The organism is Janthinobacterium kochi (assembly GCF_051380715.1).
Taxonomy (GTDB): domain Bacteria; phylum Pseudomonadota; class Gammaproteobacteria; order Burkholderiales; family Burkholderiaceae_D; genus Janthinobacterium.
The window spans coordinates 286,965-399,998 of the sequence record NZ_JBNYXO010000004.1 but is presented as its reverse complement, the minus strand read 5'-3'; the positions used below and the strand labels follow the sequence as shown (position 1 = coordinate 399,998).

At 64.2% G+C, this 113,034-nt stretch carries 100 protein-coding genes and 1 pseudogene (2 of these 101 running past the window's edge); 67 read left to right on the top strand and 34 right to left on the bottom strand.

Features of this window, described 5'->3' with window-relative positions; genetic code table 11:
- A protein-coding gene (locus ACQ4WL_RS12195) for an amidase (RefSeq protein WP_436509981.1) crosses the window boundary here: on the bottom strand, window positions 1–241 show its start. Its footprint begins 1,196 nt before the window's first position; only the first 241 of its 1,437 coding nucleotides appear in the window; the start codon lies at window positions 239–241; its stop codon lies off the left edge, out of view.
- Window positions 242–342: 101 nt separating this feature from the next.
- Between ACQ4WL_RS12195 and ACQ4WL_RS12190 the strand changes: the two genes are divergently transcribed.
- Both ACQ4WL_RS12190 and ACQ4WL_RS12185 read left to right on the top strand, forming a co-directional pair.
- Entirely contained in the window at window positions 343–1,254 is a 912-nt protein-coding gene (locus ACQ4WL_RS12190) for a LysR family transcriptional regulator (protein ID WP_436509980.1), read from the top strand.
- Window positions 1,255–1,330: 76 nt separating this feature from the next.
- Window positions 1,331–2,632, top strand: coding sequence for an NRAMP family divalent metal transporter (locus ACQ4WL_RS12185; protein WP_436509979.1), 1,302 nt, complete (start codon window positions 1,331–1,333; stop codon window positions 2,630–2,632).
- A 3-nt stretch (window positions 2,633–2,635) separates the two neighbouring features.
- On the opposite strand, the gene ACQ4WL_RS12180 is transcribed toward ACQ4WL_RS12185, so the two are convergent.
- Window positions 2,636–3,430 (bottom strand): SDR family NAD(P)-dependent oxidoreductase, encoded by a 795-nt coding sequence (locus ACQ4WL_RS12180; RefSeq protein ID WP_436509978.1) that lies wholly within the window; start codon window positions 3,428–3,430, stop codon window positions 2,636–2,638.
- Between the two features lie 71 nt (window positions 3,431–3,501).
- Here ACQ4WL_RS12180 and ACQ4WL_RS12175 point away from each other — a divergent pair, with 71 nt between their 5' ends.
- From ACQ4WL_RS12175 to ACQ4WL_RS12145, 7 genes are all read left to right on the top strand, one after another.
- Window positions 3,502–3,894, top strand: a complete 393-nt coding sequence (locus ACQ4WL_RS12175) for a MerR family transcriptional regulator (protein ID WP_436509977.1) — start codon at window positions 3,502–3,504, stop codon at window positions 3,892–3,894.
- A gap of 3 nt (window positions 3,895–3,897) precedes the next feature.
- Window positions 3,898–4,548 (top strand): SMI1/KNR4 family protein, encoded by a 651-nt coding sequence (locus ACQ4WL_RS12170; protein WP_436509976.1) that lies wholly within the window; start codon window positions 3,898–3,900, stop codon window positions 4,546–4,548.
- Between the two features lie 99 nt (window positions 4,549–4,647).
- Window positions 4,648–5,199: a DUF4142 domain-containing protein gene (locus ACQ4WL_RS12165; RefSeq protein WP_436509975.1), complete on the top strand. Its 552-nt coding sequence runs from the start codon at window positions 4,648–4,650 to the stop codon at window positions 5,197–5,199.
- Window positions 5,200–5,302: 103 nt separating this feature from the next.
- Window positions 5,303–5,689 (top strand): hypothetical protein, encoded by a 387-nt coding sequence (locus tag ACQ4WL_RS12160; RefSeq protein ID WP_436509974.1) that lies wholly within the window; start codon window positions 5,303–5,305, stop codon window positions 5,687–5,689.
- 28 nt (window positions 5,690–5,717) lie between these two features.
- On the top strand, window positions 5,718–6,134 hold the full coding sequence (locus tag ACQ4WL_RS12155) for a hypothetical protein (protein ID WP_436509973.1): 417 nt from the start codon (window positions 5,718–5,720) through the stop codon (window positions 6,132–6,134).
- A 227-nt stretch (window positions 6,135–6,361) separates the two neighbouring features.
- Window positions 6,362–6,829 (top strand): cache domain-containing protein, encoded by a 468-nt coding sequence (locus ACQ4WL_RS12150; RefSeq protein ID WP_436509972.1) that lies wholly within the window; start codon window positions 6,362–6,364, stop codon window positions 6,827–6,829.
- A gap of 74 nt (window positions 6,830–6,903) precedes the next feature.
- A complete protein-coding gene (locus ACQ4WL_RS12145) occupies window positions 6,904–8,454 on the top strand; it encodes a methyl-accepting chemotaxis protein (protein WP_436509971.1) in 1,551 nt (516 codons plus the stop codon).
- On the opposite strand, the gene ACQ4WL_RS12140 is transcribed toward ACQ4WL_RS12145, so the two are convergent.
- The gene (locus tag ACQ4WL_RS12140) at window positions 8,451–9,533 is read right to left on the bottom strand and encodes a hypothetical protein (RefSeq protein WP_436509970.1); all 1,083 of its coding nucleotides are present in this window, start codon (window positions 9,531–9,533) and stop codon (window positions 8,451–8,453) included. The genes ACQ4WL_RS12145 and ACQ4WL_RS12140 overlap by 4 nt on opposite strands.
- 12 nt (window positions 9,534–9,545) lie before the next feature.
- Entirely contained in the window at window positions 9,546–9,977 is a 432-nt protein-coding gene (gene cadR / locus ACQ4WL_RS12135; RefSeq protein WP_436509969.1) for a Cd(II)/Pb(II)-responsive transcriptional regulator, read from the bottom strand.
- A 99-nt stretch (window positions 9,978–10,076) separates the two neighbouring features.
- On the opposite strand from cadR, the gene ACQ4WL_RS12130 reads away from it, so the two are divergent.
- The 3 genes from ACQ4WL_RS12130 (at window position 10,077) to ACQ4WL_RS12120 (ending at window position 14,954) form a co-directional block, all read left to right on the top strand.
- On the top strand, window positions 10,077–12,347 hold the full coding sequence (locus ACQ4WL_RS12130) for a heavy metal translocating P-type ATPase (protein ID WP_436509968.1): 2,271 nt from the start codon (window positions 10,077–10,079) through the stop codon (window positions 12,345–12,347).
- Window positions 12,348–12,432: 85 nt separating this feature from the next.
- The gene (locus ACQ4WL_RS12125; protein ID WP_436509967.1) at window positions 12,433–13,872 is read left to right on the top strand and encodes an alpha/beta fold hydrolase; all 1,440 of its coding nucleotides are present in this window, start codon (window positions 12,433–12,435) and stop codon (window positions 13,870–13,872) included.
- 29 nt (window positions 13,873–13,901) lie between these two features.
- On the top strand, window positions 13,902–14,954 hold the full coding sequence (locus ACQ4WL_RS12120; RefSeq protein ID WP_436509966.1) for an alpha/beta hydrolase: 1,053 nt from the start codon (window positions 13,902–13,904) through the stop codon (window positions 14,952–14,954).
- On the opposite strand, the gene ACQ4WL_RS12115 is transcribed toward ACQ4WL_RS12120, so the two are convergent.
- Both ACQ4WL_RS12115 and ACQ4WL_RS12110 read right to left on the bottom strand, forming a co-directional pair.
- Window positions 14,944–16,437 (bottom strand): MFS transporter, encoded by a 1,494-nt coding sequence (locus ACQ4WL_RS12115; RefSeq protein WP_436510080.1) that lies wholly within the window; start codon window positions 16,435–16,437, stop codon window positions 14,944–14,946. The two genes, ACQ4WL_RS12120 and ACQ4WL_RS12115, sit on opposite strands and share 11 nt — an antisense overlap.
- Window positions 16,438–16,555: 118 nt before the next feature.
- Entirely contained in the window at window positions 16,556–17,131 is a 576-nt protein-coding gene (locus ACQ4WL_RS12110) for a GNAT family N-acetyltransferase (RefSeq protein ID WP_436509965.1), read from the bottom strand.
- Between the two features lie 97 nt (window positions 17,132–17,228).
- Between ACQ4WL_RS12110 and ACQ4WL_RS12105 the strand changes: the two genes are divergently transcribed.
- Together ACQ4WL_RS12105 and ACQ4WL_RS12100 are read left to right on the top strand one after the other, a co-directional pair.
- The gene (locus ACQ4WL_RS12105; RefSeq protein ID WP_436509964.1) at window positions 17,229–18,110 is read left to right on the top strand and encodes a LysR family transcriptional regulator; all 882 of its coding nucleotides are present in this window, start codon (window positions 17,229–17,231) and stop codon (window positions 18,108–18,110) included.
- A 165-nt stretch (window positions 18,111–18,275) separates the two neighbouring features.
- Window positions 18,276–18,734 (top strand): hypothetical protein, encoded by a 459-nt coding sequence (locus ACQ4WL_RS12100; protein ID WP_436509963.1) that lies wholly within the window; start codon window positions 18,276–18,278, stop codon window positions 18,732–18,734.
- Between the two features lie 3 nt (window positions 18,735–18,737).
- Here the strand turns inward: ACQ4WL_RS12100 and ACQ4WL_RS12095 are convergent, their stop codons facing one another.
- Entirely contained in the window at window positions 18,738–20,300 is a 1,563-nt protein-coding gene (locus ACQ4WL_RS12095) for an FAD-dependent oxidoreductase (protein ID WP_436509962.1), read from the bottom strand.
- Window positions 20,301–20,400: 100 nt separating this feature from the next.
- Here ACQ4WL_RS12095 and ACQ4WL_RS12090 point away from each other — a divergent pair, with 100 nt between their 5' ends.
- The 5 genes from ACQ4WL_RS12090 to ACQ4WL_RS12070 all read left to right on the top strand — a co-directional run bounded on the left by ACQ4WL_RS12090 (window position 20,401) and on the right by ACQ4WL_RS12070 (window position 24,564).
- The gene (locus ACQ4WL_RS12090; RefSeq protein WP_436509961.1) at window positions 20,401–21,570 is read left to right on the top strand and encodes a citrate synthase family protein; all 1,170 of its coding nucleotides are present in this window, start codon (window positions 20,401–20,403) and stop codon (window positions 21,568–21,570) included.
- A gap of 45 nt (window positions 21,571–21,615) precedes the next feature.
- The gene (locus ACQ4WL_RS12085; protein ID WP_436509960.1) at window positions 21,616–22,107 is read left to right on the top strand and encodes a MarR family winged helix-turn-helix transcriptional regulator; all 492 of its coding nucleotides are present in this window, start codon (window positions 21,616–21,618) and stop codon (window positions 22,105–22,107) included.
- Window positions 22,108–22,140: 33 nt separating this feature from the next.
- A complete protein-coding gene (locus ACQ4WL_RS12080) occupies window positions 22,141–22,593 on the top strand; it encodes a PaaI family thioesterase (protein ID WP_034748275.1) in 453 nt (150 codons plus the stop codon).
- A gap of 40 nt (window positions 22,594–22,633) precedes the next feature.
- Complete coding sequence (locus ACQ4WL_RS12075) at window positions 22,634–22,852, top strand: GNAT family N-acetyltransferase (protein WP_436510079.1); 219 nt, start codon at window positions 22,634–22,636, stop codon at window positions 22,850–22,852.
- Between the two features lie 254 nt (window positions 22,853–23,106).
- A complete protein-coding gene (locus ACQ4WL_RS12070) occupies window positions 23,107–24,564 on the top strand; it encodes a serine hydrolase domain-containing protein (protein ID WP_436509959.1) in 1,458 nt (485 codons plus the stop codon).
- Window positions 24,565–24,757: 193 nt separating this feature from the next.
- On the opposite strand, the gene ACQ4WL_RS12065 is transcribed toward ACQ4WL_RS12070, so the two are convergent.
- Window positions 24,758–25,777 carry a tyrosine-type recombinase/integrase gene (locus tag ACQ4WL_RS12065; protein ID WP_436509958.1) on the bottom strand — a complete coding sequence of 340 codons (1,020 nt, stop codon included), beginning with the start codon at window positions 25,775–25,777 and terminating at the stop codon, window positions 24,758–24,760.
- A 221-nt stretch (window positions 25,778–25,998) separates the two neighbouring features.
- On the opposite strand from ACQ4WL_RS12065, the gene ACQ4WL_RS12060 reads away from it, so the two are divergent.
- On the top strand, window positions 25,999–27,015 hold the full coding sequence (locus tag ACQ4WL_RS12060) for a DNA-binding protein (RefSeq protein WP_436509957.1): 1,017 nt from the start codon (window positions 25,999–26,001) through the stop codon (window positions 27,013–27,015).
- Window positions 27,008–27,277: a hypothetical protein gene (locus ACQ4WL_RS12055; RefSeq protein WP_436509956.1), complete on the top strand. Its 270-nt coding sequence runs from the start codon at window positions 27,008–27,010 to the stop codon at window positions 27,275–27,277. The genes ACQ4WL_RS12060 and ACQ4WL_RS12055 overlap by 8 nt, the downstream gene beginning before the upstream one ends.
- Here ACQ4WL_RS12055 and ACQ4WL_RS12050 read toward each other — a convergent pair.
- From ACQ4WL_RS12050 to ACQ4WL_RS12040, 3 genes are read right to left on the bottom strand one after another with little or no spacing between them, the layout of a single operon-like run.
- Window positions 27,253–27,699 (bottom strand): GNAT family N-acetyltransferase, encoded by a 447-nt coding sequence (locus ACQ4WL_RS12050; RefSeq protein WP_436509955.1) that lies wholly within the window; start codon window positions 27,697–27,699, stop codon window positions 27,253–27,255. The genes ACQ4WL_RS12055 and ACQ4WL_RS12050 overlap by 25 nt on opposite strands.
- Window positions 27,700–27,718: 19 nt before the next feature.
- Window positions 27,719–28,279 (bottom strand): hypothetical protein, encoded by a 561-nt coding sequence (locus ACQ4WL_RS12045; RefSeq protein ID WP_436509954.1) that lies wholly within the window; start codon window positions 28,277–28,279, stop codon window positions 27,719–27,721.
- Window positions 28,276–28,710: a DUF1801 domain-containing protein gene (locus ACQ4WL_RS12040; protein ID WP_436509953.1), complete on the bottom strand. Its 435-nt coding sequence runs from the start codon at window positions 28,708–28,710 to the stop codon at window positions 28,276–28,278. Before ACQ4WL_RS12040 ends, ACQ4WL_RS12045 begins: the two co-directional genes overlap by 4 nt.
- A 207-nt stretch (window positions 28,711–28,917) precedes the next feature.
- Between ACQ4WL_RS12040 and ACQ4WL_RS12035 the strand changes: the two genes are divergently transcribed.
- Window positions 28,918–29,862: a VirK/YbjX family protein gene (locus ACQ4WL_RS12035; protein ID WP_436509952.1), complete on the top strand. Its 945-nt coding sequence runs from the start codon at window positions 28,918–28,920 to the stop codon at window positions 29,860–29,862.
- Between the two features lie 123 nt (window positions 29,863–29,985).
- Complete coding sequence (locus tag ACQ4WL_RS12030) at window positions 29,986–31,350, top strand: serine hydrolase domain-containing protein (protein ID WP_436509951.1); 1,365 nt, start codon at window positions 29,986–29,988, stop codon at window positions 31,348–31,350.
- A 3-nt stretch (window positions 31,351–31,353) separates the two neighbouring features.
- On the opposite strand, the gene ACQ4WL_RS12025 is transcribed toward ACQ4WL_RS12030, so the two are convergent.
- The 3 genes from ACQ4WL_RS12025 to ACQ4WL_RS12015 all read right to left on the bottom strand — a co-directional run bounded on the left by ACQ4WL_RS12025 (window position 31,354) and on the right by ACQ4WL_RS12015 (window position 34,870).
- Window positions 31,354–31,707: a hypothetical protein gene (locus tag ACQ4WL_RS12025; protein ID WP_436509950.1), complete on the bottom strand. Its 354-nt coding sequence runs from the start codon at window positions 31,705–31,707 to the stop codon at window positions 31,354–31,356.
- Window positions 31,704–33,272: an EAL domain-containing protein gene (locus ACQ4WL_RS12020; RefSeq protein ID WP_436509949.1), complete on the bottom strand. Its 1,569-nt coding sequence runs from the start codon at window positions 33,270–33,272 to the stop codon at window positions 31,704–31,706. The genes ACQ4WL_RS12025 and ACQ4WL_RS12020 overlap by 4 nt, the downstream gene beginning before the upstream one ends.
- A 92-nt stretch (window positions 33,273–33,364) precedes the next feature.
- Window positions 33,365–34,870: an MFS transporter gene (locus ACQ4WL_RS12015; RefSeq protein WP_436509948.1), complete on the bottom strand. Its 1,506-nt coding sequence runs from the start codon at window positions 34,868–34,870 to the stop codon at window positions 33,365–33,367.
- 63 nt (window positions 34,871–34,933) lie between these two features.
- Between ACQ4WL_RS12015 and ACQ4WL_RS12010 the strand changes: the two genes are divergently transcribed.
- Entirely contained in the window at window positions 34,934–35,830 is an 897-nt protein-coding gene (locus tag ACQ4WL_RS12010) for a LysR family transcriptional regulator (RefSeq protein ID WP_436509947.1), read from the top strand.
- 2 nt (window positions 35,831–35,832) lie between these two features.
- On the opposite strand, the gene ACQ4WL_RS12005 is transcribed toward ACQ4WL_RS12010, so the two are convergent.
- Entirely contained in the window at window positions 35,833–36,399 is a 567-nt protein-coding gene (locus tag ACQ4WL_RS12005) for a helix-turn-helix domain-containing protein (protein WP_436509946.1), read from the bottom strand.
- Window positions 36,400–36,490: 91 nt separating this feature from the next.
- On the opposite strand from ACQ4WL_RS12005, the gene ACQ4WL_RS12000 reads away from it, so the two are divergent.
- Window positions 36,491–37,021, top strand: coding sequence for a GNAT family N-acetyltransferase (locus ACQ4WL_RS12000; RefSeq protein ID WP_436509945.1), 531 nt, complete (start codon window positions 36,491–36,493; stop codon window positions 37,019–37,021).
- Between the two features lie 13 nt (window positions 37,022–37,034).
- Here ACQ4WL_RS12000 and ACQ4WL_RS11995 read toward each other — a convergent pair whose 3' ends face one another.
- The 3 genes from ACQ4WL_RS11995 to ACQ4WL_RS11985 form a co-directional block, all read right to left on the bottom strand.
- The gene (locus tag ACQ4WL_RS11995) at window positions 37,035–38,219 is read right to left on the bottom strand and encodes a low temperature requirement protein A (protein WP_436510078.1); all 1,185 of its coding nucleotides are present in this window, start codon (window positions 38,217–38,219) and stop codon (window positions 37,035–37,037) included.
- A gap of 69 nt (window positions 38,220–38,288) precedes the next feature.
- Window positions 38,289–39,239, bottom strand: coding sequence for a 2-hydroxyacid dehydrogenase (locus tag ACQ4WL_RS11990; protein WP_436509944.1), 951 nt, complete (start codon window positions 39,237–39,239; stop codon window positions 38,289–38,291).
- Window positions 39,240–39,351: 112 nt separating this feature from the next.
- Complete coding sequence (locus ACQ4WL_RS11985; protein WP_436509943.1) at window positions 39,352–40,029, bottom strand: hypothetical protein; 678 nt, start codon at window positions 40,027–40,029, stop codon at window positions 39,352–39,354.
- 232 nt (window positions 40,030–40,261) lie between these two features.
- Between ACQ4WL_RS11985 and ACQ4WL_RS11980 the strand changes: the two genes are divergently transcribed.
- The 9 genes from ACQ4WL_RS11980 (at window position 40,262) to ACQ4WL_RS11940 (ending at window position 50,954) form a co-directional block, all read left to right on the top strand.
- On the top strand, window positions 40,262–42,469 hold the full coding sequence (locus tag ACQ4WL_RS11980; protein WP_436509942.1) for a TonB-dependent receptor: 2,208 nt from the start codon (window positions 40,262–40,264) through the stop codon (window positions 42,467–42,469).
- Window positions 42,470–42,565: 96 nt separating this feature from the next.
- On the top strand, window positions 42,566–43,441 hold the full coding sequence (locus ACQ4WL_RS11975; protein ID WP_436509941.1) for a hypothetical protein: 876 nt from the start codon (window positions 42,566–42,568) through the stop codon (window positions 43,439–43,441).
- Between the two features lie 69 nt (window positions 43,442–43,510).
- The gene (locus ACQ4WL_RS11970; protein WP_436509940.1) at window positions 43,511–44,668 is read left to right on the top strand and encodes a sensor histidine kinase; all 1,158 of its coding nucleotides are present in this window, start codon (window positions 43,511–43,513) and stop codon (window positions 44,666–44,668) included.
- 128 nt (window positions 44,669–44,796) lie between these two features.
- Window positions 44,797–46,251, top strand: a complete 1,455-nt coding sequence (locus ACQ4WL_RS11965; protein WP_436509939.1) for a circularly permuted type 2 ATP-grasp protein — start codon at window positions 44,797–44,799, stop codon at window positions 46,249–46,251.
- Window positions 46,245–47,189: an alpha-E domain-containing protein gene (locus ACQ4WL_RS11960; protein ID WP_436509938.1), complete on the top strand. Its 945-nt coding sequence runs from the start codon at window positions 46,245–46,247 to the stop codon at window positions 47,187–47,189. Before ACQ4WL_RS11965 ends, ACQ4WL_RS11960 begins: the two co-directional genes overlap by 7 nt.
- A complete protein-coding gene (locus tag ACQ4WL_RS11955) occupies window positions 47,189–47,998 on the top strand; it encodes a transglutaminase family protein (protein WP_436509937.1) in 810 nt (269 codons plus the stop codon). Before ACQ4WL_RS11960 ends, ACQ4WL_RS11955 begins: the two co-directional genes overlap by 1 nt.
- A 90-nt stretch (window positions 47,999–48,088) precedes the next feature.
- Window positions 48,089–48,967: a proteasome-type protease gene (locus tag ACQ4WL_RS11950; protein ID WP_436509936.1), complete on the top strand. Its 879-nt coding sequence runs from the start codon at window positions 48,089–48,091 to the stop codon at window positions 48,965–48,967.
- Between the two features lie 105 nt (window positions 48,968–49,072).
- A complete protein-coding gene (locus ACQ4WL_RS11945) occupies window positions 49,073–50,425 on the top strand; it encodes an alpha/beta hydrolase (protein WP_436509935.1) in 1,353 nt (450 codons plus the stop codon).
- 103 nt (window positions 50,426–50,528) lie between these two features.
- Window positions 50,529–50,954 (top strand): Fur family transcriptional regulator, encoded by a 426-nt coding sequence (locus ACQ4WL_RS11940; protein WP_034787417.1) that lies wholly within the window; start codon window positions 50,529–50,531, stop codon window positions 50,952–50,954.
- Window positions 50,955–50,967: 13 nt separating this feature from the next.
- Here the strand turns inward: ACQ4WL_RS11940 and ACQ4WL_RS11935 are convergent, their stop codons facing one another.
- From ACQ4WL_RS11935 to zigA, 4 genes are read right to left on the bottom strand one after another with little or no spacing between them, the layout of a single operon-like run.
- Window positions 50,968–51,483 carry a GNAT family N-acetyltransferase gene (locus tag ACQ4WL_RS11935; protein WP_436509934.1) on the bottom strand — a complete coding sequence of 172 codons (516 nt, stop codon included), beginning with the start codon at window positions 51,481–51,483 and terminating at the stop codon, window positions 50,968–50,970.
- A 44-nt stretch (window positions 51,484–51,527) separates the two neighbouring features.
- Window positions 51,528–52,316, bottom strand: a complete 789-nt coding sequence (locus ACQ4WL_RS11930) for a HoxN/HupN/NixA family nickel/cobalt transporter (RefSeq protein WP_436509933.1) — start codon at window positions 52,314–52,316, stop codon at window positions 51,528–51,530.
- Window positions 52,313–53,317, bottom strand: coding sequence for a CobW family GTP-binding protein (locus ACQ4WL_RS11925; RefSeq protein ID WP_436509932.1), 1,005 nt, complete (start codon window positions 53,315–53,317; stop codon window positions 52,313–52,315). Before ACQ4WL_RS11925 ends, ACQ4WL_RS11930 begins: the two co-directional genes overlap by 4 nt.
- A gap of 18 nt (window positions 53,318–53,335) precedes the next feature.
- A complete protein-coding gene (gene zigA, locus ACQ4WL_RS11920) occupies window positions 53,336–54,568 on the bottom strand; it encodes a zinc metallochaperone GTPase ZigA (protein WP_436509931.1) in 1,233 nt (410 codons plus the stop codon).
- Window positions 54,569–54,969: 401 nt separating this feature from the next.
- Here zigA and ACQ4WL_RS11915 point away from each other — a divergent pair, with 401 nt between their 5' ends.
- The 4 genes from ACQ4WL_RS11915 to ACQ4WL_RS11900 all read left to right on the top strand — a co-directional run bounded on the left by ACQ4WL_RS11915 (window position 54,970) and on the right by ACQ4WL_RS11900 (window position 60,340).
- Window positions 54,970–55,656 carry a hypothetical protein gene (locus tag ACQ4WL_RS11915; protein WP_436509930.1) on the top strand — a complete coding sequence of 229 codons (687 nt, stop codon included), beginning with the start codon at window positions 54,970–54,972 and terminating at the stop codon, window positions 55,654–55,656.
- 102 nt (window positions 55,657–55,758) lie between these two features.
- Window positions 55,759–57,855, top strand: coding sequence for a bifunctional 2',3'-cyclic-nucleotide 2'-phosphodiesterase/3'-nucleotidase (locus ACQ4WL_RS11910; protein ID WP_436509929.1), 2,097 nt, complete (start codon window positions 55,759–55,761; stop codon window positions 57,853–57,855).
- 55 nt (window positions 57,856–57,910) lie between these two features.
- Window positions 57,911–58,603, top strand: a complete 693-nt coding sequence (locus ACQ4WL_RS11905; RefSeq protein ID WP_436509928.1) for a tetratricopeptide repeat protein — start codon at window positions 57,911–57,913, stop codon at window positions 58,601–58,603.
- 300 nt (window positions 58,604–58,903) lie between these two features.
- On the top strand, window positions 58,904–60,340 hold the full coding sequence (locus tag ACQ4WL_RS11900) for a catalase (protein ID WP_436509927.1): 1,437 nt from the start codon (window positions 58,904–58,906) through the stop codon (window positions 60,338–60,340).
- Window positions 60,341–60,421: 81 nt separating this feature from the next.
- Here the strand turns inward: ACQ4WL_RS11900 and ACQ4WL_RS11895 are convergent, their stop codons facing one another.
- Together ACQ4WL_RS11895 and ACQ4WL_RS11890 are read right to left on the bottom strand one after the other, a co-directional pair.
- Window positions 60,422–60,739, bottom strand: coding sequence for a hypothetical protein (locus tag ACQ4WL_RS11895; RefSeq protein ID WP_436509926.1), 318 nt, complete (start codon window positions 60,737–60,739; stop codon window positions 60,422–60,424).
- A 170-nt stretch (window positions 60,740–60,909) separates the two neighbouring features.
- On the bottom strand, window positions 60,910–62,091 hold the full coding sequence (locus ACQ4WL_RS11890; protein ID WP_436509925.1) for a chymotrypsin family serine protease: 1,182 nt from the start codon (window positions 62,089–62,091) through the stop codon (window positions 60,910–60,912).
- Window positions 62,092–62,372: 281 nt separating this feature from the next.
- Between ACQ4WL_RS11890 and ACQ4WL_RS11885 the strand changes: the two genes are divergently transcribed.
- From ACQ4WL_RS11885 to ACQ4WL_RS11875, 3 genes are read left to right on the top strand one after another with little or no spacing between them, the layout of a single operon-like run.
- Window positions 62,373–64,337, top strand: a complete 1,965-nt coding sequence (locus ACQ4WL_RS11885; RefSeq protein WP_436509924.1) for a serine protein kinase — start codon at window positions 62,373–62,375, stop codon at window positions 64,335–64,337.
- A 2-nt stretch (window positions 64,338–64,339) separates the two neighbouring features.
- A complete protein-coding gene (locus ACQ4WL_RS11880) occupies window positions 64,340–65,524 on the top strand; it encodes a DUF444 family protein (RefSeq protein WP_436509923.1) in 1,185 nt (394 codons plus the stop codon).
- Window positions 65,521–67,032 carry a SpoVR family protein gene (locus ACQ4WL_RS11875; protein ID WP_436509922.1) on the top strand — a complete coding sequence of 504 codons (1,512 nt, stop codon included), beginning with the start codon at window positions 65,521–65,523 and terminating at the stop codon, window positions 67,030–67,032. The genes ACQ4WL_RS11880 and ACQ4WL_RS11875 overlap by 4 nt, the downstream gene beginning before the upstream one ends.
- Before the next feature lie 121 nt (window positions 67,033–67,153).
- On the opposite strand, the gene ACQ4WL_RS11870 is transcribed toward ACQ4WL_RS11875, so the two are convergent.
- Together ACQ4WL_RS11870 and ACQ4WL_RS11865 are read right to left on the bottom strand one after the other, a co-directional pair.
- Window positions 67,154–68,305, bottom strand: coding sequence for an SDR family oxidoreductase (locus tag ACQ4WL_RS11870; protein WP_436509921.1), 1,152 nt, complete (start codon window positions 68,303–68,305; stop codon window positions 67,154–67,156).
- On the bottom strand, window positions 68,305–69,609 hold the full coding sequence (locus ACQ4WL_RS11865) for a nucleotide sugar dehydrogenase (protein ID WP_436509920.1): 1,305 nt from the start codon (window positions 69,607–69,609) through the stop codon (window positions 68,305–68,307). The genes ACQ4WL_RS11870 and ACQ4WL_RS11865 overlap by 1 nt, the downstream gene beginning before the upstream one ends.
- A gap of 218 nt (window positions 69,610–69,827) precedes the next feature.
- Here ACQ4WL_RS11865 and prsT point away from each other — a divergent pair, with 218 nt between their 5' ends.
- Genes prsT through ACQ4WL_RS11850 form a run of 3 tightly spaced genes read left to right on the top strand, consistent with a single transcriptional unit; the run spans window position 69,828 to window position 75,898 of the window.
- On the top strand, window positions 69,828–72,611 hold the full coding sequence (gene prsT / locus ACQ4WL_RS11860) for an XrtA/PEP-CTERM system TPR-repeat protein PrsT (RefSeq protein ID WP_436509919.1): 2,784 nt from the start codon (window positions 69,828–69,830) through the stop codon (window positions 72,609–72,611).
- Between the two features lie 3 nt (window positions 72,612–72,614).
- Window positions 72,615–75,119, top strand: a complete 2,505-nt coding sequence (locus ACQ4WL_RS11855; protein ID WP_436509918.1) for a hypothetical protein — start codon at window positions 72,615–72,617, stop codon at window positions 75,117–75,119.
- On the top strand, window positions 75,116–75,898 hold the full coding sequence (locus tag ACQ4WL_RS11850) for a S1 family peptidase (RefSeq protein ID WP_436509917.1): 783 nt from the start codon (window positions 75,116–75,118) through the stop codon (window positions 75,896–75,898). The genes ACQ4WL_RS11855 and ACQ4WL_RS11850 overlap by 4 nt, the downstream gene beginning before the upstream one ends.
- Window position 75,899: 1 nt before the next feature.
- Here ACQ4WL_RS11850 and ACQ4WL_RS11845 read toward each other — a convergent pair whose 3' ends face one another.
- Window positions 75,900–76,646, bottom strand: a complete 747-nt coding sequence (locus ACQ4WL_RS11845) for an N-acyl amino acid synthase FeeM domain-containing protein (RefSeq protein ID WP_426089913.1) — start codon at window positions 76,644–76,646, stop codon at window positions 75,900–75,902.
- 200 nt (window positions 76,647–76,846) lie between these two features.
- Window positions 76,847–77,470 carry an XrtA/PEP-CTERM system exopolysaccharide export protein gene (locus tag ACQ4WL_RS11840; protein ID WP_436509916.1) on the bottom strand — a complete coding sequence of 208 codons (624 nt, stop codon included), beginning with the start codon at window positions 77,468–77,470 and terminating at the stop codon, window positions 76,847–76,849.
- A 252-nt stretch (window positions 77,471–77,722) separates the two neighbouring features.
- Here ACQ4WL_RS11840 and ACQ4WL_RS11835 point away from each other — a divergent pair, with 252 nt between their 5' ends.
- The 15 genes from ACQ4WL_RS11835 to ACQ4WL_RS11765 all read left to right on the top strand — a co-directional run bounded on the left by ACQ4WL_RS11835 (window position 77,723) and on the right by ACQ4WL_RS11765 (window position 98,759).
- A complete protein-coding gene (locus ACQ4WL_RS11835) occupies window positions 77,723–79,252 on the top strand; it encodes an XrtA system polysaccharide chain length determinant (protein WP_436509915.1) in 1,530 nt (509 codons plus the stop codon).
- Between the two features lie 20 nt (window positions 79,253–79,272).
- The gene (locus tag ACQ4WL_RS11830) at window positions 79,273–80,136 is read left to right on the top strand and encodes an XrtA-associated tyrosine autokinase (protein WP_436509914.1); all 864 of its coding nucleotides are present in this window, start codon (window positions 79,273–79,275) and stop codon (window positions 80,134–80,136) included.
- Window positions 80,120–81,661, top strand: a complete 1,542-nt coding sequence (locus tag ACQ4WL_RS11825; RefSeq protein ID WP_436509913.1) for a TIGR03016 family PEP-CTERM system-associated outer membrane protein — start codon at window positions 80,120–80,122, stop codon at window positions 81,659–81,661. Before ACQ4WL_RS11830 ends, ACQ4WL_RS11825 begins: the two co-directional genes overlap by 17 nt.
- A 12-nt stretch (window positions 81,662–81,673) precedes the next feature.
- On the top strand, window positions 81,674–82,834 hold the full coding sequence (gene wecB, locus ACQ4WL_RS11820; protein WP_436509912.1) for a non-hydrolyzing UDP-N-acetylglucosamine 2-epimerase: 1,161 nt from the start codon (window positions 81,674–81,676) through the stop codon (window positions 82,832–82,834).
- Window positions 82,831–83,685, top strand: a complete 855-nt coding sequence (locus ACQ4WL_RS11815; protein WP_436509911.1) for an XrtA system polysaccharide deacetylase — start codon at window positions 82,831–82,833, stop codon at window positions 83,683–83,685. Before wecB ends, ACQ4WL_RS11815 begins: the two co-directional genes overlap by 4 nt.
- Window positions 83,685–84,764, top strand: coding sequence for a FemAB family XrtA/PEP-CTERM system-associated protein (locus tag ACQ4WL_RS11810; RefSeq protein ID WP_436510076.1), 1,080 nt, complete (start codon window positions 83,685–83,687; stop codon window positions 84,762–84,764). The genes ACQ4WL_RS11815 and ACQ4WL_RS11810 overlap by 1 nt, the downstream gene beginning before the upstream one ends.
- A gap of 15 nt (window positions 84,765–84,779) precedes the next feature.
- Complete coding sequence (locus tag ACQ4WL_RS11805; RefSeq protein WP_436509910.1) at window positions 84,780–86,069, top strand: TIGR03087 family PEP-CTERM/XrtA system glycosyltransferase; 1,290 nt, start codon at window positions 84,780–84,782, stop codon at window positions 86,067–86,069.
- Window positions 86,066–87,637 (top strand): exosortase A, encoded by a 1,572-nt coding sequence (xrtA, locus tag ACQ4WL_RS11800; RefSeq protein ID WP_436509909.1) that lies wholly within the window; start codon window positions 86,066–86,068, stop codon window positions 87,635–87,637. Before ACQ4WL_RS11805 ends, xrtA begins: the two co-directional genes overlap by 4 nt.
- Entirely contained in the window at window positions 87,627–88,829 is a 1,203-nt protein-coding gene (locus tag ACQ4WL_RS11795) for a TIGR03088 family PEP-CTERM/XrtA system glycosyltransferase (protein ID WP_436509908.1), read from the top strand. Before xrtA ends, ACQ4WL_RS11795 begins: the two co-directional genes overlap by 11 nt.
- A gap of 10 nt (window positions 88,830–88,839) precedes the next feature.
- Window positions 88,840–90,822, top strand: coding sequence for an XrtA/PEP-CTERM system amidotransferase (locus ACQ4WL_RS11790; protein WP_436509907.1), 1,983 nt, complete (start codon window positions 88,840–88,842; stop codon window positions 90,820–90,822).
- Between the two features lie 3 nt (window positions 90,823–90,825).
- A complete protein-coding gene (locus ACQ4WL_RS11785) occupies window positions 90,826–92,049 on the top strand; it encodes a TIGR04063 family PEP-CTERM/XrtA system glycosyltransferase (RefSeq protein ID WP_436509906.1) in 1,224 nt (407 codons plus the stop codon).
- Entirely contained in the window at window positions 92,046–94,478 is a 2,433-nt protein-coding gene (locus tag ACQ4WL_RS11780) for a glycosyltransferase (RefSeq protein ID WP_436509905.1), read from the top strand. Before ACQ4WL_RS11785 ends, ACQ4WL_RS11780 begins: the two co-directional genes overlap by 4 nt.
- A 342-nt stretch (window positions 94,479–94,820) precedes the next feature.
- On the top strand, window positions 94,821–95,858 hold the full coding sequence (locus ACQ4WL_RS11775) for a zinc-dependent alcohol dehydrogenase (protein WP_436509904.1): 1,038 nt from the start codon (window positions 94,821–94,823) through the stop codon (window positions 95,856–95,858).
- 94 nt (window positions 95,859–95,952) lie between these two features.
- Entirely contained in the window at window positions 95,953–96,657 is a 705-nt protein-coding gene (locus tag ACQ4WL_RS11770; RefSeq protein WP_436509903.1) for a hypothetical protein, read from the top strand.
- 158 nt (window positions 96,658–96,815) lie between these two features.
- On the top strand, window positions 96,816–98,759 hold the full coding sequence (locus ACQ4WL_RS11765) for an FTR1 family protein (RefSeq protein ID WP_436509902.1): 1,944 nt from the start codon (window positions 96,816–96,818) through the stop codon (window positions 98,757–98,759).
- Here the strand turns inward: ACQ4WL_RS11765 and ACQ4WL_RS11760 are convergent.
- Complete coding sequence (locus tag ACQ4WL_RS11760) at window positions 98,714–99,031, bottom strand: hypothetical protein (RefSeq protein ID WP_436509901.1); 318 nt, start codon at window positions 99,029–99,031, stop codon at window positions 98,714–98,716. The two genes, ACQ4WL_RS11765 and ACQ4WL_RS11760, sit on opposite strands and share 46 nt — an antisense overlap.
- A gap of 526 nt (window positions 99,032–99,557) precedes the next feature.
- Between ACQ4WL_RS11760 and ACQ4WL_RS11755 the strand changes: the two genes are divergently transcribed.
- Window positions 99,558–99,962, top strand: a complete 405-nt coding sequence (locus tag ACQ4WL_RS11755) for a ribonuclease domain-containing protein (RefSeq protein WP_436509900.1) — start codon at window positions 99,558–99,560, stop codon at window positions 99,960–99,962.
- A gap of 39 nt (window positions 99,963–100,001) precedes the next feature.
- On the opposite strand, the gene ACQ4WL_RS11750 is transcribed toward ACQ4WL_RS11755, so the two are convergent.
- On the bottom strand, window positions 100,002–100,373 hold the full coding sequence (locus ACQ4WL_RS11750) for a gamma-glutamylcyclotransferase family protein (protein WP_436509899.1): 372 nt from the start codon (window positions 100,371–100,373) through the stop codon (window positions 100,002–100,004).
- Window positions 100,374–100,534: 161 nt separating this feature from the next.
- On the opposite strand from ACQ4WL_RS11750, the pseudogene ACQ4WL_RS11745 reads away from it, so the two are divergent.
- The 4 genes and pseudogenes from ACQ4WL_RS11745 to ACQ4WL_RS11730 form a co-directional block, all read left to right on the top strand.
- Window positions 100,535–101,356, top strand: a pseudogene (locus tag ACQ4WL_RS11745) (oxidoreductase); the annotation flags it as partial.
- Window positions 101,357–101,422: 66 nt separating this feature from the next.
- Window positions 101,423–101,836 carry a zinc-binding dehydrogenase gene (locus ACQ4WL_RS11740; protein ID WP_436510075.1) on the top strand — a complete coding sequence of 138 codons (414 nt, stop codon included), beginning with the start codon at window positions 101,423–101,425 and terminating at the stop codon, window positions 101,834–101,836.
- A gap of 280 nt (window positions 101,837–102,116) precedes the next feature.
- The gene (locus ACQ4WL_RS11735) at window positions 102,117–103,574 is read left to right on the top strand and encodes a hypothetical protein (RefSeq protein ID WP_436509898.1); all 1,458 of its coding nucleotides are present in this window, start codon (window positions 102,117–102,119) and stop codon (window positions 103,572–103,574) included.
- Window positions 103,575–103,588: 14 nt separating this feature from the next.
- Window positions 103,589–104,947 carry a trypsin-like serine protease gene (locus tag ACQ4WL_RS11730; protein ID WP_436509897.1) on the top strand — a complete coding sequence of 453 codons (1,359 nt, stop codon included), beginning with the start codon at window positions 103,589–103,591 and terminating at the stop codon, window positions 104,945–104,947.
- Between the two features lie 12 nt (window positions 104,948–104,959).
- On the opposite strand, the gene ACQ4WL_RS11725 is transcribed toward ACQ4WL_RS11730, so the two are convergent.
- Together ACQ4WL_RS11725 and ACQ4WL_RS11720 are read right to left on the bottom strand one after the other, a co-directional pair.
- Complete coding sequence (locus tag ACQ4WL_RS11725; protein ID WP_436510074.1) at window positions 104,960–105,724, bottom strand: LytR/AlgR family response regulator transcription factor; 765 nt, start codon at window positions 105,722–105,724, stop codon at window positions 104,960–104,962.
- Window positions 105,725–105,726: 2 nt separating this feature from the next.
- Window positions 105,727–106,800 (bottom strand): sensor histidine kinase, encoded by a 1,074-nt coding sequence (locus ACQ4WL_RS11720; protein WP_436509896.1) that lies wholly within the window; start codon window positions 106,798–106,800, stop codon window positions 105,727–105,729.
- 138 nt (window positions 106,801–106,938) lie between these two features.
- On the opposite strand from ACQ4WL_RS11720, the gene ACQ4WL_RS11715 reads away from it, so the two are divergent.
- Window positions 106,939–107,778, top strand: coding sequence for a DUF2306 domain-containing protein (locus ACQ4WL_RS11715; protein WP_436509895.1), 840 nt, complete (start codon window positions 106,939–106,941; stop codon window positions 107,776–107,778).
- 131 nt (window positions 107,779–107,909) lie between these two features.
- On the opposite strand, the gene ACQ4WL_RS11710 is transcribed toward ACQ4WL_RS11715, so the two are convergent.
- Window positions 107,910–109,415: an anion permease gene (locus ACQ4WL_RS11710; RefSeq protein ID WP_436509894.1), complete on the bottom strand. Its 1,506-nt coding sequence runs from the start codon at window positions 109,413–109,415 to the stop codon at window positions 107,910–107,912.
- 259 nt (window positions 109,416–109,674) lie between these two features.
- Here ACQ4WL_RS11710 and ACQ4WL_RS11705 point away from each other — a divergent pair, with 259 nt between their 5' ends.
- A complete protein-coding gene (locus ACQ4WL_RS11705; RefSeq protein ID WP_436509893.1) occupies window positions 109,675–110,820 on the top strand; it encodes an acyltransferase family protein in 1,146 nt (381 codons plus the stop codon).
- A gap of 233 nt (window positions 110,821–111,053) precedes the next feature.
- Window positions 111,054–111,827, top strand: a complete 774-nt coding sequence (locus ACQ4WL_RS11700) for a ferredoxin--NADP reductase (protein WP_436509892.1) — start codon at window positions 111,054–111,056, stop codon at window positions 111,825–111,827.
- Window positions 111,828–111,900: 73 nt separating this feature from the next.
- Here the strand turns inward: ACQ4WL_RS11700 and ACQ4WL_RS11695 are convergent, their stop codons facing one another.
- Window positions 111,901–113,034, bottom strand: partial view of a phosphoethanolamine transferase gene (locus ACQ4WL_RS11695; protein ID WP_436509891.1) — the 3' portion only. Its footprint extends 525 nt past the window's final position; 1,134 of the gene's 1,659 nt are visible here — the last part of the coding sequence; its start codon lies beyond the right edge, outside the window; its stop codon occupies window positions 111,901–111,903.

The following is a 113,034-nucleotide window of genomic DNA, read 5'->3' as shown; positions in this document are numbered from 1 at the left end:
GCCGGCCCGCCATGGTAACGGCCACGTCCTTGATCAGGAATGGCACGCCGGCGAACGGCGCCGCCGTGTCGATGGTTGAACAATCGGGCGGCCACAGCTCGACCACGGCGTTGATCCGCGGGTTGACGGCGGCACAGGCGCGCATGGCTGCATCGTGCAATTGGGCGGCCGAGACGCAGCCTTCGCGCAGCAGCTGGGCCAGCCCAAGACCATCAAAGCTTGTATATTCATGCAGTTGCATCAGTTAGTTCCTGTAAAAGATGAAGAGTGGATATCACAGGAACTACTCTAGAGCTTGCACTATCATAGTGGAAATGAATAATTGATATACAAGGTATAGTCGTGAACAATTTGCATAAGCTGGATTTGCACAAGCTGGACTTGAACCTGCTGTTGACCCTCAACGCCCTGTTGATCGAGCGCAACGTTACGCGGGCGGCGGCGCGCCTGCACCTGAGCCAGCCGTCCGTCAGCGTGCAGCTGGGCAAGCTGCGCGCGGCCTTTGACGATCCGCTGCTCTTGCCCGGCCCGCGCGGCATGCTGCCCACGGCGCGGGCGCTGGCCCTGTTCGCACCGTTGCAGGCCGTGCTGGCCCAGCTGGAGCAGGTCTTGCAGCCGGAACCGGCGTTCGACCCGGCCACGGCCAAGGTGCGCTGGAACCTGGCGGCGGCCGACGCCGCCGAATATGCGATTTTGCTGCCCATGCTGCCCGCCCTGCGCGCGCAGGCGCCTTTGTCGCGCATGGCCGTGTTCGAAGCCGTGCCGGCGCGCATGGCGCAAGACCTGGAAAGCGGCCGGGTCGACCTGGGCTTTTTGGCGCAGGAAGAAGCGCCGCCCGGCTTGCGCCACCGCACCTTGTTTACCGAACACTACGTGCTGACGGGCCGCCACGATCATCCGCTGCTGCAAACGCCGCCCGACCTCGACCAGTTTTGCGCGCTGGAATTCATCGTCGTCTCGCCGAATGGCGGCGGCTTCCGCAGCAACATCGATACGGCCCTGGCAGAGCTGGGCCGCACGCGCAAGGTGGTGCTGTCCGTGCCGCATTTCCTCATCGTCCCGCCCTTGCTGGCCGCCTCCGACATGGTGGCCCTGCTGCCATCGCGCCTGTTGAAAAACGCGCTGGGCGCGCTGCGCACGTGGGAGCCGCCCGTCGCCCTGCCAGATTACGAGATGGCCATGGTCTGGCACGAGCGCATGCACCTGGACCCGGCGCACCGCTGGCTGCGCGAGCGCATCATGGCGGCCCTGTGAGTTCTCTGCACAACACCGTGGCCCTGACGCCGCCCGCCTGTGATACGCTGCTGGCTCCACGACCCAGGAGTGACGCATGCACACCGACAGCGGCCGCGCGGACGCAGTCCGCCCTCCGGCCGCCCCATCCGACACCTGGCTTGGCAAGCTGGGCCCCGGCCTGATCACGGGCGCGGCCGACGACGACCCCAGCGGTATCGCCACGTATTCGCAGGCCGGTGCCCAGTTCGGCTTCGGCATGCTGTGGACCGTGTGCCTGACGTTTCCGCTGATGCTGGGTATCCAGGTCATCAGCGCCAAGATTGGCCGGGTCAGCGGGCATGGGCTGGCGACGAATATCCGCCGCCACTATCCCCGCTCCTGGTTGTACGCCATCGTCGGCTTGTTGCTGCTGGCCAATGTCATTAATATCGCTGCCGACGTGGCCGCCATGGGCGATGCATTGACCCTCATCATCGGCGGTCCCACCCACCTGTACGCCGTGGGTTTCGGCCTGCTGTCCTTGCTGCTGCAAGTATTCATTCCGTATCAACAGTACGTGCGCATCCTGAAATGGCTGACCCTGGGCTTATTGGCCTATGTGGCCACCGTGCTGACCGTGCACATTCCCTGGGGCGAGGTGGCGCTGCGCACCTTCTGGCCCCAGCTGGCCTGGTCGGCCGCCTCCATCACCATGATCGTGGCCGTGTTCGGCACCACGATCAGCCCGTATTTATTCTTTTGGCAAGCGTCGCAGGAAGTGGAGGAATTGCGGGCCGATGCTGGCGCGCAAGCCTTGCGCCGCGCACCCGAACAGGCGCCGCGGCAATTCCAGCGCATCAAGATGGACACGGCCATCGGCATGGGCTTTTCCAACCTGGTGGCGTTCTTCATCATGCTGACGACGGCCGTGACCCTGGGTGCGCAAGGCATCACGCATATCGACACGTCGGCCCAGGCCGCGTCCGCCCTGCGCCCCATCGCCGGCGAGTTCGCCTTCGCCCTGTTCAGCCTGGGTATCATCGGCACGGGCTTGCTGGCCATCCCCGTGCTGGCCGGCTCGGCCGCCTACGCCATGGCTGGCGCCTTCCACTGGAAAAACAGCCTGGAACTGGCGCCCAGGGCCGCCAAGAAATTCTACGGCATCATCGCCGCCTCCACCGTGCTCGGCGCCGCCCTGTGCTTCACGCCGCTCGACCCCATCAAGGCCCTGTACTGGAGCGCCGTCATCAATGGCGTCATTTCCGTGCCCATCATGGCCCTGATGATGTTGATGGCGTCGCGCCCCGCCATCATGGGCACACTGACCATTTCGCGCCGCCTGCGGGCGCTGGGCTGGCTGTCGACCATCGTCATGGCGACGGCCGTGCTGGCGATGTTCGCCACCATGGCCTTTTGATGCCTACGCCGCCTTCGGCTTGAGCATGCCTTCGACGATGCCCAGCACGGTCTGACGGGGTAGCAAGCGCGGCAGCCAGGCCAGCAGCCGGTTGGGCCTGCCCGCCACGTGGTTGCTGCGGCCCCGGTCCAGCGCGCGCAGCGCTTCATCGACGACGGCTTGCGGCGCCATGCGCTGGCCCACGGCCGCTTCGGGCGCGGCCACCACGTCAAAGAAGGCCGTGTCCGTGGCGCCCGGGCACAGGGCCAGCACGCGCACGCCGCGCTGGCGGTTTTCCGCCCACAGCGCTTCCGAAAACGACAGTACGAAAGCCTTGCTGGCGCCGTAAACCGCCATGTAGGGATCGGGCTGCAGGGCCGCCGTGGACGCCACGTTGATGATGGCGCCCCGCCCTTGCGCCAGCATGTGCGGCAAGGCGCAGTGCGTCAATTCCATGAGGGCCGTGCAATTGACGGTCACTTCGCTCGCCTGGCGCGCGAGATTGATGCTTTCGAAGCGGCCATGCGTGGCGAAACCCGCATTATTGATCAGTACATCGGGCGGCATGCCCAGCGCGCAGGCCTGCCTATGGGCCTGGGCGGCCGCGCCGGGCAAGCTCAGGTCAGCCACCAGCGCATGCGCGCGGATGCCGTGGCGCTGGACAAGTTCCGTGGCCAGGCTGTCGAGCACGGCGCCGGAGCGGGCCAGCAACAGCAAATGGGCGCCGCGCGCGGCCAGGGTTTCCGCAAAGACGCGGCCGATGCCGGACGAGGCACCTGTGATCAGCACGGTTTGATTGGTATAGTTGAATGCAGTCATGGCAGCGGTGTGTAGTTGAAAGTGTTTCTAATGTAAACTGTTGTCTTTAGTCCACGGTCAATAGAAAAATCATGCGCATCGGAGAAATCACCCGCCTGACGGGCGTCAGCAAGGACACGGTGCGCTTCTACGAGCGCCAGGGGCTGCTGGACGAAGCACCGCAGCCGGGCATGACGAATAATTACAAGGAATACTCGGCGCAAGCCTTGCGCCGCATCGAGCTGATCGGCCACGCCAAGGCGCTGGGTTTTACCCTGAAGGAAATCGCCGAAGTCATTGCCGTCTGGCAGGAAAACGCGCTCGATGCGGCCACCAAGCGGGCCATGCTGCAAACGAAAATCGCCCAGATCGACGACAAGGCCCGTTCGATGGCCGTGCTGCGTGCCGGGCTCGTCGACGCGCTGGCCAAGGTGGAGACGGGTTGCGAGGATGGCGTGGCGGTTGCAAGAAATTTACAAGGATAATCAATGACTTATTACACGCAGTACCGCCACCTGGCGCTTGAGGGCGCCAAGCCTGCCCCCACCGAGCAGCAAATCGCCGCCATCGAAACCCTGCTGGAAGCGCCTCTGCCGCCCGCCTTCCTGGCTTTTTTACAAGTCGCCAATGGCGCCTGGTTCGACTACACCACGGATGTGCCGGACGGCAATGGCGGCGTGGAACAGATGGGTTTCAATACTTTCTTCAGCGCCGACGAAGGCGATTTCTGTGATGAAACGCTGGTCGGCGAAATCCGCGCCGCGCGCCAGCATACGGACATGCCGGTGCGCATCCTGCCCTTCGCCCGCGATGGCGGCAATTCCATGGTCTACCTGGACCTGACGGAAGAAGGCGCTGGCCGGGTGCTGGCCTATGTGCAGGAGTTGCCGGAGTGGACGGGCAAGCGCGCCCACGGTTTCATCGAACTGGCGCCCTCCTTCGACGCCTGGCTGGACAGCCTGTATATCGACCGCGACACGGTGCTCGATGAACTCGAACACAGCGTCTCGGAGCCAGCCCACCTGGAGGCGATGGCGCAGTGGCTCGATATCGGCATGCCCGCCTGGCGTCGCGATGCCGGCATCACCGCCTTGTTTGCTCTGAAACAAGTTGAACTGTGCGCTAACGAACAGGACTAGTCCTACGGGGATAGTCGTGAGCGTCCTATGGGTGTGCGCAGGCTGACGGATTAACATTGCCATCAGCTTGCAGGAAACACCATACCCGAAAGGAATCCCATGCGTATCTCCACCACCAGTTCACGTGCCCCCTCCCTCAAAAGCGTGGCCATCGGCGCCGCCGTGGCGCTATTGAGCGGCATTGCCATCAACAGCATCGCCGCTGCCGCACCGGGCGCGTACGACAAGCAATTCCTCAGCAAGGCCGCCGACGCGGGCAGCACGGAAATTGCCGCCAGCAAAATGGCGCAAAGCAAAAGCAGCAATCCCGAGGTGAAGACATTCGCCGGCGCCATGCTCACGGACCACACGACACTGGCCGCGGAACTGAAACAGCTGGCCAGCAGCAAGCAGATCGAGATCAGCGACCAGCCTGGTGCCAAGCACAGGGCGCAGATCGACAAGCTGGGCCGCCTGGAAGGCCAGCAATTCGACAAGGAATATGCGGCCAGCATCGGCGTGGCGGCGCACAAGGAGGCCGTGAAACTGTTTGCGGATGCGTGCCAGAAGGCCAGCGATCCCGACATCAAGGCCTTCGCCAAGAAAACATTGCCAGCGTTGCAACATCATCTGGACATGGCGAACGCCTTGCAAGCGGCATTGGCGAAATAGACTGCAATACGCGGGTAAATGCTCGACGTACATGCTGTACAGCAAGTATTTCTGCTCTTGACATACAATGCAGAAACTTTGTTTTCGGCCATGCCATGACCTCATGCAGCTACTCAAGAAAACCGGCCTGATCGCCGCCGCCTTCCTGCTCCTCATTGTGCTGGCAGGCTGGCTCTTCATCAAGGTGAGCGCGGCGCGCAATGCCACCGTGTATGCACAGCAATGGAACGACCAGCGCACGTGCGTGATCAAGACCTATGTACCGCACTACGGCAACGGTGTGCCGCACAATATCGTGCGCGCCCTCAGCACATCCGCCTTCTTCCGCGTATATCACAAGGATGGCACCCTGCTGGAAAGCACGGAATGGGTGCTGGACATGCATGAAGACGGCATCCTCGACCATGCCCGCTGGGGCCAGAACCAGCACCGCGCCATCTACCCGACCGACATGGGCTACGAGGGCTGGACCTTGCCCGAATGCGCTTGATCATCTAGCAATCAAACGACAGATTCCCATGCTGCGCGGCCCCTGGAGCAACGCTCCCTATCTTCCTACGCTGCACCATTTTCTCGGCCCTTTCGACGTCTACGACCGCGAACACACCCTGGGCGTTGAGCTGGACGCCTGGGACATGAACGATGCCACCCAGCGCGCGGCGCTGATACGGCGCGACATCACGTCCCAGTACAAGGAACTCAGCTACCGCCACCGCCATGCGCTCGTGGCCGTGCTGGCGCAGGCCTTGCAAGACCCCGATTATGACTTTCAGGCCATCCTCGAACACGACCCCGAGAGCACACATGCGCTGCCTGCCCTGTGGGACGAGATGGTCGACCCGCGCGCCTTCTTTGCCGATATTTACCGCCTGGTGCGGCAAGACTGGCGCGATGACTTGGCGCGCGCGGCCGTGGAAGACCCGTCCAGCTGGTAGCACGGTGCGGACGCCACACTATCGTGTCGATAGTCTGCAGCACCGTTTCCCCTCTGAAAACCCGATTACGGCAAGGTGCACGCGACGTTGCAAAAACGCCCATCTGAAAAAAAATCTGTTGCACCAGTGCATGCCCGCTGGCATCGCGCTACCATGAACGGTCGGTACTGCCCTCACCGCGCCGGTTCACCGCCTGCGTCCCTCGCCGCAATTTGAAGGAGATTCTCATGCCCCAGTTCGCCCCTGCCATTTGCCTGTCTGTCATGCTTGTCGGCGTTACGCTGCCAAGTGTCGCCAGCGCTGCCGAAGGCGGCGCCACGCGCGCCGACGCCGAAACCATGGTCAAGAAAGGCGTGGCCTACATCAAGAGCGCCGGCGACGCCAAGGCGTATGGCGAAATCACGGCCAAGTCGCCGCAATTCATCCTGCACGACCTGTACCTGGTGGTCTATAAACTCGACGGCACCGTGGTCGCGCATGGCGCCAATCCGAAAATGCTGGGCAAGAACTTGATCGAATTGAAAGATATCGATGGCAAGGCCTTCGTCAAGGAGCGCGTCGACCTGGCCAAGAGCAAGGGCACCTTCTGGCAGGAATACAAATTCACGAACCCGGAAACCAAGAAAATCGAACCGAAAGTGATGTATTGCGAAAAGCTGGCCGAGACCGTCGTCTGCGGCGGCATCTACCTGTAGCCACCGCACCGCCAGCGCCAGCGCCAGGATGGCACACCGATCTCTCAACGAATTTCTCAACGATACGGGCCTCAATGAAAATCGCACAGAAGATGTTGATCGTCCCGGTGGTCGCGCTGGCTTGCCTGCTGGCCATGGGGGCCTTGTCGTACTTCGCCATGCAGCAGAACGAGCAGCGCATGCGCGAGCTGAAAGATGTGACCCTGACGGCCGAGCGGCTTGCCAACCAGCAAGCTATTGCCCTGGGCCAGGTCCATGCCGACGTGTATGCGAAGATCGCCATCGCCGCCAGCCTGTCGGACGAGCAATTCAAGCAATTCGGCGCGCAAACGGATGGCCAGCTGAACGCCATCGCGCAGGGCTTGACAGAACTCAAGCAGTTCTCGGGCGCGGCCACGGAAGCGGACCAGGCGCTGCCGGGTGTCGAGCGCTACCGTGCCAGCGTGACGCAGGCGCTGGACCTGGCCTCGATGGATCCGAATACGGGCGTGGCCGCGATGCAAAATGCCGCCACACATTACCAGCAAGTGCGCGGGCAGCTGCGCCAGGTGCTGCTCAACCTGGACCACCGCACTGTCGATGCGCTGCAGGATACAAAAAATGCGGGCCAGCGCGCCGGCTGGCTGTCGCTGGGCACCATGGCTGTGGGCTTTGCCCTGCTCGCCTTGATCGCCACCTGGGTGGCGCGCTCCGTGGTGGGCCCCATCGACGAGGCTTGCCGCGCCGCTGAGTCGCTGGCCGCCGGCGACCTGACCATGCGCATCGATGCCCGGGGCGACGACGAGGTGGGCAAGCTGTCGCGGGCGCTGGCTACCGTGCTGAAAAACTGGAATACCTTATTGGGCGAGATACGCCAGGCGGGTTCTACCATCACGGTGGAAGCGAGTGAAATCGCGCTGGGCAATGCGGACTTGTCGGCGCGCACGGAGTCGCAAGCCCATTCCTTGCAGGAAACGGCAACTTCCATGCATGCCCTGACCGACACCGTGCGCGAAAACGCCAGCCATGCGCATCAGGCCAACCAGATGGTGCTGTCGACATCGAACGTGGCGCTCGAAGGCGGCCGCGTGGTGGGCCAGGTGGTCGAGACGATGGGTTCGATCAAGGCCAGTTCCGGGCGCATCGTCGATATCATCGCCGTCATCGACGGCATCGCCTTCCAGACCAATATCCTGGCCTTGAACGCGGCCGTGGAAGCGGCGCGCGCGGGCGAACAGGGGCGCGGCTTTGCCGTCGTCGCCACCGAAGTGCGGGGCCTGGCGCAGCGCTCGGCCACGGCGGCGCGGGAAATCAAGCAATTGATCGAGGATTCCGTGGCCAGGATAGAAACGGGCAGCGAGCTGGCCGACAGCGCCGGGCGCACCATGGGCGACATCGTCGCCTCCGTCCAGCAGGTGACGGAAATCATGAACGACATCACGGCTGCCAGCCAGCGCCAGAGCAAGGGCATCGAGGAAGTTAACAATGCCATCACGGAAATGGACGAATTGACCCAGCGCAATGCCGCCCTCGTCGAGCAATCGGCCGCCGCCGCGCAAAGCATGCAAGACCAGGCGCATGATTTATTGCGCGTGGTCGACGCCTTCCGCCTGGGCGATGGCGGCCCGCCGTTGCTGGCGCGTTAGTGACGTTGCGGCAACGCGGCCTTGGCGCAGGCCAGCATTTTGCCGCCTGCCTCGGCCAGCGCGGGGTCCGGGTCCGACTGCAAGACGCTGCCCCTGCTGTTCTGGTCATCGTAACTGCCCAGCATGGCTGCATACAGCGAGGCCTGATCCTGCAGGCGCCAGGCGGCGCTGCGTGAATTGCCGGGCGCGGCAGGCATACTGGCGCTGAAGTAGCTATACAGGCCGCCGACCTGTTTCTTGTGCAGCCATTCCATCAATTGCACGATACGGTACTGTTCCAGCAGACTCAATTCGCTGACATTGACGCTGGACAAGGTGTAATACAGTTCCAATCGGGCCATCCAGTTGCCCTTTTCACCGGCCGCCACCAGCGCATCCCAGGAGGGACCGGAGCGCACCTTGCGCACGGCGCGCGGCGCGCCTATCCAGGCGTCAACAAAGGCCTGGTCCGGCACGGGGCCGTAGTGGTCGGGCGCGCGGCAGGCGAACTGGCGCGCATCGGGCCCGCCATCCTTGAGCGCGTTGCTAATCTGCGCGGCAATCTTGTCACCGATGCGCAGCAGGCGCGTGCCATAACTCTCTATGGTCCAGCTCGAAGGCAAACGACCCAGCCAGGCCAGCGCATCGTCGTTGGCCCGTGCGGCGACCGCGTAAGCGGCGATCCTTGCCTGCATCTTCACGTCTTTGTGCTGCTCCGCCAGCTTGCGCGCATCCTGCTCCTCATCATGGCGGCTCGTGGTTTTGGCCAGTTGCATGCATTGCTGGAAGGCCTCCGGCGCACCCTGCCAGCATTCGGCGGGGACCTTCAGCTGCCAGCGCATGCTGAGCGTTTTCAGGATATAGTTTTCTTCCCCCTCTTCCCGCTTGACATAGGCGCGGCCGTCGGCCTTGGTCACGCCTTTTGTCAGCTGCTTGCCACCAGCCGTGCTCCAGGTATACGGGTCATCGTCTTGCGGCACGCCGGGCACGGCGTACAGGGTCAGGTAGTGGCCGGTGACGGCAGGCGCATCGGCGGCATGGCAGAGCGGCGACAGCAGGGATAAGGTCAGTAAAGTTTTTTTAGGCAACAGTTTCAACATGTAGCTATCGGTTCAATGAAGTTCGGTATGGCAGGCGCAGTCGTGGCCGCTGGCCGCCTCGGACAGGTTTTGCAGGATGGCGCAGTCTTGCGACGGCTGCGGCTGGTCGCACTGGTGGCGCAGGGTCACCAGTTGCTGCTGCAGGGTTTGCAGGTTCGCCATTTGCTCGGCGATGCGCAAGATATGGTGGTCAAGCAATTCATTGACGCTCTGGCAGCCGTCGGCCGGATTGTTCTTAAACTCCAGCAAGGCGCGGATATCGGTCAAGCCGATCTGCAAGGAGCGGCAATGGCGGATGAATTGCAGCCGTTCCTGGTGTTCTTCGCGGTACTCGCGGTAGCCGGCGCTGTTGCGGCCCGGTTCCTGCAGCAAGCCCGCCTTTTCATAGTAACGCACAGTTTCCACGTCACAATCTGTCCGTTTGGCCAGTTCTCCGATACGCATGGCATCCCCTTTTCATTCTTTCATGCAAAATCCACTTGACCCTGTAGCGGCTACAGGGTTTCTAATGGAAGCATACACGAAACCGGAAGGACGAATGCGATGCCGCACGATAGCCACGATCACACCCATGAGCACAAGCATGACCACGCGCAAGACGCCAAGCCCAGCCACGGCGGCTGTTGTTCGCACAGTCACGCCGCCCCTGCTGGCGACACCGCGCCAGCGCTGCCCAGCGCCCCCATCGCCGGCGCGAGCACGGCCAAATACCGTATCGCCAACATGGATTGCCCCACGGAAGAGCGCTTGATCCGCAACAAGCTGGCCACGATGGCGGGCGTGGTGGGCCTCGATTTCAATCTGATGAACCGCGTACTCGACGTGCACCACACCCTGCCTTCGCTAGCCACCGTGGAAGCGGCCCTGCACGGCATCGGCATGCAAGCCATTCCCATGGAAGCGGACGCGGTCGTCACGCGCGATCCGAATGAAGGCAGCCTGTCCGGCTTGCAAAAAGGCTTGCTGATCGTCTCCGGTCTGGCTGCTGCCGGCGCCGAGGCGCTGGCGTGGACCACGCACGAAGACAGTTCGCCCCTCGTCATCGCCCTGGCCCTGCTGTCGATCGCCACGGGCGGCTGGCCGACCCTGAAAAAGGGCTGGATCGCTCTGAAAACCTTCACGCTGAACATCAATTTCCTGATGAGCCTGGCAGTCTTCGGCGCCATCGCGATCGGCCAGTGGCCGGAAGCGGCCATGGTCATCTTCCTGTTCGCCATCGCCGAGCTGATCGAAGGCTTGTCGCTGAACCGGGCGCGCAACGCCGTGCACAGCCTGATGCAGCTGGCGCCCGACACGGCGACGGTCGCCGACGCCAGCGGCGCCTGGCAGCCGGTAAGCGTGGCCACGGTGGCCATCGGCGCGACCATGCGCGTGAAGCCAGGCGAGCGCATCGCCCTCGATGGCGTGGTGGCCAGCGGCGCATCGTCCGTCAACCAGGCGCCGATCACGGGTGAAAGCATGCCGGTGGACAAGGCCGTAGGCGACGTCGTGTATGCGGGCACCATCAATGAACGGGGCTTGCTCGACGTCACCGTGACGGCCAACAGCGGCAACAGCACCCTGGCCAAGATCGTCAAGGTGATCGAGGAAACCCAGGGAAAACAGGCGCCCACGCAGCGCTTTGTCGATAACTTCGCCCGCTACTACACGCCGGCTGTGGTCGTGTTCGCCATCCTGGTGGCCGTTTTGCCGCCTTTGCTGCTGGGCCAGCCCTTCATGGCCTGGGTGTATAAAGCGCTGGTGATGCTGGTGATTGCCTGTCCGTGCGCGCTCGTCATCTCCACGCCTGTTACCGTGGTCAGCGGCCTGACGGCAGCCGCGCGGCGCGGCATTTTAGTGAAAGGCGGGCAATTCCTGGAAATGGGCTACCGCATCAAGGCCATCGCCGTCGACAAGACGGGCACCCTGACCATGGGCAAACCGGCCGTCACGGACGTGGTGGCATTGGCAGGCAGCAGCCGCGACGCCATCCTGCAACTGGCCGCCAGCCTGGACGCCAATTCCGCCCACCCACTGGCCGCAGCCATCGTCAAGGCCGGTCCGCCCGCCAGCAGCCACTTGCCCGTCAGCCAGTTTGCCGCCCTGCATGGGCGCGGCGTGCAAGGCGATATCGCCGGCCAGACATACTACCTGGGCAATGCGCGCCTGATGACGGAACTCAATGTGCTCACGCCGGAACTGCAGGCGACCCTGACCGGACTGGAACAGCTCGCCTATACGGCCATGGTGCTGGCCACCTCAGCCGGCGCGCTGGGCGTGATCGCCGTGGCCGACGTGCTGCGCCCGACCGCGGCGGCGGCCATCGCCAAGTTGAATGCCTTGGGCGTCACCACCGTGATGCTGACGGGAGACAATCTGCTGACGGCGCAGCGCATCGGCGATGAAGTCGGTGTCAGCCTGGTCAAGGCGGAATTGCTGCCGGAAAACAAACTCGATGAAATCAAGGCCTTGCAGCAGCAGTTCGGCGTGGTGGCCATGCTGGGCGACGGCGTCAACGATGCCCCGGCCCTGGCGCAGGCGGACATCGGCTTTGCCATGGGCGCGGCCGGCAGCGACACGGCCATCGAAACGGCGGACGTGGCCCTGATGGACGATGAACTGGGCAAATTGCCCGAATTCATCGATCTGAGCCAGCGCACGCGCAGCATCCTCGTGCAAAACATCAGCTTTGCCATCGGCATCAAGGCCGTCTTCTTCGGCCTGGCCCTGGCCGGCATGGCGACCCTGTGGATGGCTGTATTCGCCGACGTGGGCGCCAGCTTGCTGGTGGTGGCCAACGGCTTGCGATTGTTACGCAATAACAAGCAAGCATAGTCCCGAGCAGAAATATTTCCATCTGGACAATTGGTGTAAAAAACGCTACTTTGACGGCTGTTCCCCACCGCCGCCAAAGTAGCCGATGACCTTTCTTCCCCGCCTGACCTTGCTGGCCACTCTGCTGGCTGGCACTTCCCTGCATGCCGAACCGATGTTCTTCACGCCCTGCTCCGATACGGCCGCCTCCGGCAGCCTGTGCTCGGGCTTGAACGTGCCCGGCAGCTACGATGCGCAGGGCCGTGCCATCGGCGACACGGATGCCATGCACATCTTCGTGCGCAAGTTTGCCGCCGACGTGCCGGCCGGCAAACCTGCCATGGGCACTCTGTGGCTGGTGGCGGGCGGCCCCGGCGAATCGGGGGCCTCGTTCTACAGCCTGCTGCCCACCTTGCGCCGCAGCTTTCCCGGCTTTGAATTCCTGATCCCCGACCACCGCGGCACGGGCCACTCGTCGCGCCTGTGCAAGGTGGAAGAGTCCGAACGAAGCCCCGGCGGCCGCGCGCTGGCGGGCGCCGAATGGGCCAGTTGCTTTGCCGGCATCAATCTGATGCCCGAATACGCGGCGCAGTTTTCCATCACCACGGCCGCGCGCGACTTGAAGGCGCTGATCGAAGGCGAACAGGGCAAGAAGAAGCCGCCTGTGTATGTATACAGCGTGTCGTACGGTACGCAACTGGTCTTGCGCACCTTGCAGCTGGGGCCGCTGCCCGTCAAGGGCGTCATCCTCGACTCGCTGGTACCGCCGCAAACGGATGCGCGCTGGGACTTGAGCCAGCGCTCGCAGGTGGTCAACACGGTCGGCATGCAGGTGCTGTCCAACTGCGATGCGGACCCGGCTTGCCACGCGGCACTGGGTGAGCCGGCTGAAACCTTGTACCGCCGCGTGCTGGACAAGGCGCAAGCCGATGCCACCCTGCTGGCGAAGATTCCCGGCAAAAACCTGAAAAACTTCCTGGGTGGCATGCTCGACGTGCCGACCGCCCGCGCCCGCATTCCGTATCTGCTGCGCGACCTGGACCAGGGCGGCGATGCGGAACTGGCGTCCGTGCGCGCCATCCTGGTGCAGGCGGCTGCCAGCCTGGGCAGCTATCCCCAGTCGCCGCTGTCGATACCGCTGGTCAATATCATCAGCAATTCGGAAAACAATCTGCAGCCGTCCTTGCGCCCCAACTGGGCCGCCGCCGACCTCGACCGCGAAGAGGCGGACTTGCTGTTGACCAGTCCCCTGCCCCGCATCTTGCTGGGCGGCGGCTTGCCCACCTACCCGCGCGATGCCTATTTCGGCGCCTTGCCGGCGAAAGTGCCGCCAACTTTGGTGCTGCAGGGAACCCTGGACCCGAAGACGCCGTACGCGGGGGCGCAGGCGCAAGTGCAGGCTTTGACGCAGAACAAGGCGGGCAAGGTGGCCCTGTCCACCGTGCACAACGCTCCGCATTTCCTGTTATGGACGGCCCCCGCCTGCTTTGAACAGGCGAGCCAGCGCTTCATTGCCGGCAAGGCGGTACAGGATTGCACACTGTAGTTCCCACCCACTAGTTACAAGAGGACGATATGCGCATCACAAGCCTGGCATTGCTGCTGTTATCTTGTTTCGGCGTGGCGCAAGCGGCACCACCCGCCGCCCCGTCGATCTGCGCCTCGCCCGCGCAGGCCGTGCGCGAACAGGGCTATGTGCCCATTAATGGCATCGAGCAATGGATCACGGTCACGGGCGCCGCCTGCGGCAATCCCGTGATCCTCTTCATCCATGGCGGCCCCGGCAACGCGCTGAGTCCGTATGCGGATGCCATCTATGCCGGCTGGGAACGGCACTACACCCTGGTGCAGTGGGACCAGCGCGGCGCCGGCATGACGTATGCAAAGCAGCGGCCAACGGAAGACGTGCCCTTGACTGTGGCACAGATGCGCGACGACGGCATTGCCGTGGCCCGCTATCTTCAGCGGCACTTGGGCAAGGATAAAGTCATCCTGATGGGCAGTTCCTGGGGATCGATTCTGGGCGTGCACATGGCCAAGGAGCGGCCCGACCTGTTCCACGCATATATCGGCACGGCGCAGGTGGTCAATGCGCGGGAAAATGAGACCGGCATGTACCGGGAAGTGATGGCGCTGGCGCAAGCGGCTGGTGATACCGCCACGGTGGCCAAGCTGACGGCGCTGGGTGCGCCGCCATGGACGGACCCGCGCAACTTCGGCATCTTGCGCCGCTTCGACCGCAAATATGAAGGATTGGCAACGGATGCGCCGCCCAGGCACTGGTGGCAGCCCGCGCCGTTCTACGCCACGCCGCAAGCGCTGGCCGATGCCGAGGCGGCCGATGACTACTCGTACATCCAGTTCATCGGCTTGCGCGGTGATGGCATGTTTTCGACAGTGAACCTGCCCGCGCTGGGGATACGCTTTGACTTGCCCGTGTTTTTCCTCATGGGCGAAGCGGACTTGCTGACCTCGCCCGTCATCGCGCGCACGTATTTCGACAGCATCACGGCGCCGGCCAAGGGTTTTACGGTGGTAAAACGGGCCGGACACGACCCCAACCAGGCTGTGCTCGACGCCCAATGGACGATTCTACGCGACAAGGTGGCGCCGCTGCTCAAGCGTTGACCGGAATAGCTGCTCGGCGCGCCCGCAGATGCAAGTGGCGGATGGTGGCCGCGGCCGCCAGCAGGATGGCGGAAGCCGTGGCAAGCACGACAATAAATGCCTTGTCAAAGGCCGAGCGGGCCAGTTCAGACACTTGCAAGCCCAGTTCAGCTGGCAATTGCTCGGCGGCCAGCAGCGCCGCATCGAGGGTGTCATGCGCATTCGGCAACAGGCCCGCGCTTTCGGGGATCACCAGGGTGGCGCTGTAGACGGCCGACAGGATCGTGCCCAGCACCGTCACGCCGATGACGGCGCCCAGTTCGTACGACACTTCCTCGATCGAGGCGGCCATGCCGGCCTGCTGCGGTGCCACGTTCAGCATCACGGCGCTGGACGCGGCCGTCATGACGGCACCCAGGCCCAGGCCCAGGATCACCAGGCTGGCCACTTGCGCCGAAACGGCGGCGTCATGCAGCACCAGATACGAGGCCATGCCGATACCGGACAGCAACAGCGAACCCCAGAGTACCTTGGCCTTGTCGGCGCGCGGCAACATGAAACCCGTCAACGGGCCGGCAAACACGGACGCCAGCGGCAGCGGCAACAATAGCAAGCCCGCTTCCAGCGGCGAGAGTTCCCGCACCAGCTGCATGTGCTGGCTCAGCGCCAGCTCCATGCCGATCAGGGCGGCGGAGGCCACCATGGCGGCCGCCACGGCGCTGGAAAACGGCAGTTCGCGGAACAGGGCGAAGTCGATCAGCGGCTTGGCTTGCCGCTTCTGGCGGCGCACGAATTTGAGCATGAAGAAGGCGCCCACGGCGAACGAGGCGGCGGCCAGCGCATACGAGGGCTGCGACTTGCCCAGCTCCTTGATCGCATACACGCCACCGAGCAGACCCATCATGATTTGTAGCGAGCCCTTCAAGTCCCACGGCTTGTCGCGGTTACCGGCCCGTTTCGGCAGGACGACGGCGGCCAGCACCAGGGTCAGCAACACGATGGGCACGTTGATCAGGAAGACGGAACCCCACCAGTAATGTTCCATCAGGAAACCACCGAGCACGGGGCCAAACGCGGCGCCGCCGGAGGCAATCGCCGCCCACACGCCGATGGCGAACGAGCGCTCGCGGTGGTCCGTAAAGGTCAGGCGGATGATGGACAAGGTAGCCGGCATCATCAAGGCGGCGCCGATGGCCAGCAACACGCGGGCAAAGATCAGCCATTCCGGCGCGGGCGAAAACGCGGCACACAGCGAGGCGATGCCGAACACGGCCAGGCCGGCAAGGAAAACGGGTTTGTGGCTCAAACGGTCACCAAGGGTGCCGAGGCCGGGCAGCAAGCCGGAGACGACCAGCGCGTAGACGTTGATGATCCACAGTTTTTGCGATGAGGATGCCTGCAAGTCGCGCGTCAGCGCGGGCAAGGCGGTGTAGAGCACGGTCATGTCGACCACGATCAGGAACAGGGCGCTGGAGACGATGGCCAGCGTCAGCCATTTTTTCATTGGATGCATAAACAACTCATGTATTAGTTAACAACTATCTGTTTGGATAAAGCGGGTGCTGCGCAAATATTTACGTTCCAGGCTGCCACGGGCCTGGCCTTGTCGGGGGCGGCGGGCGTCAGCCACGGTCGCCATCCTTGTCATCCACGGCGGACACTGCGTCAAGTTCGCGCAGCATGACGACGGACACTTGCTTGAAGCCGCGTCCCTGGAAGAATTGTTGCGCCGTCAGGTTGTGCGCGCCGCATTCGAGGAACAGGCGGGCGATGCCGTGGCTGCGCAGCTCGTCGGCCACCCACTCCACTAACTGACTGCCGATGCCGCCGCCGCGCACGGCGGGCAGCAAGACCAGGTCGTCCAGCGCGGCGAACGATTTCGAGGCGCGCTGGCGCGTATCGATGGAAACGAGGGCCATGCCGACGATGGCGTCACCCGACATGGCGACGGCCAGCAGGGTCGAATCGCCATGCGCCCAGTCATGCGACAGGGCGGCGCGGATTTCACCGCGTATGACCTCAGGCAAGTCCGCGCGCCAGTTGCCGGGCGCGTCGGCGCGTTCGCCCTGCAGCTCCGAATGGGAGATATAGTCGGCGCTGACGTTGTCAAGGTAGAGATTGCACAGCGCATCTTCGGCGGTGGCGTCGTGACACCAGCCAAAGCTGATGGCGGGGGAATTGGCTTGAGCGTTTTTCATGGCGGATCTCGTGTTGTTGAATGAGTAAAGGCATTTTATGTCGCCCCTGAATGGCATTCAAGTTAAAATCCATCTGTAAAACAGATAGGTGGATGCCATGCAATGGACTTTGGAACAAATGCGCTACTTTGAAGCGGCCGTCGCCGCCGGTTCTTTCTCGGGCGCGGCGCGCCGGCTGGGCCGCGCCCAATCGGTGGTCAGCACCTCGATTGGCTTGCTGGAAGCGGAATTCGGCGTGGAACTGTTCGACCGTTCGCGCCGCAGCGCCGTGCTGACGGAAGCGGGCAAGGTGATGCACCTGGAAGCCTGCGAATTGCTGCGCCAGGCCGAGCGCTTGCAACTGCGCGCCCAGCTGCTGAGCGAAGCGCCCGAAGCACAGCTGACCCTGGCGCTCGACGAAGCTCTGCCCTACCTGGCCATCAGCACCCTGGTGAAGGAACTGGCGGCGCGCTACCCGGCGCTGGAACTGGTCATGCTCAACGCCACGGCCTCGGAAGTGGCGCAATACGTGGAACAGCAGCAAGCCGATGTCGCCTTCCATTTTGACCGAGGCCCCATCTCGCCTGTGCTGGAACAGCAGCACATCGGCAGCGTGGCGCAAGGCGTGTTCGTGGCCAAGGGCCACCCGATGGCGCACGGCCAGGAAGTGAGCCGCAACGAGCTGACCCGCTACCGCCAGCTGATCATGGATTCGGACCTGAACCGCGAACACGCCTTCAGCCCCGCCGTCTGGTTTTCCGACAGTTTTTACAGCATCGCGGAAATGGTGGCGGACGAGCTGGGCTGGGCGATCCTGCCGCTGAATATCGCCAATTACGACAACTACAAGGGCTATTTGCAGGAAGTGCCCTGCCCTGCCCTGGCCTTGTCGCGCCTGCCCGTGCGGCGGCTGTCGATCCATGGGAAGAAGCTGAGCGAGACGAGTTTGTGGTTGACGACCAGGCTGGCGGAGTTGTTGGCGGATGGGCCGAGGGGGTGAGTCAGGGAACCGGCGCTTAAGGAGCAAGGGTCGAGGTATGGCACAAGTCTGAATGGGCTGAACAGTCAAGTTAAATCTTGATTGGCCACGCCTGTGCAAGCCACGCGTTACCAAGGCATGCACATGCGTAAACAAACAGATATTAGTAAATATGGAAAGATTTACATGACTCACTCAACTGTCGTCAACAATTGGCACACCATGGCAAAAGACGATGCCGTGGAGATCTATCCCGACGACATCAATCACGAAGCGATGACCAATATGTGGAGCTTTTCGCCCACGGACGAGGAAACTCCGCAGATGCATGCGGCCGATATCGTTGAATTCATCGGCCAGGTGATCGCGGCGCGCAGCAGCGTGCTCAAAGGCGAGGATATGCTGTTGTATTGCTGGCACGATGCGCAATGCCGCCAGCTGCGCTTCAGCCTGGTGTCGCGCTGGCATGGCCGGCTGCCGTTTCGCTGCGCGCTGCGCGAAACACAGGATTTATCTCTGATCGCCGACCGCGTGGTGAACGGGGACTGGCGCAACGAGCACTATATGCAGGCCCCGTCGGAGCAAGGCGATGAGCAGGAGCCGTCGCCATTCATCCTGCCCGTGTTTGTCGTGCCTGTTCCCTAGGAATCAGCACGCCAGAAAGCGCGCGGGCCGGCAAGCCTCCAGGGCTGACGCTGGTTGGCCGTCGGCAATTTCCCCGCTGGCGAGCTGGCCCACGATGGCCGCCAGCATCACGCCCGGATGCATGGCGCACACATATACGCCTTCCACCTGCGGCAAGTAGCCGATGACGGGCACGCCGTCAAAGGGCACGGGGCGCAGGCCGATGCAGGCGAATGCCGGCGCGATGGCCTCGGCGCCCTCCAGTTCATTGCGAATCGCGCTGGCCGTGCGCTGCGCGATGGCGGCGGGCTGGTTTTCCGGCGCCTCGTCCACGTAATCTTCCGCTGCCAGCATGGTGCCGTCCTCGGCTTGCCGAACTTCCATGACATGGCTGGAAATGATGCCGTGCACCAGGCCCGGTGGCGCCTGGTAGCGCAGGAAGATGGCGGGCGAGGCGTGGATCGGCAGGCTGGCGCCCAGTTTCTGCGCCAGCGCAGCAGTCCCCGTGCCTGCCGCCAATACGATCACATCCGCCTCGATGACGCCAGCGGCCGTTTCCACGCCCGTCACCTTCGCGTCCTGGAAGGCAAAGCCCAGCACGGGCGTGTGCGTGCGGACTGTCGCGCCGAGCGCCTGGGCCGCTGCCAGCAAGGCGTGCGTGGCGGCAACGGCGTCGAGGGCGCCCTGCTCCGGTTCGTACAGCGCCTGCTCCGGAGGCTGCCGCAACTGCGGTTCAAGCTGGGAAATGCGGGCGCGCTCAATCAATATGCACGAGGGCGACACGCGCCCATCCTGCGTGCCATACGACAAGGCCCCATGCCAGCGCACCGTCAAGCCCGGCACTTCTGTTTCCAGCTGGCGCCAGGCGGCGATGGCGCCGCCGCGCAGGGCCGCGATGGGGTTCTTCCCCGCGCAGGACGCGTTGATCCAGGCAAACGAGGTGCCCGTCACGCCGGAAGCGATGCCGCCCGCCTCGACCACGGTGACTTGCGCTCCCTTGCTGGCCAGGTGGTAGGCGAGCGACGCGCCGACAATGCCGGCGCCGATGACGATGATGCGTTGGGGGGCTGCCCGCAGCTCCAGCGCGTAGGCATGGCCATCGACTACCTTGCCTGCCACCAGGGCAATATCGGGCACGGCCATTCCCTGCGCGAAACCGCAGCGCTCCAGCACGCGGATCGAGGCCCCGTTGCCGTCGATGGCATAGGCGCACAGGCTGCTCAGCCGCCATTCATCTTGCGCCAGGGCGATCAGGTACTGCAGCGCGGCCGTGGCCAGGCCCCTGCCCGCCTGCTGCTGCCCGATGCGGTAGCCGACTTCGGCTACGCCTCGTTTCCGGTCAATGTCCTTGAGGTTGGCGCGCCCGATTAATTGTCCGTGTTCGTCGACGATGACGCAGGGGTGCATGCGCCCCTGCGCGTGCTCTTCCAGGAATTGCGCGACGTGGGCATGGATGCCGTCAACGCTGTAAAAATCGTCCGGGCGCCGGTCGATATGGCGCTCGAACCAGGCCCGGTTGGCTTGCTCGAAGGCCAGCACGGGTGCTGCGTCGTCGGGGCGCAAGGTGCGTATGGTAAATGTGCTCATGCAGACTCCTGGAAAGGCATCAGTCTAGTGACGCGCCCCCCGGCCCGTCAATCTTGATTCCATCAATCAATATAAAGTGACAACCGCTACAATAGCCGCCATGAACAACGATCTGTCCGCTCCTGACGCGGCGCGCCTTTTGGGCGTCAGCCTGCCCACCCTGTATTCCTATGTGAGTCGGGGCTTGCTGGCCTCCATCAGCAATGGAGCGTCGCGCCGCAAGCGCTATCCGCAGGAAGAGGTGCTGCGCCTGGCGGCCCGTAAAAATGACGCCAAACGGGGCGGCCAGACGGCCGTGGCCGCCATGCACTGGGGCTTGCCCGTGCTGGAGACACAGATTTCCCACATTCTCGATGGCCGATTGCTGTACCGGGGCCGCGATGCGACAGCGCTGGCGCAGCACGCGACCCTGGAGATGGCTGCCAGCCTGCTGTGGGACGATAACGCGCACGACTACTTTCAGCAGGACGCGCCTGCTCTGTCACAGGGGCTGGCCAACGCGCGCGATGCGCCGCCGCTGGCGCGCGCCATGCTTGGCATGGCCGTGCTGGCGCCAGCGGACATGCCGCACTCGCTGCAATCTGGCCCGGCACTGATGCGCATCCTGGCCGCCGCCCTGCTGCAGACGGCGCCATCCGCCTTGCCGCTGCACCGGCAACTGGCCCAGGCGTGGCAAGCCGATGCGAACCAGACTGAATTGCTGCGCGCCGCGCTCGTGTTGCTGGCCGACCATGAATTGAATACATCGACCTTTGCCGTGCGCTGCGTCGCCTCGACGGGGGCCAGCCTGCCCGCCGCATTGGGCGCGGGCTTGGCAGCCTTGTCCGGCGACAAGCACGGCGGCAGCACGGCGGCCAGGTGCATGTTGATGCAGGCGCTGGCCGCACCAGATACCGGGGCCGCCATCGGCGCCTATTACAAGACGATCGCGCCGGAATTCGCCGGCTTTGGCCACCCGCTGTATCCGCTGGGCGACCCGCGCGCCGCGTATCTGTTGGACCGCCTGTCGGCACTGTCGCACGAGCGACCGCAGCTGCGCGCCATCCTGGCAGCATGCGCCACGGCGAGCGCCTTGCTCGATGCCAAGCCGAACGCCGACCTGGCGCTGGCCGCCATGGAGCTGGCGTTCGGCTGGCCCGAGGGCGCTGGCATGAGCGTGTTTGCGCTGGCCCGCTCGGCCGGCTGGATCGCGCATGCCACCGAGCAAGCCGCCAGCGCCGCCTTGATACGTCCCCGCGCCCGCTACATCGGGCGGCGCCAGCGCGACTAAGAATAGTCGCTTGATTTATTACGCATACGTAGTAGTATACTCCGCATGCGTACCAATACCTCCCCCACCCCAGACGTTCCCGATGCTGCAGCCTGCCCGCTGGGCGAGCGCTCGCCGCGTCTGTTCAATCTGCTCAACCTGGCGCGCCAGAACCTGTTTCGCTCGGCCGACGCCGTCTTCACCAGCGAACTGGGGTTTTCCGGCACGCAAGTCGTCGCCCTGTTTGCCCTGAAGGGCGAGGAAGGTTGCCAATTGAAGGATCTGGGGAGATTGTTGCAATTGAAAAACTCGGCCGTGACGGGGCTGTCGGCACGCATGGAAGAAAACGGCCTGATCGTACGCGGCCAGTCGGCGCTCGACGCGCGCGCCGGCACCTTGCACCTGTCGCCCAAGGGCGGCGAGGTGCTGGCCGCCGCCCTGCCCCTGCTCGACAGCCTGAATGAACAACTGAAGCACGGTTTCAGCGAGGAAGAACTGGCCGTCGTCGCCCGCTTCCTGCTGCACGCCTCGCGCCTGCGTTTTGCGCAGGACGTCTGACTCATCCCCACAATATCACCACAGGAGTTATCCATGCACCCCAACGATATGACCGGCTTGCAACTGATGCAAGCTTTCGCGCAAGGCCTGTTTCCCCGGCCCGGCATTTCCAAGACCATGCCGATGGACGCCCACACGGTGGAGCATGGCCGTGTCATCTTCACGGCGACGGCGAATGAAACGCACACCAATCCCATGGGCGGAGTGCACGGCGGTTTCGCCGCGACCGTGCTCGACACGGTCACGGGCTGCGCCACGCACACGGTCTTGCCAGCCGGCGAAAGCTATGGCACGACCGACCTGAACATCAAGATGTGCCGCCCCCTGCCTTTCAACGTGACGGTCTACGCGGAAGGCAAAGTGATCAATGCGGGACGCAACCTGGTCATTTCCGAAGGCACGATCCGCGACGAGGCCGGTAAAGTGTACGCGCACGCGACGGCCACCTGCATGATCATCCGCCCCCGGGAGCAGGCCGCCGCATGATACGGCCCGGTACTATCAAGGATAGCCTGTCAGGTGCTCGATACCCGAGTTCGACCAGCGGCGTAGCCTGGCGCAGCTGCAGGCACGGCTGCCCGGCAGCGCCCCGGTGCTCATCGCGGAAGCGGACGGCCGGCCTGTGGGCTTCAAGCTGGGGTATGCCGCCAAGGACGGCTCTTTGTATAGCTGGCTCGGCGCGGTGCTGCCCGCGCACCGCAAGACGGGCCTGACTTGGTTTCTCTACCAGCAGCAACACCCATGATTTTCAACCTCGCCAGACGTCAACGTTACATCAAACCTCAACTGCTTCATGGTTCGCTTCGGCGCGATTCGAGCCCATCACTGACCGGCTGCAGTCGGTCGTGACATTAGCTGGGCCTTTACTGAGCCGGCCCGTCGATACCGCATTATTGACATTCCATCATGCCAATATTGCCATTCGTCGGTTTGCGGCGATCCTGGCAGGTCGGAAGATTACACTGCCTGGACTCCCTTGCCATCAGCAATCATCTCCCAATGAAAAAAAACGAAAACCGCACGCAAGAAACCGACAAGCTGTTGCAGACTGCGAACGCAGGTGCAGGCAGCACCATTCTCCGCTGTATTCTGGCACTTGGCGCCACGCTGCCCCTGGGCGCTTCCGCCCAGCTTGCACCAGATACCGCGCGCGCGATCGACGCCATCGTCATGAAGGCGTTGGAGGATAAGTCGGTCCCTAGCGTGTCAATTGCCATTGTCAAGGACGGCAAGCTGGCCTATGCGCAAGCGTACGGCATGGCAAGCATTGACCGGGCGCTCAAGGCGACGCCGCAGATGCGCTACAAGATCGGATCGAACACCAAGCAATTCGTAGCGGCGGCGACGCTGTTGCTGGCGGAAGACGGCAAGCTATCGCTCGACGACAAAGTCGCACGTTTTCTGCCCGAACTGACGAGGGCAAATGAGATCACGGTGCGCCAATTGCTTGCGCACACAGCCGGCTACCCGGACTATTACCCACTCGATTATCTGGCGCCATTCATGGTGAAACCAACGACGGTCGATGCGATCCTTTCGGACTGGGGGAAACGGCCGCTCAGTTTCGAGCCTGGCTCGAGATGGGAATACAGCAACACCGGCTATGCGATTGCCGGCCGTATCATCGAAATGGCGAGCGGCATGTCGCTCGGTACTTTCATACGCAGCCGCATCACGGACAAACTGGGCATGCGCTCGGCAGTCGACACGAGCATGACGCCCTGGGACGCAAGCGATCCGCAGGGCTATGAAGTGGCGGCATTCGGTCCACCACGTCCAGCCCGCCCAGAGGGCAAGTATTGGATATGGGCAGCCGGCAACCTGGCGATGACTGCGAGTGATCTTGCACGGTGGGATATCGCCCTGATGCATGATGCCATCCTTGGCCGCGCCTCCCGTCTAGCCATTGCGACGGAAAATTTGTTGACCGGCGGCACCGGTACAAACTACGGCCTTGGCCAATTCGTGCGCATGACGCCCGAAGGACGTTTACGTTGGGACCACGGTGGCGAGGTAGCTGGCTTCCGCTCGCAAAACACCGTTTTCCCGAACGACGATATGGCCATTGTCGTGCTCACCAATGGAGCCGGCAGTACCAGTGACAAAGTTACGGGCGAGATCGAAGCGCTTCTGTTCGCTTCCACCGCCGATGCCGCTGCCCCACTGGCCTTGGACAAGGTTCGTGCCCTGTTTGTACAGTTACAAACCGGACATCCTGACCGCAGCCAGATGAGCGATGGCCTGAGTGGCTATTTCAGCGAACAGGTCGTGGCCGACTTTGCCGCTTCGCTCAAACCGTTGGGCGAGGTGGAGAGCATCGTCGAAACGCGTTCTGACCGCCGAGGTGGCCTTGTCTACCGTTTCTTCCGCATCAAGACTGCTGGCGGGACCCTGCGAGTGCCAACCTACTTTACGCCTGATGGCAAGCTGGATCAGTTCATTGTTTATCCACGTTAATAATCAGTCTCAAAAGACTGAAGAGAAATCTGATCTGTTCGCTGCCGGACGGATGCCATGATGGGGCGTCGAACCAACGCTTGGATGACTACGCCGATTTCGCAGATTGCGCATTTGCCATGAGACGCGGGCAGACCTTCCGCTCCATTCCCTCGCGCATTGGAGGTGCGCCGCAAGGTGCTGTCGGGCGCCCTCAGGTCGCCGGCTTCTTCTTCGCCTTCAACAGGCTGCCGGCCGCATTTTCCTCGAAACGCCCCGCCTCTTCTATATAGCCATGCACGGTGCCGTCGTGGCGCCAGCCGCCCTGGCGCTTGATGGCCTGAAAATCGGCGCCCGCCCGGTGCGCGCTGGTGGCCATGCCGCGGCGCAGGCTGTGGCTCGACAATTCCGGCACGTAATCGAGCGCCGCCAGCCTGGCGCAGCTTGCCAGGATCGTGTTGATGCTGCTGGCGTGCAGTGCTTTGACGCTCACATGGCCCCACTGGTTGACGGTGCGCAAGAGCGGCCCCGTACGGATATGTGCCGCGGCCAGCCAGGCGCGCAGGGCCGTGGCCGGACAGCAGACGCCGTCGCCGAACGGGATCGCCTTGACGATGCCCTCCCCCGATTGATCCGTTTTCGAGCGCGGCAAGGTGATTACCATGCCCTGCGGCTCCCAGCTCACGTCTTCCAGTGTCAATCCCGCCAGTTCGCTGCGCCGAAAACCGCCAAAAAATCCCATTTGCAGCAAGGCGCTGTCGCGCAGGGCCTTGACGCTACCGAGCGCAGCCAGTTTGGCGACGATCAACTCCAGGTCTTCCAGAGGCAGGGCCTTGGCCTTCTTTTTCGGCTTGCCGTGCAGGCGCGCGATGCCGGCCAGGGTCTTGCGCACGGTGGGCGTGGACGCCGGGTCGGCAAAGCCCTGGTACACATGCCATTGCGACAGGGCCGTCAGGCGCAGCGCCAGGGTGCGCGCGTTCAGGCTGTCCGCGTAGGCCAGCAGGTAACGGATGACGGTCGACTCATCGGCAGGCAGTGCCCCGCCCCAGGCCTGAAAGTGGCGGATGGCGGAACGGTAGGTGCGGCGCGTGTTGTCCGACGTGGCGGCGGCAAGAAACGCCTGGTGGCGCGCGGCCAGGTCGGCATCGATCAGGGTGCCGTGTAACGGTGCAACGGCGATGGCGGCGTTTTTCGAAGGGGCAATACGGCGTTTCGAGAGGGGCAAATCAAGCATGGCAGTAGCGAAATCGCGGTGTTGTACTGGGAGGGTCACAGAATAGCATGCAAAGCACCCCCATAACACGCGATAAGCAATCTTATCGTCGCTTACATTTGTCAAAAACAAGTAAAATTTATATCGTAATATTATCTAATACTACGTATCATGTAATACGTTACGAAATTTAGCTCATAGGTGGTTTTATGGCCCGCACCGGCATTCTGTACTCTGATGTTATGAAAGCAGCCCAAATCGTCGCTGCCGATGGGCGCAATCCCACGGTCGACAGCGTGCGCGAAGCGCTGGGCAGCACGGGCAGCAAGAGCACCATCGCGCCCCTGTTAAAACGCTGGAAGGAAGAGTTCCAGGGCGCGGGCGCCGTAAAAACGGAGGCAGGCTTGCCGGCCGAGCTGATGGAGGCGATGCGCGGCGTGTATGAGAAGCAGCAGCGCGACGTGGCGCAACAGCTGGAAACGGGCATGCAGCAAAACCGCGCCGAACTCGAGGCGGCACTGGAAAAGCTGAAAAAGACGGAAAGCGAACGGCTGAAACTGACGGAGGCGCGCGCCGCCCTCACCCAGGAATTGCGCGCTACCCAGCACGCGCTGGCGCAACTGAAGGAAGAACACCATTTTCGCGCTGTCACCCTGGCCACCCTGCACAGCGACAATGCGGGCCTGACGCAGCGCCTGGCCGACCGGGGCGAGGAAATCGCCGCCCTCAACCGCCAACTGGCGCAGGTGCGCTCGCAGTTCGACCATTATCAGGAAGCGGCCGCTACCCAGCGCAGCGAGGAACGGGCCCAGGCGCAGCAACGGATCAGCCGGCTGGAGCAGGATAATGCCCAGCTGCAGCAGCGTTTGCAGGGCCAGCAAGCGACTTTGGTGCAGCAGGACATGCGCCTGGCGCAGCTGCAGGCGGAGCAGGCGCGCATATCGAGTGAAGCGGCCGCGCACCGCGACGCCCTGGCCACCGTGCGCCCCGAGCGCGACCAGTTTGAATTTCAATATCTGCAGGCGGCCGCGTCGGCCGACGCCCTGCTGGCCAAGCTCGATACGGCCTTGCTGGCGCTGAACGATGCCAAGGTGGCACTAGCCGCGCAAGACCGCCAGCTCGACATGCTGGCGGAAAGCGGGCAAATATCGCAGCAGAAAATGGAAGCATGGGCGCAGGAGCGCGATGGCTTGCTGCGAGAGAATGCCGGCATGGCGGCGCGCCTGGCACTGCACACCAAGGAGCAACGCGATGTCTGAACCGGTGTACATGGTATGGGATCTAGATGCTGGCCGCAGGACGGGCAGCGCCAGCTGTCAAGGCTTGCCCCATTATTTTGCCTGCCCGATGACGGCCGACGGGGACGAGTATGCGCAGCATTTCACCCTCACGCCGATCAGCGCGCCGCTGCTGGCGCAGGCAAGCGCTGCCTGCCGGCATGCTGCGCGCCTGCGAGGCGCAATGGTCGCCTTGCGCGCCACGTTGAATCTGACGTTTCACTGTCCCTGCCTGGCACGGTAGCGCACTCGTATCCACGCTCCGATGGCGTCCACGCCGCTGTCCGCCGCCTCTTCGACCCAGCCCGCGCGCGCGTAAAAGCGTCGCGCGCCCGTATTGCTGAGCTGCGTCTTCAGACTCAGATGGGGACCGAAGCGCGCCACGACAGCCGCCAGCAGTTGCGCGCCGATGCCCCGTCCGCTGTGCGTCGGGTGTACGTACAGGTGGTGCAGGAAGTAGTCGGGGGCGTCGCCCGTGTACACGGCGGCAAAGCCAGCAACGATGCCGTCGCGTTCGGCAACGAGGATATCTTCGCCCTGCGTCGCGGCCGTGAATACGGCGCTATTTGCGACAGGGCCGAAGGCGTCGCGCCCCGCCAGGGCCAGGATGGCGGTGCAGGATGCCGTATCCGCACTGGCAAAGGGGCGAATCAGGAAAATGGGCATGGCTGGCGCTCTTGACCGGCTACAGGCGGCGGTTCAGCACGCTGTCGATATCGTGGGTTCTCAGCTCCACATCGAGCGTGCCGTTTTGCAGCCAGTAGCCGTCGCCTGCCCGTTCCAATGCATCGATGTCGAGCGTGCCCAGCGTGGCGGGAATGGCACTGGCCAAAAGCTGCGCCACGTCGCCCCATGCCGCATAAAACAGTTTCAGATACCAGCCATCGTCGTGCCCAAAGGCAAGGTAGCGGTTCTGCAAGGCGGCAAGGCCCGTGCGCTGCGACGCTGCGGCACGGTGCGCCAGCGCTGTGGCTACCGCAGCATCACGGGAAGCTGGCGCCGTATCCTGGTAATCGGCCCAGGCATGGCTGCCGCAGGCGTGCAAGTCTTCGTGGGCCAGGGCCGGCAATTGCTGCTGCGCCAAGGTCTGCCAGGCGGCAGGTTTCCTGGCCGTGCCGGCGCTGCCCTTGCGCAGCACGATGCCGCCGGCCTTGCCGAGGACGGGGATAAAATCCTTGAATTCAATGCCGGAAGCGACCAGCATGCGCTCGGCCGGGTCGTGCCAGATATAAAGATAATGTCTCAAGTGTTCGTCCGCTTTGGTTTGGGCGCCGTATTCATTGCCACGGCGGCGCGTATCAGCGCCTTGAACGCCGCGGCATCGAGATGCTCGCCTTCGTGAATGTCGATGGCCCGGCGCGTGTTGCCGTCCAGGCTGGAATTGAACAGACCGGCAGGATCGGGCAAGGCGGCGCCCTTGGCGAAGCTGAGTTTCACGGCCAGCTTATATGTTTCGCCGGTGCAAATCATGCCCGCATGCGACCAGACGGGCACGCCACGCCATTTGACTTCTTCGACCACGTCCGGGTCCGCCTGGTAGATCAGCGCACGCACGCCGGCCAGCATTTTCCCGCGCCAGTCCGCCAGGGAGGCGATTTTCGCGTCGATCTGGCGGGTAGCGGACTCGCCGCTCACCGCGCCATCCGCGGACTGCGTGTCTGGCTCTGCTTTTTTCATGGCTGTGATCCCCTTTCCTGACCTGTCTGTGCCCGTATGCGCCTGCGCGATGCCGGGGTGCCCAATGCTAGCACTTCTGCGCCCTGGCGCGTGTTGCGCCGCGTTTCATGTATCGCCAGCTTCTTAACGTGAAATTCACCTGGCCCGCGTAGCATTCATCCTGGCAAGGCTCTCATTGTGCAGCGCCTGCCATTTTCCGGCAGAACCATGAATGACATCGCTTTAACCTTGCGCCACGGCGCCGCCGTGCCGCCCGCCGTGCCACCCGCAGTGCCATCACCTCCCGCCAGCGGCCACCGCCTGAAAGCGGCGCTGGGCGCCCTCTTCTTTCCCCGCCAGCGCACGCGCTGGCAAGCCTTTCTGGGCAGCATGCCCGGCTTGCATTCCCTGGCGCAGCTGCATCCTTGCCTGCGCTTCAAGATTTACCGCCCTTACGCCTCGCGCCAACTGGGCTGCACGGATCGCCTGGCCTTGCTGGAAGGACATTATCGCTTCCTGTGGCAGGCGGGCGCGCGCGCGCTGGTCGAGCGCGCCGCGCGCCAGCCCGTGGTGCTGTCCGCGTTCGAAGGCAAGGATGCGGTGCTGTACCGCTTGCAGCTGACGGCTATCCACGACAGCCACCGCGAAGGCGAATTGTGCCTGCGCCTGACCCGCGATGGCCAGCCCTTCTACCTGGCCAGCTTCCTGTTCCTGCCGCGCGCCGATGGCGTGTCTTTGCAGCTGGGAGCGCTGCAAGGCTTGCGCTCCGAGGCGGGCAAGCTGGCGGTCAAGGAAGCCACGCGGGCGCTGCACGGTTGCCGTCCGAAAAACCTGATGGTCGCGGCCTTGCGCGATTTCGGCGATTTTTTTGCCTGCAATAACCTGTTTTTGATCAGCAATGACAACCGCATCGCCCTGAATGCGCGGCGCAGGCGCCATATCGCCGCCGATTACGACCTGGCGTGGCAGGAATTGCACGCCTTGCGCATGCGCGACGGCAATTATCACTTGCCCTGCGCGCCCTACCGGGCGCCGGACCTGGCCGACGTGCCGTCAAAGAAACGCGCCGATGCGCGCCGGCGCGGCGAATTGCTGCAATGCATGTCGGCCGACATGCGCGCCCAGCTGGCGGGTTTGCTGGAAGCGTCTGCGGCCGGTAATTTTCCACTATAGCAAGAATGACATAAAACTCAGACAACCTTCATGTAATCGGCCTATGCTCGGCATTCATCCCAGCCACTTTATCCGGGGGCTGGCGTGAACTTGCCTTTTCCATTGATCACCTGACAGGTTCCCATGATACCCACTTTCGCCCTCCTTCCCCTTTGCCTCGCCGGCACTGCTGCCCTGGCCGCGCCCGTGCTGGACGACGCCGTGCGCCAGCGCGCTGGAGAACTGACGCGCACGGGCATGCACGCCAGCATCGTCATCGCCGTGATCGACGGCAAGGACAGCGCCGTGTACGGCTTTGGCAGCGTGCATGCCGGCACGAACATCAAACCGGGCGCCGACACCGTCTACCAGATCGGTTCCGTCACCAAGACCATGACGGCCTTGCTGCTGGCCGACGCCATCGTCGAGGGCAAGGTGAAACTCGACCAGCCCGTAGCGACATTATTGCCAGGCTATACGGTGCCCGCCTTCGATGGCAAGACGATCAACCTGCTCGACCTGGCCACGCATTATTCCTCGCTGCCGCGCCTGCCCGACAACTTCGCGCCGAAAGACCCGGCCAATCCGTATGCCGATTACACGGAAGCAAAACAGCGGCAGTTTCTCGCCGTCTATCATCTGCCACGCGCGCCGGGCACGCAATTTGACTACTCGAACATCGGCTACGCCGTGCTGGGAACGGCCCTGGCCGCACAGGCCGGCAGCAGTTATGAAGCGCTGCTGCAAAAGCGCATCGCCGTGCCGCTGGGCATGCGCTCAACCTCGAACCAGCCCACGCACGGCATGCTGGCGCGCCTGGCACCCGGCCATTTGCTATCGGGCGAACCCACGCCGGCCTGGGACTTGAATGTGGTGGCGCCGGCCGGCGGCGTGTATTCGAGCGCGCGCGACATGGTTGCCTACCTGCAAGCGTATATGTTCAGGCCGCTGCGCCCATATGCGCTGGCGAACCAGCCGCAGCGGCCGCTGGCGCCGGACAGCGAGACGAAAATCGGCCTGGCCTGGCTGCTGGAACAGCAACAGGGACACAGCTACGCCTGGCACAGCGGCCAGACGGGCGGCTACGCCAGCTATGCGGCATTTACCACGGACGGCAAGCGGGGCGTGATGGTGCTGACCAACACGGCGCGCGATGTCGATGCGCTGGGCTTGTCCGCCTTGCTGCCGGGCACGCCCTTGCCGCCGCTGAAAAAGCCGCAAGCCGCCATCGAACTGCCGCGCGCAACATTGGCTGAATACGTGGCCGACTATGTGCTCGTGCATTCCCCGAGCGCAGAATTCACCTTGACGGTGACCTTGGGCAAGCAAGGGCTGGAAGCGGCCGGCACGGGTGTCGGCTCGGCGCCCCTGTTTGCCAGCGCGAAAGACCAGTTTTTCTTCCGCGTCATCGAGGCAGAACTGGCCTTTACACGCGATGCCGGAGGCAAGATCGCCGGCGCCGTACTCAAACAGGGTGGGCAGGACGTGGTCTTGCCGCGCAAGCAGTAGCGCTCAGGCGACCGGGTCTTGCATGAACTGCTCGACCCGGTCGACAAACGCTGCCTTGCTGCGTGTGCGAAATTCGCCCAGGAAGGCGTCGCTGCCCCGGACGACCTTGCCGTGGCGGTCGTATTCCACCTTGCCCATCTCCAGCACGAATTCGCCAGCGGGATCGTCTTCCGGCTCGAAGTGCGAGTTGAAGCAGTAACCGGTGTCGCGGCAGCTGCCCCACAGCAGCAGCGCGCTGCTGAACCATTGCATGGTGTCCGGACCCGGTTCCACCTCGAACAGGGTGTTGACGGTAATGTGCCAGCCGCCCGGTACGCGCAGCGGCTGCAAGGGATAAGGAAAGCGTGCTGGTTTCATGGGGACGATGGCGCGCGGCGCGCCCGGTAAAAGGTGAGGAACTCGGCAGCCGGCAGCGCTTTCGCGAACAGCCAGCCCTGGCCGAATTCGACCTTGCGGTCGCGCAAATAGTCGGCTTGCTGCTGCGTTTCGATGCCCTCGGCCACGATCAGCATGTTCAAGGTGCGGGCCATGTCGATGATGTGCGGCGTGACGCTGCTGGTGGCCGCGTCCGTGCCGATGGTGTCGACGAATGATTTATCGATTTTCAGGGCGTCTAGCGGCAGGTTTTGCAGGCTGGAGAGGCTGGAATAGCCCGTGCCGAAGTCGTCGATGGCCACCGCATGGCCGCGCGCCCTGGCCTTTTCGATGGTGGCGCGGGCCGCTTCCACGTTGATGAAGCCCCGCTCCGTCGCTTCCAGCCAGATCTGCTGCGCCTCGATGCCGGTGCCGGCCAGCGCACGTTCCAGCACGTCGAGCACCCGGCCCGTTTCAATGTCGCTGGCGCACAGGTTGATGGCGATGTGCAGTTCGCGGTCAGCCAGCAGCGCGGCGCGCATGTCGGAGATGACGCAATCGATGACCTGGTCGGTGATGGGCAAGATGAGGTCGCTGTCCTCGGCCACGGGGATGAACAGGTCGGGCCGTATCATGCTGCCGTCGGGACGGCGCCAGCGTATCAGCGCCTCGGCGCCCACGCACACGCCCGTGTCGAGCGCGATGATCGGCTGATAATGAACAAAGAATTCGCGCCGCTCGATGGCGATCTTGAGTTCGCCCATCAGGGACAAACGGCGGCGCGACAGCCAGATGACGATGCCGACGATGAAGGCGGCCATCAGCAAGCCCAGCGGCAATAGCAGCAGCTGTTCGCGCCGCAGCCTGTCGTTGAGCTTGCTACGCGGCTCGATCATCACGGCCGTCAAGCCATCGCGGTACAGCATTGCATGGATGCTGCCGTCGTGCGCGGCGCCGTCCGCCGCTCGCTGGCCGGCGAGCAGGGCCTGTACTTGCGCCGGATCGGGATGGTGCAAGGTGTCGAGCACGCCTTCCTTGCCGATGGCCACGGCCATCTGGATATCGCTGTCGACGATGACGTCGGAAAAGCGCACGGGATCGATCAGCACCTTGTAGGCGCGGTACGACAGCCCCACCATGCGCTTGCCGCCGCTGACGATGGGGCGCAGGTCGAATCCGAGGCCCATGCCGTTGGCCAGGGTGAAGTCGGCGGGCGTGACGGCGATGCGCCCTGCCTCGATGCCTGTCGACGTGCACTTGAGTAAGCCATTTTCGACATAGCCGATATCGTCGATGCTGCGCGTGGTCATGGTGATGCGGCGCAGCTGCAGGACATGCGCTTCCGAGCACGGTGCCAGCTCCAGCACATCGGCGCTGCGCAAGGCGGCGCTGGCCGAGGCGATGGAACGGTGGGCGCGCTCGAGCGCGTAGCCGGCGAGCAGGCGCAGGCGTTCCTGCTCGCCTTGCTCGGCGCGCACGGACGACAGGTAAAAGGCCAGGCTGAGGGGGGCGGCCACGCCGATGACGGCGACCAGCACGCTGGTGACGATAATGCGTTTTCTGCGCATGGGATTACCTGCGGTAGTTATATGAATGCCATGTATTTCTTGATGGCATCATATTACAAGCAGAGGCCGTGTACTTAAATATTGCTGAACAGTTACACTTTTCCCGCTTTTTGCACCGGCCGCGCCAGCACGAAGACCAGCGCCGCCACCACGGCCGCGAGGCCGCCAGCCAGGTACAGCACGCTGGCAAAGCCGTCGATGAAGGCGTGCCGCGCCGCTTCCTGCGCCACGGCCTGCATGGCGGGCGGCAGCTGGCCGAAGGCCTCGGCCGCGTTGCCGGCGACGATGCGCCCGATCATCTCGGGCGAAGCCTTCAAGCCATGCAGCCACGCCAGCTTGTCGAACGAAGCCGCCGTGCGCATGGCCAGCACGGCGCCCAGCGCGCCCACGGCCAGCACGATGCCGACGAAGCGCGTGGTGGTGCTGATGCCGGAACCCATGCCCGTGCGCTCGCGGGGAATGCAGGCGAGGATGGCCTTTTGCGTGGTGCCGTTGAGCAAGCCCGCGCCCGCCCCCGTGACCACCATGCCGGCCGCCACCCAGCCATATTGCAGGCTGGCGGCGGCGAGCGCCGTGGCAACGTTGCCCACGGCGACGATCAGCAAGCCCGTCACCAAAATGCCGCGGTCATCCAGAACCCGCATGGCGCGTGGCGCCAGGCGCGACAGCAGCACCATGGCGACGGCAAACGGCAGCATGGCGCAGCCGGCCAGCACGGCGGAAAAGCCGAAGGCGTTCTGCAGGTACAGCGGCAGGAACGTCATCATCACTTGCGCGGCGATGGCGTAGCCAAACATGCCCAGCACGGCGCCGACGAAGACGCGCCGACCGAACAGGCTCAAATCGACCATCGGCGCGCGCTGGCGCCGTTCCACCAGCACGAAGACAAACAGCAGCGCCGCGCCCGCCAGAAAGCGCAGCATGGTGGCGCGGCTGGACCAGAGCGCCACGCTGGCGTCGATCAAGCCCCAGATGATGCAGAACAGGCCAGCGGAAAACAGCAGCGCCCCCAGCGGGTCGAAGCTGGCGTTGGAGGCATCCTTCGACTCATCCACATGCTTGCTTACCAGCCACATCAAGATGGCGACGACGGGCAGGTTCAGATAGAAAATCCAGCGCCAGTTGATGGCGCTCGTGATCAGGCCGCCCAGCAGCGGGGCCACCGTCATGGCCACGCCCATGGCCGCGCCCCACACGGACCAGGCGCGCGCCCTCTCCTTTTCCGCATGAAACGTGTGGCCGATGACGGCCAGCGCGGAGGTCAGCAGCAGCGCGGCGCCCAGGCCCTTGATGGCGCGCGCCACGTTGAGCACGAACGGCGTCCACGCCAGGCCGCACAGCAGGGAGGCCAGCGCGAACACGGCCAGGCCATACAGCATGACCTTGCGCCGTCCCAGGCGGTCGGCGATGCTGCCGGCCGGCAGCAAAAACGAGGCGAACGCCAGCATGTAGGCGCTGACCACCCATTCCACGTCGACGAAGCTGGCGTTGAGCGAGCGGGCGATCGAGGGCAGCGAGACGGCCACCACGTTGGTATCGAGCATGATCAGCGCGCACACGCCCGAGCAGGTGTATAAGGTCCAGTTGGTATTTTTCATGCCTGTATTTTAAGCAGGCTTGTATTATTTCTTGTTATAAGACGAGCGCCTTATAATTCACCCATGGTGAATACAGACAAGGACATGGAATTGCGGCATTTCCGCTGCGTGCTGGCCGTCGCGCACAGCCTGCACTTCGCGCGGGCGGCTGCGGAACTGGGCATTTCGCCGCCCGCGCTGACCAAGCAGGTGCAGGAAACGGAAAGCTTGCTGGGCACGCGGCTGTTCCAGCGCAGCAAGCGCGCCGTGTCGCTGACGGCCGCCGGAGAATTGTTCGTCATCGAGGCCGCGCGCGCGCTGGCGCAGCTGGCGCAGGCGCAGGACGTGGCGCGCCGGGCGGGACGGGGCGAGCTGGGACGGCTGGAAATCGGCTACGTGGCTTCGGCTGCGTATTCCGGCGTGCTGCAAAGCCAGTTTGCCCGCTTCCGCGCCAGCCATCCCGGCATTCACATCGGTGCGCGCGAATACGCGATGGATGCCCTGCCCGGCTTGCTGGACCAGGGCCGCGTGGACCTGGCCTTCGTGCGCCCGCCCCTGCACTTGCCGGACGGACTGGACAGCGTGGTGTTGCTACGCGACCGCTTCGTGCTGGCCGTGCAGGCCGACAGCCCGCTCGCCCGTCTCGGCCTGGCGGGGCCGGCCGCGCTGGCGCAGCAGGCGTTCATCGTGCCGGAACAGGAATTGGGAACATTGGAGGTGAGCCGGCGCGGCGGTTTTGCGGCGCAGGTGGTGTCGCGCCCGGGCAGCCTGGTGGCCGTGCTGACGGAAGTGTCGCTGGGCGTGGGCTGCGCCATCGTGCCCCACTCCGTGATGGCCAGCGTGCAATTGCCCGGCGTGGTATTCCGCGAGCTGGCCACGCCGCAGATCAGCTCGGAAATCGCCGTGGCCTTCCGCCGCCATGAACAGGCGCCCGCCGCGCGCGCCTTCATTGCCCAGCTGCGCGCTGTAGCGCTGGCTTGACCTCAGTTCTTCAATACCGCCACGGCGTAGGTGCAAGCGGTCGCCGTTTCATTCTTGAACACGCAGTCGGCCGGCGGACCCAGCTCCAGACAGTCGCCCTCGTCCAACACGTGGCGCGTATCGCCTTCGATGAAGACCAGGCTGCCGCTGAGTGACCAGATCAGCTGGCGCCGCGACACATAGGCGGCGGCCGGCATGGCCACCACGGCGCCGGGAGGCAAGCTGATATGCACGAGGTCGAGCGGCATGTCGGACGCGGGCGACACGTGGCGCCGCACATAGCCGCTCTGCGGGTCGACCCACACGGGCTGCTCAAGCTTGCGCAGCAAGCGCCCTGCGCGCATTTCCGCGCGGGCGATCAGTTCGGACATGCTGAGGTCGAAGGCGCCCGATAGCCGCGCCAGCAAGGTGGCCGTGGGGCTGCAATCGCCCCGCTCCACCTTGTGCACCATCGCGCGCGACACGCCCGAGCGGGCCGCCAGGTCCGTCAGCGACCAGCCCAGGTTTTCCCGTTCGAGGCGCACCCTGGCGCCGATGCGCTGGTTCAATTCGTCTGGTTTAGTGGACATATATTAGCTTCCATTCGGATTCTATTGGACAAGGCGTGGGCGGCAATCTATGATTTGTCCATTATAGTAGACGACCAGCAAGGAGAACAACATGCACATACGTGATGCCCGGATGGGCGACATTGAAGGAATCACGGCCATCTACAACGATGCCGTCAGCCATACCCTGGCCATCTGGAATGAACGGACGGTCGATGCGGCCAACCGCACCGCCTGGCTGGCCGACCGCCAGCAGGCTGGCTATCCGGTGCTGGTCGCAATCGATGCGCAGCAGAATGTGGCCGGCTACGCCTCGTTCGGCGACTGGCGCCCGTTCGAGGGTTTTCGGCATACGGTCGAGCATTCCGTGTATGTGCGCGCGGACAGTCGCGGCGCGGGCATCGGCAAGGCCTTGATGGAGGAATTGATCGTGCGCGCGCGCGGCCTGGGCAAGCACGTCATGGTGGCGGGCATCGAAGCGGGCAATGCCGCCTCGATCGCCCTGCACAAGCAGCTGGGCTTCGAGGAAGTGGGATTGATGCGGCAGGTAGGTACCAAGTTCGGCGCCTGGCTGGACCTGGCGTTTTTGCAGCTGCAACTCGATGCGCGCAGCGATCCGGACGGCATTGCGCCGCCCGGCTAAGGTCAGGCAGGCATCAGGGATCGATCTCCGGTGGTGGCCGGCGCAGCGCCATATGTTCCCACACGGCCACCAGAACCAGCACGCAGCTGGTGATGCAAGCCAGGATCAAAGGTGAATACAGGCGGCCGTAGGCCATCGGGATCAGCGCCAGGATGAGCAAGATGCCCAGCAGATGCGACAGCGGCGGCGTGGCACGGTCATTGCTGACCCATTTGAACAGCGCATTGCCCAGCAGATACAGGATCGGCCCGCCCAGCAAGGCGCTGATGCCGGCAAAACTTGCTTCATCCGGATGCACCAGGGCCAGCTCGTCGGCCACGGCGGAAACGATCACGCCGCCCACGATCAGCAGGTGGATATACGTATAAGCCTTGCGGGCGATGCGGCCCGGGTCCTTCGAATGGGCGATGCGGTGGTGGCCGGCCTCGGCGCCAGTGTCGAAATAAATCCACCACATGGCGATGCTGCCGACCAGTGCTGACAGGAAACCGAGCCAGTTGGCGCCCGTCCATTCCAGCCCCGCGAAGGTGGCGCCCGTCACCAGCAGGGATTCACCGAGCGCGATGATGACGAACAGGGCGCAGCGCTCAGCCATGTGGCCGCCATCGACATCCCAGTCGGCTATCGTCGAGCGGCCCAGGCCCGGCAAGCTGAACTGCATCCATGGACCGGCCAGGTCGATCAGCAGGGCCGCGCCCCACCAGAAGATGCGCTGCTCGGGCGACGCGACGCCGCCGGCGATCCAGAAGATGCCGGACAGGACGGCCCAGAGGGCGATGCGCTGGAAATTGCGGCGGCGCGCCACGGTGTCGTTGCGCACGGCCCACCAGGCAAACAGGGGACGCCCCACCTGCATGGCGACATACGCGCCCGCGAACGCCAGGCCGCGCGTGCCGAACGCCTCGGGGATCGAAGCCGACATGATCAGGCCGCCCAGCATCAGGGCAAACAGGCTGATGCGCACGGGAATGCGCTCGGGGTCGAGCCAGTTGGTGATCCACGAGGTAAATATCCACACCCACCAGACGGCCATCAGCAACAAGCCCGTCTGCAGCCAACCCATGGCGCTCAGGTGCGCCAGCAAGCCATGCGACAGTTGCGTGACCGCAAACACAAACACCAGGTCGAAGAACAGCTCGATCATGCCCACCTTGCCGCTGTCCTGCCCGCCGCGCGTGCGCAGCAGCGATTTTGTCAATTCCATAGCTACTCTTTCATTCATGCTTGATTAAAACGGTTCATTCCGGCCGTTATGACCTTATTGGCGTCAACTTATTGGCGTCAACAAAGGCAAGCCGGCGAAGTGCGCGGCCAGATTATCGACCACCAGTTGCCCCATCGCATGGCGGGTTTCCACGGTCAGGCTGCCCACGTGGGGCGTCAGCACCACGTTCGGCAAGGCGCGCAAGGCGGCTGGCACGCGCGGTTCGTCCACAAACACGTCGAGGCCGGCCGCGCCGAGGTGGCCATCTTGCAAGGCGGCGATCAGGGCCACTTCATCGATGAGGGCGCCACGGGCGATATTGATCAGGGTGCCTTGCGGACCGAGCGCGTCGAGCACGCTGCGGTCGATGATCTTGCGCGTGGCAGGCGTGCCCGGCGCGCAGACGATCAGGTAGTCGCTGTCCTGCGCCAGGGCCAGTAGGGAGTCCGCGCGCGGCACGCTGGTGCCGGCAATGGCGCGCGGCTGGAAGTAGCGCACCTGGACGCCGAAAGCGGCCAGGCGCAGCGCGATGGCTTGGCCGATCTGGCCGAAACCGAAGATGCCGGCCGTCTTGCCACGCAGGCTGGAGGCAGGAGCGATGGCCTCGCGCCGTTCCCAGCCTCCTTCGCGCACGAAACGGTCGAGTGCCACGATATGCCGCGCACTGGCCAACAGCAAGGCCAGCGCCACGTCGGCCACGTCATCGGTCAGCACGTTCGGCGTGGTGGTGACGGCGATGCCGCGCGCGCGGGCAAGGTCGAGCGCCACGCCGTCGAGGCCCACGCCATTCACGGCGACGATTTCCAGCGCGGGCAGCAAGCCCATATCGGTGGCGTTCAAGCCCAGCGCGCCCGTCGTGACAACGGCGCGGATGGACGGCGCCCGCTCGGCCAGCCATGCGTGGAGTTCATCCGCCGGCACTTGCCAGGCGTGATGGCAGGTGTATTGCTGCTCCAGCTGCGCGTTGACGGCCGCCGAAGGGCTGGGGGCGAGAATGAGGAGTTCGGGTGGCATGGGCGTCCTGGGTCGTGTCACATGAATTGCAGACGCAACTTAGCATATTTGACGCCCTGCAGGGGATGACTGCCCCGCAATCGCCATGAAAACCCTGTGCCGAATGCGGTCTTTAGCCCGGGCAAGGCACGCGTTTGACCTTGCCGCCCATCCTGGATGGGTCGGCGCCCGCGCCCGGGTTTGCATCCATGCCATAGCACGTGGCGCTGCCGGCGCTGACGACGCGCGTGGCGGGGCGGCCATCGGCCGTGAGGAATTCTTCCACGCGGATGACGGGGCCGCCGCGCCAGGCGGAAGCGACCAGCTTCTGGAAGCCGCTTTCGCTCTTCAGGTTGGCTGCGGCCAGCCACGGCTGGTCTTGCTTCAGTTCGCCACGCAGGGCCTTGTCGGCGGCGCCCGCAGCCAGACGGGCGCGCGTGCGCAAGTCTGCGCCAGGCGGCGCCGTGTCGGGCGCGGCGGGAATTTCCTGGGCGGGTACGGTAATGGTTTGTGCCGTCACGGCAGGCATGTCAGGGACGGCGGGCGCCGCACTGGCACGCGTGCGCGGCATGGGAACCGACAGCGGCAGCGGCAAGGCCATCGGTGGCGTCTGCGGCAGCGGCCGGGGCGGCAGCAAGGTCATGAAAGCCACTTCCGTGTATTGCTTGAGTTGCGGCGCCGGCAGCAGCAAGAAATACAGGCCCAGCACGTGCATGGCCAGGATCAGCACGACAGCCGCGCTTCTCAAGCTCAAGCCCCGCCGTATGCGCATGCGCAGGGAAGCGGACTGTAGATGGCGGAGCAATGGCATGCAGTTTCCTGTGAGCGCCGGGCGCGATGGCCCATTCTAGCGAAACTGAGCAATAAGCATTAATAAATCCGCAAGGTATCGTGTGGCGCGCCTTTTTCCGCCAGATTCCAGTGCCTGACGCGCCAAGTGTTGCGCAAATGACGACTTTTTTTCAACATTCTCACACTTTCCCACGCATCGCGCCACGCTGGAATATAATGATAATCATTCTCATTAATATCCAGATAACTCCATGCGCACTTTCCGCCTCGCCCCTACCCCGTTCGCCCTGGCCGCCTTCCTGCTGGCCAGCAGCACCGCCCATGCCCAAACCACGCCGGCCGGCGACGCGCAAACCATGCCGACAGTGGTCGTGAACGCCTCCGCCGATGCCTCGGCGGAAGGTTTGTCGAAGGGGTATGCGGGCGGCCAGGTGGCGCGCGGCGGGCGCATGGGCATTCTAGGCGCCGTGGACATGATGGACTCGCCATTCGGCAGCACCAGTTATACGCAGCAATTCATTGCCGATCAGCAAGCGCGCAGCGTGGGCGACTTGCTGCAAAGCGATCCGGCGGTGCGCATGTCGCGCGGCTATGGTAATTTCCAGGAAGTGTATGTGATCCGCGGCTTCGCCCTCGATTCCGATGACGTGGCGTATAACGGCCTGTACGGCGTGCTGCCCCGTCAATATGTGTCGCCGGAACTGCTCGAGCGAGTGGAAGTGTTCCGTGGCGCCAGCGCCTTCCTGAACGGCGCTGCGCCGGGCGGCAGCGGCATCGGCGGCGCCATCAACCTGATGCCCAAGCGCGCCGGCAACACGCCGCTGACGGAATTGACGTTGGGCGTGGAATCGGGCGGCCACGCCTATGCGGCCATCGACGTGGCGCGCCGCTTCGGCGAGAACCAGGAATTCGGCGTGCGCGTGAACGCCGCCAAGCGCCAGGGCGAGACCGGTATCAAGCGTGAAGACCATGACGTGGGCATGTTCTCGGTCGGCCTCGATTATCGCGGCCGCGGCTATCGTTTGTCGGCCGATGCCGGCTACCAGAATTTCGATTTGACGGCGCCGCGCCCTTCCGTCAACACCGGCAGCCTGACGGCCTTACCAGGCGCGCCCGATGCCTCGAAGAACTTTGCCCAGCCGTGGAGCTATTCGAAGGAACACGATGTGTTCGGCACGGCACGCGCCGAAGTGGACCTTGCCAAGGATGTGCTGGCCTGGGCCGCGTTCGGCAGCCGCTCGACCAAGGAAGCCAACAGTCTGGCCGAGCCGAAACTGACCTCGCTTAATGGCGACGCGAGCGTGTACCGCTTCGACAATGCCCGCAAGCAGGAAATCCGCACGGGGGAACTGGGCATTCGCGGCAAGCTCGTTACGGGCGCCGTCAAGCATACCTTGGTGGCCAGCTGGTCCGGGCACTGGAATGAAGCGAAGAATGCGTATGCGATCAGCGACTACGTGGGCTTGCCGACGAATATCTACCATCCGCTGGACATGGCCATGCCGCCCACGCTGCCCGCGAACTCGGGCGGCGTGATGAGCGACCCGCGCCTGACGCAAAAAACCATCCTCAGCAGCTACGCCGTGGCCGATACCATGGCCTTCCTCGACGACAAGCTGCTGTTGACCGTGGGCCTGCGCCGCCAGCAGATCCGCGACGCGGCGTATGCCTACGGTACGGCCGTGCAGTATTCCAGCTATGACAAGAGCGCCACGACGCCCGTGGCCGGCATCGTCTACAAGGCCAGCAAGAACGTGTCGCTGTACGCTAACTACATCGAGGCGCTGGTGAAGGGTCCCGTTGCCAGCGGCACCTACTTTGATGGCAAGAACGACCTGCCGTTGAGCAACAAGGGCGAAGTATTCTCGCCATACAAGTCCAAGCAGAAGGAAATCGGCATCAAGTATGACGGCGGCAGGCTGGGCATGAGCGCCGCCCTGTTCTCGACGGCCAAGCCTTTGCCGGCCGTGGTCGGTTCGCGCGCCACTCTGTCGGGCGAACAGCGCAACGAGGGCCTGGAATTGTCCGTCTTCGGCACGCCAATGGCAGGCGTGCGCCTGCTGGGCGGCCTCACCTGGCTCGATACGGAACAGCGCAAGACGGACAAGCCGACCAACAATGGCAAGGATGCCATCGGCGCGCCAAAAACACAGCTCAGCGTGGGCGGCGAATGGGATGTGCCCGGCGCGCCTGGCCTGTCGCTGAACGCCCGTACCGTCTACACCTCGACGCAGTATGCGGATCTGACCAACAGCAAGCAATTGCCATCCTGGACCCGCATCGATATCGGCGCGCGCTACCTGACGCAGGTGGCGGGCCATGACGTGACCTTGCGGGCGCGCATCGACAACGTAGCCGACCGCAGCTATTGGGCATCGGCTGTCTCTTCGTTCGACGCCGGCAGCCTGGTGCTGGCCGCGCCGCGCACCTTCGTCGTGTCGGGCAGCGTGGCGTTCTAAACAGATCGCCGCCAGTGTCATCACGAAAGCTGCGCTCCCGGGGCAGCTTCGCGTGTGCGCCTGTGCCGGCACGCCCGCTTCGGCGACAATGCCCGCATGAAACGACTCCCTGCCCTGCTGCTCTTGCTCAGCCTATCCCTGCCCGCTGCTGCCCAAAAGCAAGCCGCCTGCCCCTACGCCGCCTGGAAAAGCGGTTTCAAGGGCGATGCGCGGGCGCAAGCCACGTGCCTGCTGCGTCCCGTGAAATTGTATGCGCGCCTGGGCGACAGCACGCCGCTACCGGATTTTCTTGCCACCCACATCGGCCAGCGCACGGGCATCGCCCCGGCCCGTCTGCGCGCCTGGCTGGCTGACCAAGGCATCGTCGAAGCCGACGTGGGCGGCGCTGTCGATGCGCCCCTGTCGCGCGCCGTGGGCCGGCTGGCGGCGCCGATGGCCCGGTACTTCGTGATCCACGACACCAGTTACCCGAATTTCCTGGCGGAATCCATTCCCGGCCACATCAACGACGCCAGCTGGGATTTCAACGATTTCAATCTACGTAACCCAGCGCTGGGCGGCGGTCCGAAAGGCCATGTGTATGTGAACCGCCTGGGCAATTCCTTGGCCGTGCGGGACTTTGGCACGCCCGGCTACGCCAGCAAGCTGGAAAAGGACAAGCCTTCGCTGACGGGCCTGTTCCTGCACGTGGAACTGGTGCAGCCGCGCAACTCCGTACCGGGCGGCGGCAAAGGCAACGACGGCCTGGCGCCCGATCCGGGCTTTACGCCCGCGCAATACGACCGGCTGGCCCTGCTGTACATCGCCGCCAGCGTGCGCAAGGGCACGTGGCTGATTCCTGCCTTCCACGCCGTGCTCGATACGGGCTTTGCGAACGGTCATGATGATCCACAGAACTTTTCCCTGGACCAGTGGTCAGCCTCGCTTTCGCGTCTGCATGCAGCCTTGCGGCAGCCCGATACTGAACAATAATGCCGTTTCCCTGGCGGCGGATTCGGTGCATACTATTGAGAGCATAGCCATTCCTGTCAGGGAGTTCAGGTGAATATTGCCACGGATCATCAGGAGGATCGTCACGCAGGCGCACGCCATCCATTGCCGCGCGCGCAGCGCCTCTTCGCCATGCGCGATGCCGTCCTCAGCGCCTGGGAACAGCGCGTGCGCGCCAGCGTGCGCGGCGCGGACCAGTTGCTCACGCCCGTCCTCACCAATACCCTGCCGGCCTTTTTCGATAACTTGGCCGAGGCGCTGACCCCGGGCCATCCGCGCGAAAACGCCGCCAGCAACAGCAACGTGCCCGCCGTGCATGGCAATGAACGGGCGCGCATGACCAATTACGGGCCGGAACAGGTGATCCAGGAATACCAGATCTTCCGCGACAGCTTTGTCGCCGTCGCGCAGGAGTCCGGCATCAGCCTGCGCAGCAAGGATTGGCATGTGCTCAACGCATCGATCGATGCGGGCATCCGCGAATCGATACGCGAATTTACCAGCATGCACGAAGGCTTCCAGCGCCGCATCGCGGCCGGCCTGTCGCACGACATGCGCAATCCCCTGGCCGTCATCAGCACCAGCGCCCAGTTGCTGCTCAGGGCAGCGGACCCGGAACGGGTGGTATTGCTGGCGCACAAGATTGCCGAGCACAGCAAACGGCTCGACAGCATGATCGAGGACTTGCTCGATAGCCTCAGCTACCACCGGGGCCAGCGGCTGCCGCTGGCCCTGAGCCACTTCGACGTGCTGACCCTGGTGCACACCGTGGCAAGCCAGGTCAACCTGCAGCGGCCCGGAAAATGCCAGGTCAGCGGGCAATCCGTCATCGGCTGGTGGTGCGAGAATTCGCTGCGGCGCGCACTGGAAAACCTGCTCGGCAACGCCATCAAGTATGGCGACGACGCCCCAGTCAGCGTGCACGTGGAAGCGGCCCACGAGCGCCTGATCATCACCGTCCACAATAGCGGCCACGCCATCGCGCCAGAACAGGCCGAACGCATCTTCGACTACCTGCGCCGCGAAAACGACAGCCCCGCGCCAGGCTGGGGCATCGGCCTGCCTTTCGTGCAAAACGTGGCTGAGAGCCACGGCGGCAGCATCGCCGTCGACAGCGCACCCGAAACGGGCACCAGCTTCATCTTTGACGTGCCCGTCGACTGCCGTCCCTTCGTCCAGCCCGGCGACGTCCCCAAGAGTGACAACTAGCGCACCGAATTGGTGCGAGTGGCGGCGCGACGCCACAAAAGTGGTCATATTTGCACCTGTTCACGCCCGCCCTGTTGGCACGCTTCCTGCTGAGCTATACATAGACACGGCTCAAGGGAAATCACAACATGGCAAATTTTTTCAATGAAATGACTGCAGATGACGTGGGGACGGACAGCAAGGTACGTGAACACTATCGTGAATTCAGCCGCTGGCTGGAGCAGCAATCGCCCGAGACCATCGCCCGCAAACGGGCCGAAGCCGACCTGACGTTCCGCCGCGTCGGCATCACGTTCGCCGTGTATGGCGACGATGCCGGCACGGAACGCCTGATTCCGTTCGACACCATCCCGCGCATCATTCCCGCCGCCGAATGGGCGCAGATGCAGACGGGCCTGGTGCAGCGCGTGCAAGCCTTGAACATGTTCATCCATGATATTTATCATGAGCAAAACATCATCAAGGCGGGTATCATTCCTGCCGAGCAAATCTACAAGAATGCCCAGTATCGCCCGGAAATGCAGGGCATTTCCGTCGCCTCCGACATTTATGCACACATCGCCGGTGTCGACATCGTGCGCGCGGGCCAGGGCGAATTCTATGTGCTGGAAGACAATCTGCGGGTGCCATCCGGCGTGTCCTACATGCTGGAAGACCGCAAGATGATGATGCGGCTGTTCCCGGAACTGTTCGCCCGAAACCGCATCGCCCCCGTCGACCATTACCCGGACATGCTGCTCGATAACCTGCGCTCCGTCGCACCGATGGGCGTGGACGACCCCACGGTCGTCGTCATGACGCCCGGCATGTACAACTCCGCCTACTTCGAGCACGCGTTCCTGGCCCAGCAAATGGGCGTGGAACTGGTCGAGGGCAAGGATCTGTTTGTCAACGATAATTCCGTGTACATGCGCACCACGCGCGGCCCCAAGCGCGTCGATGTCATTTACCGCCGGGTGGACGACGATTTCCTCGACCCGCTGGCCTTCCGCTCCGATTCCTCGCTGGGTGTGCCGGGCTTGCTGTCCGTGTATCGCGCGGGAAGAGTGACGTTGGCGAACGCCATCGGCACGGGCGTGGCCGACGACAAGTCGATCTACCCGTTCGTGCCCGACATGATCAGGTTCTACCTGTCGCAGGAGCCGATTCTCAACAACGTGCCTACTTACCAGTGCCGCAAGAGCGCCGATTTGTCCTACGTGCTGGCCAACCTGGCGAAACTGGTCGTCAAGGAAGTGCATGGCGCGGGCGGCTACGGCATGCTGGTGGGGCCGGCCTCGAGCGCCGCGCAGATCGAGGACTTCCGCCAGCGCCTGCTGGCCAACCCGGGCGGCTACATCGCCCAGCCGACACTCGCCCTGTCCGCCTGCCCCACGTATGTGGACGCCGGCATCGCGCCGCGCCACATCGATTTACGTCCGTTCGTGCTGTCGGGCAAGACGATTTCCATGGTGCCGGGCGGCCTGACCCGCGTGGCCCTCGGTGAAGGCTCGCTGGTCGTCAATTCCTCGCAAGGGGGCGGCACCAAGGATACCTGGGTACTGGAAGCCACATCCGCTTTTGCAGGAGAGAAAACATGCTGAGCCGCACTGCCGATCATTTGTTCTGGATGGCCCGCTACACGGAGCGGGCGGAAAACACGGCGCGCATGCTCGACGTCAACATGCAGACCTCGATGCTGCCCCAGTCCGAGCAGGATGCGGAACAGGGTTGGCGCGCCACCCTGGGCATTTCCGAGCTGCAAAGCGCGTACGACCATAAATATGGCCGCTTCCACACGCGCGACGTGCTCGATTTCATGGTGCGCGACCCGAACAACCCCTCGTCCATCCTGGCCTGCCTGACGGGCGCGCGCGAAAACGCCCGCGCCGTGCGCGGTACCCTGACGACGGAAGTGTGGGAAATTCAGAACGCCACCTGGCTCGACATGCAGAAGCGCCTGAAAAGCAATCTGCTGGAAACGGACCCCAGCGCCTTCTTCGAATGGGTCAAGTACCGCTCGCATCTGTCGCGCGGCGTGACCCTGGGCACCATGCTCAAGGATGAAGCGATCCACTTCATTCGCCTGGGCACCTTCCTGGAGCGGGCCGACAACACGGCGCGTATCCTCGACGTGAAGTTCCACGGCGCGCGCGACACGTCGAAAGACATCGCCCAGCGCGACTTTTATTACTGGGCGGCCCTGTTGCGTTCCGTTTCCGGCTTTGAAATCTACCGCAAGGTCTACCGCGACGTGATCACCCCGGAACGGGTGGCGGAACTGCTGATGCTGCGCGGCGACATGCCGCGCTCCCTGCTTGCCTGCATGGATGATGTGGTGGAAAATCTCAAGCATATCCGCAACGATGTGTCTGCCGATACGGAACGGTTTGCGGGCAAGCTGCACGCGGAACTGAAATTCGGCCATATCGACGACATCATGAAGGCTGGCTTGCACCACACATTGACGCAGTTTCTGGAAAACATCAATGACCTGGGCAACCGGGTCAGCCGCGATTTCCTCGTTCCCTTGGCGGCCTGATGCAACTCACCATCCGCCACGAAACCCATTACGCCTACAGTGCGCCGCTGGCCTACACCATCCAGCAGTTGCACCTGACGCCGCGTATCGAGCCGCAGCAGCGCGCCCTGTCCTGGCAAATCACGACGCCGGGCCGGTGCCACGCCTACACGGATGCCTACGGCAATCTGTCGCACATGCTGACGATCAGCGGCAGCCACCAGTCGCTCAGCCTGGTGGCGCACGGCGTGGTGGAAACCATCTACCCGCACAAGGGACGGCTGAACCTGATCGATACCTTGTCGCCGCTGCTGTTTACCATGCCGACGCCCCTGACACAGGCCAATCCCGCCATCGTCGACCTGGCGGCCGCCAGCCTGCCCGACCAGCGCGTGACGGCGGGCACCGGTCACTTGCTGCGCCTGGCCGAGCATATCGTCGGCAAGGTGGCGTATGAAAGCGGCGCCACCATGGTCACGACCACGGCCGGCGACGCGCTGGCGCTGGGGCGCGGCGTGTGCCAGGACCACGCCCATCTGTTCCTGGCCTGTTGCCACGCCTGGGGCATCCCGGCGCGCTATGTGTCCGGCTATATCGATCCGGGCACGACGGGCCACGCGGCCAGCCATGCCTGGGTCGATGCCTGGACGCAAGACCCGGATTTCGCGGGCTGGGTCAGCATCGACGTCACGCATGCGCGGCTGATGACGGATGCGTATTGCCGCCTGGCCATCGGGCGCGACTACGATTCGGCGGCGCCCGTGCGCGGCGTGCGCCAGGGTGGCGGCACGGAAACGTTAAGAGTCGATGTCCAGATCGTGCCCGTATAGTGGCAAGAATGAGGCTGGCCGGGCCTTGCCAGCAGGTGGCACGGGCCCGGCTGGTGTAGAATGCACCCCCTTTTGACTTGATTTAAGACGATGACTTATTGCATAGGCATGCGCCTCAACGAAGGCCTGGTCTTCCTGTCCGACTCCCGCACCAACGCCGGCGTGGACCAGGTGGGCACCTTTCGCAAGATGAGCGTGTTCGAGAACCCGGGCGACCGTATGCTGGTGCTGATGACGGCCGGCAATTTGTCGATCTCGCAGGCGATCCGCCAGATCGTTTCCGAACACGTCGATGCGGATGGACGCAGCATCTGGAACGTGGCCAGCATGTACGATGCGGCGCGCATCGTGGGCGAAGCCGTGCGCACCGTGCACCTGCGCGAAGCGAAGGCCCTGGCCGAGTGCGGCATCGATTTCAATGTCAGCATCATCCTGGGCGGCCAGATAGGCGCCGAGCGCTGCCGTTTGTTCCAGGTGTATTCGGCCGGCAATTTCATCGAATCGCACGATGAAAACACGTATTTCCAGATCGGCGAAGCGAAATACGGCAAGCCCATCATCGACAGGGTCATCAATCCGTTCACGCGCCTGGACGAAGCGGCCAAGTGCGCGCTCATTTCCATGGATTCGACCTTGCGTTCGAACATTTCCGTCGGCTTGCCGCTCGATTTGCTCGTCTACGAGACGGGCAGCCTGGCCGTCACGCGCTTCGTCACCATCGATGAAAAGAACCAATATTTCCGCATGATCCGCGACACCTGGGGCGAGCAATTGAAACAGGTGTTCGAGGGCATCGTCGATCCCGTGTGGAACGCCACGCCGGAAACCACGACCAACGTGTTATCGTCGGCCAACATGCACAGCAAGCCCGTGCGCGTGGCCATTCCCGAGCACGTGAGCCGCGGCGGCGTGACCGTGGCGCCCTTGCAATCGCTGGCGCAGCAGTTCAGCGACGACAAGCAGCATTGACCGGTGACGCCACTGCTGCGCAAGACGCTGGACAAGTCGCTTTGCGCGTGCTCTTATGGCGATGGATTGACATTCGATCCATATTGAACGAAAGGCAGCTTGCGCATGGACTTGATCACTTCCGCTGTGGTGGCGGCCATCGGGCATGGCGCGACCGGCCACGTGCCCGAGGCCGTCGCCAGCCACTATCAACGCCTCAAGCAGGCCATCGCCAAGTTCGATAGCGCCGCCGCCATCCTGGCCGCCATCGCCGCGCTGGAAGCTGACCCTGCCAATGCCCGCCTGCAACTGGCCCTGTCGGCCGCCCTGTCCAGCGCGAAAGTGCCCGATGACATGGAAACCCTGTTTGCCGCGCAAGGCTTGCTCGATGCGCTGCAGCGGCCTTTGCCCCACCGACCCGAAGTGGAAGCCGTGCCCGCGCCGGCCGACAAGAGCGCCGTCGTCTCGAACTATGCTGTCGTCAAAGTGTATTTCGCCACCGACCGCCAGCGCGACGTGGGCAAGCCGCCGGCGCAGCGCTTCAGCGGCGAACGCAGTATCACGGGAGGCAATGGCGGCGGCAATGGCCCGCTCAGCTATGGCAGCTGCGACATCAGCATCCCCCGCGACCACCGTATGGGCCAGCTGGAATCGCCGTCGCTGTGGCGCCTGGAATTTCGCGACGACCCGGCCAAGCACGTGGTGCTGCTGGACGCCACGGTGCAAGACCGCGACAATTTTTTTGCGGCATTAAGGACGCAAGTACGCGCTTCGGCCGGCAAGAGCGCCTTTGTTTTCGTGCATGGCTATAACGTGAGTTTCGAGGATGCGGCGCGGCGCACGGGGCAAATGGCCTACGACCTGGGCTTTGACGGCGCGCCCGTGTTCTACAGCTGGCCATCGCGCGGCGACCTGGCCGCCTACACCATCGATGAAAACAATATCGAGTGGAGCACGCCCCACATTACCAGCTTCCTGGCCGACTTTCTCGCCAGCACCGAGGCGGAGCAAGTGTATATGGTGGGCCACAGCATGGGCAGCCGGGGCCTGGCGCGCGCCGTGGCCGAGTTGCTGGCCGCGCAGCCGCAGCTGGCGCAAAAGATCACGGAAATCATCCTGTCCGCACCCGATATCGACGCGGCCGTCTTCAAGCACGATATCGCGCCGAAACTGACTCACGCGCGCAACCCCGTCACCTTGTATGCCTCGTCGCAAGACCTGGCCCTGGCCGCCTCGAAAGCCGTACACGGCTACCCGCGCGCGGGCGACAGCGGCGCCGGCATGCTGATCGTGGCGGGCGTGGAAACCATCGACGCCACCGGGGTCGACACGAGCTTCATGAAACATGCGTATTTTGCGGAAAAGCGCTCCGCCCTGTCCGACATGTTTTATCTGATACGCAACCATGCGCGCGCCGACCAGCGCTTTCTCGACCCCGTCGATACGCTGGCCGGCCGCTATTGGACGTTCAAAGCATGACGCGGCTTCATGCTTGAGAGCACGCATGCTAAGATACGGCCCATAGGGTGGCAACGGGCACGGCGATGACGCCGCCAGCCGATCCCCCGCAAGCAGGCCTATCATGTTGACATCATCTTCTACACCGCAAGCCGAATCGCTGATCCGCAACACCAACGCCCGCGTCACCAAGACGCGCGTGAAGGTGCTCGACTTTTTAATGGCGCAAAGCCGTTCGCTGACCCACCATGAAATCCAGCAGGCGTTGTCGCAGGACAGCGATATCGATTCCGTCACCCTGTACCGCGTGCTGGAATGGCTGACGGAAAACGAACTGGTGCACCGCATCGCGGGTGCCGACCAGGTGTGGCGCTTCAGCGCCGGCGCCGGCCACCAGGCGCACGAGCACGCGCACTTCCAGTGCACCAAATGCGCCAACGTCACCTGCTTCAATGAAGTCAAGCTGCCGCCGCCCGTGCTCTTGCCGGAAGGTTTCAGCGGCGGCGAAGTCGATTATTTGATCAAGGGCCTGTGCCCGCGCTGTAAATAATTCCCCCGAAACATCACTTGAGCAGCAAGGCCAGGTGATGCTCGTCATAGAACAAGTCGCCGACGCGCATCGAACGCGGTTCCGTGCCATACGCGATAAATCCCAGCGATTCATACAGTTGTCGTGCGGCATTATTTTCCGCATTCACGCTCAAATGCACTTGCATGATGGCCGGGTCCGTCTCGGCCTGTTCGATGCAGGCGTTGACGAGACGCCGCGCCACGCCCTTGCCCCGCTGCGGCGCATCGACGAACACGCCCCACAGCAAGGCCTTGTGCGACAACTGGCGCATGGGGTCGCGCCGCAAGCCGGCAAAGCCGACCAGGCGTGCGCCATCGAAGGCGCCAAAGCCGCGCTGCATGGGGCCGGCGATGCGCTGCGCGTGTTCTTCTGGTGTGCGCGCCAGTTCATCCTCGCGCGACGAGGAAAACGCGCTGGGCGAGTCCAGGATGGCGCGCAGGCGCAGCGCGCAAAAGGCGGCGGTGTCGGCTGACGTCAGCAGGCGGATGACGATTTCGGGTGCGGGCATGGTGGAATCCGGCAGTTTTCTCCCATTATACCCACGCCCCCGCCTCAGGCACGCACGCGGCGCAAACCCAGCAAGGTCCAGCCGTACAGGGACACCATCAGCAGCACCATGGCCGCGCCCAATGCCGCCGTCCAGCTTTCCGGCAGCGACCAGGCGGGTTCCAGCTTGCCGGCAGCCATGTAGCCGGCCATGGCCGCGCAGATGGCGACGATGGGCCAGCCCAGGCGGCGCCGGAAGGCGCGCACCAGGTCAATTTTGCCGGTGCGCATGACTTTCGCCGTGACCCAGCCATCGAAGGTATCGGTCACGCCCATGCCCACGGCAAACACCGTACCCGTGAGCAAGGCCGGCCCCAAGCCGCCCAGGGCCACGGCCGCGTAACCCCAGGCGGCCGCCTGCAGGGCCGTGTCGAACACCAGCGCGAACAGCATGCCGACGAGGATGGCGCCAAACGGCCCGGACGCGCCCCGCAGCCACCGTGGCAGCAGCCGCCCGCGCACCTCGGCCAGTTGCGCGCCGGCCAGCAAGCTGCGCGCATTCATGGCGGCGATCAATAACAGCAAGGCAATGGGCAGCCATTCCAGCCAGCCGAACAGGTGTGGCGACGGTGTAAATTGCTGCGATGCCAGCGCCGCCACGGCCACGATGGCCAGCACGCAGATGCCATGCCCCAGCGCAAACAGCGCGCCCATCCACGGCGTCCAGCGCGGATGGGCGGACTGGCTGCGCAATGTCAGGCCATCGACGGCGGCCAGGTGGTCCGGCTCCAAGCCATGCCGCATACCGAGCAGAAAAATCAGCGCCAGGGCGGGCAAGCCCGCTTCCACGCTCATGCGGCCACCGCGACCAGACTGTCCACCTTGGCCACGCAGCGATCCAGGCCCCGCGTCAGCATCTCCCGCGGCAAGTCGCGGCCGATAAAGATGATCTTGCTGGCACGCGTCTCGCCGTCGCGCCACGGCGCGCCCAGTTCCGAGCCCATCAGCATGTGCACGCCCTGGAAAACGGCGCGGCATGGCAGGTCGGCGACGTACAAAATGCCCTTGTAGCGCATCAGCTGGCTGCCGAACAGCTGCACCACGGCATCAAGGAAATGCTCCACCTGTAGCAGATCGAGCGGCAGGGACTGGTGATAGACGAACGATTGCACGCTGTCGCCATGGCGGTGGCCCAGTTCTCCCAGGAAATCTGGCTCCAACTCGACGATGGCGTTCAAATTGAAACCGCGAATGTTCAAAATGTCGCGCAGGGGCACATTGCCAAAGCGCACTTTCTGGATGCTGGCGCGGCCATTGATGGCGATCAAGCGCTGGCGCAGCACGGCCAGGTCGTCCTTGCTGACCAGGTCCGTCTTCGACAGCAGGATGCGGTCGGCAAAGCCCACTTGCTCCTGCGCTTCCCTGTGCGCCGTCAATTGCTGCTGCGCATGGCGCGCGTCGACCACCGTCAGGATGGCGTCGAGCAGGTAGCACTCGCTGATTATTGGCTCCGCAAAGAAGGTTTGTGCCACGGGGCCAGGCGCGGCCAGGCCCGTCGTTTCGATGATCACGTGGTCGAAGGCGATGGTTCCTGCCGCGCCTTTCGCGTGCAGCTCGCCCAGGATGCGGATCAAGTCGCCGCGCACGCTGCAGCAGATGCAGCCATTGTTCATTTCCACGATCTGCTCGTCGCTGTCTTGCACCAGCAAGCCATGGTCGATGCTTTCGGCGGCGAATTCGTTTTCAATCACGGCGATGCGCACGCCGTGATCGCCCTGCAATATGCGCTTGAGCAAGGTGGTTTTCCCGCTGCCGAGGAAACCCGTGATGATGGTGACGGGGATCAGTTCTGTCATATTTTTTCCTGTCGATGGTTAATCTTCGAGTTCTTCCATGCGCTGCCACTGGGGAAACGGGTCGGGCAGCTTGCGCCAGGCGGCCATGCCCTGGCGCGTTTCCGTATAGTTGAGTTGACATTTCTTTAAGTCCGCCTCGATGGCGGCCTGGTCCATGTCCTGGCCGATGAAGACGAGCTCCTGGTAGCGGTCGCCATATGGCTCGCTCCAGCCCGCTTTCATTTCCGCCAGCGAGGCCGCATCCGTGGGCCAGCGCTCCTTCGGTACGGATGCCCACCACAGGCCCACGGGCTCGATATTCATCAGCTTGCCCGCGCCGGACAGGCTGGCCACCCATTCGGGGCGGCTGGCCAGCCAAAAGTATCCCTTGCTGCGCACCACGCCCTTGATCGGCTGGGCAATGTAATCGTGCAGGCGCTGCGCGTGGAATGGCTCTTTCGCCCGGTAGACAAAACTGCTGATGCCATACGTGTCCGTTTCCGGCGTATGCACGCCAGCCAGCTCCTGTGCCCAGCCCGGCATGCTGGCCGCCTGCTCCAGGTCGAACAAGTTCGTGCCCAGGATGGCATCGAGCGGCACGACGGACTGGTTGGTTTCGACGATGCGCGCGCCGGGATTGAGGGCTTTTACAATGGCCAGCACGCGCCGGCGCTCATCCGCATCGACCATGTCGACCTTGTTGAGGACGATGACATTGGCAAACTCGATCTGCTCCGTCAGCAAGTTGGCCAACTGGCGGTCGTCGCCCTCGCCCGCGATCTCGCCGCGCTGTTCCAGGCTGTCTTCGCTATGAAAATCGGCCAGCAAGTTGGCGCAGTCGACCACGGTGACCATGCAGTCGATGCGCGCCACGTCGTTCAGGCTGTCGCCATGCTCATCCTCGAAGTCGAAGGTGGCGGCCACGGGCATCGGCTCGCCCACGCCCGTCGATTCGATCAGCAGATAATCGAAGCGGTCTTCCGCAGCCAGGCGCCGCACTTCCAGCAACAGATCGTCGCGCAGGGTGCAGCAGATGCAGCCGTTGGACATTTCCACGAGTTTTTCTTCCGTGCGCGACAGGGCCGCGCCAGCCGCCTCGGCGCCATCCTTGACGAGTGAGGCGTCGATATTGACTTCGCTCATGTCGTTGACGATGACGGCCACGCGCTTGCCTTCGCGGTTGCGCAGTATGTGGTTGAGCAAGGTGGTCTTGCCGGCGCCGAGAAAGCCGGACAGGACGGTGACGGGGAGTTTGCGCTGTGGCTGGGACATGGGACTTCCTTTGGATGGAATCGGTAAGGGGGCAATGGATGCACTGGCATCAAATGCAACTTGTTTGCGGTTGCAATTATAGTGCAACTCAGTTGCATTTGTGCTGCAATCTTTGCCTGTTGCGCTGGCCTTCGGGCCGCTGCTGCCGTTGCTGCCGTTGCACACGCCATGGCGGCGCCAATCAGCGCTACCGCAGGATGGGCGTTGATATCAGGTCGCGATCGTCGTTTTGGGGTATTCCAGGCAGACGGATAAATCAGAATGATGGAACAATATGGCGGTATTTTTTTAATAATGGCTGAGGTACAATCACAGCGTAGTAAATAGTCCTGCTGGTCATGGGCTTTTATTTTAAATAAGTTTTCTGGCCCTGCCAAAACGATGAAAAAATGAGAAACAAGATGAAATTAAACCTGATTGGAATGGCCATGGTCTGTGGTGGATTATCAGCGTGTGGCGGCGGTGACAATGTCAGCGCGAACGATGGCGATGTGATTGCCAATATCAAGTCCAGTAATATTGAATTTTCGAGCGCGAATCGTCCTGCCGGAACCTGGCGCTGGCCAGGGACCCCGCAACAGCACGTGAGCGTGTATGTCACGCCACCGGCGGCTGGCAATGCCACTGAACTGGACTACTCCGGCAAGACGCAAAACGCGATCACGCAAATTAATACGAAGTTGCGTGGTCTTTTAGTGCTCGACGTGGTCAATTCCATCCCGGCAAGCGGCAATTACATTCACGTCAGTTATGGCACGTCGTATGTGCCGCCGAATTCCACGGATTACGCCAGTTACTGTGCCAATGTGGCGACAGGAAAAAATATGGGCAACCCGATTCAACCAAGCAGCCAGAATGGCATCGGCTCGAATCCCGTTTATCTCAATCTGGGGAATGGACATTGCAACGTCACCCAGGATATCGTGACACATGAGTTTGGCCATGCGCTTGGGCTGGCCAACCATTTCAATGGATTTGGTAACGGTCCCGCAATTTCCGCCGCCTATTGGGATGTGCTGGCGACGCTGTACGCGAATCCGCAATCGACCACAGCGGCAAATCTGTCAGTTCGCCGCGTAGCGGATTAACTCCTGCGCGCCGCCCTGTATCCATGCGCCTTGCACGGCTGTCATCGCTGCGTCATATGACGGCGTTACAGTCGCGTCCTTTGAATCTCTCCGAGGGCGGTAATGAAAACAAATTGGATCATGCTGGCGGCGCTGGCAAGTGTGGGCTTGGTCGGCTGCAACGGCGGTTCGACGACTGCGCAGGTCATTCCCGAAGGCACGACAGTCACCGTGGCGCTGCTGGAAACCACCGATATCCACTCGAATGTCCTGAGTTACAACTATTACGCGCTGGCTGAAGACACCAGCCTGGGCCTGGAGCGCACCTCCACATTGATCCAGGCGGCGCGCGCGGAAAATCCGAACAACGTACTGCTCGACGATGGCGACGTCATCCAGGGCACCTTGCTGGCCGACTTACAAGCCGTGGCCGCACCCGTGCCCTGTTCCGGCACCCTGGCAGTGCACAAGGCCATGAACGCGCTGAAATATGATGCGGGCGGCATGGGCAACCATGAATTCAACTATGGCTTGCCCTACCTGAGTCAGATCACCAACACGGATTTCGGCATACCCGGCGTGGCCAAACCGACGGGTACCTGCGGCGCGCCCGCCTTCCCTTCCGTACTGAGCAACGTCGTCGGCGTGGCCAGCGGCAAGCCCATCTTCCAGCCCTACACCCTGCTGCCCCGCGATTTCGCCGCCACGGCGCCCGATGGCAGCAAGCTGAGCGTGAAGATCAATGTGGGCGTGCTGAGCTTTGTGCCGCCGCAAATCCTCGAATGGGACCAGAAAGTGCTCGCTGGCAAGGTTAGCGTGACGGGCGTGCAGGAAGCGGCGAAGCAATATGTTCCGGAATTGCGCAACAAGGGCGCCGATATCGTCGTAGCCTTGTCGCATGGCGGCCTGGACACCAGCGCCTACAGCCCGAAAATGGAAAACGGCAGCTATCACTTGACCAGCACGGGCATCGACGCGCTGATGATAGGCCACTCGCACTTGATCTTCCCGAAAGGCAAGGAACAAGGCGCGGCCGCGCTGGACGCCTCGTTTGCCGCCTTCCCCGCCAGCGCCAAGATCGACGCCGAAAAGGGCTTCGTGAATGGCGTGCCCACCGTCATGGCGCAAAGCTGGGGCCGCCGCTTGGGCATCATCCAGCTGACCCTGGCGTTTCAGAGCGGTAAATGGGTGGTGCAGCCGGCCAAGACGACGGTGGAATCGCGCGGCTTCAAGTATACGGATGGCAAGACCCTGGTGAAAGCCGACCCGGCCATCGCACCGCTGGTGGCAACCGAGCACGCCGCCACCATCGCTTACGCCAAGCAGCCACTGGGCATCAGCACGGATTTCGAGATGTCCGCCTACTTTGCGCTGGTGGGAGACGTGAGCGCCATCCAGCTGGTGAACCAGGCGCAGCTCGATTACGTGAAGAACTTCATCGCCACCAGCACGGATGCCACCTTGTCCAGCTACAAGAATATCCCCGTCATTTCGTGCAGCGCACCGTTCAAGGCGGGCCGCAACGGGCCATCCGATTTTACGGACGTGGCCGCAGGTGCGACGCCGGCCGCGCCAATCGGCTTGCAAGTGCGCAATCCGGGCGACTTGTATTTATATAGCAACAACAACCTGCAAGCCGTCAAAATCAAGGGTTCGGACTTGAAGGCCTGGCTGGAAACGTCGGCCAAGCAGTTTGGCCAGATCGACCCGGCCAGTACTGCCGAGCAAGACCTGGTGCCGTCGTATGGCACGATTTATAACTACGACGTGTTCTATGCGGAAAACAATGCGCTCACGTACCAGATCGATGTGACGAAAAAGCCGGGCAGCCGCATCGTCAATCTCACGTACAAGGGCGCACCCGTCGCCGATGGCGATGATTTCATCGTTGCCACCAACGATTACCGCGCCGGTGGCGGCGGCGCCGTGCCTGGCATCGATGGCAGCAAGACCATCATCAAGTCGCCCGATGCGAATCAGGCCGTGGTCAGCAATTACCTCGCGTCGCTGAGCACCAAGGGTGGCAAGGTGAGCCTGGCGGTCAATGGCAGCGCGCGCAGCTGGAGCTTCGTCAAGACGGCCACGGCCGGCCCCGTGATCCTGCGCTCGGCGCCCGGTCACCTGGCGCTGGCGCAAGGCAGTGGCATCGCCAATGTAGCGGCCGAAGGCGGGCTCGACGCCAGCGGTTTCGCCAAGTACCGCATCGACCTGAGCAAATAAGGTCCATGGGCCGGGACTGCTGCTGTTCCGACCCTCATTCTGCAAGGTGATCCTGATGAAACACGCACTGTCCCTCCCCGCCGTCGTGCTCGCTGCCGTCCTGGCCGCCTGCCAGTCGTCGCCGCCGCCCACGCCGGCGGAAATCGAAGCCGTCGCCATGCAGGCGCGCCAGGCGGGCGACCACCAGGCCGAGCGCAAGGTCCGCAGCTGGGCCGGCAAGGACATGCCCGTCGCCGAGCGCGAACTGGCGCTGATTTACCAGCCCCGTCCGGAACGGCGCGCCGAGGCGCTGAGTCTGTTCGAACAGGCGGCCCGCGCCGGCGACACGGAAGCGGCCTTCGAACTGGGGCAAATGCTGCGCGCGGCCACGCCGGCCCAAGCCTGGCTGTGGTACCGCCAGGCGGCGCAGCAAGGCCATGCGAAGGCGGCCTTGATGCTGGGCCTGCTGGCAGCCAACGGCGAAGGCGTGCCGCAAGATCCCGTGATAGCGGCGCTCTGGCTGGAAAAATCGAGCGAGCTGGGCAATCCACACGCCATGTTCCTGCTATACAACGCCTACCGCGAAGGCCGCGGCGTGCCGCGCGACCTGGTCAAGGGCCATGCATTGCTGGAAGAAGCGGCCCACCACGAATACCCGCCCGCCATCCAGGAGCTGGCCATGACGGTGCAGGCGGACGACGCCGTGCGCGCGGGCCACCTGATGAAGGAAGCAACGGAGCACCGGCATAATAACTGGAACAAGTTCTAAGCCATGTCAAGGTCAAGCCGTATTGCTGGATGCCCACATATCGCTGGCGCCAGAAAATCACGCTGCGTTTTGGGCCAGGTCAATCGTGTTGGACTGGACATTGCCGAGGGGCTATGATGAACAAGCTGCTTCCGTGGAGGCGGCGGGGCTGTTGCCGGCCCCGAAATAGCACACTGTATTTGCTTTTTAGAAATTTGTTACTCTGGACCAGCCTCGGTGAGCATGTCGCATACGCTCAGCCCAGCCAGTGTTTGGGTAGGCCCTGGCTCGTCCGTTGACCTCCCTATAAGAAAGAGTCCAATGAAAAAGCTGACCACCGCCTTTGGCGCGCCTGTTGTCGACAACCAGAACATCCAGACGGCCGGCCCCCGTGGCCCTGCCCTGCTGCAAGATGTGTGGTTCCTGGAAAAGCTGGCCCACTTCGACCGTGAAGTCATCCCCGAGCGCCGCATGCATGCCAAGGGTTCCGGCGCGCATGGCACCTTTACCGTCACGCACGACATCACGCGCTACACGCGGGCGAAAATCTTTGGCGCCGTGGGCAAGCAAACGCCCATGTTTGCGCGCTTTTCCACGGTGGCCGGCGAACGGGGAGCGGCGGACGCGGAACGCGACATCCGCGGCTTCGCCCTGAAGTTCTACACGGAAGAAGGCAATTGGGACCTGGTCGGCAACAACACGCCCGTCTTCTTCATGCGCGACCCGCTGAAATTTCCCGATTTAAATCACGCCATCAAGCGCGACCCGCGCACAGGATTGCGCAGCGCCAACAGCAACTGGGACTTCTGGACCTCGCTGCCCGAAGCCCTGCACCAGGTGACGGTGGTGATGAGCGACCGTGGCTTGCCGCGCAGTTTTCGCCACATGCACGGCTTCGGCAGCCATACCTTCAGCTTCCTGAATGCGCAAAACGAGCGTTTCTGGGTCAAGTTCACCTTTAAAACCCAGCAAGGAATTCAAAACCTGACAGATGCCGAAGCCGAGGCGCTGGTGGGCAAGGACCGCGAAAGCTCGCACCGCGACCTGTATGACAGCATCGAAAACAAGGATTTCCCCCGCTGGACCCTGTACGTGCAGATCATGCCGGAAAAAGAGGCAGGCACGTATCACTTGAACCCCTTCGACCTGTCGAAAGTGTGGCCGCACGGCGACTATCCGCTGATCGAGGTGGGCGTGCTGGAACTGAACCGCAATGCCGACAACCACTTTGCCGAAGTGGAACAAGCGGCCTTCAACCCGGCCAACGTGGTACCCGGCATCAGCTTTTCGCCGGACAAGATGTTGCAAGGCCGCCTGTTCTCGTATGGCGACGCGCAGCGCTACCGCCTCGGTGTCAACCACAGCCATATCCCCGTCAACGCGCCGAAATGCCCGTTCCACAGCTACCACCGCGACGGCCAGATGCGCGTCGACGGCAACCAGGGCGGGACCCTGGGCTATGAACCGAACAGCGAGCAGGAATGGGCCGAGCAGCCCGATTTCCGCGAACCGCCCCTGAGTATCGAAGGCGCGGCCGACCACTGGAACCACAGGGTCGACGAGGATTACTATTCGCAGCCGCGCGCCCTGTTCCGCCTGATGACACCAGCACAGCAGCAAGCCTTGTTCGACAACACGGCGCGCGCCACCTCGGGCGCCTCGGAGCAAGTCAAGCAACGCCACATCGGCAACTGCACCCTGTGCGACCCAGCCTACGGCGCGGGCGTGGCCGAAGCGATCGGCCGCCTGAGCAAATAAAGCGGGCTGAAGGGCCGGGCAACAGGCCTTTCAGCCGCAGCACCCTGCGACAGGCAGGACTGGCCGCCAGGCACGCTTGCCTCAGCGCTGGATATCGATCTGGCCCGTGATGCTCGTTTCCACCGGATAGCCGTCGACCTGCGACGGCACGCGCCGCTTGACGGACGCATCGCGCAGATACACGACGAGGGCTTCCCCGCCGATGGCGGTCTGCCCCAGGCTGACGCCTTCGACCCCATCGATCGCCATCAAGGCCCGCTCGTTGCGCCGCTTTGCCGCTTCCAGTCGGCCGGGTGGCGGTGTGGCATGAGCGTGGCCACTGGGCTCGTCCGGCACATACGGCATGGCCGCATCTTCAAAGACGGCGTATGGCGCTGGTACAAATTTACTGTTTGACATGACACATCCTCCTGATGCTGCCCATGGCACGCGTGGAACAAGGAGGCACGGCAGCGCCTCTTGCCCGCCAGGCCATGCATGGCAGGCACACCTGACCATATCATCATCGTGCAAAAGGTGGCGCAGTGCAAGCAAGCATCACGCCGCCGCACCGTTTTCTGTGACAATGCTCAAGTGTATAAATTGATGTCGAGCGCCACCACCACGCGCCGCATCTGGTTGGCAAAGGTGATATTGCCGCCGCCGGCAAACAGCAGGCCGACGGGATTGCGCTGCTGGTTCCAGGTCCAGATGGACGAGCCGGAGTCGCCGCCCGCGCTGAATGCCCCGCTGACGCCCGTAATGGCGATCTGGTCCTGGAACAGCGCGATTCTGCCGCCGCCATAATTGACGTTGATGGTGGCGCCCAGGCCCGTGATGCGGCCCTGCGTCAATTGCGTCGTGCGTCCGGATTTGCCGACCATCATGCCCAGCGCGGGCGCTGCGAGCGCGTTGCTGATACGGAAATAGGCCGGCACGCCACCGCTCAGGTAGACGAGTTCGCGCCGCACGCGGTCTGGCCAGGCCCAGCCGGTGGCGCAATCGACAAAATTGACGCCGCCACTGAAATTGATGGGCACGAAGCGCTCGAGCACGGCCACCTGGTCTTGCGGGCAGCGCCCGCCATCGATGGGGCCCGGCTGCACGATGCAGTCGTTGAACGCGCCGCCGTTGGAATTGGCCAGCACGTGATTATTGCTCAGAATCATCAAACGGCTGTTGCGCGGCGCGCTGCGCCCCACGGCCAGGCAGCCGATGGTGCCAGCCGTGATGCGGAAATGACCGATCGAGACGCCGCCCGGCGCCGGACGCAAGCGGAAACGGTGGGGCTGCGCATCGATCACGCCCGTGACGACGATGTTGACGGGCACCCTGTCGCTGGCCACGGCGCGCACGCCCATGGCCGCCACAATGGCGGCCTTGGCGCGGTCGACGGAAGTGGGTTCGGCCACATACAGGGTCAGGGCTGGCAAGCCCGGCTCGCCGGACGAACTGTCGCTGGCGCCCTCGCCCAAGCCGATCGACACGCCCTGGATATTGCCGCCGTCGCTGAAGGCGTCGGCGGCGCGCACGCCGCCCGCCTGGGAAATGGAGTGGCGCATGCCATCTTCGATGCTGCGCTTGATTTCCAGCAATTCCATGCTGACGCCGCTCAGGGCGTCGGGCACGTCCGAAACGGATGCGCTCTCGATCGTCTTATCGTCTTCGCCAGGGATGGAAAATTGGCCGACGGCCTCTTCATCGTCCGCGCTTTGCCCCCTGCCGCTGCTGCCCGGTGGGGCGCTGAAACCATTCTCGTTGCCTATCATCATGTTCTCCTCGTGGGTCGCTGCGAACCACCAGTGTGGACGGGCCGCACCGGCCGGTATTGATCTGGATTGAACTCGCAGGCGCGAGGCCGCCCTGCGCCAACGGGGCCAGGGGGGCAAAAATAGTTCCCTCGTCAAGGTTGAGCGAGATCAGGCGTGCGGGCAGAGGCGCCGCCGTATACTTGGCCGACAGGCTGGAACCGGGCCTGCTCCACGGCAGCAAGGTTAGCAACAACAGCAACGCCAGCAACGGCATGGATGGGGAAACAATGACGAGCCCTGGTATGACACGCCACGACGACGCGCCTGCGGGCGAGCAAGCAGGCCAGCATGCCGGTTTTGTGCACGGCATGGCGGCCTGGGCGGAAAAACACCGCATCAGCCCCTGGCGCGGCAGTTTTTCCGACTTCATCGAGCAAATCCTGCCCGGCCGCGCGGCCCTGCTGACGCGCAGCGCGCACCAGTACCTGTGGGATATGATGCGGGGGAATGGCCAGACCGATGACAGCGGGCGCTTCCGCTGCCGCCTGTTTGACGACGAACTGTTCGGCATCGACGAGGCGATCGACCGGGTGGCCGCCTACTTCAAGGCGGCCGCCGCCGGCTCCGAGGTGGGCCGGCGCATGTTGCTGTTGCTGGGCCCGCCATCGGGCGGCAAGTCGACCCTGGTGATCCTGCTCAAGCGGGGGCTGGAAGAATACAGCCACAGCAGCGAAGGCGCGCTGTATGGCATCGCCGGCTGCCCCGTGCACGAATCGCCGCTGCACCTGGTGCCGCACAACATGCGCGCCGACTTTCGCGCCAGCTATGATGCCGAGCTGCATGGCGAACTGTGCCCTCATTGCCGCGCCCGCCTGGAAGAACAATATGCGGGCGACTTCCTGCGCATGCCCATCGAGCGCATCCACCTTTCCGAGGCGGGCCGCTGCGGCATCGGCACGTATGCGCCGCACGATCCCACTACGGCCGACCTGGCCGACCTGGTGGGGTCCGTCGATCTGTCGAAAGTGGCGCAGTACGGCGACGAAGGCGATCCGCGCGCCTGGTCGTGGTCCGGCGCCGTGTATGCGGCCAGCCGCGGCATGCTGGAAATGATCGAGATCCTCAAGGTCAAGCGCGAATTCCTGTACCTGCTGCTGACGTTAACGCAGGAAAAAAATGTCAAGGTGTCACGCTTCCCCTTGATTTACCTCGATGAAACCATCCTCGCGCACACGAACCTGGCCGAATTTCGCAAATTCCTGCAAGAAAGAGAAAACGAGGCGCTGCTCGACCGCATGGTCATCGTGCAAGTGCCGTATACGCTCAATTACCGCGAAGAAGCGCGTATCTACCGCAAGCTGATCCTGGCGGCCGCGCCCGCCTTTCGCGACGTGCACCTCGATCCGCACGCGCTGCATGCGGCGGCCGTGTTCGCCATCCTCAGCCGCTTGCCCGAGGGCGAGGACAAGGAAGCCGAGCTGGTCAAGAAGCTGCGCGTGTATGCAGACGAAGACGTCGGCGACTTGCAGCATGCCGACATCCGCCGCCTGCGCGAGCGCGACAAGTCGCCCGACGAGGGCTTGTCGGGCGTGTCGCCCCGTTTCGTCATCAATGCCCTGTCGCACGCCATCATTTCCGCCCAGCGCAACAGCCTCTCCACCATGGACGTGCTGCTGGCCCTGAAGGATGGCATAGAAAACGATGCGCGTATCGAACCGCGGCGCAAGCGTCAGTGGGTCGATTACCTGGTGCTCACGCGCAAGGATTTCTATAACCGCTGGGTCAAGGCCGACGTGCACAAGGCCCTGTTCGTCTCGTTCGAGCAAGAAGCACAGGACTTGCTGAGCAAATATCTCGATGAAGTCGAAGCCATGCTCGACAACCGCCAGATCCGCGATCCCATCACCAGCGAAGAGCGCCGTCCCGACGAGCGCTTCCTGCGCGCCGTGGAAGAAAAAATCCACATCAGCGACTCGGGCAAGCAGTCTTTCCGGCAAGAAGTGGTGCGCAAGGCCATGAGCGCCTTCAAGCGGGGCGAGGCCTTTGGCCTGGGCAGCCACGCGCAATTGCTCGATGCCATCCAGCAATATCTGTTCGAGCAGCGGCGCGACGTGCTGCGCCTGGTCGGCTCGGCCAAGCGCCCCGACGACGACGTGCGGGCCAGGATTTCCGCCGTCGAGCAACGCCTGGTAGACGAATATGGCTATGACGCCCATAGCGCGCGCGAAGCGCTCAATTACGTCACCACCTTGCTGGCGCAGGAATAGCCATGTCCGCCACGAGCTCGCCAGCTTCCGCCGCGCCAGCCCTGGCCCAACCGTGGTACGCGCTGTTCGCGCGCGGCACGCGCGATTGGCTGCGCCACAACCAGAAAGTGCGCGAAGCCGTGCAGGCGCACTTGCCCGAGCTGATCGCCATGCCTGACCTGATCGGCGGGCCCCAGCAGCGCACGGTGCACGTGCCCATGCACCTGCTCGAACATGCGCGTTTTCGCCTGGCACCCGCGCGCAACAGCGTGGGTGCAGGCCAGGGTGAAGGCCAGCCCGGCGATCTCTTGCGCGCGGCGCGGCCCGCCGCCACGGGCGAGGCCGGGGCACCGGGCGGCGATGGCGAGGGGGCGGTACGCCTGCTGCTGGAGTTTCCCATCGACGACATACTCGACTGGCTATGGGAGGCCTTCGAGTTGCCGCATCTGAAGCCGCGTCACCTGGGCGTGATCGACGAGGTGCAGCTGGTCCGCAGCGGCCTGGAGCGGCATGGCGCCCGTTCGCGCCTGGACCGCCGGCGCACCGTCAAGGAAGCGATCAAGCGGCGCGCGGTGCAAGCGCAGCCCGTGCCCTTCACCAATGATGACTTGCGTTACCGCCAGGTGCTGCCACAGCCCCGGCCCAGCACGAATGCCGTCGTGTTTTTCGTGCTGGACGTGTCGGCCAGCATGGCGCAAGCCGAGCGCAGGCTGGCCAAATCCTTCTTTTTCTTTGCCTTGCAGGGCTTGCGGCGCAGGTATGCGCGCGTGGAAACGCGCTTCATCGCCCATACGACGCGGGCCTGGGAGTTTTCCGAAGCCGAATTCTTCCAGGTCAATGGCATGGGCGGCACCATGGCGTCCACCGCCTTTCGCCTGAGCCGCGAACTGCTGCAAGAGCACTATGCGCCGGAGCGCTATAACGCCTACCTGTTCTATGCCTCCGATGGCGAAAATTTCAGCGAAGACCGGGGCGCCGCCAGCCTGGCCCTGGGCGACCTGGCCGCCTTGCTCAGCTATATGGGCTATGTGGAAACCTTGCCCGGCGTGCCGCGCAGCCTGGAAACGGAAATGCACAGCCTGTGCGCCGAGCACGAACGGCGAGGCTTGCCCTTGCACAGCAGCATCCTTAGCAGGACCGACGATGTGTGGGCGGCCATCCGCACCTTTTTCCAGCACGAGGCGGCCGACACGCAGGAGGTGCCATGACACAGCCTGATGCACAGTTGCGCGGCGACGGGACAGACAAGACATGCAAGGCAGGCAGAATGGGCCTGGACGGCTACGCGGCGCGCATCGAAGCACTGGCGCGGGAACTGGGCCTGGCATTTCTCCCTGTCGAGTTCGAACTGGTGCCGGACAGTTTCATGGCCGAGATCGCCATCTATGGCTTGCCCGTGCGGATGCGCCACTGGTCATTCGGCGTGCGCTACATCCACCAGCTCGTGCATCAAAAGATGGGCAATTCGCATATTTTCGAAGTCATGTTTCCCGGCGACCCTTGCCATGCCTACATGGCGGAACACAATTCCGTGGCCGAAAACACGCTCGTCACGGCGCATGTGCTGGGCCACGCCGACTTTGCCAGCCGCAATGCCCTGTTCCTGCGTTTCGGCGCCATGGCGGGCCAGCACATCCTGGAACAAAGCGCGGCGCGCGCGCGGCGTCTCGAAACGGCACTGCAACAGCACGGGCAGGAGCAGGTGGAAGCCGTGCTCGACGCGGCACTGGCGCTGGAACAGCATGTGGACGTTCACGCCGAGCTGCACCGCCCGCCCTATGCCGCGGCATCGGAGCCCGGCGACGTGGCGGGCAAGCAAGCCGCCGCGGACGATCCCTTTACACAACGCTACCGGCGCTTGCCCGGTGAAGCGGCCGCGCTGGCGGCGCGCGAGGCGGCCAGGGCGCGCCCGGCGCAGCGCCCGCTCGTGCCGCCGCAAGCCGAGTACGACTTGCTGTGGTTCATCGCACAACACGGGCCGGAGCTGGCCGACTGGGAACGCGACATTTTTTTGGCCGTGCGCGAAGAGTCGTTTTACTTCTATCCCGTGTACGCCTGCCAGATCATGAATGAAGGCTGGGCCTCGTACTGGCATGCGCGGCTGCTGCGCGAAGCCGACTTCCTGCCCCCGGCACTGTATCTGTCCGCCATCAAGTCGCATTCGGACGTGGTGCGCCCTTACGCGGGCGAGCACCAGCAGGCGCTGGCCGTCAATCCCTATCAGCTGGGCTTTTGCATGTGGGAACACATCATCGAGCGCGAAGGACTGGCGCGGGCGCGCCAGATTTGCCGCGACGACGACGATTGCAGTTTCATTCGCAACTATCTGGACGGGGAACTGGCTGACCGCCTGGGCCTGTTCATGCATGAAAGCCGCCGCGACGGCGAAACTCGCCTGGCCAGCCGCGACTTGCGGGCCATCCGCGAAGCCATCCTGGCGCCCAAATACAACTACGGCGCGCCGTGCATCGCCGTCACCCTGCTCAACGACGACGGCAGCCTGGTGCTGCGCCACGATCACCAGCGCGATGGGCGCGGCCTCGACCTGGAGCGGGCGGAACAGGTGCTGGCGTATATCGCCCGCATCTGGCGCCGCCCCGTCACCCTGCATACGGCCGATTTTCGGGGCACACCCCGTGTTCTCCACAGCAAGACCGATGGCGTGCCCGAGCCGCCCAATTCGCCAACACTGCCAGCGACGCCCGTGCAGCACTAGGCAGCAGGCAGTCGCGCGGCTGTGGATTGGACATACATGATGCGGGCCATATGATGCGGGCCGCCTGCACGCGCACGTCAGGTGCGGCCAGCGCGTACCGGATGCGCGGCCAGCTCGTACCTCATGCCTGGTCAGCCTGCGCCACATACCAGGCGATGGTCTGACGCAATCCTTGCGCCAGGTCGTGCGTGGGTACGTAACCGAGCAAGCGGGCCGCCTTGGCGATGTCCGCTTGCGAATGGCGCACGTCGCCGGCGCGAAACTCGCCATAGTGCGGCGCCAGCGGCACGTGCTGCGGGCGGGCGGCCAGCAACATCTGCTGCATGGTGGCGTGCAGCTGCGTCAGGCTGGTGCGGGCATTGACGGCCACGTTGTAGACCTGGTTCACGGCTGCCGGATCGGCATGCGTGGCGGCCAGGATATTGGCTTGCACGGCGTTGATCACAAAGCAGAAGTCGCGGCTGGTGGCACCGTCGCCATGGATGTACACGGCCTGCTTGTCCAGCATGGCGGCAATCCAGCGGGGAATGACGGCGGCGTAGGCGCCCAGCGGATCTTGCCGCGGACCGAAGACATTGAAGTAGCGCAGCCCCACCGTTTGCATGGCGTAGCAGCGCGCGTACACCTGCGCATACAGTTCATTGACATATTTACTCAAGGCGTACGGCGACAGGGGTGCGCCGATGTGCTGCTCCACCTTTGGCAAGGCCGGGTGGTCGCCATAGGTGGCGCTGGACGCAGCGTACACGAAGCGCGGCACGCCCGCATCGCGCGCGGCGACCAGCATGTTCAGGAAACCGCTGACATTGACGGCATGGCACAGCTGCGGGTCTTCCAGCGAACGCGAGACGGAACCGAGCGCCGCCTGGTGCAGCACATAGTCGACAGGGCCGCCACCGGCAGCATCTGCATCACCGCCGCCAGCGTTGGCGGCCTGCGCCGGTGCGCCACACGCGCGCGCGCACGCCTGCGGGTCGCGAATATCGCCTTCGAGGAAGGTGAAGCGTTGCCACGCCGCTTCGCCCACGCTGGCGCGCACTTGTTCCAGGTTGTGGCGGTGGCCCGTCAGAAAATTGTCCAGGCCGCGCACTTCCTGCCCCAGCTGCAGCAAGGTTTCCAGCAGGTGCGAGCCGATGAAGCCGGCCACGCCCGTCACCAGCCAGCGCCGCGGCGTTTGCATCAGCTGCGCGCAGGCCAGCGCGTACGCGCCGGGAGCCGTGCCTGCCGCGCCATGCGCGGTGTCGGCTGGCGAATCGAAAGCGTCGGCCGCCATCACAGCCGCCACACGTTCAGGCCGCCGTTTTGCAGCGGGCGGGGGTCGAAATGCGACTTGATGTCGATGAAGCAGCCATTTTCCTGCACCTTGGCCTGGAAGTCGGCCAGCGGGCGGGCCAGCAGGGCCTGGTGCGAGACGGCGCTGATGATGGCCTCGGCCCGCGGCAGCTGGTCCCAGCTTTCCAGCGTCAAGCCGTATTCTTCCAGCGCCTCTTGGCCATCGGCGACGGGGTCGTGCACATGCACCTGCACGCCGTACGATTGCAGTTCGTGGATCATGTCGACCACTTTCGAGTTACGCAAGTCCGGGCAATTTTCCTTGAAGGTCAGGCCCAGCACATTCACGTGCGCACCCTTCAGTTTAAAACCGGCGCGCACCATTTCCTTGATGGTTTTTTCCGCCACGAACTTGGCCATGCCGTCATTGATGCGGCGCCCGGCCAGGATCACATGCGGATGGTAGCCCAGCATTTCCGCCTTGTGCGTCAAATAGTAGGGGTCGACGCCGATGCAATGGCCGCCCACCAGCCCTGGACGGAACGGCAGAAAATTCCATTTCGTGCCCGCCGCCTGCAGCACTTCCAGGGTGTCGATGCCGATGCGGTCAAAGATAATGGCCAGCTCGTTCATCAGCGCGATGTTCAGGTCGCGCTGCGTGTTTTCGATCACCTTGGCCGCTTCGGCCACGCGGATGCTCGAGGCCCGGTGCACGCCTGCCTCGACCACGCCTTCGTACAGGGCTGCCACCTTGTCCAGGGTGACGGCGTCGTCACCCGAGACCACCTTGCGGATGCTGTGCAGGGTGTGTGCCTTGTCGCCGGGGTTGATGCGCTCCGGCGAAAAGCCCACATGAAAGTCTTCCTTCCAGCGCAGGCCCGAATGCTGCTCCAGGATGGGAATGCAGATCTCCTCGGTGGCGCCCGGATACACGGTCGACTCGTAGATGACGATGGCGCCGCGCCGCATGTGGCGCCCGACGGCCGCGCTGGCGCCGGCCAGGGCGGAGAAATCGGGATTATGCGCGCTGTCGACGGGCGTGGGCACGGCCACGACGATGAAATCGGCCAGTTGCAGCTCGGCCGGATCGCAGCCCACGCTCAGCCACTGCGCGGCGTGCAACTGTTCCGTACTCACTTCGCCCGTGGGGTCGACATGGTTGCGGTAACTTTCCACCTTGCGTGCCGACAAGTCAAAGCCGATCGTGCGCTGGCGCATGCCAAACGCGACGGCCAGCTGCAAGCCGACATAACCGAGCCCCACCACCGCCACCACGTCCGCCCTGCTATCCACGCTGCTGTCCATATGCATCGCTCCAAATGGTTGCGGCCCGAGCATCGCCGTCCGGGAAATTCTACGGTCGCCGGCCCGGCCATTCTTGAGCGGGAACAAGGAACAAGGAGCCGTAGCAAGACTGCGCGCGGATAATCGGCGGCTTGTTGAGCACAATCAAGGAGAGCGGCGGCCATCTTTTTAAGCTAGGCCATGCCCATCCCTCATGCACGCCGCTACCGGAGACTTCCATGGCCCGTTCCCTGCCCCGCGCTTTTCCTGGCCTGCCGGCCGCCGCGCTGTGCTGCACCCTGCTGCTGCCCTTGCTGACGGGCTGCCACGGCACGCAGAGCAGCGAGTCCCTGCTGGCCGACGCGCAGCAGTACCGCCAGAAGGGCGAGGCGCGCGCAGCCATCATCCAGCTGAAGAACCTGCTGCAAAAGGAGCCGGACAACGCGGCGGCACGCCTGCTGCTGGGCAGCATCTATATCGACACGGGCGAAGCGCTGTCTGCCGAGAAAGAATTGCGCAAGGCAAAGTCGCTGGGGCTGGCATCGCAGCCAGTGATGCCATTGCTGGGCAAGGCCTGGCTGATGCTGGGTCAGTTCGACAAGGTACTGGCCGAGATCGCCGACGATGCCGCGCAACCGCCAGCCGTGCTGGCCCTGCGCGGCGATGCCCTGCTGGCCCTGGGCCGCCAGGACGAAGCGCGCGCCGTGTTTGCGCGCCTGCTCGAAGCCCATCCGGGCCAGGTCGAGGCCCTGCTGGGCCTGGCGCGGCTGGCGGCACTGGAGCAGCAGTTGACGGCGGCCGAGCTGCTGCTGGCGCAAGCCATGAAAAGCGCGCCCACCAACCTCGACGCCTTGCGCCTGCAGGGCGACCTGCAGCGCCTGCAAGGCAAGAACGGGGCGGCGCGGCTCGCCTACATGCAAATTCTCAAGCTCAAGCCGGACAATACCCAGGCCCATATCGACCTGGCCAACCTCGATATCGTGGAAAACCGCTACCTGGAAGCGGCGGCCCAGCTGGCCACGGCGCGCAAGACGGCGCCCAACAGCCTGGGCCTGCTGCAGACCCAGGCGCTGCTCGATTTCCGCCAGGGCAAGAACAAGGCGGCCCTGCAATCGTTGCAACTGGTGCTCAAGGTGGCGCCCGAGCACATGCCGTCCATCCTGCTGGCCGGCGCCGTGCAGCTGAAGCTGGGTTCGCCGCAACTGGCGGAAAGCTATCTGCAGCGCTTCCTGGCCGTGTATCCCAAACATGTGTATGCGCTCAAGATGATGGCGTCGATCGAACTGATGCGCGGCAAGACGGACGCCGCCCTCGACCTGCTGCTGCCCGTGCTGTCTGCCTTTCCCGACGACGTGGAACTGCTGTCGCTGGCCGGCGAGGCGCATTTGCGCGCGCGCCGCTACGACAAGGCCGCGGCGTATTTCGAAAAGGCCAATACCCTGGCGCCGGACACGGCCAGGCTGCATGCGGCGCTGGGCATCACCCGCCTGGGCATGGGCGAGTACAGCCGTGCCATCGACGAACTGGAACGCGCCAGCATGCTCGACAAGAGCACGCCGCAGGTGGGCACCATGCTGGTGATGACCTTGCTGCGCAACAAACAGAACGACAAGGCCCTGGCCACCGTCAAGATGCTGGAACAACAGCAGAAAGGCGCAAATCCCCTGCTGCTGAACCTGAAAGGCGGCGTCTACATGGCCTTGCGCGACGTACCCGCCGCGCGCGCCAGTTTCGAGCAAGCCCTGGGGATGGACCCTGTCTATTTACCCGCCCTGAACAACCTGGCGCAGATCGACCTGGCCGAGAAAAAGCCGGAGCAAGCGAAACAGCGCTTTGAGCGGGCGCTGGCGAAAGCGCCGAAAAATGCCGACCTGTGCGCGGCGCTGGCCAAGCTGGCCGCCTCGCAAGGCAAGACGGACGAGGCGCGGCGCTGGCTGGAGCGGGCCCACCGCGACAATCCCGACGCCGTCGCGCCGGCCCTGCTGCTGAGTAACTTTTACTTGCAGACGGGCGCGCCCGACAAGGCGCTGGAACTGGCGCGTACCCTGCAGTCGGGCCACCCGGACGACGCCGATGCGCTGGCCATGCGGGCGCAGGTCGAATACGGCGCCGGCCAGGCGCAGGCGGCGCTCGACAGCTACAACAAGCTGGCCAGCCTGCAGACGACGTCGGCACCGCTGCAGATGCGCATCGCCAGCCTGCACCTGGCACTGGGCGACGGCCACCATGCGCTGCAAGCCGTCAAGCGGGCGCAGGCGCTCGATCCCACCCTGCTCGAAGCGCGCGTGCTCGAAGTGACCCTGCTGCTGTCGCTGAACCGCCAGCGCGATGCGCTGGTCGTGGCGCGCCAGGTGCAGCAGCAGCAGCCGAAGCTGGCGGCCGGCTACAAGCTAGAAGGCGACGTGCTGATGGCGCAGAAACTGCCGCAGGAAGCCGTCAAGCTGTACCAACGCGCCCTCCAGATCAGCAAGATCGGCCCCATGCAGGTGCAGCTGTACCGCGCCTTGCTGGCCTCGGGCCAGGTGGGCGAGGCGGATGCGCGCATGGCGGCCTGGCTGAAGGACAAGCCCGATGACCTGGGCGTGCGCACCTACCTGGCCGGCGCCAAGCTGGCGGCAAAGCAATATCGCGCGGCCATCGAACAGTTGCAGTACATCGTTGCCAAGGACACGGCCAATCTGGCGGCGCTGAACGACCTGGCGTGGGCGTATCAGCAGGAAAAAGATCCGCGTGCGCAAGCGACGGCCGAGCAAGCGCTCAAGCTGGTGCCGGACAACCCCATCGTGCTCGACACCCTGGGCTGGATCGTGCTGGAACAGGGCGACGTCAAGCGCGCGACCACCTTGCTGCGCAAGGCCGCCGGCCTGGCGCCGAAGTCGCCCGACATCCAGTACCACCTGGGCGCGGCGCTGGCGAAATCGGGCGACAAGCCGGGGGCGCGCAAGCAACTGGAACAACTGCTGGCCGCCAACAAGGATTTCCCGCAGCGGGCCGAGGCGCAAGCCTTGCTGACCCAGCTCTAGGCCATGGTGGCAAACACGGCCCTGCCCGGCCTGGCGCTGCGGCTGCTGGCCTTGCTGGCGGGCGTCGGCTGCATGCTGGCCTTGCGCCATTATCCGCTGGGCCACGGCTGGCCCAGCCTGCTGTTTGCCGCCCTGCTGCCCGCCTATTTCCTGCTGCTGTGCTGGCGTCCCGCCTGCTGGCTGTTCTGCCTGCCCGCCTTGCTGCCCGTGCTGGACCTGGCGCCATGGACGGGCTGGTTCTTCTTCGAAGAAATCGACGTGCTGCTGTTGCTGACGGTAGCTTGCGGCTATTGGCGCCTGGGCGGGCCCGCCCAGAGCGCCGCGGCGCGGCTTTCGCCCGCCGCCCGCGCCTGCCTGCTGCTGTGCAGCCTGGCCTGGCTGGCGGCGCTGCTGCGCGGCGTCCTGCCGCTGCCGCCCCTCGCCGTGTACGCCTGGGACAATTATCTGAGCCCTTACAACAGCTTGCGGCTGGGCAAGGCCTGGGCCTGGAGCATGCTGCTGCTGCCGATGCTGCTGCGCGACGGGGACGCGTCCGCCCTGCGCCGCTACGCGCTGCCGGGCATGCTGGTCGGGCTGGCCATGGTATCCCTGTTCGCGCTGTGGGAGCGGGCCGTGTTTCCCGGTTTGATGAACCTGTCCAGCGACTACCGCATCACGGCGCCGTTTTCCGCCATGCACACGGGCGGCGCCGCGCTGGACGGTTATCTGGCCCTGAGCCTGCCATTTGCGGGACTGTGGCTGGCGCGCGCGCGCAGCCGCTGGCAAGCGGCGCTGGCCTTGCTGCTGCTGGCACTGGCCCTGCACGCGGCATGCACCACTTTTTCACGGGGCCTGTACGCGGCCCTGGCAGCGGCCATGCTGCTGGCCTTGTGGCAAACCCTGCGCACAGGTCACGGCGCGGCGCGGCGCCGGACGGGCCGGCGAGCAATGGGGAAACTCTTGCTGGGGCTGCTGTTGGCCGTGCTGGGCACCGTTCTGCTCGTGACCATGTTCAGCCTGGCCGGCTACCGGGGCTTGCTCGCCGCCGTGGTCCTGCTCGCGGCCAGCTTCGTGCTGGCGGCGCGGCCCTTGCCGTGGCGCCTGGCGCCGGCCAGCCTGCTGTGCGCGCTGTGCCTGCAGGGGGTACTGGCCAGCTGGTGGCCGGAAGGGGCCGGCCAGCAGGCTGCCGGCTGGCTGAAAGGTCCGTATTTCCTGTTTCTGCTGGCAGCAGCACTGCTGGCGGCAGCACTGCTGCCCGGCCTCCTCTGGCCAGGCGGCGCTGCCGCCAAAGGCCCAGCCAGGCTGAGCCTGGCGATGATGGCGTGGACCATGCTGGCGTGCAATCTCGTCTGGATAGGCTGGCACTGGGCGGGACCACCTGCCCTGGCACCGGCCTGCCTGGTCGTGCTGCTGGCCATGCTGATGCTGTGCAATGGACGCTTGCGCCCACCCCTATGGCGGCTGGACCGCGCCAGCCTCAGCATGGCGGGCGCCGCCGGCATCCTGTTGCTGCTGGCCATACCCGTCTCGGCCAGCTATTACGCCACCGAACGTTTCGCCACCACCGCCTTCGACATGCAAGGCCGCTTGCGCCATTGGCGTCAAGTGCTGGCCATGCAGCCATCCGACTGGGGCGATCAGCTGTTCGGCATGGGCATGGGCAGCTTTCCCGCCACGTATTACTGGCACAATCCCAGGCGCGAGGTGCCGGCCAGCATCGCGTATGCGGAGGAAGGCGGCGAGCCTGGCAACTCCGGCAACACTTTTGTCCGCCTGGCCAGTCCCGGCTACAGCGCCGGCTACGGCGAACTGCTGCGGCTGCTGCAACGCCTGCCGGTGCAGCCGGCCACGCGCTACACGCTGGCGCTCGACGCGCGTAGAAGCGGCCCGATGCCCGTGCTGCTGGTGCGCCTGTGCCAGAGACAATTGCTGTATGCACAAAATTGCGTGAACATCCCCCTGCGCCTGCGCCTCCCGCAGCCAGGCGCGCCGGCCAGCGCGTGGCTGCACTATGAAGTGCCATTCGACAGCAGATGGCTGGGCGCGGGCGCCTGGCTGCTGCGCCCGCCCGTGCAGCTGGAACTGGCGGCCAGCGGTACGGCCACCTCATCCGTGATCGAGGTCGATAATCTGAGCCTGCGCGCGTCTGGCGGCGAGGAATTGATACTCAACGGTCACTTTACCCAGGCCAACAATTACTGGTTTTTCAGCAGCGACCACCATCACCTGCCGTGGCATATCAAGAGCCTGGCGCTGCAACTGCTGGTGGAAACGGGCTGGTGCGGCGCACTGTCCATGCTGGGCCTGCTGGCCCTGGCCGGCCTGCGCCAACTGCGCCAGGCCGCGGCAGGCGACCAGGGCGCGCTGGCCTACGCCGCCGCCCTGCTGGGCTTTCTCGTTGTCGGCCTGTTCGACAGCCTGCTCGACGTGCCGCGCATTGCCCTGCTGTGCTACCTGATGCTGCTATGCGCGCTGCTGCAGCCCCTGCCACCCCTGTCACCTCCTCCTGCTGAAAGTGCGCCGCCATGAAAGCCCTGCCGTTGACATTCTCCTCCGCCCTGATGAGCTGCCTGGTCCTCGCCCTGGCCAGCGCGCCCTGCCGTGCCGACGACGCCCTGGCGCAAGTCATTGCGCGCGTCAAACCGTCCGTCGTCGGCGTGGGCAGCCTGCAAAAGACGCGCACGCCGCCCATGAATTTCCTCGGCACGGGCTTCGTGGCGGGCGACGGCTTGAGCGTGCTGACATGCGCCCATGTGATCCAGAAACTGCTCGACGCCAACCCGGACGAAGTCATCGGCATTCTCACAGGCCAGGGAAAGGCGGCGCAATTTCGCCAGGCAAAAGTGCAGGTGCTGGACACGGAACACGACCTGGCCCTGCTGCGCCTGGCGGGCGAGCCGCTGCCTGCCCTGGCGCTGGGCGACGCGAGCACGGTGCGCGAAGGCCAGGCCATGGCCTTTACGGGATTTCCGCTGGGTGCCTTGCTGGGCTTACATCACGTCACGCACCGCGCCACCGTATCGTCGCTGACGCCGGTGGTCACGCCCAGCGACAATGCGCAGCGCCTCGACCCACGGCGCCTGGCGCAACTGAAAAAAACACCGTACATCGTGTTCCAGCTGGACGCGACCGCATATCCGGGCAGCAGCGGCAGCCCCTTGTATGATCCAGAAACCGGCCTCGTCTACGGCATCGTCAACATGGTGTATGTCAAAGGCCTGAGAGAGGCCGCCATCAGCGCGCCCAGCGGCATCACGTATGCGATTCCGGGCAGCCATATGCAGGCGATCATGCTGAAAAATAGATGACTCAGTTGCGCCCCTGCCGCAGCCGGTCGGTGATGCCAGGTTCATCCCATGTCGGGAAAAAAAAGGGGTAAAACGATCGTTCACCCCCATGCTGTTCCATCATGCCGCCGTACTTGCGGATCTGGGCCCCCATGTAGTCGAGGTCCAGACGCAGCAGCACGGCCGGCGCCCCCACGCGCGTGCACTCTCGCTCGCCGCCAAAATCCTTGAAACCGAGCATGCGCTTGTAAAACACCACATGCCGTGGATTGACTTCAATCACGTAATCCGTGAAGCCGTGAATATTGTGGGCATAGATATACGAAATATGAATCAGCGCCGCAAACACGCGCTTGCTCACGCCCTTGTCGATGGCCAGGCGCGACGGTTCGCACAGGCGCCGGCCCTGCTCGCGCAGCACATCGAGCTTGTCGCGGAAGTTTTCATCGGCGGGCAAGCCCGTCTCGTCATTGTCCAGGCACAAGGTCATGGTGCCGACGGTGGAGCCGGCCGTTTCTGCAAACAGGGTGATTTTATTCAGCGCATGCGCGATGCCGGGATCGACGGCATAGCCGCGCCAGCCGTACATCTTGCGGATCAGCAAACTGGCCGCTTCGCGCCGGCCACGCGAATTGGCCATGCGGATATGAAAGCGCTGCAGGTCGAGCTCGTGCTCCATGGCCGGGTCAATCTGCCCCTCGCCCACCACCAGGTCACTGAAGGTGCCTGGCGTGTCGAAGGAAATAATGGGTTCATCTTGAAAGCTCATCTTGTCCTCACGTTCATCGGCCGCCGCCGAGACGGACTGAAGCCAATGCCTTGTGACAAGAAAAAGACGAAAAAAGTTCCCACCATTAGCTAAAAAAACAGAAGAAATTTCCCTTTAGATGGCAAAATTACACGCTGAAATTTGCTGAAAAGAACAAAAAGACAAATATATCTGCTGTTTTGATATTGCTCAGATCGCTACTAAAAGAAGCTCTCCGGTATCAACAGCACGTCGCCCGGGCGCATCATGACGTTGGCGGAAATATCGCCATTCTTGAGCAGGTCGTCCAGGCGCACGCCCAGCTGCTGCTGGCTACCTTCGCGCATGCGGATGATGCTGGCCTTGTTGCCGGCGGCAAAGTCAGTGATGCCGCCTACGGCGATGAGCACGTCCATCAGCGACATGCCCAGCCGGTACGGCAGCGCCTGCGGCTTGGCCGCCTCGCCGATGACCCGGATCTGCTCGCCGTACGGGCCCGAGAAATTGGTGACGATGACCGTCACCACCGGTTGCTGGATGAACTTGCCCAAGGCTTGCTCGATGTCGCGCGCCAGCTGGGTCGAGGTCTTGCCGCTGGCGGCCAAATCCTCCACCAGCGGCGTGGTGATCTTGCCGTCCGGCCGCACGGCCACCGTCAGCGACACTTCCGGATTGCGCCAGACAATGATGTTGACGGAGTCGCCCGGGCCGATCAGGTAGTCGTGCATGGGCGCGCTGTCGTCGGCGGGCGCCAGCGGATAAGGTGTGCGGCAGCCCCCCAGCAAGCTGGCGCTACCCGCCAGTACCAGTGTGTGGCATAGAAATGCACGGCGAAACGGATTCATGCGGGGCCTCTTCGAGTCGATGGCGCGTCCATGGCCGGCCCCGCAGAACCAGCCTGGGCCGCGAACTTCCTATGATTATTAAAACCCGGCAAGTGAACCTTGAGGCGTATCAAGAAGCAATCATTTTGGGAAATCTTGCTTCCCAGGCGCCCTATACTTTGCTTACTCAACAGGCAAGCATTTCTTGCAAGACGCCGTTGTCCGCGCCGCCCAGCCATCGACCGTGCAGCACCGTCACCAGAAGGAAGCGACATGGAGGAATTGATACAGCAACTGCTTTCCAGCCTGAAAGGCATCTGGAAGTACCGCTGGCATGCGGTGCTGGTGGCGTGGCTGGTGGCGATCGGCGGTTTCATCAAGGTGATCACCCTGCCCGACGACTTCCAGACGTCGGCGCGCGTGTTTGTCGATACGCAAACCATCCTCAAGCCTCTGTTGGCCGGCATGACCAGCGTGCCGAACACGGAACAGCAGGTGGCCATCATGAGCCGCACCCTGCTCAGTCGCCCGAACGTGGAGCGCGTCATGCGCATGGTCGACCTCGACCTCGATTCGAAGTCCGTGCGCGAACACGAAGCCCGGCTCGATGAGCTGATGAGCCGCATCAAGATCACTGGCACCAACGCCTACGACATCTACACCATCAGCTACAGCGGGCGCGACCCGAAGCTGGTGCGCGACGTGGTGCAAAGCTTGCTGACCATCTTTGTTGAAGGCAGTTTCCAGGGCAAAAAGGGCGATTCGCAGAAAGCCGTGCAATTCATCGACGAGCAGATCAAGAATTACGAGGACAAGCTGAGCGCGGCGGAAAACCTGGTGAAGGAATTCAAGATCCGCAACAACCTGCTGCTGCCGCGCCAGGGCATCGACTATGGCAGCCAGCTGCTGATGTCGTCCGATAGCCTGAACAATGCCAAGCTGGAACTGGTCGAGGCGGAACAATCGCGCAAGGCCATCCTGAGCCAGATCGAAGGCGACGAACCCGTGCTCGACCTGGAGCCAAACGCCTCGGCCATCACGAACCCGGAACTCGATGAGCGCATCGCCTCACTCAACAAGAACCTCGACAGCCTGCGCATGCAATTTACGGAGTTGCATCCCGACATCATCGCCTCGAAGCGCCTGATTGCCCAACTGGAAGAGCGCAAGATCGAGGAAAGCAAGCTGAAAACGGCGGCCGGCGACCCGGGCAAGAACTACAGCCCCATGCTGCAGCAGTTGAAGGTGGCGCTGACGGACGCGGACGCCAAGGTAGCCGCCATCCGCGCCCGCGTGCAGGAATACAACGCGCGCAATGAGCGCCTGCTGGCGCAAAGCAATGCCGTGCCCGAGGTGGAATCGCAGCTGGCGCAACTGAACCGCGACTACATCATCAACAAGGAAAACTATGAAAAGCTGATCGGCCGGCGCGAAGCGGCCAAGCTGTCGGGCGAACTCAGTTCCACCACCGAGATGATGGCCTTCAAGATCATCGACCCGCCCACGGTGCAATATGCGCCCGTCGGCCCGAACCGTCCGCTGCTGTTCAGTGCGGCGCTGGGCGCGGCCCTGGTGGCCGGCATCGCCACGGCCCTGCTGATCAGCCAGGTGCGCCCCACCTTCCTCAGCCCTGCCGAACTGCGCGATGCCACGGGCTTGAACGTGCTGGGCACAGTATCGATGAACTGGACGCCGCTGCAGCAGGTGCGCCGCCGCCGCGCCCGCTATGGCTTTGCCGGCTGCCTGGGCAGCCTGTTCCTGCTGTACGGCGGGGTCATGACGGCCGCGCTGCTCAAATTCTAGACCATGCCACGGGAGCGACGATGACCAGCAAGGAGCGCAGCAGCAAGGACAGCGGCAGGCAGGAAGCCCTCATCCTGGGCGTCGCCGAAGCCCCCGTGCCGTACGTAGCGGACAGCGCCGATGGCGCAGACGGCGCGGACACCCAGGCGGCCAGCAACCCCCAATACCGCGCCCTGAACCTGGCCCGGCTGGCGGAGCAAGGCATGCTCACGCAGGAAGGCGGGCGCAGTTCGGTGGCCGAAGATTTCCGCATCATCAAACGCCCGCTGCTGCGCCAGGCGCGCGCCAGCGGCGCCGAGGCCATCCGCCACGGCAACCTGATCGTCGTCACCAGCGCCATGCCCGGCGAAGGCAAGACGTATTGCGCCGTCAACCTGGCCATGAGCATCGCCATGGAAATGGACATCACGGTGCTGCTGGTCGACGCCGACGTGGCGCGCCCGTCCGTGCTGAAAGTGCTGGGCCTGTCGCCCGAGCCTGGGCTGATGGACGTGCTGCTCGATCCGCAGCTGTCCATGGCGGACGTGATCCTGAAAACCAACGTGGCCAACCTGCGCATCCTGCCCGCCGGGCGCAGCAACAAGCATGCGACGGAATTGCTGGCCAGCCGGGCCATGAGCCGGCTGCTGGCCGAGATCGCCAGCCGCTACGCCGACCGCGTCGTCGTCTTCGACTCGCCGCCCCTGCTGATCACCAGTGAAGCGCACGCGCTGGTGGGACAGATGGGCCAAGTGGTGATGGTGGTCGAGGCGGAGACGACGACCCAGCACGCCGTCAAGGAAGCGCTGCGCCAGATCGACTCGTGCGAACACATACATTTGATCTACAACAAGACCAAATCGTTCCCCGGCAACGACTACTACGGCTATGGCTATTACGACTAGCCGCCGGGTTTCGCTACCGCTGGCGCTGCCGCCGTTGCTGCCTTTGCTATCCTTGCTGCTGCCCCTGCCCGCCTTTGCTGTCGACTGGCTGGTGAAACCCTCGCTGCGCCAGCGTGTAAGCTATACGGACAATGCGCTGCGCGCGCCGCCCGGCAAGGCGCAATCGGACTTCATCACGGAAATTGCGCCCGCCATCGCCCTCATCGGCACGGGCCCGCGCCTGCGCGTGCACCTCGATTACAGCTGGCACCAATTCCTCTCGGGGCAGCGCGGCAATAGCGATAACCACGACTTGCGCGCCGCGGCCGACGCCGAACTGGTGCAGGACTGGTTCTTCATCGATGCGGACGCCAGCGTGAGCCGGCGCAACATCTCGCCGTTCGGCCCGCAACTGCTTGACGAGCTGCCCGACACGGACAATGCCAGCACGGTGCGCACCACCGGCATCAGCCCCTACCTGCGCCACCGCTTCCGCGGCCTGGCCACGGCCGAGCTGCGCTACACGCGCAATACGGTCGACAGCGGCGCATTGCTGTCCGTACACAGCGATGAAATGGAATTGCTGCTCAGCGGCGAGCCGCGCGGCAGGGGCTGGACCTGGAACGCCAGTCACGACGTGCGCCGCACGCAGGACAGTAAGCTGGCGCCCGTGCGCATGCAACGCAGCAGCGTGGGCCTGCGCTATCCGTTCGGCAGAAAATGGGCGGCCACGGCCAGCGGCGGCATGGAAAAGGAAGGTTATATGTCGAGCAGCGGCAAGGCGCCGGAAGGCCGCTTCTGGTCGCTGGGCGGCGTGTGGACGCCATCGCCGCGCACCAGCGTGGCCTTCAGCACGGGCAAGCGCTTTTTTGGCAACACCTACAGCCTGGATGCCAACTTCCTGCAGCGCCATACCAACTGGCAACTGAGCTACAGCGAAAACATCACCACCCTGCCCACGCAGTTTGCGCGCCTGGGCGACCGCGACGCGGGCCAGCTGCTCGATCAATTATGGCGCGGCATCTTTCCCAATGCGCGCGACCGGCGCTTGCGCATCAATGCCTTCCTGCGCTACGCCAACAGCCTGGGGCCGGAACGGGGCGCCATCAATTACTTCAGCCACCGCTATTTCCTGCAAAAACAGCTGCAACTGACGATGGCGCGCGCCACGGCGAAAAGCACGCTGGTCGCCGGCGTCACGGCCGTCGATCGCACGGCGCAAACGGCCAGTGGCATCGAGAGCGCCTTGCTGCCCGGCATGGAGTTCGGCAGCGAAGACCGCACGCGCCAGATCGGCAGCAACCTGGGCTGGAGCTGGCAAGCCAGTTCGCGCACCAGCATGAATGTCAATGCCGGCTACGCCAGCGTGCGCTCGCTGAGCGTGCCGCGGCGCGACACCAACATCACCGTGACGGCCGGCTACACGCGCATCCTGCAGCCGAACATGACGGCCAGCATCGACGTGCGGCACATGCGGCACACCAGCAACCGGGGCGGCAACTACCGCGAAAACGGCGTCAGCGCCACGCTCACCATGCAATTCTAAGGAGGCCGCAGCATGTCCGACCCATCTCTTCCGTCCGGCGCGCCCGCGCACCTGCTGTGCGTGGTAGCCGCGCGCCCCAACCTCATGAAGATGGCGCCCATCCTGGCCGCCCTGGCCCGCCAGGCGCCTGCCGTGCGCGTGACATTATTGCATACTGGGCAACATTACGACACAGCCATGAACGGCCAGCTGTTTGCCGACCTGGACCTGCGCGCGCCCGACATCGCCCTCGACGTCGGCTCCGGCAATCACGCGCAGCAGACGGCCGAAATCATGCGCCGCTTCGATGCCGTGCTCGACGCCCATCCGCCGCTGGCGCCCGACGCGGTGCTGGTGGTGGGCGACGTCAATTCCACCCTGGCGTGCGCACTGGCGGCGGCCAAGCGGAACATTCCCGTGATCCATGTCGAGGCGGGCTTGCGCAGCGGCGACCGGCGCATGCCCGAGGAGATCAACCGCGTGCTGACGGATCAATTGGCTAGCCTGCTGCTGACCAGCGAGGAAGGCGCGTGCGCCAACTTGCTGCGCGAAGGCATCGCCGCCGAACGCATCCACTTCACGGGCAACGTCATGATCGACAGCCTGCGGCAGCAGCTGCCGCATGCAGTAACACCCGCCGCCACCCTGAGCGCCCACGGCCACGCCTGCCCAGCCGCGTATGGACTCCTGACCCTGCACCGGCCATCGAACGTGGATGATGCGGCGCAGCTGCAAGCGCTGCTGCAGGCGCTGGGACAATTGTCATGCCAGCTGCCGCTGCTGTTTCCCATCCACCCGCGTACCTTGGCCGGTTTGCGCCTGGCGGGCCTGGAAGCATTGCTGGCGCGGCAGGCCATCGTCTGCCTGCCGCCGCTAGGCTACCTGGAAATGCTGGGCCTGATGCAGGGCGCGCGTCTGGTGCTGACCGATTCGGGCGGCATCCAGGAAGAAAGCACGGCCCTGGGCGTGCCCTGCCTGACCCTGCGCGACAATACGGAGCGGCCCGTCACCGTCAGCGAGGGCACTAATACCCTGGCCGGCACGCAGCCGGCCGCCATCCTGGCGCTGGCGCGCGCCATCCTGGAGACGGGCGGCAAGCGGGGCCACATTCCGCCCCTGTGGGATGGTCACGCAGCCACGCGTATCGCCGCCGTCATCGCGCCCTGGCTGGCGGCGCTCCGGGGCACGCCATGACGCCGCCACAGGTAATCTTGCGCAACGCCCTGACCATCGACGTGGAAGACTATTTCCAGGTGTCCGCCTTCGCGCCGCACATCGCGCGCGCCGACTGGCCCCGCCTGGAATGCCGGATCGAGGCGAACATCGAGCGCATCCTGCTGCTGCTGGAAAGCCGGCGCATCCACGCCACCTTTTTTACATTGGGCTGGATTGCCGAGCGCTATCCGGCCATGCTGCGCCGCGTGGCCGGCGCCGGGCATGAAGTGGCCAGCCACGGCTATGCGCACCTGCGCGCCTGCGACCAGTCGGCCGCCCAGTTCGCCGACGATGTGCGCCGCAGCAAGAGCATCCTGGAGCAATTGACGGGGCTGGCCGTGCACGGCTACCGGGCGCCCAGTTTTTCCATCGGCGCGGCCAATCTGTGGGCCTTCGAGGTGTTGCAGGAAGCGGGCTACCGCTACAGTTCCAGCATCTACCCGATCCGCCACGACCATTACGGCATGCCGGATGCTCCCCGCTTCGCCTGGCGTCCACGCGGGCCGCAAGGCGTGCTGGAACTGCCCGTCAGCACCGTGCGCCTGCGCGGGCGCAACCTGCCGGCCGGCGGCGGCGGCTATTTTCGCCTGATGCCGTATGCACTGTCGCGCTGGCTTTTGCGACGCATCAATTCGCGCGACGGGCAAGCTGGCATATTCTATTTTCATCCCTGGGAACTCGATCCCGGCCAGCCGCGCCCGCCGGGCCTGAGCGCGAAGACGCGCTTTCGCCACTACCTGAACCTGGGGCGCATGGAAGCGCGGCTGGCGCGCCTGACGCGCGACTTCACCTGGGACCGCATGGACCGTATTTTTCTGGAAAGCACATGATGCACGAGGCCAGTCTTCCTCCCGACCCGGCGCCGTCCAGCGCCGCCGTTGCCGTGCGCTCGCTGCAGGCGCGCGAGCATGCGCGCTGGGATGCCTTTGTCCAGGCCTGTCCCGAAGCGACGTTCTTTCACCGCGCCGGCTGGCAAACCATCCTGGAACAAGGTTTCCGCCACGACAGCCATTTCCTGTACGCGGAACAGGACGGACGCATCGCCGGCGTGCTGCCGCTGGCGCATGTGCGCAGCCGTTTGTTCGGCTCCTCCCTCGTCTCGCTGCCGTTTTGCGTGTACGGCGGCATCGCCGGCGGCAGCCCGGCCGTGCGACTGGCCCTCGACGGCGCCGCGCAGGCGCTGGCGCGGCGCCTCGGCGTGGGACACCTGGAGTACCGCTGGCGCGAGGTGGAGCAAAATGCGGACTCTTCCTGGCTGCAGAAACCCCTGTACGCAACCTTCCGCCGCCCCCTGCATCCCGATGCCGAACAGAATCTGCTGGCGATACCGCGCAAGCAGCGCGCCGTCGTGCGCAAGGCCATGGCGGCCGGCCTGCACAGCGCCATCGACCATGACCTCGAACGTTTTTACCCGATCTATGCGGCCAGCGTGCACCGGCTGGGCACGCCCGTCTTCGCGCGCCGCCATTTTGCCCTGCTGCGCACAGTCTTCGGCAGCGATTGCGACATCCTCACCGTGTACCACGGCCAGCAGGCGCAGGCCAGCGTGCTGCTGTTCTATTTCCGCGATGAAGTGTTGCCTTATTATGGCGGCGGCACGCCGCTGGCGCGCAGCACGGGCGCCAACGACTTCATGTACTGGGAAGCGATGCGCCGCGCCTGCGCGCGCGGATACCGCCTGTTCGATTTCGGCCGCAGCAAGCTGGGGACAGGTGCCTGGGACTTCAAGAAGAACTGGGGTTTTACGCCGCAGCCGCTGCCGTATGCCTACCGGCTCGTGCGCGCCACGGCCTTGCCGGACGTCAATCCCCTGAATCCGAAATACGCGCTGTTCATCCGCGCCTGGCGCCGCCTGCCGCTGCCGCTGGCCAACCTGCTGGGGCCGCATCTCGTGCGGCAACTGGGCTAAGCAAGGGGACACACTATGCGCGAACTTCTCTTCCTCGCCCACCGCCTGCCGTATCCGCCCAACAAGGGCGACAAGATACGCTCGTGGCACATGCTGCAGTACCTGAGCTTGCATTTCCGCGTGCACCTCGGTTGCTTCATCGACGATGACGACGACTGGCAGCATGCGAAAACCGTGGCCGCCCTGTGCGCCAGCACGCGCTTCATCGACTTGCGGCGCGGCTCGGCCCGCAGGCGCGCCATGCAGGCGCTGCTGTCGCGCCAAGCGATGAGCGTGCATTACTACCGCGATGCGCGCCTGCTGCAATGGGTCGATGGGCTGCTATCGGGCGGCAAGGTGCGCCACGCGCTGGCCTATTCCGGACCCATGGCGCAATACATCGACGGCAGCGCGGGCCGCGCCCTGCACCGCGTGATCGATTTCGTCGATGTCGATTCCGACAAATGGCGCCAGTACGGCGACAGCAAGCCCTGGCCCATGTCGCTGCTGTACCGGCGCGAAGCGCAGTTGCTGCTGCAGTACGAGCGCCATATCGCCCAGCAGTTCACGGCCGCCAGCTTCGTCTCGCCGGCCGAAGCGGCCCTGTTCCGCCAGTGCGCGCCGATGGCGCGGCGCAAGACGGGTCATGTCAACAATGGCGTAGACGCGGCGTATTTCACGCCCATGCCGGCCCAGCCCGGCGTGTATCCACCCGGCGTGCAGGCGCTGGTGTTTACGGGCGCCATGGATTACTGGCCGAACATCGACGCCGTGCAGTGGTTCGTGCGCCAAGTCTGGCCCGCACTGCGGCGCCAGTTTCCCCAGTTGCAGTTCTATATCGTCGGCAGCGCACCCGTGCCCGCCGTGACGGCGCTGGCAAGAGTGGCCGGCGTGGTGGTGACGGGCAAGGTGGCCGACATCCGTCCCTACCTGGCCGGCGCAGCCTTGGCCGTAGCGCCCCTGCGCATCGCCCGCGGCGTGCAAAACAAGGTGCTCGAAGCGATGGCGATGGGCAAGATCGTGCTGGCCACGCCGCAGGCGCTGGAAGGCATCGCCGCCCAGCCGGGCCTGGAACTGCTGCTGGCGCGCGACGACGCCGAATTCATCCACCATGCCGCGCGCGTGCTGCGCAACGCGCAGGGCGGCGCGGCCGAAGGGAGCGGCGCGGCCATCGGCGCGGCGGCGCGCCAGCTGGTCTTGCAAGATTACGACTGGGAACGCAATCTGCGCAGCCTGGGTACCATGCTGGGCCTGCCTGCCGGGGCGGATGCAGCCGGCAGAGGCGCCGCCGCACCGACACAGCCCGTGGGGGAGATATCCACATGAGCCTGTTGCTCGACCAGGCGGTACGCTTGCCGGACGCGGCCGTCCTGCCGCATGGCGAACACCGGCGCCAGGCGGCCCTGGCGGCCCTGCTGCTGGCCCTGGCCGTCGTCGTGCTGCTGTATCACGCCACTTTCTGGTCGATGGTGGAATTATGGGCCCGCTCGCAGACGTTCGCGCACGGTTTCCTGATCGTTCCCATCAGTTGCTGGCTGGCCTGGCGCCAGCGCGCCCATCTGACCGCGCTGGCGCCCCAGCCGTCGCGGCAAGGCTTGCTGCTGCTGGGGGCGCTGGGCTTGGCCTGGCTGCTGGCCGACGCCGCCAACGTGCCCGTGGTGGAACAAACTGCAGCCACCGCCATGCTGCCCGCCTGCGTGCTGGCCATCCTCGGCTGGCCGGCCGTGCGCCTGCTGGCCTTTCCACTGGCGTACCTGTTTCTCGCCGTGCCGTTTGGCGAAGTCTTCCTGGAACCCTTGATCGACTTCACGGCCGCCTTCACCGTCACCGCGCTGCAATGGACTGGCGTGCCCGTGTATCGCGATGGCAACAATTTTTCGCTGCCTACCGGTAACTGGTCGGTGGTGGAAGCGTGCAGCGGCTTGCGCTACCTGATTGCCGCGCTGGCCCTGGGCGCCCTGTACGCCCATGTGCACTTCCACAGCACGCGGCGGCGCCTGGCCGTCATGGCCGCCGCCCTGCTGGTGCCCATCCTGGCCAATGGCGTGCGCGCCTACCTGATCGTGATGCTGGGTCACCTGAGCAATATGCGCCTGGCCGTGGGCGTCGACCATCTGATCTATGGCTGGCTGTTCTTCGGCGTGGTGGTGGTGCTGCTGTTCTGGCTGGCCGCGCGCTGGCGCGAATTGCCTCCCCCACGCGCCGTGCCGTCCGTGTACCCTGACGCCGGCATGGCCGGCATGCGCGCCGCCATCCGCGCCAGCGTGGCGTGCCTGCTGCTGGCATCGCTGTGGCCGGCGCTGGCGCTGGCCAGCCACCGCCACGACGGCGCCGCGATGCCAGCGACCGTGCTGGCCTTGCCCGATCCAGCCACCTGGCAGCGTCTGCACGATGCTGCACCAGCCTGGCAGGCGCCATATGCGGGCACGCCCGCGCGGTTTGCCGCCACGTATGCGCGCCAGGGTGACGAGGGCGCGCCGGTGGGCTTGCAGCTGCACTGGTATGCGCGCCAGGCGCGCGATGCCGAACTGCTGACGCACCAGGCCTTGCCGTATGGCGCGCGCTGGATGCCGCTGGCGCAGCGCGTGCAGCATGTCAGCCTGGCCAGCGGCGCCCTGGACGTGCGCGAAAGCGTGCTTGGGCACGGCGGCGAACGCCTGCTGGTGTGGCGCGTCTACCGCCAGGGCGGCATCGTCACGGCCCGGCCCGCGCTGGTAAAACTGCTGCTGGCGCAAGCCAAGCTGCTGGGCATGCGCCAGGATGGCGCCGACATTATCGTCTTTGCCGCCTACGACGAGCTGGCGCCGCCACCACGCGCGCGCCTGCAAGCCTTCCTGCGGGCAGCAATGCCCGTCATCGAACGACGCTTGCAGGAGTTGCCGCATGGCCATTGACCTCGACATGGACGGCACGCGGGAGGCCAGCAGCGCCCCCCTGATCGTGCATGTGATCCACCAGCTCGACGTGGGCGGGCTGGAAAACGGCCTGGTGAACCTGATCAACCATTTGCCGCCGGAGCGTTATCGGCACGCCATCGTCTGCCTGAAGAATGCCACCGCGTTTCGCCGGCGCCTGACCACGCCAGGCGTCGATGTCATCAGCCTGGACAAGCGCGAAGGCAAGGACTGGCGCCACTATCTGCGCCTGTACCGCGTACTCAAACAGCTGCACCCGGCACTCGTGCATACGCGCAACCTGGGCTGCCTCGAGGCGCAACTGCTGGCCTGCCTGGCCGGCGTGCGCCTGCGCGTGCATGGCGAACACGGGCGCGACATGAGCGACTTGCATGGCACCCGCCGCAAATACCGGCTGCTGCGCAAATGCATGCTGCCGCTGGTGCAGCACTTCATCGCCGTCAGCGCCGACCTGGGAGAATGGCTGGTGAACGCCATCGGCGCGGCGCCCGCGCAGGTGTCGCACATCGGCAATGGCGTCGACAGCGTGCAATTCCATCCACGCCTGGGCCCGCCAGCCGCCGTGGGGCCGCCCGGCTTCCTGTGCAACGGCACCTTCGTCATTGGCAGCGTGGGCCGCATGGCCCCCGTCAAGGACCATGCCTCGCTGGTACACGCGTTCTTGCTGCTGCTGGCGCAACCGGGCGCCCACGCGCGCCTGCGCCTGATCATCGTCGGCGACGGGCCGTGCCGCCAGGCCTGTCTGGAACTGCTGCAGCAGGCTGGCGTGGCCCATCTTGCCTGGCTGCCCGGCGCGCGCGATGACGTGGCGCAGCTGCTGCGCGCCATGGACCTGTTCGTGCTGCCCTCGCTGGCCGAAGGCAGCTCGAACACCATTCTCGAAGCGATGGCGACGGGGCTGCCCATCGTCGCCACGCAGGTGGGTGGCAATGCGGAACTGGTGCAGTCGGGCTGGAGCGGCACCCTGGTGCCGTCCGGTTCTGCCGAGATGCTGGCCGACGCCATGCTCGACTACTACAGCATGCCCGAACTGGGCCCGCGCCACGGCGCGCGCGGGCGGCGCCAGGTGCTGGCCGAGCACAGCCTGCCCGCCATGGCCGGCGCCTACCTGGCCGTGTACGACCGCCTGACGGGCGCGCGCCAGCCCTCCCCTCTGTCCACTTATCCCTGAAAGGCCTCCCATGTGCGGCATCAGCGGCATCTTTGATTTGCAGGGCCAGCGCGACATCGATGTGCTGCTGCTGGCGCGCATGAACCACAGCCTGCACCACCGGGGGCCGGATGAAGGGGGACTGCACCGCGAGCCGGGACTGGGCCTGGCGCACCGGCGATTGTCCGTGATCGACCTGGCCAGCGGCCAGCAGCCGCTGTTCAACGCCGATCGCAGCATCGCCATCGTCTTCAATGGCGAAATCTACAATTACCGCAGCCTGATGGCCGAACTGGCGCAGTTCGGCCATCAGTTCCGCACCAGCAGCGACACGGAAGTCATCGTTCACGCCTGGGAACAATGGGGAGAACACTGCGTGCGGCGCCTGCGCGGCATGTTCGCCTTCGCCCTGTGGGACCGCCGCCGCCATCTGCTGTTCCTGGCGCGCGACCGCCTGGGCGTGAAACCCCTGTATTACGGCGAGGCGCAGGATGGCACCCTGCTGTTCGGCTCCGAACTCAAAGCCCTGCTCGCGCATCCGGCCATGCCGCGCGTGCTCGACCCGCTGGCCGTGGAAGAGTATTTCGCCTACGGCTACGTGCCCGAGCCGCGCAGCATCTTCCAGCACGCGCGCAAGCTGCCGCCCGGGCATACGCTCTCCATCCGCGCCGGCCGGCCGCTGCCCGCGCCGCAGTCGTACTGGGACATTCCGTTCACGCCGAATCCGCCCGCCAGCGAGGCGCAGGCGGCCGACGAACTGCTGGCGCGCCTGCGCGAAGCGGTGCGCATCCGCATGGTGGCCGAAGTGCCACTGGGCGCCTTCCTCTCCGGCGGCGTCGATTCCAGCGCCGTCGTGGCGCTGATGGCCGGGGCCAGCGCCACGCCCATCAACACCTGCTCGATCTCGTTCGGCGACCCGGCGTACAACGAAGCGCGCTACGCCGACCTGGTGGCGCGCCGCTACGCCACGGCGCACCACGCGCGCCAGGTGGAGCAGGACGACTTCGAGCTGATCGACCTGCTGGCGAACCTGTACGACGAACCGTTCGCCGACAGTTCCGCCATGCCCACGTACAGAGTCTGCCAGCTGGCGCGCCAGCGCGTCACGGTGGCCCTGTCGGGCGATGGCGGCGATGAAAGCCTGGGCGGCTACCGGCGCTACCGCCTGCACACGCGCGAAGAAAAAGTGCGCAAGGCGATGGACCCCTTGCTGCCGGCCGGCTTGCGCCAGTCGCTGTTCGGCACCCTGGGGCGGCTGTACCCGAAGGCCGACTGGGCGCCGCGCTTCCTGCGCGCCAAGACCACCTTCGAAGGCCTGGCGCGCGACACGACGGACGCGTATTTTCACGGCGTCAGCCTGCTGGGCGACGCCATGCGCGCGCGTCTGTTCAGCCCCGAGCTGCGGCGCAGCCTGCACGGCTACCGCGCCGTGGAAGTGCTGCGCCGGCACGCGCTGGCCAGCCCCGCGCAAGATCCGCTGTCGCAGGTGCAGTACCTCGACATGAAAACTTACCTGCCCGGCGACATTCTGACCAAGGTGGACCGGGCCAGCATGGCGCATGCGCTGGAAGTGCGTTCGCCCCTGCTCGACCATGAACTGGTGGCGTGGATGTCCGGCCTTCCGCCGCAATTCAAGCTGCGGCGCGGTGTCGGCAAGTACCTGCTGAAAAAAGCCCTGCGCCCGCTGCTGCCCGACACCCTGCTGTACCGCCAGAAGATGGGTTTTTCGATCCCGCTGGCCGACTGGCTGCGCGGCCCGCTGCGCCAGCGCCTGCAACAGCGCCTGCTGGGCCCCACCCTGGCGCAGTGCGGCCTGTTCGACATGGACTACGTGTGCCTGCTGCTCGAGCAACATGCGAGCGGACGGCGCGACTACAGCGCGCCCCTGTGGTCGCTGCTGATGTTTGAAGCGTTCCTGCGGCAGGTTGCAACGGGGTCAGACCCGTCGGGGGAATACGGCCCAATGGGCCGTATTCCCCCGACGGGTCTGACCCCAACATCCGTCCCAGGCTAATCCATGCGCATCCTGCACATCCTCGACCATTCGCTGCCCCTGCACAGCGGCTACACCTTCCGCACCCTGGCCATCCTGCGCCAGCAGCGCGCGCTGGGCTGGCACACCATGCAGCTCACCAGTGCCAAGCAGGGGCCGTCCGATGGCGCGCAGCAGCTGGTCGACGGCTGGCATTTCTACCGCACGGCGCCCGATGCACGCTGGTGGGCGCGCCTGCCCGTGCTGCGGCAAGTGGCCGTCATCATCGGCCTGGCCGTGCGCCTGCGCCAACTGGCGCAGCGGCTCAAGCCAGACATCCTGCATGCGCATTCGCCCGCCCTGAACGCCATCGCCGCCCTCAACGCGGGCCGCGCGCTGGGCATTCCCGTCGTGTATGAAGTGCGCGCCTTCTGGGAAGACGCGGCCGCCGACCATGGCAGCAGCCGGACCGGCTGCCTGCGCTACCGGCTCACGCGCGCGCTGGAAAGCTATGCGCTGCGCCGCGCCGACGCCGTCACCACCATCTGCGACGGCTTGCGGCGCGAATTGTGCGCGCGCGGCGTGCCGGCGCATAAAATCACCGTGATCCCGAACGCCGTCGACGCCAGGGCCTTCGATGCCGTGCCCGATCCCACGCTGGCGCACAGCCTGGGTCTGGATGGCCGTCCTGTCATCGGCTTCATCGGCTCGTTCTATGCCTACGAGGGACTGGCCCTGCTGCTGCGCGCCATGCCGCGCCTGCTGGCAGCGCAGCCGGCGCTGCGGCTGCTGCTGGCCGGCGGCGGCCCGCAGGACGCGGCGCTGCGCGCGCTGGCGGCGCAATTAGGTGTTCTAAGCGCGGTGGTCTTCGCGGGGCGCGTGCCGCATGCGCAGGTAGCCGCGTATTATCAGCTGCTCGACATCTGCGTGTATCCGCGCCTGCCGATGCGCCTGACGGAACTGGTGACGCCCTTGAAACCGTTAGAGGCGATGGCGCAGGGCCGCCTCGTGGTGGCGTCCGACGTGGGCGGCCACCGCGAACTGGTCGACCATGGCAAGACGGGCATGCTGTTTCGCGCCGGCGACACCGATGCGCTGGTGCAGGCGATACTGGCCCTGCTGCTGGCGCCCACCAGTTGGCCGGTGCTGCGGCGCCAGGCGCGCGCGTTTGTCGAGACGGAGCGCAGCTGGAGCGCCAGCGTGGGCCGCTACGCGCCCGTGTATGCCCGCGTGGCCGCGGCACGCATGGCGGCGGGAGCGGCGCCATGATCTTCTCGGGCCTGCGCATCGCGCTGGTCGGCCCGCTGCCGCCGCCGGCGGGCGGCATGGCCAATCAAACGCTGCAGTTGGCGCGCAAGCTGCGCGACGATGGCGCGCAAGTGCAGCTGCTGGCCGTCAACGGCCCCGTGCCGCCGCCCTGGCTGGCGCGCATCCGCTACCTGCGCGCCGCGCTGCGCCTGCCCGTGTACCTGTGGCGCCTGTGGCGCACGGCCAATACGGTCGACCTGTTCCACATCATGGCCAATTCCGGCTGGTCCTGGCATCTGCACGCGGCACCGGCATTGTGGATCGCCAGCCTGAAAGGCAAGCCGGCCCTGCTCAATTACCGGGGCGGCGAAGCGGCCGCCTTTTTGGCCCGCTGGCCGCGCCTGGTGGCGTTCAGCCTGCGCCGCGCCAGCGCCATCGTCGTGCCGTCGGCCTACCTGGCCGGCATCTTCGAACAGTATGGCCATACGGCTCACATCGTGCCGAACGTGGTGGACTTGCAGCGCTTTGCGCCGGCCGCGCCGCGTGCGCCCGCCGATGGTCCGTGCATCCTGGTGGCGCGCCACCTGGAACAGCTGTACGACAACGCAAGCGCCGTGCGCGCCTTTGCACTCGTGCGACCAAGCTATCCCACGGCGCGCCTGGTGCTGGCCGGTGGCGGGCCGCAGCGCGCGGCGCTGGCGCGCCTGGCCAGATCGCTCGGCGTGGACGGTGCCGTGCGCTTCGCCGGCCCTGTCGACAATGCCGCGATGCCCGCGCTGTACCAGGCCAGCGACATCGTCCTCAACCCGAGCCTGGCCGACAACATGCCCAACTCCGTGCTCGAAGCGCTGGCCTGCGGCGTGCCCGTCGTCAGCACCAACGTAGGCGGCATCCCCGCCCTGCTGCAAGACGGCGTGACGGCGCTGCTGGTGCCGCCCGGCGAGCCGGCCGCCATGGCGCAGGCCATCCTGGCGCTGCTGCGCGACCCGACCCGCGCACAAAAGCTGGCAGACGCGGGCCTGGCGCATGCCGCCACTTTCGGCTGGCCCGGCATTGCGCCCGGCCTGGCCGCGCATTACCGCCGCATCCGCGCCGCGCCGCGCCCCGGCGCCTACACGCGCTGCGTGTCCCGCTGGCTGTTTCCCCTGCATGAATGGCTTAAGGGCCACCACAGCGCGCGCCTGCTGCGCCGGCTGGAACGCTCGCAGTGGTGGAGCGCACAGCAGTTGCAGGAGTGGCAGCTGGCGCGCCTGCGTGCGCTGCTGCGCCACGCGGGCGAGCACGTGCCCCATTATCGCGCGCTGTTCGCCCGCAGCGGTTTCGACCCGGAACAAGTGCGGCAACTGGCCGATTTGTCGCGCCTGCCGCTGCTGCGCAAGCGCGATATCGCCGGCGCGCGCGACAGTTTCAAGTCTGCCCGCGCCTTGGGCTTGCGCCCGTTCGCCACGGGCGGCTCCAGCGGCGAGCCGCTGCAGTTTTTCCTCGGCCGGCGCAGGATCAGCCACGACATCGCCGCCAAGTGGCGCGCCACGCGCTGGTGGGGCGTCGATATCGGCGACCGCGAAGCCGTGCTATGGGGCTCGCCCATCGAGCTGCAGGCGCAGGACCGCGTGCGCCGCCTGCGCGATGCGCTGCTGCGCAGCACCCTGCTGCCCGCCTTTGCCATGTCGCCCGCGCGCCTCGATGGCTATGTCAGGCAGTTGCGCCGCTGGCGTCCGCGCATGCTGTTCGGCTATCCGTCGGCCCTGTGCCGCATCGCCAGCCATGCCAGCGCGCGCGACTTGCCGCTCGACGGCCTGGGCGTGAAAGTGGCGTTCGTCACGGCCGAACGCCTGTACGACGAGCAGCGCGCACAGATCGCCGCCGCCTTCGGCTGCCCCGTGGCCAACGGCTACGGCGGGCGCGACGCGGGCTTCATCGCCCACGAATGCCTTGACGGCGGCATGCACATCACGGCCGAAGACATCATCGTGGAGATCGTCGATGGCCAGGGCCAGCCGCTGCCCTTTGGTGCCACAGGAGAGATCGTCGTCACCCACCTGGCCACGCGGGACTATCCGTTCATCCGCTACGCCACGGGCGACGTGGGCGCGCTCGGCACCGAGCCATGCGCCTGCGGACGCGGTTTGCCCCTGCTGCAAAAGATCGAAGGGCGCAGCACGGATTTCCTCACGGCGGTCGATGGCACCGTCATGCACGGCCTGGCCCTCGTCTACATCGTGCGCGAACTGCCGCAGGTGCGCAGCTTCAAGATCATCCAGGAAAGCCTGCTGCGCACCCGCGTGCTGCTGGTCTGCCAGCCGCGCCTGGACGACGCCACGCGCAGCGCCATCGTGACCGGCTTTCAGGCCAGGCTGGGCGCGCAGGTCGACATCGCCATCGAGGAAGTCGACGAGATCGCGGCGGAGGCGTCGGGCAAGTACCGCTATGTGGTGAGTGCGGTGGCGTAGACGGGCAGCCTGCAGCTCGATGCAATAGCAGTTGTCCATACTCATCCATATATCTTGCTTAATCATTTGTAGTGAGTTCGCCGTCGACAAGAGCAATCTCGCCTGCGAAGCAATCTCCGCATGCATGCACGCTAGGGATCGGGATAGCAACGCCGGTCTGGCTGGCGATTTTCGCACGCAAGTCGCTGCTCTTGAAGTTTTAGGCACCGTGCGCTCACACATTGATGTAGATCAATCAATTTTCGAATCGCATGCAGCAGAATATGATCATTCGCAAGTGTCTGTTGAGCAGCCCATGGCAGGGCGCGTGACTGACGCCACCCCAACTTCATAAGGAATAACATGATCCCCACTACCATGAAAGCCGCAGTTGTCGAACAATTTGGGCAACCCCTGGTGTTGCGCGAGGTTCCCGTGCCGGTTCCCGGCCCTGGCCAGATCCTGGTCAAGACGGAGGCTTGCGGCGTGTGTCACACTGACTTGCATGCGGCGCGCGGGGACTGGCCTGTCAAGCCGACGCCGCCGTTCATTCCCGGCCACGAGGGCATCGGCCTGGTGGTGGCCATGGGCACGGGCGTGACCGAGGTGCAGCTGGGCGACAGAGTCGGCGTACCCTGGCTCTACTCGGCTTGCGGCCATTGCGAACATTGCCTGGCAGCCTGGGAAACCGTGTGCGCCGCGGCGCAGTTCGGCGGCTACACCAAGAATGGCGGTTTCGCCGAATACATCCTCGCCGACCCGCGCTACGTCGCGCATATTCCGGACGGGCTGTCCGCCGTGCAGGCGGCGCCCATCATCTGCGCCGGCGTGACCAGCTACAAGGGCATCAAGGAAACGGGCGCGCGGCCGGGCCAATGGCTGGCCGTCTCCGGCATCGGCGGACTGGGCCACCTGGCCGTCGAATATGCGCTGGCCATGGGCTTGCGCGTGGCGGCCGTCGACATCGATGAAGGCAAGCTGGAGCACGCACGCGCCCTGGGCGCCGAAGTGACCATCAATGCCCGCCAGGGCGATCCCATTGCGGCCTTGCGTGAAGCGACCGGTGGCGGCGCGCACGGCGTGCTGATCACGGCGCCGTCGCTCGACGCCTTCCAGCAAGGCGTGGCGATGACGCGCAAGCGCGGCACCTGCGTGCTGGTGGGCTTGCCGCCGGGTGACTTCCCGACGCCGCTGTTCGACGTGGTGGCCAATTGCGTGACGATACGCGGCTCTTTTGTGGGCACGCGCCAGGACATGGCCGAGGCGCTCGCCTTTGCCGCCACTGGCAAGGTCAAGGCGGGCATCGAATTGCAGCCGCTGTCGGCCATCAATGAAATCTTCAGCCGCCTGGAGCATGGCAAGGTTGCCTCGCGCGTGGTACTCGATTTCAGCGCTAATTGAGTTACGGCTGAGCAGAGCGCCAACTGCGCCGGTGTGTCGTGCGACGGCAATTGAATTTTTGTTGCCATAATTGCATATTACAAAGGACACACCGATGAAAATTTCTCTTTCTTGCCTGCTGGCCTGCGTCGCCCTCGCCTGGCCGCTTGCTGCCAGCGCGGCCGACCAGGCTGCCCCCTCCTTGGCCGGACACTATTATCTGCAAGGCGTCATGGAAACGGGCTCCGAACTGCTGCTGAAAAAGGACGGCACCTTCGAGTGGATGCTCAGTTACGGCAATACCGACCAGCAAGCCAGCGGTGCGTGGCGCGTTGCCGGCGACACGGTGACCCTGGTGACGGGCAACGACGGCAAGGAGCCGCAGTTTCGCGTGTTCGAGGAAGCGGAAATGCGCATCCAGAAACCTGCCGAAGCGGGCCTGTGGGTGGCGATCGTCGGCTTTCCCCGGCTGGGACCGATGGCTGGCGTGGAAGTGACGTTCGAGGCGCAAAGCGGCAAGACGGCCACGGCCGTCAGCGCGGCGAACGGCGACGCCATCGTCCACATGCCGGCGTCGGAACGCTGGGTACGCGCCGGCTTGCGCCGCCAGGGCGCGCAGGCCGACTATCAATGGCTGCTCGTGCCGCCCGCGCGCGCGCAGGAACGCATCGCCGCATTCGCCGTCACCGACGCTCAATGGCTCAGGGGCCAGGCATTCCAGAAGCTGGCCTTGCGCGTCGTCAAAGGTGGCTTGCAAGTGGACGACACGGACAGCGGATTGGCCAGAGGCCTGTACGCGAAACCGGCATCGAAGCCATAGCCCTCACTCCCCCGTGTTCCATTCTCCAGGCACGCCGCCCTGGTCAAGCATCTTGACCAGGGCGGCGCTGTTTACCCCCGCGCGCAGCCGTGCGCCGTTGACACCCTGCACCGTCTGTCCTATAGTCGCCGGGTTAAGGATAAATGAGAATGAGAATCATGTTCAACTCTATGAAGAAATGGCTTGTGTGCTATCCGCTCGTGGCTGCCAGCCTGTTGCTGGCCGGCGGCGCGCAAGCGCAAGTGGCCGACCAGGGCGCTGGCGCCAAGCAGCTGTGGCAATTGATTGACTACGTTGCCGTCGATTACAGCGGCGCCGTCGAGCACGGCAAGGTGGTCAGCGAGGCCGAATACGCGGAAATGCTCGATTTTACCGACAACGCGACGACGCAGATCGCCGCCCTGCCAGCCCACGCTTCGAAGGCAGCCATTGCCGCCGCCATCGATGAATTGCGCGCGGCCGTCGTCGCCAAGGCCGACGGCGTGGAAGTCAAGCGCCTGGCGCACCACGCCAACGGCTTGCTGATTGCCGCGTATCCGATTCCCGTGGCGCCCAAAGTATTACCCAAGCTGGCGCGCGGCGCGGCCCTGTATGCGGCCCAGTGCGCTTCTTGCCACGGCGCAGCCGGTGGCGGCGACGGTCCGCTGGCGGCCAGCCTGGAACCGAAGCCGATTGCCTTCACGGATGGCGATCGGGCGCAGTCGCGCAGCGTGATGGCGCTGTACCAGGTCATTTCGCAAGGCGTGGCCGGCACCTCGATGGCCAGTTTCGGCCAGTTGTCCGAAAACGAGCGCTGGGACCTGGCCTTCTTCGTGGGCGGCATGTCGCACGGCGCGGCGGCGCGCGCACACGGTGAAAAGCTGTGGCAAGACGATGCGCGAGCGAAAAACCTGTATGCGGACCTGGCTGCCGTGACGACCCTGACACAGGAAGCCGTTGCCGCCAAGCTGGGCGCGGACGAGGCGCAAGCCTTGACGGCCTATTTGCGCAGCCACCCGGACAAGGCCGAGGCGCACAAGCCGGCGGGCCTGGCCCTGTCGCGTTTGCGCCTGGCGGAAAGCCTGGCCGCCATGCACGCGGGCGACCGCGCGGCCGCTACGCGCCTGGGCCTGTCGGCCTACCTGGACGGTTTTGAGCCGATCGAGCCGATGGTCGGTGCGCGCAACAAATCGCTGCTGCTGGCCGTGGAAAACGCCATGCTGGCTTACCGTTCCGCCGTTGCCAAGGGCACGGTGGCCGACGCCGAGGCGGCCGGCGAAAAGCTGCAGCAACTGTTTAGCCATGTGGAAGCGGAGCTGGGCGACGCCAAGGCCGAGCCGATGACGACCTTTATCGGCGCCCTGACCATTTTGCTGCGCGAAGGCGTGGAAGCGCTGCTGATCGTGATCGGCATCATCGCCTTCCTGCGCAAGGCCAAGCGCAATGACGTGCTGCCCTACGTGCATGCGGGCTGGGCCAGCGCGCTGGTGGCAGGCGGCCTGACGTGGGTGGCAGCGACATACCTGGTCACCATCAGCGGCGCCAGCCGTGAAGTGAGCGAGGGGCTCGGCTCCGTGTTTGCGGCCCTGGTCCTGCTCAGCGTGGGCTTGTGGATGCACCAGAAGAGCAGCGCCGGACGCTGGCAGCAATACCTGCACGAGAAACTCACTGCAGCAATGACGCGGCGCTCTGCCTGGGGCCTGTTCGCCCTGGCCTTCATTGCCGTCTACCGCGAAGTCTTTGAAACCGTGCTGTTCTATTCCGCCCTGGCGGCGGACGGCAATGGCGGCGCCCTGCTGGGCGGCTTCCTGGTGGCCATCGTGCTGCTGGTGGTGATTGCCTGGGCCTTGTTGCGCACCAGCGCCCGCATGCCGATCGGCAAGTTCTTCTCGCTGACCTCCGCTTTCGTGGCCGTGCTGGCCGTGATACTGATGGGTAAAGGCGTTGCCGCGCTGCAAGAAGCGGGCTGGGTTGGTGTGACTCCCGTCGATTTTATGCGCATTGATCTCTTGGGCATCCTGCCCACGGCGGAAACCCTGCTGGCACAGGCGGCCATCCTGGCCATCATCGTCGCCGGCTATGGCTGGAACCGCGTTTCCGCAGGAAAACGCAAGCCGGCCTGAGCTTGAAACTCGCCCCTTGAAACGCGCCAGCAAGGGCGTGCCCGCCAGCCCCCAATCGCTGCAGTATTGAGATAGGCAAGGTGGCCGGAAGAGTTCATCAGCAGGATGGGCACCGTGCTGCTCAGCGGGTCCAGTTGGCTGCCGTTCAGGTCGACATCGCGCGGCTGCTGCAGTTGCATGGCCTGGCGCACATCTTGCTGCGTGCCGGTGGCAATGATGATGCCGCCGGCCATGCCCAGTGCCGCCACTTGCTCGCTGCCATCGGCGGCCATCCGTTTACGGTAACAGGCCGCTTATCAGCGTAGGCAGGTTGCAGCAGGCGCAAGCGAGGCGGTCATGGCTCATGCACATTCCTATCAGAAGTTAATGATTGACGATGAATACATTCATCATTCAGGGTTTCATATGCTCGACAACAGAATATCGGGAGAGCGATATGCATAAACTGGCTCGCTTGTTACCCATAACTGCTTCAAAGCATAACGAATTGCCAATCAAAAAAACTCTAACATTGTCACGTTAATGCGCTTGACTATGTGATTGCTCTGCGCGCCTTGCCCTGCATTTATTTCCCGCAGCATGACACCATCCATCTGTTCGCCATTGTCTCCGCATCCCTCCTATTTCTCTGAAGAAGACATAAAAATATTTATCGGCACGTGACAATTGGATAGTTACATTTTCAAAATTTTAACTATATTCAGTATTGCAGAGATTGCACCGGTCGCCCGAACACCGGCCGTATCCCGTATCAAAAGAAGCCTATCCGTTAAACGCACCACCAACGAAAGCTGATCGATGAAAGTTCAACACGCAACAATATGGTCGCTGGGTCTTGTTATGGCAGGCGCCCTGTTTTCTTCCCATGCCTATGCGGCGAAGATCCCTGACTGCGGCAAAAGGGAACCGAGCAAAACCCTGCCTACCCCGCAAAATAGCGAATATGACGCCTACCGCAACGCCAAGACGAGCGCGGTGGCGGGTGGTCCGGGCAATACCGTATTCAATAATAATGAAAAGCGCCTCCCCGCCGCCGGCAAGGACGAGGTTTATTATGAATACTATTTGGGTATCGGCGGCGACGGCGGGGCGGGTTCGCATCGTGCGGTATTGCTGGTGCAGACTCCGGCGGGCAAACGCAAGTTGGTGGAACGCTACTATACGCAGGACCACTATACGTCCTTCTGCAGCCTGAAAAGCTAGCCGTTCTTTTTCCAATTCAAGCGGCGCCGGAATCAGTGGTCACGGCGCCGCATCGCGCGCATCCACATACGCCCAGGCCTGCATGCCTGACTTCAAGGCGACGCGCTCGCGCCGGTAGGCGGCTACCTCGTAGCCGTCCGCCTGGCGCAATTCCTCAAGCGAGATGGCCAGCACGGCGCCGGGCACGCAATCCGTCGGCTCGCCGCTGCGCGAGGTGATCGGATGGTGCGTCTTGCCGCTGGTCGCCACCACCTGCGCATCATCGATGGCCAGCAGCGCCAGGCGGTAGCCGGGCAATTGGTCGGGCCGGCTGTCCAGCAGGCGCCCGAAGGTGGCCAGCTGCACATCGGCCTGCTGTAAGGTGCCGTAGGAAAACAGCTGCTCTGGCGTTTCCGCAGTAAAAGATGTCATCGCTGCTCCCTGTCGTTCGTTATTCCAGCTACCCCAGCCCGAGGCTACCCTGGCGCGGTGTCAAGCGCCCGGCTAGCCGTACCGTCCGGGACCTTGGTCCGCTCCGCGCTTTTTTTCAACAACAATATGATGCTTTTCATATTTTATATCGCAAGCGGTCAATCACTGAAGGAACTGCCAAGAAAAACCACAAGATTGCCCTGGTCACCGGCGCCTCGTCCGGCATCGCCGCCGCCACGGCCCGGCGCCTGGCGCAAGCCGGCTATACGGTGTACGGCACCAGCCGCCGCGGCGACCAAGCGGCCAGGCTTGGCTATGCGGTGCTGGAGCTCGACGTCACCAGCGATGCTTCTGTCGCTGCGGCCCTGGCCGATGTGATGCAGCGCGAAGGCCGCATCGACCTGCTGGTGAATAACGCCGGTTTCGGCGTGGCCCCGGCGGGCGCCGAGGAAAGCAGCATTGCCCAGGCGCAAGCCATCTTCGACACGAATTTCTTCGGCGTCGTGCGCATGACGCTGGCCGTGCTGCCGCACATGCGGGCCCAGGGCGGCGGGCGCATCCTCAACATCGGTTCCGTCGTGGGCTTCCTGCCCATGCCCTACGGCGCACTGTATGCAGCCACCAAACACGCCATCGAAGGTGATACGGAATCGCTCGACCATGAAGTGCGCAGCTGGGACATCCGCGCCAGCGTCATCGAGCCGGCCTACACGAAAACCACGTTCGAAGCCAATTTGCTGGCGTCCGATACCCCACTGAGCGCCTACCAGCAGGTGCGTGCGGCCGTCGTGCGCCGGCTGCAGGAACTCTTGGCCGGCGCCGATGACCCTGGCGTGGTGGCCGACACCGTCCTTGCGGCGGCGCAGGCACCCCAGCCGAAATTGCGCTACACGGCCGGCCCGTTGGCGGCACGCTTGCGCCTGATGCGCCGCTTCCTGCCCGCCTCGCTGCTGGACGCGGGCTTACGCAAGGACCTGCGCCTGGCTTGCCGGCGAACCTGGATTATCGGCACGTTTGCCATCCAGCTGGCCAGGCACCTGGGCGCCCGCGTGGGCACCACCACCAGCACGGCAAATGTCGACCTGGTGCGCGGCGACGGGCTGGAAAAGGCCTTGCGCATCGTCAAGCCTGGCAGCCATGTCGTCTCGCTGATTGGTCCGCCGGACGCCGCTTTCGCCCGCGCGCGCGGCATGAACCTGGTGCTGAAACTGGTGCTTGGTTTGCTCAGCCGCAAGATCATCGGCCTGGCGAAGCGGCGCGGCGCCGACTATGCCTTCCACTTCGGGCGTCCCGACGGCAGCCAGCTGGCGCAGATCGCCGGCCTGCTTGACGCCGGCACCATTCGCCCCGTCATCGACCGGGTGTTTCCCTTTGCCGAGGCGCGCCAGGCGCTGGCCTGGCTGGCGCAGGGCCGCGCTCGCGGCAAGGTGGTGGTGCAGTTGCGCCAGCCGCACGCGCAATAAGCATATTCAATGCCATTGAAAAAAGGCATTCAATCATCAGGCCGGGAAATACATTATGCCCATGCCGCGCGATTTATCGGGGCATTCCTTATCCAATCGCAAACAGCGCTAAATCATGCAGCGTAAATTTTACTGACGGGAGCATCTGAAAATATATTTCTTGGGGGAAATAATGCGAATATTTCTCATCCTAATGATTTCTTTGACTTTGGCTGCATGTAGCACGATGCTGCGCTCGAATCAATTTCCCAGCAATGAGACGCTAGTTCCTAGCGGAAGCATGTATTATCTTCCCGCCACGGCGGTCAGCGGCAACATATCCTTCATTCCCACGTCATGCGCGCTATATGGCGGCAAGATGAAATTCAAATATGAAATAAGCGATGCAAAAACTACGTATTCGACCGTGGCGGACGAAGAGCAGCGGTATTATGTCGATTATGGAAAATTAAATTCCGCAATAAAAATCACCACGGCAAGCTTTGAATTTTATCCGATAGGCACCCTGAAGACGGTAAATGCCGAGATCGACGACCGCACAGGCGAAACGCTGGCCGCAATCGCGGGCTCGGCATTGAATATCGTCAAGGCCGCGACATTTGTGCCGGTGCAGCCAGCGGCGGCGGGAACGCCGGGTGAAACAGCCAAATGCGCGGAACCCATCGATCGCCTGCTGAAGGATCTGATGGTCCAGCGCAGCCTTCTTGCCGATCTGAACAGAGAGGAAGCGCCGGGCACTGAAAATGTGAATGCGGAGCCGGCCAAGGAGGAAGTGCCGAAAACCGGCAAAAAAACGCCGGCGGCCCCCGCCACCGCCAGCACGCAGCGCAAGGCCCGCGCGGGCACGCAAGCGATCGCCACTGCGGCAGCGGTAAAACCAACGGCAGAAATGGTTCAAAAAAGAATCAATGCATTACTCCAAACCCTCACCGGCGAAACCAGTTTTAGCTATATTCCCAGCGTGCTTGAACAATGTAGCAAGGTCACATTGACAGGGGAAAACTACCTTGCAAAATTCCTCGATATCGCGAGATCGGACGAATATGAGAAGCTACATACCGCCAGGTCAACAATGGGTGGCGACGCGGCGTTCGAGGCGCTCGTATGCGCGGAATCCACGGCGAAACGTCCGCGCACGCAAATGCAGCGCTTGTCCGGCTCGGGAGACGCTGCGCACGCCTCCGGACAGGGCACTGGCGGCATCCTCTATCGCCAGCCCGTCATGGGCCGCATCACGATAAAAAAAGGGGAAGGTTTGCCGCCGGTTCTCTTGAGTAATAGCCCGTTCTCCATACCGCAGTACGGCACGCTCGCATCGCTGGATTTGAGCAACGGCCCCTTCGATAAAAATTCGATCAAAGCCTTGTTTGCGCCCGATGGCGCGTTGACCTTGTTCGAATTTAAAGCGCAGTCGACGGCGGAACGTGGAGCGACGACCTTGGAGACCCTTTCCAGCAAGTATGCCGACCTTGCCAAGGCACGCGATGAGGCGGCGGCGGCGCGGACAAAAATACAGGATGATCAGGCCCAAAAGGCGTTTGACGAGGAAATCAAAGGCTATGAAAACCGGATGACGCTTTTGAAGGCGAAAGACGATTTTGCTCTGCAGGTGAAGGAAAAGACCCCTCTGCAGCTTGAAATGGACGATCTCGAGCGCAAGACGCAATTGCTGCAGAAGCAAACCAATTACCAGAATGCCCTCAATGCGTACAAAAAACTGCAAGAGGTGACGCCATGAGCCCATGGACAGGCTTGTCTTTACTGATGATCAGCATGCAGTGCCATGGCCAGATGAGATCCCATGAAGCGATGCCGAAAGATGCGCAGCAAGCCTTGCACGTACAGTTATCCAAACGCCTGGGCGAGCGCCTGGAGATGAGCGGCGCGGATCCGGCTCTCGTATCGAATGTCAAGGTGCTGCGCGACCGGCAGGTGCTCGATAAAATCAATGGCGATTTCGACGAAATCGCGTCGCGCAGGCTCTCCGCGCGCGAGACGATGCTGTCGCCTGGCAAGCTGCGGGAACTCGAAAACATCGCCAGGACCAGGCTCGAACTCAAACAGTTATCCATCAGCAATATCCCCGAAGATAAACTCATGGAGGCGGCGGGAGTCACCAAGTTACAGCTGCAGAACGAGGCCTTGAAGGACTCTCCAGACGCGGCGCTCCTCGACAGAATCAATATGGCCTTTCCCAAGGATGATCGGGGCGGCATCCTGCTGCTCAATCCTCTCACGCCTGTCGATGCGGACATCGTCCCCCGCAGTGTCGGCATACCGACATTCGATTTCAATGCGCGCCGCTCGACGCAGCAGTATTCGCGGACACGCTACCGTTTCGTCGGTGTCCTGGCCGACATTTCCGTGACGCCGCCCGCCCATATTTGCACGGGAACCTTGATATCGAAACAGTGGTTTCTGACGGCCACGCATTGTTTTTTTGATAGCTCAAAACAGGAAAAGTTTCCTATTGAACATCTTGGCGTCTTCTTTCCGTTTCAAGGAGGCACGGAGACCGTGCAGAGAACGAGCGATGGCAAAGAAAGCAAGAACTTGAAACGATGGCCGCTCACCCAGGTCATTGCCTGGTTCGGAGAAGCCAGCGGCCTGGCCATGCCCACGAGCGAGGAAGGCATGCTGTGGCAAATCAAGCTGGGCAATGACGTGGCGCTTATCGGCCTCGACAGCGTATCGTCAACGCTCTCCCCTACCAGCCTGGTAAGCATACCCCAGAGCGCGCAAATCGATCCGCCGCTGACGCTTGCCGGCTACGGCAAGACCAACGCCGCTGACACCGTCGGCGACCTGCTGCTGGAAGTGGGCTTGCGCCGCGATCTGGTTTTCACCAGTGACAGCGGCGCCTTGCTAAACAACGGCCCCGAGGGCGCCGCCCATGAGAATGCGCGCATCTGCCTCGGTGATTCAGGTGGCCCTGTCTTTCTCGGCAGCGTGGAGCAAGGCTGGACCATGCCCTTGCAACTGGTTGCCATTGCCAGTGCCGTGGAACAGGGCACCACGCAATTATGCGAATCGGGACTGCAGCAATTTACGCGCGTGGACCGTCCGGCCGTCCGCGCCTGGTTATGCGCAAAGACGGGCGCCGGCTGCTGAGCGGGGCGGCGCCTACATCTGCCGGAAATGGTGCAGATAGCTGCGGCTGACGGGCAAGGTGACGCTGCTGCCCCGCAGTTGCAGCTGCGCCGTTTCATTCACTCCCCGCGTAACGGCACCGACATACGCGAGGTTGACGATGACGGAACGGTGGGTCTGCACGAAGCGGCCTGGGTCCAGTTGCTCGCCGAGCTCCTTGATGCTGGTGCGTATCAGGGCCTCGCCCTCTTCCCATGCCACCAGCGTGTATTTCTCTTCGGCACGCAGATAGCGCACTTGCTCGACGGGAATCAGGCGCACGCTGCTGCCGACAGACGCCTTGATCCATTGCAGCCAGGCAGGCAGCGCGGCGCGCTGGCTCAGCCTGCTGGCCAGCTGGTCGAGCACAGCGTCCAGCCCGTTGCCGGCCGCCAGCGGACTGGCGAGCCGCTCTTGCAATCGCTGCACCGTATCGGCCAGGCGGAGCGGGTCGACAGGTTTCACCAGGTAATCGATGGCGCCCTGCTCGAACGCCTGCAAGGCGTACTGGTCATACGCGGTGACGAACACCAGGTGCGCGCGGCGGGCCAGCGCGCGCGCCGTGGCGATGCCATCCATGCCCGGCATGCGGATATCGAGAAAGACAATGTCGGGTTGATGCAGTTCAAACAGTTCCAGCGCTTCGGTGCCATTGCGCGCATCGCCGATGACGCGCAACTGGGGCCACAAGGTGGCCAGATGGCTGCGCAGGCGCTCGCGCAGCAGCGGTTCGTCGTCGGCGATCAAGGCGGTCGTCATGTTCAATGCGTGTCTCCAGGAAGGATGAAATGCAGCTCGGCGCGCACGCCCTGCGGCGCGACCGCATGCAGCTCGAGGCGGGCGCCGGGGCCATACACGGCCAGCAGGCGGCTGCGCACATTGTTCAGGCCGGTGCCCGGCTGCGCCGTCACCGCCATGCCCACGCCCGTGTCGCTGACCCAGACGCGCACCTTGCCGCTGGCAGGCTCCACTTCCGTGCCCACGTCGATGCGCCCGCCTGCCACGCCGGGATCGATGCCATGGCGCACGGCGTTTTCCACCAGTGTCAGCAGCGCCATCGGCGGAAAGCGCAAGGTGGCCGCCTGCACGCAGCCGGCGACGCAAAATTGCAGGCGGTCCGGCATGCGCATCTGCATCAGTGCAAGGTAGGCGCGCACCAGTTGCAGTTCCTGCTCCAGGGTGGCGGCCCCGTCGTTCAGGCGCGGCATGGCGGCGCGCAGATAGGCGATCAACTGGCGCAGCACGGGCCCCGCCTGCGGCGAGCCGGTCGCCACCAGCGCTTCGACATTGGCCAGGGTATTGAACAGGAAATGCGGCTCGATCTGCGCCTGCAGCAGGCACAGGCGCGCGTCCAGCAATTCGCGCTCCAACGAACTGTTTACCAGCTCGGCCTGCAGGCGGTCGGCCCGTTCGCGCTCGCGCCGTTCGCTGCGCATGGCCAGCAGGGCAAACGACACGCCAAAAACGATGGACAGGAACACCATCAGGAAGTGGCCGACGAGGGTTTGCGTTTGTGCAAGGTAGGTAAAGAACTGGCCCTGCTGCGTGGCCAGTGCCGTCAAGAAGGCGGCCACGGGCGCCATCAGCACCACGGCACCCACTCTTGCCGCTGCCAGGGACAGCCAGCGCGGATGCAGGGCGCCGGCCGCCGAATACGCCAGCAGCAAGGCGGCACCAATAAAACCGATACGCCCGAACACGCCCAGGTAAGAAGTCCCGCTGAGCAGGTGCAGCAGCCACGACAGCAGCAAGGTGAAGACCGTCACGACGAGCGCCTGCCGCGCGCTGGGCAGGAGCGCGGCGTAGCGGCGGGTGGTGGCGGGCGCTGATGTCATGGCATCACCATACCCGCGATACGCCCGCCGTTCAAGCCCTGAAAACCGCCGTTCGTCGCATCGGCGGCGCCTGTTTGCACCCGTCCGGGACGCGCGCGCCTATCTTGACGGCTGCACAACACTGTCAGGAGACACGCCATGCCATCCGCACCTTCCGCCGCCAGCCAGTGCCTGGCGCCATCACGCATCGGCGCCGCCACGGCGCTGTCCGCTGCCGCCACCTTCTGGTTCGCGGTCACCGTCATCGGCCAACTGGTGTTTGCCGCCTACATCGTGGCCCTGTACGGCGGGCATGGCATACACGGCAACTTCCAGGGCTGGAACGCGGTCATGTCGCACGGCCACGTGCCCGGCGATGGCGTGGGCAACCTGGCCACCGGCATCCACCTGCTGCTGGCGGCCGTCATCATGCTGGGCGGCGCCCTGCAACTGGTGCCGCAGCTACGCCGCATCGCTCCCCGCGTGCATCGCTGGAACGGGCGCGTGTACCTGGCCGGCGCCGTGCTGGCCGCGCTGTCAGGCATCTACATGTTGTGGTGGCGCGGCGCCGTCGGCGACGTGGTGCAGCACATCGGCATCAACCTCAATGCCGTGCTGGTGCTGTTGTTCGCGGGCAAGGCCCTGCGCCGCGCCTTGCAGCGCGATATTGCCGCGCACCGGCGCTGGGCGCTGCGGCTGTTCCTGGCCGTCAGCGGCGTGTGGTTCTTCCGTGTCGGCCTGATGTTCTGGCTGGCCGTCAACGGCGGTCCGGCCGGTTTCGACCCAGGCAGCTTCACGGGACCTTTTCTGAGTTTTCTTGCCTACGCGCAGTATCTGCTGCCGCTGGCCGTGCTGGAGGGCTATTTGCGCAGCCGCGACGGCGGCAGCGCGGTGGCCCGCTGGGCGATGGCGGCGCTGCTGTCGCTACTGACAGTGGCAATGGGCGTGGGCATCGCCGTCGCCAGCATGGGCATGTGGTTGCCGCGCATGCACGGCTGAGGCCTCCCGCAGCGCTTATCATGCCGGTCATTCATGAAACGCCAGTGTCGACATGCACGATATGGCGGACGTGATGCGGTCCGCGCAGGTAGTGACTATCGACACTGACGCGCCAGCGATAGCGTGTAGCCTTACCAGTAACCGAGCACCTTCCACCAGGTCGTGCCGACAACGGCAAAGATCAGCAATTCCACCACGCACATGATGAAGCCGACCCGCCACCAGTTGCCCATCGTCACGAAGCCGCTGCCGAAGATGATGGGCGAGGTGCCCGTCGCATAGTGGGTCAAAGTCATCATGATGGCCGAGCCGGCCGTCATCATCAGCATGAAGGGCACGTGGTATTCGGCGGGAATCAGGTGCAGGCCCACCGTCAGGAAGGCCAGCAGCATGGCGCTGATGTGGGCCGTCGTGCTGGCAAAGAAGTAATGCGAAAAGACAAACACCAGTACCAGGACGGCGGCGATCGGCAGCCAGTCCATGCCGCTGGCGACGATGGCGGCCTTCATGCCGGCCGAGAACCAGGCGATCACCCCCGTCTTGTTCAGCTGCTCGGCCATCATCACCAGCGCGCCGAACCACACGAGGGTGTCCCAGGCGCTCTTTTCCGACAGCACGTCGTCCCAGTCGATGGTGCCGGTAATGATCAACACGAACAAGCCGACAAAGGCCACCACCGTCGCATCGAGCGAAAACGCGGGGCCGAACAGCATGGCAGGCACGTTCGCCCACAGCAGCAGTAACAGGGCGAAGGTGCCCAGCATGACTTTTTCAGACGGCGACAGCGGACCCATGTTTTTCAGTTCCGCCTTGGCGTAGGTGACGGCATCCGGCGTGGCTTTCAACTCCGGCGGCGACAGCCAGTAGATAATCAGGGGCATGACCAGCAGGCAGACCAGGCCCGGCAGCAGCATGCACAGGGCCCAGGTCGTCCACGTCAAGTGGAAACTCTGGCCGCTGGCCTTGGCCACGAAGTCGACTACCAGGGGATTGGGCGCCGTGGCCGTCAGGAACATGGCCGACGTGATCGGGTTGGCGTGGTAATTGACGAGAGCCAGATAGGTGCCGACCTTCTTTTCCGTGCCCTTGGCCGGATCCGAATCGAAGGCATTGGCGATCGATTTCATGACGGGGTGGACGATGCCGCCACCGCGTGCCGTGTTACTCGGTGTAAATGGCGCCAGCACCAGTTCGCAGATCGCCAGGCCATAGCCGATGCCCATGGTGCGCTTGCCCAGCAGGGAAATGAACAGCAGGCCGATGCGGCTGCCCAGCCCTGTCTTTTTCAGGCCGCGCGAAATCAAAATCGCCACGACAATCAGCCAGATCAATGGATTCGAAAAACTGCTGAGCGCATCCGTGATGGCGCCCTTGGACGAGGTCGACGTCACTTGCGACAATGACACGATGACGATGGCCATCATGGCCATCACGCCGATGGGCATGACTTTTAAGATGATCGCCAGGATGGTGGTGAGGAAAATCGCCACCAGGCCCCAGGCCTTGAGCGTCAAGCCGTCCGGCGCCGGCAGCAATAGCATGCTCACCAGCAAGGCCGTGCAAATCAGGGCGGGGACGAGGCGGAATGGGACGGCTTCCTTGAAATGCAGGAACATGTCGCGCACTGTTTTATACATCTTTATTACCTTTCGCTGTGGGTCAGGCATCCTGGCGGCCGGAATCGTGCACGCAGATTCATGGGCTGGCGCGCAAGGAAAACGCGCCTTCAACGATGACAGATGCCCAACAATTCTGTTCGGCAATATCATACACGCAAGGCGCCCCCGCCCCTGCTCCATTCGGCGCGCCCTTCCCGGCAATTGCAAAATCGTTGACCTGCGAGCGACATATCTCACATAATCGCCCCTCATGCAAGCAAACCCGACAAGGACGCCATTGCAAGCCCGCAACCATCATATCGACGCCCTGCGCGGCGCGGCCATCCTGTGCGTGCTGGTGCTGCACTTCGCGCTGGCCTATGGCTTGAAGAACAGCCCGCTCTCGGCCTTGCCAGGCTGGCTGCTGGGCGCCGCCTATCAGGGTAATTATGGCGTGACCATGTTCTTCGTTATTTCCGGTTACCTGATCACCTCGACCTCGCTACGCCGCTGGGGCGACCTGGCGCGCATCGACCTGGCGGCGTTTTATGCCTATCGCATCGCCCGCCTGCTACCGTCTCTGCTGCTGGCCCTGTCCCTCATCGTGCTGCTGGGCGTGCTCGACGTGCCCTTCTTTGCCAATTCGGACGGAGGCAAGGATTTGCCAGCCAGCTATTTCGTCATCGCCATCGCTTCCGTACTGACCTTCTGGCACAACGTGCTGATGCAAAGCGCCGGCTATTTCAATTACTGCCTGAACGTGTACTGGTCGCTATCGGTCGAGGAAATGTTTTATCTGCTGCTGCCGCTGTCGTGCCGCTTCCTGCGCCAGCGCCAGGCGATCATGCTGCTGTGCGGCGTTGCCATCGTGGCCGGCCCCGTCTATCGCAGCCTGCACGCGGACAACGAAATCTATTTCATGTATGGCTATATCGCGTGTTTCGACGCCATCGCCATCGGCTGCCTGACGGCCCTGCTGACACAACACTGGCAGCCGGGCGCGCGTGCCGGGCAACTCTTGCGCTGGCTAGCGGGCCTGGCCCTGGCGGCCCTGTACGTGCGCGGCATCGGCGGCCATGAAGTCTTCGGCTTCAGCGCGATCGCGCTGGCCAGCGCCGCCTTCATCGTGGGCGCCACGGCGGGCCAGGCGGCCAGCCAGGGCCGCCCCGGTCCGCTGCAATGGCTGGGACGGCACAGCTATGAGCTGTACCTGTTCCATATCATCATACTGGCCGGCATGCGCAATGTGGTCGACAAGGCTGGCCTGGGCTACGCGGAGCGCCTGCCGTGGCTGGCGCTTTTCCTGGCCGCGACGGCACTGGCGGCCGCGCTCGTCGCCCGCTATGTATCCGAACCGGCGAATACCGCCCTGCGCCGGCACTTCCGGGGCGTCGGCACGGCCGCGCCTGCACACACTGGCGACAGCCCTGGAGCGGCGCCTTGAAAAAGTGAGCCAGGTCAAGAGAGCGCATGCCCACAGCCCGTTTCCAGGCAAATTCCAGCCCGGACTTGCCATCCGCACTATAATGTCGGCACCGCGTGCGGCAGCAATGGCGGCGATAGACGGTAACAATTTCGTGTGGACGCCAGTACAATAGCGTCTGGGCCTACACAGGGTTTCACTTTTGCCAGCAGTTGCCAGCAACTAACCATTTTTTTGACCAGCCAACAAACACTATGAGTTCGATGAATGAAGAGCGCGTATTAAGCGTGCACCACTGGACGGATACCCTGTTCTCCTTTACCACCACGCGCGACCCGTCGCTGCGTTTCTCGAATGGCCATTTCACCATGATCGGCCTGCGCGTGGATGGCAAGCCATTGCTGCGCGCCTACAGTATCGCCAGCGCCAATTACGAAGAGCACCTGGAATTTTTCAGCATCAAGGTGCCGGGCGGCCCCCTGACGTCGCGTTTGCAGCACTTGCAAGTGGGCGATACCGTCATCGTCGGCCGCAAGCCGACGGGTACCCTGGTGTCCGACTACCTACTGCCAGGCAAGCGCCTGTACATGCTGTCGACGGGCACGGGCCTGGCGCCTTTCCTCAGCATCGTGCGCGATCCGGACATCTACGAGCGCTTCGACCAGCTGATCCTCGTGCATGGCGTGCGCCAGGTCGATGAACTGGCCTACCGCGAGCTGCTGGAAGAGCACCTGCCGAAGCATGAATTCCTGGGCGAAATGGTCAGCGACAAGCTGCGCTACTACCCGACCGTCACGCGCGAAGACTTCCGCAACATGGGCCGCATCACGGCACTGATCGAGAATGGCAAACTGGCCGCGGACCTGGGCTTGCCACCGCTCAATCCTGCCGAAGACCGCGTCATGATCTGCGGCAGCTCGGACATGCTGCGCGACCTGAAAGAGATGCTGGAAGCGCGTGGCTTCAAGGAAGGCAATACCTCGACGCCTGGCGACTTCGTTGTCGAGCGCGCGTTCGCCGAGAAGTAATCGGCAAGTCCTCCGCAACACAGCAGGGGCCCGGCCCCGCCGCTTTTCGCGGCGGCGCCGGGCCTCTTGCTTTTCAGCTGGCGCCAGGTGCGCGGACCAGCACGGGCGTGCCGCGCTGGTATTGCAAGCCATTCATGAAGCGCTGCACGGGCTGAAAGGCGCCGCTAAGGATATCGTCATGCGCCGCGTAATAACGCGTCTCGATCTTCAGCAGGCCCAGCACGGTCGCATCGAGCTTGTCCGTCTGATACGGTCGGCTTTCCAGCGCGGCGCGCGTGGCCGTCGATTGCGGCGCTTGCTGTTTGTTCCAGATCAACATGGGAATTTCATAGCCGCTCTTGTCCGACGCGGAGTGACCCGCGTGATTGCGGCTGTAGCCGACTTCCTGGCCATGGTCGGAGACAAACAGCAGCGAGGCGGCGCGCCCGGCCTTGGCTTTGTCGGCCATGCCGATCAAGGTGCCCAGCACATAATCGCCATAGCGGATGGCGTTATCGTACTCATCGCGCCGGCTGCGTATCCAGCTTGACCTACCCTGGCTGGCCATTTGCGCGCTGACGGCATCCTGCGCCTGATCGAAATACGCAAATCGGCTAGGATAGCGCATGTCATAGCTGGGATGAGCGCCCAGCAGGTGCACCACGATCAGCTTTTGCGGCGCGCTATCGGCCAGCGCACGGGAGAACGGCGGGAACAGATTACCGTCGAAATTGTTTTCGCCACGTCCCGTACCGTAGTTGATGAAATCGCTTTCATCCGCCTCGCCCGCCAGCAGTCCGATCCAGCCGTCGTTGCGCGTCTGGTTCGAGACCCAGAACGTCTTGTAGCCGGCCGCCTCGGCCAACATCAGCAAATTCGGCTTGGACATCCACGCATCGGGGTTGCCGATATCGGCCGGCGTGAGCATGGTCATCATCGATTCCACCGTGCTGGACGCAGGCGAAATCACATCGTTGAACACCAGCAGCTCGGAACGCATGGCATCGAGCCGCGGCGTGGTGGCGCGCGGATAACCATACAGCGACATCGAGGCGCGGTTGGTGCTCTCGCCGATCACCAGGATGACGGTACGGGCATCCTCGCCCACATAGCGCACATGCCAGTCGCGCGGCGCGGCCATGGCTGCCGTCAACGCATGCTGCATGGATTTCATCGCTTCCAGCTGCGCGTTGTACTGCTGGTAGCGCAGCGGCCAGAACAGGGCCGG

What these genes read in the sequence shown, in the direction of transcription:
- ACQ4WL_RS11870 (WP_436509921.1), bottom strand. Translation starts at nt 68,305, where the DNA reads ATGGCGGCCGACGCTTTCGATTCGCCAGCCGACACCGCGCATGGCGCG.
- ACQ4WL_RS12060 (WP_436509957.1), top strand. Translation starts at nt 25,999, where the DNA reads ATGAAAGCAGCCCAAATCGTCGCTGCCGATGGGCGCAATCCCACGGTC.
- ACQ4WL_RS11760 (WP_436509901.1), bottom strand. Translation starts at nt 99,031, where the DNA reads ATGGCCGCCGATGGCAGCGAGCAAGTGGCGGCACTGGGCATGGCCGGC.
- ACQ4WL_RS12095 (WP_436509962.1), bottom strand. Translation starts at nt 20,300, where the DNA reads ATGAGCACATTTACCATACGCACCTTGCGCCCCGACGACGCAGCACCC.
- ACQ4WL_RS12125 (WP_436509967.1), top strand. Translation starts at nt 12,433, where the DNA reads ATGACCTTTCTTCCCCGCCTGACCTTGCTGGCCACTCTGCTGGCTGGC.
- ACQ4WL_RS11980 (WP_436509942.1), top strand. Translation starts at nt 40,262, where the DNA reads ATGCGCACTTTCCGCCTCGCCCCTACCCCGTTCGCCCTGGCCGCCTTC.
- xrtA (WP_436509909.1), top strand. Translation starts at nt 86,066, where the DNA reads ATGAGCCTGTTGCTCGACCAGGCGGTACGCTTGCCGGACGCGGCCGTC.
- ACQ4WL_RS11875 (WP_436509922.1), top strand. Translation starts at nt 65,521, where the DNA reads ATGACACAGCCTGATGCACAGTTGCGCGGCGACGGGACAGACAAGACA.
- ACQ4WL_RS12120 (WP_436509966.1), top strand. Translation starts at nt 13,902, where the DNA reads ATGCGCATCACAAGCCTGGCATTGCTGCTGTTATCTTGTTTCGGCGTG.
- prsT (WP_436509919.1), top strand. Translation starts at nt 69,828, where the DNA reads ATGGCCCGTTCCCTGCCCCGCGCTTTTCCTGGCCTGCCGGCCGCCGCG.
- ACQ4WL_RS12150 (WP_436509972.1), top strand. Translation starts at nt 6,362, where the DNA reads ATGCCCCAGTTCGCCCCTGCCATTTGCCTGTCTGTCATGCTTGTCGGC.
- ACQ4WL_RS11910 (WP_436509929.1), top strand. Translation starts at nt 55,759, where the DNA reads ATGAAAACAAATTGGATCATGCTGGCGGCGCTGGCAAGTGTGGGCTTG.
- ACQ4WL_RS11735 (WP_436509898.1), top strand. Translation starts at nt 102,117, where the DNA reads ATGTATTATCTTCCCGCCACGGCGGTCAGCGGCAACATATCCTTCATT.
- cadR (WP_436509969.1), bottom strand. Translation starts at nt 9,977, where the DNA reads ATGCGTATCGGAGAACTGGCCAAACGGACAGATTGTGACGTGGAAACT.
- ACQ4WL_RS12180 (WP_436509978.1), bottom strand. Translation starts at nt 3,430, where the DNA reads ATGACTGCATTCAACTATACCAATCAAACCGTGCTGATCACAGGTGCC.
- ACQ4WL_RS12155 (WP_436509973.1), top strand. Translation starts at nt 5,718, where the DNA reads ATGCTGCGCGGCCCCTGGAGCAACGCTCCCTATCTTCCTACGCTGCAC.
- ACQ4WL_RS12030 (WP_436509951.1), top strand. Translation starts at nt 29,986, where the DNA reads ATGATACCCACTTTCGCCCTCCTTCCCCTTTGCCTCGCCGGCACTGCT.
- ACQ4WL_RS12050 (WP_436509955.1), bottom strand. Translation starts at nt 27,699, where the DNA reads ATGCCCATTTTCCTGATTCGCCCCTTTGCCAGTGCGGATACGGCATCC.
- ACQ4WL_RS11770 (WP_436509903.1), top strand. Translation starts at nt 95,953, where the DNA reads ATGAAAATTTCTCTTTCTTGCCTGCTGGCCTGCGTCGCCCTCGCCTGG.
- ACQ4WL_RS11960 (WP_436509938.1), top strand. Translation starts at nt 46,245, where the DNA reads ATGCTGAGCCGCACTGCCGATCATTTGTTCTGGATGGCCCGCTACACG.
- ACQ4WL_RS11965 (WP_436509939.1), top strand. Translation starts at nt 44,797, where the DNA reads ATGGCAAATTTTTTCAATGAAATGACTGCAGATGACGTGGGGACGGAC.
- ACQ4WL_RS11835 (WP_436509915.1), top strand. Translation starts at nt 77,723, where the DNA reads ATGGAGGAATTGATACAGCAACTGCTTTCCAGCCTGAAAGGCATCTGG.
- ACQ4WL_RS11780 (WP_436509905.1), top strand. Translation starts at nt 92,046, where the DNA reads ATGATCTTCTCGGGCCTGCGCATCGCGCTGGTCGGCCCGCTGCCGCCG.
- wecB (WP_436509912.1), top strand. Translation starts at nt 81,674, where the DNA reads ATGTCCGACCCATCTCTTCCGTCCGGCGCGCCCGCGCACCTGCTGTGC.
- ACQ4WL_RS11885 (WP_436509924.1), top strand. Translation starts at nt 62,373, where the DNA reads ATGACACGCCACGACGACGCGCCTGCGGGCGAGCAAGCAGGCCAGCAT.
- ACQ4WL_RS12065 (WP_436509958.1), bottom strand. Translation starts at nt 25,777, where the DNA reads ATGCTTGATTTGCCCCTCTCGAAACGCCGTATTGCCCCTTCGAAAAAC.
- ACQ4WL_RS11845 (WP_426089913.1), bottom strand. Translation starts at nt 76,646, where the DNA reads ATGAGCTTTCAAGATGAACCCATTATTTCCTTCGACACGCCAGGCACC.
- ACQ4WL_RS11915 (WP_436509930.1), top strand. Translation starts at nt 54,970, where the DNA reads ATGAAATTAAACCTGATTGGAATGGCCATGGTCTGTGGTGGATTATCA.
- ACQ4WL_RS11950 (WP_436509936.1), top strand. Translation starts at nt 48,089, where the DNA reads ATGACTTATTGCATAGGCATGCGCCTCAACGAAGGCCTGGTCTTCCTG.
- ACQ4WL_RS12145 (WP_436509971.1), top strand. Translation starts at nt 6,904, where the DNA reads ATGAAAATCGCACAGAAGATGTTGATCGTCCCGGTGGTCGCGCTGGCT.
- ACQ4WL_RS12015 (WP_436509948.1), bottom strand. Translation starts at nt 34,870, where the DNA reads ATGAAAAATACCAACTGGACCTTATACACCTGCTCGGGCGTGTGCGCG.
- ACQ4WL_RS12130 (WP_436509968.1), top strand. Translation starts at nt 10,077, where the DNA reads ATGCCGCACGATAGCCACGATCACACCCATGAGCACAAGCATGACCAC.
- ACQ4WL_RS11805 (WP_436509910.1), top strand. Translation starts at nt 84,780, where the DNA reads ATGCGCGAACTTCTCTTCCTCGCCCACCGCCTGCCGTATCCGCCCAAC.
- ACQ4WL_RS11925 (WP_436509932.1), bottom strand. Translation starts at nt 53,317, where the DNA reads ATGACAGAACTGATCCCCGTCACCATCATCACGGGTTTCCTCGGCAGC.
- ACQ4WL_RS11975 (WP_436509941.1), top strand. Translation starts at nt 42,566, where the DNA reads ATGAAACGACTCCCTGCCCTGCTGCTCTTGCTCAGCCTATCCCTGCCC.
- ACQ4WL_RS11930 (WP_436509933.1), bottom strand. Translation starts at nt 52,316, where the DNA reads ATGAGCGTGGAAGCGGGCTTGCCCGCCCTGGCGCTGATTTTTCTGCTC.
- ACQ4WL_RS12115 (WP_436510080.1), bottom strand. Translation starts at nt 16,437, where the DNA reads ATGAAAAAATGGCTGACGCTGGCCATCGTCTCCAGCGCCCTGTTCCTG.
- ACQ4WL_RS11855 (WP_436509918.1), top strand. Translation starts at nt 72,615, where the DNA reads ATGGTGGCAAACACGGCCCTGCCCGGCCTGGCGCTGCGGCTGCTGGCC.
- ACQ4WL_RS12170 (WP_436509976.1), top strand. Translation starts at nt 3,898, where the DNA reads ATGACTTATTACACGCAGTACCGCCACCTGGCGCTTGAGGGCGCCAAG.
- ACQ4WL_RS12100 (WP_436509963.1), top strand. Translation starts at nt 18,276, where the DNA reads ATGACTCACTCAACTGTCGTCAACAATTGGCACACCATGGCAAAAGAC.
- ACQ4WL_RS11840 (WP_436509916.1), bottom strand. Translation starts at nt 77,470, where the DNA reads ATGAATCCGTTTCGCCGTGCATTTCTATGCCACACACTGGTACTGGCG.
- ACQ4WL_RS12010 (WP_436509947.1), top strand. Translation starts at nt 34,934, where the DNA reads ATGGTGAATACAGACAAGGACATGGAATTGCGGCATTTCCGCTGCGTG.
- ACQ4WL_RS12160 (WP_436509974.1), top strand. Translation starts at nt 5,303, where the DNA reads ATGCAGCTACTCAAGAAAACCGGCCTGATCGCCGCCGCCTTCCTGCTC.
- ACQ4WL_RS11955 (WP_436509937.1), top strand. Translation starts at nt 47,189, where the DNA reads ATGCAACTCACCATCCGCCACGAAACCCATTACGCCTACAGTGCGCCG.
- ACQ4WL_RS11775 (WP_436509904.1), top strand. Translation starts at nt 94,821, where the DNA reads ATGATCCCCACTACCATGAAAGCCGCAGTTGTCGAACAATTTGGGCAA.
- ACQ4WL_RS11890 (WP_436509925.1), bottom strand. Translation starts at nt 62,091, where the DNA reads ATGATGATAGGCAACGAGAATGGTTTCAGCGCCCCACCGGGCAGCAGC.
- ACQ4WL_RS11755 (WP_436509900.1), top strand. Translation starts at nt 99,558, where the DNA reads ATGAAAGTTCAACACGCAACAATATGGTCGCTGGGTCTTGTTATGGCA.
- ACQ4WL_RS11940 (WP_034787417.1), top strand. Translation starts at nt 50,529, where the DNA reads ATGTTGACATCATCTTCTACACCGCAAGCCGAATCGCTGATCCGCAAC.
- ACQ4WL_RS11710 (WP_436509894.1), bottom strand. Translation starts at nt 109,415, where the DNA reads ATGTATAAAACAGTGCGCGACATGTTCCTGCATTTCAAGGAAGCCGTC.
- ACQ4WL_RS11790 (WP_436509907.1), top strand. Translation starts at nt 88,840, where the DNA reads ATGTGCGGCATCAGCGGCATCTTTGATTTGCAGGGCCAGCGCGACATC.
- ACQ4WL_RS12110 (WP_436509965.1), bottom strand. Translation starts at nt 17,131, where the DNA reads ATGAAAAACGCTCAAGCCAATTCCCCCGCCATCAGCTTTGGCTGGTGT.
- ACQ4WL_RS12185 (WP_436509979.1), top strand. Translation starts at nt 1,331, where the DNA reads ATGCACACCGACAGCGGCCGCGCGGACGCAGTCCGCCCTCCGGCCGCC.
- ACQ4WL_RS12105 (WP_436509964.1), top strand. Translation starts at nt 17,229, where the DNA reads ATGCAATGGACTTTGGAACAAATGCGCTACTTTGAAGCGGCCGTCGCC.
- ACQ4WL_RS11815 (WP_436509911.1), top strand. Translation starts at nt 82,831, where the DNA reads ATGACGCCGCCACAGGTAATCTTGCGCAACGCCCTGACCATCGACGTG.
- ACQ4WL_RS11850 (WP_436509917.1), top strand. Translation starts at nt 75,116, where the DNA reads ATGAAAGCCCTGCCGTTGACATTCTCCTCCGCCCTGATGAGCTGCCTG.
- ACQ4WL_RS11750 (WP_436509899.1), bottom strand. Translation starts at nt 100,373, where the DNA reads ATGACATCTTTTACTGCGGAAACGCCAGAGCAGCTGTTTTCCTACGGC.
- ACQ4WL_RS12165 (WP_436509975.1), top strand. Translation starts at nt 4,648, where the DNA reads ATGCGTATCTCCACCACCAGTTCACGTGCCCCCTCCCTCAAAAGCGTG.
- ACQ4WL_RS11810 (WP_436510076.1), top strand. Translation starts at nt 83,685, where the DNA reads ATGCACGAGGCCAGTCTTCCTCCCGACCCGGCGCCGTCCAGCGCCGCC.
- ACQ4WL_RS12080 (WP_034748275.1), top strand. Translation starts at nt 22,141, where the DNA reads ATGCACCCCAACGATATGACCGGCTTGCAACTGATGCAAGCTTTCGCG.
- ACQ4WL_RS11990 (WP_436509944.1), bottom strand. Translation starts at nt 39,239, where the DNA reads ATGCCACCCGAACTCCTCATTCTCGCCCCCAGCCCTTCGGCGGCCGTC.
- ACQ4WL_RS12085 (WP_436509960.1), top strand. Translation starts at nt 21,616, where the DNA reads ATGCGTACCAATACCTCCCCCACCCCAGACGTTCCCGATGCTGCAGCC.
- zigA (WP_436509931.1), bottom strand. Translation starts at nt 54,568, where the DNA reads ATGTCCCAGCCACAGCGCAAACTCCCCGTCACCGTCCTGTCCGGCTTT.
- ACQ4WL_RS11725 (WP_436510074.1), bottom strand. Translation starts at nt 105,724, where the DNA reads ATGACGACCGCCTTGATCGCCGACGACGAACCGCTGCTGCGCGAGCGC.
- ACQ4WL_RS11795 (WP_436509908.1), top strand. Translation starts at nt 87,627, where the DNA reads ATGGCCATTGACCTCGACATGGACGGCACGCGGGAGGCCAGCAGCGCC.
- ACQ4WL_RS12025 (WP_436509950.1), bottom strand. Translation starts at nt 31,707, where the DNA reads ATGAAACCAGCACGCTTTCCTTATCCCTTGCAGCCGCTGCGCGTACCG.
- ACQ4WL_RS12175 (WP_436509977.1), top strand. Translation starts at nt 3,502, where the DNA reads ATGCGCATCGGAGAAATCACCCGCCTGACGGGCGTCAGCAAGGACACG.
- ACQ4WL_RS11700 (WP_436509892.1), top strand. Translation starts at nt 111,054, where the DNA reads ATGAGTTCGATGAATGAAGAGCGCGTATTAAGCGTGCACCACTGGACG.
- ACQ4WL_RS11905 (WP_436509928.1), top strand. Translation starts at nt 57,911, where the DNA reads ATGAAACACGCACTGTCCCTCCCCGCCGTCGTGCTCGCTGCCGTCCTG.
- ACQ4WL_RS11985 (WP_436509943.1), bottom strand. Translation starts at nt 40,029, where the DNA reads ATGCCATTGCTCCGCCATCTACAGTCCGCTTCCCTGCGCATGCGCATA.
- ACQ4WL_RS11945 (WP_436509935.1), top strand. Translation starts at nt 49,073, where the DNA reads ATGGACTTGATCACTTCCGCTGTGGTGGCGGCCATCGGGCATGGCGCG.
- ACQ4WL_RS11895 (WP_436509926.1), bottom strand. Translation starts at nt 60,739, where the DNA reads ATGTCAAACAGTAAATTTGTACCAGCGCCATACGCCGTCTTTGAAGAT.
- ACQ4WL_RS11880 (WP_436509923.1), top strand. Translation starts at nt 64,340, where the DNA reads ATGTCCGCCACGAGCTCGCCAGCTTCCGCCGCGCCAGCCCTGGCCCAA.
- ACQ4WL_RS12035 (WP_436509952.1), top strand. Translation starts at nt 28,918, where the DNA reads ATGAATGACATCGCTTTAACCTTGCGCCACGGCGCCGCCGTGCCGCCC.
- ACQ4WL_RS12005 (WP_436509946.1), bottom strand. Translation starts at nt 36,399, where the DNA reads ATGTCCACTAAACCAGACGAATTGAACCAGCGCATCGGCGCCAGGGTG.
- ACQ4WL_RS12040 (WP_436509953.1), bottom strand. Translation starts at nt 28,710, where the DNA reads ATGAAAAAAGCAGAGCCAGACACGCAGTCCGCGGATGGCGCGGTGAGC.
- ACQ4WL_RS12000 (WP_436509945.1), top strand. Translation starts at nt 36,491, where the DNA reads ATGCACATACGTGATGCCCGGATGGGCGACATTGAAGGAATCACGGCC.
- ACQ4WL_RS11825 (WP_436509913.1), top strand. Translation starts at nt 80,120, where the DNA reads ATGGCTATTACGACTAGCCGCCGGGTTTCGCTACCGCTGGCGCTGCCG.
- ACQ4WL_RS12070 (WP_436509959.1), top strand. Translation starts at nt 23,107, where the DNA reads ATGAAAAAAAACGAAAACCGCACGCAAGAAACCGACAAGCTGTTGCAG.
- ACQ4WL_RS11900 (WP_436509927.1), top strand. Translation starts at nt 58,904, where the DNA reads ATGAAAAAGCTGACCACCGCCTTTGGCGCGCCTGTTGTCGACAACCAG.
- ACQ4WL_RS11715 (WP_436509895.1), top strand. Translation starts at nt 106,939, where the DNA reads ATGCCATCCGCACCTTCCGCCGCCAGCCAGTGCCTGGCGCCATCACGC.
- ACQ4WL_RS12140 (WP_436509970.1), bottom strand. Translation starts at nt 9,533, where the DNA reads ATGTTGAAACTGTTGCCTAAAAAAACTTTACTGACCTTATCCCTGCTG.
- ACQ4WL_RS12055 (WP_436509956.1), top strand. Translation starts at nt 27,008, where the DNA reads ATGTCTGAACCGGTGTACATGGTATGGGATCTAGATGCTGGCCGCAGG.
- ACQ4WL_RS11935 (WP_436509934.1), bottom strand. Translation starts at nt 51,483, where the DNA reads ATGCCCGCACCCGAAATCGTCATCCGCCTGCTGACGTCAGCCGACACC.
- ACQ4WL_RS12020 (WP_436509949.1), bottom strand. Translation starts at nt 33,272, where the DNA reads ATGCGCAGAAAACGCATTATCGTCACCAGCGTGCTGGTCGCCGTCATC.
- ACQ4WL_RS11720 (WP_436509896.1), bottom strand. Translation starts at nt 106,800, where the DNA reads ATGACATCAGCGCCCGCCACCACCCGCCGCTACGCCGCGCTCCTGCCC.
- ACQ4WL_RS11865 (WP_436509920.1), bottom strand. Translation starts at nt 69,609, where the DNA reads ATGGACAGCAGCGTGGATAGCAGGGCGGACGTGGTGGCGGTGGTGGGG.
- ACQ4WL_RS11785 (WP_436509906.1), top strand. Translation starts at nt 90,826, where the DNA reads ATGCGCATCCTGCACATCCTCGACCATTCGCTGCCCCTGCACAGCGGC.
- ACQ4WL_RS12090 (WP_436509961.1), top strand. Translation starts at nt 20,401, where the DNA reads ATGAACAACGATCTGTCCGCTCCTGACGCGGCGCGCCTTTTGGGCGTC.
- ACQ4WL_RS11830 (WP_436509914.1), top strand. Translation starts at nt 79,273, where the DNA reads ATGACCAGCAAGGAGCGCAGCAGCAAGGACAGCGGCAGGCAGGAAGCC.
- ACQ4WL_RS11765 (WP_436509902.1), top strand. Translation starts at nt 96,816, where the DNA reads ATGTTCAACTCTATGAAGAAATGGCTTGTGTGCTATCCGCTCGTGGCT.